This is a genomic window from Tautonia sociabilis, assembly GCF_003977685.1.
GTDB lineage: Bacteria > Planctomycetota > Planctomycetia > Isosphaerales > Isosphaeraceae > Tautonia > Tautonia sociabilis.
In genome coordinates, this window is record NZ_RYZH01000006.1 from 56,972 (window position 1) to 165,478 (window position 108,507).

At 68.9% G+C, this 108,507-nt stretch carries 88 protein-coding genes, 23 tRNA genes and 2 pseudogenes (1 of these 113 running past the window's edge); 46 read left to right on the forward strand and 67 right to left on the reverse strand.

Translation table 11 applies throughout. The annotated features are described in order from the left end of the window. Together TsocGM_RS04565 and TsocGM_RS04570 are read right to left on the reverse strand one after the other, a co-directional pair. Positions 1-715: the 5' end (the start) of a GTPase gene (locus TsocGM_RS04565; protein WP_233578323.1), read on the reverse strand. Its footprint begins 866 nt before the window's first position; only the first 715 of its 1,581 coding nucleotides appear in the window; the start codon lies at positions 713-715; its stop codon lies beyond the left edge, outside the window. A 67-nt stretch (positions 716-782) separates the two neighbouring features. Beyond that, positions 783-1,184, reverse strand: coding sequence for a hypothetical protein (locus TsocGM_RS04570; RefSeq protein ID WP_126724139.1), 402 nt, complete (start codon positions 1,182-1,184; stop codon positions 783-785). Between the two features lie 194 nt (positions 1,185-1,378). On the opposite strand from TsocGM_RS04570, the gene TsocGM_RS04575 reads away from it, so the two are divergent. Continuing rightward, positions 1,379-1,615: a hypothetical protein gene (locus TsocGM_RS04575; protein ID WP_126724140.1), complete on the forward strand. Its 237-nt coding sequence runs from the start codon at positions 1,379-1,381 to the stop codon at positions 1,613-1,615. Positions 1,616-1,690: 75 nt separating this feature from the next. Here TsocGM_RS04575 and TsocGM_RS04580 read toward each other — a convergent pair whose 3' ends face one another. After that, positions 1,691-2,599, reverse strand: a complete 909-nt coding sequence (locus TsocGM_RS04580; protein WP_126724141.1) for a hypothetical protein — start codon at positions 2,597-2,599, stop codon at positions 1,691-1,693. Positions 2,600-3,139: 540 nt separating this feature from the next. On the opposite strand from TsocGM_RS04580, the gene TsocGM_RS04585 reads away from it, so the two are divergent. The 3 genes from TsocGM_RS04585 to TsocGM_RS04595 all read left to right on the forward strand — a co-directional run bounded on the left by TsocGM_RS04585 (position 3,140) and on the right by TsocGM_RS04595 (position 6,094). Continuing rightward, entirely contained in the window at positions 3,140-3,364 is a 225-nt protein-coding gene (locus TsocGM_RS04585) for a hypothetical protein (RefSeq protein WP_126724142.1), read from the forward strand. A gap of 196 nt (positions 3,365-3,560) precedes the next feature. Next, positions 3,561-4,709 (forward strand): DUF1559 family PulG-like putative transporter, encoded by a 1,149-nt coding sequence (locus TsocGM_RS04590; RefSeq protein WP_126724143.1) that lies wholly within the window; start codon positions 3,561-3,563, stop codon positions 4,707-4,709. A 158-nt stretch (positions 4,710-4,867) separates the two neighbouring features. Beyond that, complete coding sequence (locus TsocGM_RS04595; protein WP_126724144.1) at positions 4,868-6,094, forward strand: tetratricopeptide repeat protein; 1,227 nt, start codon at positions 4,868-4,870, stop codon at positions 6,092-6,094. A gap of 13 nt (positions 6,095-6,107) precedes the next feature. Here the strand turns inward: TsocGM_RS04595 and pheT are convergent, their stop codons facing one another. The 12 genes from pheT to TsocGM_RS04655 form a co-directional block, all read right to left on the reverse strand. Further along, positions 6,108-8,129 carry a phenylalanine--tRNA ligase subunit beta gene (gene pheT, locus TsocGM_RS04600; protein ID WP_126724145.1) on the reverse strand — a complete coding sequence of 674 codons (2,022 nt, stop codon included), beginning with the start codon at positions 8,127-8,129 and terminating at the stop codon, positions 6,108-6,110. Positions 8,130-8,198: 69 nt separating this feature from the next. Beyond that, a complete protein-coding gene (locus TsocGM_RS04605) occupies positions 8,199-8,438 on the reverse strand; it encodes a hypothetical protein (protein WP_126724146.1) in 240 nt (79 codons plus the stop codon). Between the two features lie 116 nt (positions 8,439-8,554). After that, complete coding sequence (pheS, locus tag TsocGM_RS04610) at positions 8,555-9,550, reverse strand: phenylalanine--tRNA ligase subunit alpha (RefSeq protein WP_126724147.1); 996 nt, start codon at positions 9,548-9,550, stop codon at positions 8,555-8,557. 123 nt (positions 9,551-9,673) lie between these two features. After that, entirely contained in the window at positions 9,674-10,060 is a 387-nt protein-coding gene (gene rplT / locus TsocGM_RS04615; protein ID WP_126724148.1) for a 50S ribosomal protein L20, read from the reverse strand. 114 nt (positions 10,061-10,174) lie between these two features. After that, the gene (gene rpmI, locus TsocGM_RS04620) at positions 10,175-10,465 is read right to left on the reverse strand and encodes a 50S ribosomal protein L35 (protein ID WP_233578368.1); all 291 of its coding nucleotides are present in this window, start codon (positions 10,463-10,465) and stop codon (positions 10,175-10,177) included. A gap of 356 nt (positions 10,466-10,821) precedes the next feature. Then, positions 10,822-11,379 (reverse strand): translation initiation factor IF-3, encoded by a 558-nt coding sequence (infC, locus tag TsocGM_RS04625; RefSeq protein ID WP_233578329.1) that lies wholly within the window; start codon positions 11,377-11,379, stop codon positions 10,822-10,824. A 331-nt stretch (positions 11,380-11,710) separates the two neighbouring features. After that, positions 11,711-12,367: a phosphoribosylglycinamide formyltransferase gene (gene purN, locus TsocGM_RS04630; RefSeq protein WP_126724151.1), complete on the reverse strand. Its 657-nt coding sequence runs from the start codon at positions 12,365-12,367 to the stop codon at positions 11,711-11,713. 3 nt (positions 12,368-12,370) lie between these two features. Further along, the gene (ileS, locus tag TsocGM_RS04635; protein WP_126724152.1) at positions 12,371-15,223 is read right to left on the reverse strand and encodes an isoleucine--tRNA ligase; all 2,853 of its coding nucleotides are present in this window, start codon (positions 15,221-15,223) and stop codon (positions 12,371-12,373) included. An 89-nt stretch (positions 15,224-15,312) separates the two neighbouring features. Beyond that, on the reverse strand, positions 15,313-16,155 hold the full coding sequence (locus TsocGM_RS04640; protein WP_126724153.1) for a purine-nucleoside phosphorylase: 843 nt from the start codon (positions 16,153-16,155) through the stop codon (positions 15,313-15,315). 66 nt (positions 16,156-16,221) lie between these two features. Continuing rightward, on the reverse strand, positions 16,222-16,650 hold the full coding sequence (locus TsocGM_RS04645; RefSeq protein ID WP_126724154.1) for a TPR end-of-group domain-containing protein: 429 nt from the start codon (positions 16,648-16,650) through the stop codon (positions 16,222-16,224). Positions 16,651-16,867: 217 nt separating this feature from the next. Further along, complete coding sequence (locus tag TsocGM_RS25785) at positions 16,868-17,380, reverse strand: hypothetical protein (RefSeq protein WP_158633378.1); 513 nt, start codon at positions 17,378-17,380, stop codon at positions 16,868-16,870. A gap of 32 nt (positions 17,381-17,412) precedes the next feature. Next, a complete protein-coding gene (locus TsocGM_RS04655; RefSeq protein ID WP_126724155.1) occupies positions 17,413-18,426 on the reverse strand; it encodes a Gfo/Idh/MocA family protein in 1,014 nt (337 codons plus the stop codon). 273 nt (positions 18,427-18,699) lie between these two features. Here TsocGM_RS04655 and TsocGM_RS04660 point away from each other — a divergent pair. Beyond that, positions 18,700-18,772 (forward strand) — tRNA-His (locus tag TsocGM_RS04660). 294 nt (positions 18,773-19,066) lie between these two features. Here the strand turns inward: TsocGM_RS04660 and TsocGM_RS04665 are convergent. The 24 genes and pseudogenes from TsocGM_RS04665 to TsocGM_RS04740 form a co-directional block, all read right to left on the reverse strand. Next, positions 19,067-19,930, reverse strand: a pseudogene (locus tag TsocGM_RS04665) (non-reducing end alpha-L-arabinofuranosidase family hydrolase); the annotation flags it as partial. 481 nt (positions 19,931-20,411) lie between these two features. After that, positions 20,412-20,482 (reverse strand) — tRNA-Cys (locus TsocGM_RS25790). Between the two features lie 124 nt (positions 20,483-20,606). Further along, positions 20,607-20,678, reverse strand: a tRNA-Arg gene (locus TsocGM_RS25795). 17 nt (positions 20,679-20,695) lie between these two features. After that, positions 20,696-20,765 (reverse strand) — tRNA-Trp (locus TsocGM_RS25800). A 31-nt stretch (positions 20,766-20,796) separates the two neighbouring features. Continuing rightward, positions 20,797-20,867: transfer RNA gene (locus tag TsocGM_RS04670), tRNA-His, on the reverse strand. A 22-nt stretch (positions 20,868-20,889) separates the two neighbouring features. Then, a tRNA-Ser gene (locus TsocGM_RS25805) sits at positions 20,890-20,972 on the reverse strand. 134 nt (positions 20,973-21,106) lie between these two features. After that, a tRNA-Arg gene (locus TsocGM_RS25810) sits at positions 21,107-21,193 on the reverse strand. 29 nt (positions 21,194-21,222) lie between these two features. Further along, a tRNA-Ala gene (locus TsocGM_RS04675) sits at positions 21,223-21,293 on the reverse strand. A 103-nt stretch (positions 21,294-21,396) separates the two neighbouring features. After that, positions 21,397-21,469 (reverse strand) — tRNA-Val (locus TsocGM_RS04680). Between the two features lie 16 nt (positions 21,470-21,485). Further along, positions 21,486-21,559 (reverse strand) — tRNA-Leu (locus TsocGM_RS25815). 249 nt (positions 21,560-21,808) lie between these two features. Then, positions 21,809-21,879: transfer RNA gene (locus TsocGM_RS04685), tRNA-Glu, on the reverse strand. 117 nt (positions 21,880-21,996) lie between these two features. Next, positions 21,997-22,071: transfer RNA gene (locus TsocGM_RS04690), tRNA-Asp, on the reverse strand. A 35-nt stretch (positions 22,072-22,106) separates the two neighbouring features. Next, positions 22,107-22,180: transfer RNA gene (locus TsocGM_RS04695), tRNA-Leu, on the reverse strand. Between the two features lie 155 nt (positions 22,181-22,335). Further along, positions 22,336-22,407, reverse strand: a tRNA-Gln gene (locus TsocGM_RS04700). Position 22,408: 1 nt separating this feature from the next. Then, positions 22,409-22,480, reverse strand: a tRNA-Gly gene (locus TsocGM_RS25820). A gap of 11 nt (positions 22,481-22,491) precedes the next feature. After that, positions 22,492-22,575 (reverse strand) — tRNA-Ser (locus tag TsocGM_RS25825). A gap of 19 nt (positions 22,576-22,594) precedes the next feature. Continuing rightward, a tRNA-Asn gene (locus TsocGM_RS04705) sits at positions 22,595-22,669 on the reverse strand. A 19-nt stretch (positions 22,670-22,688) separates the two neighbouring features. Next, positions 22,689-22,762 (reverse strand) — tRNA-Pro (locus TsocGM_RS04710). A 27-nt stretch (positions 22,763-22,789) separates the two neighbouring features. Next, positions 22,790-22,860 (reverse strand) — tRNA-Gly (locus TsocGM_RS04715). Between the two features lie 33 nt (positions 22,861-22,893). Then, positions 22,894-22,965 (reverse strand) — tRNA-Thr (locus TsocGM_RS04720). A gap of 20 nt (positions 22,966-22,985) precedes the next feature. Then, positions 22,986-23,058, reverse strand: a tRNA-Lys gene (locus TsocGM_RS04725). A 32-nt stretch (positions 23,059-23,090) separates the two neighbouring features. Next, positions 23,091-23,161, reverse strand: a tRNA-Leu gene (locus TsocGM_RS04730). Between the two features lie 21 nt (positions 23,162-23,182). Continuing rightward, positions 23,183-23,254 (reverse strand) — tRNA-Phe (locus TsocGM_RS04735). A 348-nt stretch (positions 23,255-23,602) separates the two neighbouring features. Next, positions 23,603-24,817: a S1C family serine protease gene (locus tag TsocGM_RS04740; RefSeq protein WP_126724157.1), complete on the reverse strand. Its 1,215-nt coding sequence runs from the start codon at positions 24,815-24,817 to the stop codon at positions 23,603-23,605. A 470-nt stretch (positions 24,818-25,287) separates the two neighbouring features. On the opposite strand from TsocGM_RS04740, the gene TsocGM_RS04745 reads away from it, so the two are divergent. From TsocGM_RS04745 to TsocGM_RS04755, 3 genes are all read left to right on the forward strand, one after another. After that, positions 25,288-26,721, forward strand: coding sequence for a spinster family MFS transporter (locus TsocGM_RS04745; RefSeq protein WP_158633379.1), 1,434 nt, complete (start codon positions 25,288-25,290; stop codon positions 26,719-26,721). A 171-nt stretch (positions 26,722-26,892) separates the two neighbouring features. Beyond that, positions 26,893-27,888: a malate dehydrogenase gene (locus TsocGM_RS04750; RefSeq protein WP_126724159.1), complete on the forward strand. Its 996-nt coding sequence runs from the start codon at positions 26,893-26,895 to the stop codon at positions 27,886-27,888. Positions 27,889-27,904: 16 nt separating this feature from the next. Next, positions 27,905-28,795 (forward strand): RpnC/YadD family protein, encoded by an 891-nt coding sequence (locus TsocGM_RS04755; RefSeq protein WP_126724160.1) that lies wholly within the window; start codon positions 27,905-27,907, stop codon positions 28,793-28,795. A gap of 3 nt (positions 28,796-28,798) precedes the next feature. Here TsocGM_RS04755 and TsocGM_RS04760 read toward each other — a convergent pair whose 3' ends face one another. The 3 genes from TsocGM_RS04760 to TsocGM_RS04770 are packed head-to-tail and all read right to left on the reverse strand — an operon-like array spanning position 28,799 to position 31,324. Beyond that, a complete protein-coding gene (locus TsocGM_RS04760; protein WP_126724161.1) occupies positions 28,799-29,647 on the reverse strand; it encodes an energy-coupling factor ABC transporter ATP-binding protein in 849 nt (282 codons plus the stop codon). Beyond that, positions 29,644-30,327 (reverse strand): energy-coupling factor transporter transmembrane component T family protein, encoded by a 684-nt coding sequence (locus tag TsocGM_RS04765; protein WP_126724162.1) that lies wholly within the window; start codon positions 30,325-30,327, stop codon positions 29,644-29,646. Before TsocGM_RS04765 ends, TsocGM_RS04760 begins: the two co-directional genes overlap by 4 nt. Beyond that, positions 30,317-31,324 carry an energy-coupling factor ABC transporter permease gene (locus TsocGM_RS04770; protein ID WP_126724163.1) on the reverse strand — a complete coding sequence of 336 codons (1,008 nt, stop codon included), beginning with the start codon at positions 31,322-31,324 and terminating at the stop codon, positions 30,317-30,319. The genes TsocGM_RS04765 and TsocGM_RS04770 overlap by 11 nt, the downstream gene beginning before the upstream one ends. Before the next feature lie 337 nt (positions 31,325-31,661). On the opposite strand from TsocGM_RS04770, the gene TsocGM_RS04775 reads away from it, so the two are divergent. After that, positions 31,662-32,456, forward strand: coding sequence for a hypothetical protein (locus tag TsocGM_RS04775; protein ID WP_126724164.1), 795 nt, complete (start codon positions 31,662-31,664; stop codon positions 32,454-32,456). Here the strand turns inward: TsocGM_RS04775 and TsocGM_RS04780 are convergent. Further along, positions 32,372-32,758 carry a DNA polymerase ligase N-terminal domain-containing protein gene (locus TsocGM_RS04780; RefSeq protein WP_126724165.1) on the reverse strand — a complete coding sequence of 129 codons (387 nt, stop codon included), beginning with the start codon at positions 32,756-32,758 and terminating at the stop codon, positions 32,372-32,374. The genes TsocGM_RS04775 and TsocGM_RS04780 overlap by 85 nt on opposite strands. Before the next feature lie 131 nt (positions 32,759-32,889). Between TsocGM_RS04780 and TsocGM_RS04785 the strand changes: the two genes are divergently transcribed. Further along, positions 32,890-33,351: a ferritin-like domain-containing protein gene (locus TsocGM_RS04785; RefSeq protein ID WP_126724166.1), complete on the forward strand. Its 462-nt coding sequence runs from the start codon at positions 32,890-32,892 to the stop codon at positions 33,349-33,351. A gap of 96 nt (positions 33,352-33,447) precedes the next feature. On the opposite strand, the gene TsocGM_RS04790 is transcribed toward TsocGM_RS04785, so the two are convergent. Then, positions 33,448-33,765, reverse strand: coding sequence for a hypothetical protein (locus TsocGM_RS04790; RefSeq protein WP_126724167.1), 318 nt, complete (start codon positions 33,763-33,765; stop codon positions 33,448-33,450). Between the two features lie 314 nt (positions 33,766-34,079). On the opposite strand from TsocGM_RS04790, the gene glnA reads away from it, so the two are divergent. Then, positions 34,080-35,495, forward strand: coding sequence for a type I glutamate--ammonia ligase (gene glnA, locus TsocGM_RS04795; protein ID WP_126724168.1), 1,416 nt, complete (start codon positions 34,080-34,082; stop codon positions 35,493-35,495). A gap of 125 nt (positions 35,496-35,620) precedes the next feature. Here glnA and TsocGM_RS04800 read toward each other — a convergent pair whose 3' ends face one another. The 3 genes from TsocGM_RS04800 to TsocGM_RS04810 all read right to left on the reverse strand — a co-directional run bounded on the left by TsocGM_RS04800 (position 35,621) and on the right by TsocGM_RS04810 (position 37,300). After that, a complete protein-coding gene (locus TsocGM_RS04800; RefSeq protein WP_126724169.1) occupies positions 35,621-36,067 on the reverse strand; it encodes a YHS domain-containing protein in 447 nt (148 codons plus the stop codon). A 185-nt stretch (positions 36,068-36,252) separates the two neighbouring features. Continuing rightward, positions 36,253-36,828 (reverse strand): signal peptidase II, encoded by a 576-nt coding sequence (lspA, locus tag TsocGM_RS04805; RefSeq protein WP_233578336.1) that lies wholly within the window; start codon positions 36,826-36,828, stop codon positions 36,253-36,255. Positions 36,829-36,904: 76 nt separating this feature from the next. Continuing rightward, positions 36,905-37,300: a TraR/DksA family transcriptional regulator gene (locus TsocGM_RS04810; RefSeq protein ID WP_126724170.1), complete on the reverse strand. Its 396-nt coding sequence runs from the start codon at positions 37,298-37,300 to the stop codon at positions 36,905-36,907. A 295-nt stretch (positions 37,301-37,595) separates the two neighbouring features. On the opposite strand from TsocGM_RS04810, the gene TsocGM_RS04815 reads away from it, so the two are divergent. Then, positions 37,596-38,624, forward strand: a complete 1,029-nt coding sequence (locus TsocGM_RS04815) for an NAD-dependent epimerase/dehydratase family protein (RefSeq protein ID WP_126724171.1) — start codon at positions 37,596-37,598, stop codon at positions 38,622-38,624. Between the two features lie 175 nt (positions 38,625-38,799). Next, positions 38,800-39,336 carry a type 1 glutamine amidotransferase domain-containing protein gene (locus tag TsocGM_RS04820; protein ID WP_126724172.1) on the forward strand — a complete coding sequence of 179 codons (537 nt, stop codon included), beginning with the start codon at positions 38,800-38,802 and terminating at the stop codon, positions 39,334-39,336. Here TsocGM_RS04820 and TsocGM_RS04825 read toward each other — a convergent pair. From TsocGM_RS04825 to TsocGM_RS04835, 3 genes are all read right to left on the reverse strand, one after another. After that, positions 39,290-40,816 (reverse strand): M56 family metallopeptidase, encoded by a 1,527-nt coding sequence (locus TsocGM_RS04825; RefSeq protein ID WP_158633380.1) that lies wholly within the window; start codon positions 40,814-40,816, stop codon positions 39,290-39,292. The genes TsocGM_RS04820 and TsocGM_RS04825 overlap by 47 nt on opposite strands. A 61-nt stretch (positions 40,817-40,877) precedes the next feature. Then, entirely contained in the window at positions 40,878-41,318 is a 441-nt protein-coding gene (locus tag TsocGM_RS04830) for a BlaI/MecI/CopY family transcriptional regulator (RefSeq protein WP_126724174.1), read from the reverse strand. A gap of 111 nt (positions 41,319-41,429) precedes the next feature. Beyond that, a complete protein-coding gene (locus tag TsocGM_RS04835; RefSeq protein ID WP_126724175.1) occupies positions 41,430-42,113 on the reverse strand; it encodes a uracil-DNA glycosylase family protein in 684 nt (227 codons plus the stop codon). A 201-nt stretch (positions 42,114-42,314) separates the two neighbouring features. Here TsocGM_RS04835 and cimA point away from each other — a divergent pair, with 201 nt between their 5' ends. The 5 genes from cimA (at position 42,315) to TsocGM_RS04860 (ending at position 49,227) form a co-directional block, all read left to right on the forward strand. Next, complete coding sequence (gene cimA, locus TsocGM_RS04840; protein ID WP_126724176.1) at positions 42,315-43,949, forward strand: citramalate synthase; 1,635 nt, start codon at positions 42,315-42,317, stop codon at positions 43,947-43,949. Between the two features lie 378 nt (positions 43,950-44,327). Then, on the forward strand, positions 44,328-44,753 hold the full coding sequence (locus TsocGM_RS04845) for a bis(5'-nucleosyl)-tetraphosphatase (protein ID WP_126724177.1): 426 nt from the start codon (positions 44,328-44,330) through the stop codon (positions 44,751-44,753). An 807-nt stretch (positions 44,754-45,560) separates the two neighbouring features. Further along, a complete protein-coding gene (locus TsocGM_RS04850; RefSeq protein WP_126724178.1) occupies positions 45,561-46,721 on the forward strand; it encodes a Gfo/Idh/MocA family protein in 1,161 nt (386 codons plus the stop codon). A gap of 116 nt (positions 46,722-46,837) precedes the next feature. Further along, positions 46,838-47,935 carry a Gfo/Idh/MocA family protein gene (locus tag TsocGM_RS04855; RefSeq protein ID WP_126724179.1) on the forward strand — a complete coding sequence of 366 codons (1,098 nt, stop codon included), beginning with the start codon at positions 46,838-46,840 and terminating at the stop codon, positions 47,933-47,935. A 47-nt stretch (positions 47,936-47,982) separates the two neighbouring features. Further along, the gene (locus TsocGM_RS04860; protein WP_199756699.1) at positions 47,983-49,227 is read left to right on the forward strand and encodes a glycosyltransferase; all 1,245 of its coding nucleotides are present in this window, start codon (positions 47,983-47,985) and stop codon (positions 49,225-49,227) included. Positions 49,228-49,285: 58 nt separating this feature from the next. Here TsocGM_RS04860 and TsocGM_RS04865 read toward each other — a convergent pair whose 3' ends face one another. Further along, entirely contained in the window at positions 49,286-50,299 is a 1,014-nt protein-coding gene (locus TsocGM_RS04865) for a hypothetical protein (RefSeq protein ID WP_126724180.1), read from the reverse strand. 197 nt (positions 50,300-50,496) lie between these two features. On the opposite strand from TsocGM_RS04865, the gene TsocGM_RS04870 reads away from it, so the two are divergent. The 5 genes from TsocGM_RS04870 (at position 50,497) to secD (ending at position 58,662) form a co-directional block, all read left to right on the forward strand. Next, a complete protein-coding gene (locus tag TsocGM_RS04870) occupies positions 50,497-52,035 on the forward strand; it encodes a DUF1570 domain-containing protein (protein ID WP_126724181.1) in 1,539 nt (512 codons plus the stop codon). Between the two features lie 88 nt (positions 52,036-52,123). Continuing rightward, a complete protein-coding gene (locus tag TsocGM_RS04875; RefSeq protein ID WP_126724182.1) occupies positions 52,124-53,497 on the forward strand; it encodes a DNA-directed RNA polymerase subunit alpha C-terminal domain-containing protein in 1,374 nt (457 codons plus the stop codon). Positions 53,498-53,625: 128 nt separating this feature from the next. Continuing rightward, positions 53,626-54,741 (forward strand): tRNA guanosine(34) transglycosylase Tgt, encoded by a 1,116-nt coding sequence (gene tgt, locus TsocGM_RS04880; RefSeq protein WP_126724183.1) that lies wholly within the window; start codon positions 53,626-53,628, stop codon positions 54,739-54,741. A gap of 120 nt (positions 54,742-54,861) precedes the next feature. Next, positions 54,862-55,245 carry a preprotein translocase subunit YajC gene (gene yajC / locus TsocGM_RS04885; protein ID WP_126724184.1) on the forward strand — a complete coding sequence of 128 codons (384 nt, stop codon included), beginning with the start codon at positions 54,862-54,864 and terminating at the stop codon, positions 55,243-55,245. Positions 55,246-55,416: 171 nt separating this feature from the next. Next, positions 55,417-58,662 (forward strand): protein translocase subunit SecD, encoded by a 3,246-nt coding sequence (secD, locus tag TsocGM_RS04890; protein ID WP_126724185.1) that lies wholly within the window; start codon positions 55,417-55,419, stop codon positions 58,660-58,662. Between the two features lie 151 nt (positions 58,663-58,813). On the opposite strand, the gene TsocGM_RS04895 is transcribed toward secD, so the two are convergent. Both TsocGM_RS04895 and TsocGM_RS04900 read right to left on the reverse strand, forming a co-directional pair. Continuing rightward, entirely contained in the window at positions 58,814-59,587 is a 774-nt protein-coding gene (locus TsocGM_RS04895) for a biotin--[acetyl-CoA-carboxylase] ligase (RefSeq protein WP_126724186.1), read from the reverse strand. Further along, complete coding sequence (locus TsocGM_RS04900; protein WP_126724187.1) at positions 59,580-63,029, reverse strand: pyruvate carboxylase; 3,450 nt, start codon at positions 63,027-63,029, stop codon at positions 59,580-59,582. The genes TsocGM_RS04895 and TsocGM_RS04900 overlap by 8 nt, the downstream gene beginning before the upstream one ends. 531 nt (positions 63,030-63,560) lie before the next feature. On the opposite strand from TsocGM_RS04900, the gene TsocGM_RS04905 reads away from it, so the two are divergent. Next, positions 63,561-64,286, forward strand: a complete 726-nt coding sequence (locus TsocGM_RS04905) for a ThuA domain-containing protein (RefSeq protein ID WP_126724188.1) — start codon at positions 63,561-63,563, stop codon at positions 64,284-64,286. 140 nt (positions 64,287-64,426) lie between these two features. Continuing rightward, positions 64,427-65,746, forward strand: a complete 1,320-nt coding sequence (locus TsocGM_RS04910; protein WP_126724189.1) for a serine/threonine-protein kinase — start codon at positions 64,427-64,429, stop codon at positions 65,744-65,746. Positions 65,747-65,879: 133 nt separating this feature from the next. Here TsocGM_RS04910 and TsocGM_RS04915 read toward each other — a convergent pair whose 3' ends face one another. The 4 genes from TsocGM_RS04915 to TsocGM_RS04930 all read right to left on the reverse strand — a co-directional run bounded on the left by TsocGM_RS04915 (position 65,880) and on the right by TsocGM_RS04930 (position 72,211). Beyond that, positions 65,880-67,319 (reverse strand): sigma-54-dependent transcriptional regulator, encoded by a 1,440-nt coding sequence (locus TsocGM_RS04915; RefSeq protein ID WP_126724190.1) that lies wholly within the window; start codon positions 67,317-67,319, stop codon positions 65,880-65,882. A gap of 133 nt (positions 67,320-67,452) precedes the next feature. Beyond that, positions 67,453-69,015 carry a trypsin-like peptidase domain-containing protein gene (locus tag TsocGM_RS04920; protein WP_126724191.1) on the reverse strand — a complete coding sequence of 521 codons (1,563 nt, stop codon included), beginning with the start codon at positions 69,013-69,015 and terminating at the stop codon, positions 67,453-67,455. Positions 69,016-69,242: 227 nt separating this feature from the next. Beyond that, a complete protein-coding gene (locus TsocGM_RS04925) occupies positions 69,243-70,277 on the reverse strand; it encodes a hypothetical protein (protein WP_126724192.1) in 1,035 nt (344 codons plus the stop codon). A 311-nt stretch (positions 70,278-70,588) separates the two neighbouring features. Then, complete coding sequence (locus TsocGM_RS04930) at positions 70,589-72,211, reverse strand: hypothetical protein (protein WP_126724193.1); 1,623 nt, start codon at positions 72,209-72,211, stop codon at positions 70,589-70,591. Positions 72,212-72,696: 485 nt separating this feature from the next. On the opposite strand from TsocGM_RS04930, the gene TsocGM_RS26805 reads away from it, so the two are divergent. Next, on the forward strand, positions 72,697-73,017 hold the full coding sequence (locus TsocGM_RS26805) for a hypothetical protein (protein WP_233578339.1): 321 nt from the start codon (positions 72,697-72,699) through the stop codon (positions 73,015-73,017). Positions 73,018-73,281: 264 nt separating this feature from the next. On the opposite strand, the gene TsocGM_RS04940 is transcribed toward TsocGM_RS26805, so the two are convergent. Beyond that, positions 73,282-73,989 carry a hypothetical protein gene (locus TsocGM_RS04940; RefSeq protein WP_126724194.1) on the reverse strand — a complete coding sequence of 236 codons (708 nt, stop codon included), beginning with the start codon at positions 73,987-73,989 and terminating at the stop codon, positions 73,282-73,284. Between the two features lie 268 nt (positions 73,990-74,257). On the opposite strand from TsocGM_RS04940, the gene TsocGM_RS04945 reads away from it, so the two are divergent. The 11 genes and pseudogenes from TsocGM_RS04945 (at position 74,258) to TsocGM_RS04990 (ending at position 85,389) form a co-directional block, all read left to right on the forward strand. Next, complete coding sequence (locus TsocGM_RS04945; RefSeq protein ID WP_126724195.1) at positions 74,258-75,241, forward strand: SDR family NAD(P)-dependent oxidoreductase; 984 nt, start codon at positions 74,258-74,260, stop codon at positions 75,239-75,241. A 90-nt stretch (positions 75,242-75,331) separates the two neighbouring features. Next, positions 75,332-76,330 (forward strand): DHH family phosphoesterase, encoded by a 999-nt coding sequence (locus tag TsocGM_RS04950; RefSeq protein ID WP_126724196.1) that lies wholly within the window; start codon positions 75,332-75,334, stop codon positions 76,328-76,330. A gap of 151 nt (positions 76,331-76,481) precedes the next feature. Further along, positions 76,482-76,601 (forward strand): annotated as a pseudogene (locus TsocGM_RS27865) (IS5/IS1182 family transposase); the annotation flags it as partial. Between the two features lie 469 nt (positions 76,602-77,070). After that, positions 77,071-77,274, forward strand: a complete 204-nt coding sequence (locus tag TsocGM_RS26810; RefSeq protein WP_233578345.1) for a hypothetical protein — start codon at positions 77,071-77,073, stop codon at positions 77,272-77,274. A 138-nt stretch (positions 77,275-77,412) separates the two neighbouring features. Next, positions 77,413-77,667 carry a hypothetical protein gene (locus TsocGM_RS04960; RefSeq protein WP_126724198.1) on the forward strand — a complete coding sequence of 85 codons (255 nt, stop codon included), beginning with the start codon at positions 77,413-77,415 and terminating at the stop codon, positions 77,665-77,667. Between the two features lie 886 nt (positions 77,668-78,553). After that, complete coding sequence (locus TsocGM_RS04965) at positions 78,554-79,357, forward strand: hypothetical protein (protein ID WP_126724199.1); 804 nt, start codon at positions 78,554-78,556, stop codon at positions 79,355-79,357. A gap of 148 nt (positions 79,358-79,505) precedes the next feature. Then, complete coding sequence (locus TsocGM_RS04970; RefSeq protein WP_391731543.1) at positions 79,506-80,555, forward strand: DUF1559 family PulG-like putative transporter; 1,050 nt, start codon at positions 79,506-79,508, stop codon at positions 80,553-80,555. Positions 80,556-80,605: 50 nt separating this feature from the next. After that, positions 80,606-81,100, forward strand: coding sequence for a helix-turn-helix domain-containing protein (locus TsocGM_RS04975; protein WP_126724201.1), 495 nt, complete (start codon positions 80,606-80,608; stop codon positions 81,098-81,100). 356 nt (positions 81,101-81,456) lie between these two features. Then, positions 81,457-81,990, forward strand: coding sequence for a QcrA and Rieske domain-containing protein (locus TsocGM_RS04980; protein ID WP_126724202.1), 534 nt, complete (start codon positions 81,457-81,459; stop codon positions 81,988-81,990). After that, positions 81,983-84,082 (forward strand): cytochrome b N-terminal domain-containing protein, encoded by a 2,100-nt coding sequence (locus tag TsocGM_RS04985; RefSeq protein WP_126724203.1) that lies wholly within the window; start codon positions 81,983-81,985, stop codon positions 84,080-84,082. The genes TsocGM_RS04980 and TsocGM_RS04985 overlap by 8 nt, the downstream gene beginning before the upstream one ends. 536 nt (positions 84,083-84,618) lie before the next feature. Continuing rightward, positions 84,619-85,389, forward strand: a complete 771-nt coding sequence (locus tag TsocGM_RS04990) for a gamma-glutamyl-gamma-aminobutyrate hydrolase family protein (RefSeq protein ID WP_126724204.1) — start codon at positions 84,619-84,621, stop codon at positions 85,387-85,389. 126 nt (positions 85,390-85,515) lie between these two features. Here TsocGM_RS04990 and TsocGM_RS04995 read toward each other — a convergent pair whose 3' ends face one another. The 3 genes from TsocGM_RS04995 to thiC all read right to left on the reverse strand — a co-directional run bounded on the left by TsocGM_RS04995 (position 85,516) and on the right by thiC (position 87,807). Then, complete coding sequence (locus tag TsocGM_RS04995; RefSeq protein WP_126724205.1) at positions 85,516-86,004, reverse strand: DinB family protein; 489 nt, start codon at positions 86,002-86,004, stop codon at positions 85,516-85,518. A gap of 31 nt (positions 86,005-86,035) precedes the next feature. Beyond that, positions 86,036-86,263 (reverse strand): hypothetical protein, encoded by a 228-nt coding sequence (locus TsocGM_RS05000; RefSeq protein WP_126724206.1) that lies wholly within the window; start codon positions 86,261-86,263, stop codon positions 86,036-86,038. Between the two features lie 182 nt (positions 86,264-86,445). Then, positions 86,446-87,807, reverse strand: a complete 1,362-nt coding sequence (thiC, locus tag TsocGM_RS05005) for a phosphomethylpyrimidine synthase ThiC (protein WP_261341622.1) — start codon at positions 87,805-87,807, stop codon at positions 86,446-86,448. Between the two features lie 327 nt (positions 87,808-88,134). Here thiC and TsocGM_RS05010 point away from each other — a divergent pair, with 327 nt between their 5' ends. Further along, entirely contained in the window at positions 88,135-89,085 is a 951-nt protein-coding gene (locus TsocGM_RS05010; RefSeq protein WP_126724208.1) for a DUF1571 domain-containing protein, read from the forward strand. A gap of 53 nt (positions 89,086-89,138) precedes the next feature. Here the strand turns inward: TsocGM_RS05010 and TsocGM_RS05015 are convergent, their stop codons facing one another. Further along, entirely contained in the window at positions 89,139-89,546 is a 408-nt protein-coding gene (locus tag TsocGM_RS05015; protein ID WP_158633383.1) for a DUF1499 domain-containing protein, read from the reverse strand. A 177-nt stretch (positions 89,547-89,723) separates the two neighbouring features. Between TsocGM_RS05015 and TsocGM_RS05020 the strand changes: the two genes are divergently transcribed. The 3 genes from TsocGM_RS05020 (at position 89,724) to csrA (ending at position 92,796) form a co-directional block, all read left to right on the forward strand. After that, positions 89,724-91,025 carry a DUF6807 domain-containing protein gene (locus TsocGM_RS05020; protein WP_158633384.1) on the forward strand — a complete coding sequence of 434 codons (1,302 nt, stop codon included), beginning with the start codon at positions 89,724-89,726 and terminating at the stop codon, positions 91,023-91,025. An 857-nt stretch (positions 91,026-91,882) separates the two neighbouring features. Beyond that, the gene (fliW, locus tag TsocGM_RS05025) at positions 91,883-92,353 is read left to right on the forward strand and encodes a flagellar assembly protein FliW (protein WP_126724211.1); all 471 of its coding nucleotides are present in this window, start codon (positions 91,883-91,885) and stop codon (positions 92,351-92,353) included. Between the two features lie 170 nt (positions 92,354-92,523). Further along, positions 92,524-92,796 carry a carbon storage regulator CsrA gene (gene csrA / locus TsocGM_RS05030; protein ID WP_126724212.1) on the forward strand — a complete coding sequence of 91 codons (273 nt, stop codon included), beginning with the start codon at positions 92,524-92,526 and terminating at the stop codon, positions 92,794-92,796. Positions 92,797-92,956: 160 nt separating this feature from the next. On the opposite strand, the gene TsocGM_RS05035 is transcribed toward csrA, so the two are convergent. Further along, positions 92,957-93,472, reverse strand: a complete 516-nt coding sequence (locus TsocGM_RS05035) for an FHA domain-containing protein (RefSeq protein ID WP_126724213.1) — start codon at positions 93,470-93,472, stop codon at positions 92,957-92,959. 256 nt (positions 93,473-93,728) lie between these two features. On the opposite strand from TsocGM_RS05035, the gene TsocGM_RS05040 reads away from it, so the two are divergent. From TsocGM_RS05040 to TsocGM_RS05055, 4 genes are all read left to right on the forward strand, one after another. Further along, entirely contained in the window at positions 93,729-95,522 is a 1,794-nt protein-coding gene (locus TsocGM_RS05040) for a hypothetical protein (RefSeq protein WP_199756700.1), read from the forward strand. 215 nt (positions 95,523-95,737) lie between these two features. Next, the gene (locus tag TsocGM_RS05045; RefSeq protein WP_126724214.1) at positions 95,738-97,084 is read left to right on the forward strand and encodes a DUF1800 domain-containing protein; all 1,347 of its coding nucleotides are present in this window, start codon (positions 95,738-95,740) and stop codon (positions 97,082-97,084) included. A 46-nt stretch (positions 97,085-97,130) separates the two neighbouring features. Beyond that, positions 97,131-98,399, forward strand: coding sequence for a DUF1501 domain-containing protein (locus tag TsocGM_RS05050; RefSeq protein WP_126724215.1), 1,269 nt, complete (start codon positions 97,131-97,133; stop codon positions 98,397-98,399). 90 nt (positions 98,400-98,489) lie between these two features. Continuing rightward, complete coding sequence (locus TsocGM_RS05055) at positions 98,490-99,299, forward strand: ZIP family metal transporter (protein WP_126724224.1); 810 nt, start codon at positions 98,490-98,492, stop codon at positions 99,297-99,299. A gap of 76 nt (positions 99,300-99,375) precedes the next feature. Here TsocGM_RS05055 and purH read toward each other — a convergent pair whose 3' ends face one another. The 4 genes from purH to TsocGM_RS27520 form a co-directional block, all read right to left on the reverse strand. Next, positions 99,376-101,019 (reverse strand): bifunctional phosphoribosylaminoimidazolecarboxamide formyltransferase/IMP cyclohydrolase, encoded by a 1,644-nt coding sequence (gene purH, locus TsocGM_RS05060; RefSeq protein ID WP_233578366.1) that lies wholly within the window; start codon positions 101,017-101,019, stop codon positions 99,376-99,378. 145 nt (positions 101,020-101,164) lie between these two features. Beyond that, positions 101,165-103,183, reverse strand: coding sequence for an outer membrane protein assembly factor BamB family protein (locus TsocGM_RS05065; protein WP_126724216.1), 2,019 nt, complete (start codon positions 103,181-103,183; stop codon positions 101,165-101,167). A gap of 198 nt (positions 103,184-103,381) precedes the next feature. Then, positions 103,382-104,527: a TFIIB-type zinc ribbon-containing protein gene (locus tag TsocGM_RS05070; protein WP_126724217.1), complete on the reverse strand. Its 1,146-nt coding sequence runs from the start codon at positions 104,525-104,527 to the stop codon at positions 103,382-103,384. Further along, entirely contained in the window at positions 104,524-105,519 is a 996-nt protein-coding gene (locus TsocGM_RS27520) for a hypothetical protein (RefSeq protein WP_126724218.1), read from the reverse strand. The genes TsocGM_RS05070 and TsocGM_RS27520 overlap by 4 nt, the downstream gene beginning before the upstream one ends. Positions 105,520-106,323: 804 nt before the next feature. Here TsocGM_RS27520 and TsocGM_RS05080 point away from each other — a divergent pair. Then, positions 106,324-108,498 (forward strand): DUF1549 and DUF1553 domain-containing protein, encoded by a 2,175-nt coding sequence (locus tag TsocGM_RS05080; protein ID WP_126724219.1) that lies wholly within the window; start codon positions 106,324-106,326, stop codon positions 108,496-108,498. Positions 108,499-108,507: the final 9 nt, after the last annotated feature.

Sequence of the window (108,507 nt, forward strand, 5' to 3'; positions counted from 1 at the left end):
GCTCCACCAGGTGGTGTCCCAGCCGATTGACGTACGCCCGGAAAAACCACCGCATCAGGGATCGCTGCATGCTCCGCCAGGCCGGCTGCGCGATCAGCTTCTGCGTCCCCAGGCGGGCGACCCCCGCCACCGGGGCGAACAGCGGGAGCAGATACGTGTAGATCTCATTCGCCCGGTTCACGAGGTTCGCCGCGTCGATCGCCTGCTTCCAGTGACCGGGAGTGATGATGTCGCCTCCCGGCACCTGCCGGCAAAGCCTCGCCAGATCCTCGGCGGCCAGCTCCAGCGCCGTGAGCAGCTCGACGACCGGCACGCGGTCGATCGGTTCCTTCGCCCCCGGGTGATAGTGCTGGGCCAGCGCCTCGGCCAACTCCCTACCCGTGTTGATGTAGATGTCGCCGCGGCTGAGCGACTCGATGGCCGCGTTGTCCGATCGCCGGGCCATCTCCTCGACGATGGCCCAGGCCGCTCGGTCCCTCGGGGTGAAGGTTTGCGGCGCTTCCCAGTCCAGCGGCGGCAGGAGCGATTCGGACGATCGCGTCCAACGGTCCGCCAAGAAGGCGAACAGCCCATACGAGCCAATCCAGCCGATCGCCACCGCCGTCGCCCAGGCCCAGCCGTGCTCCAGAAGCCAGAGCGAGCCCAGGACCACGTACAACCCAAATGGAACCACGATCAAGGCGATCAGGACCCAGATCCGCCAGTTCCGCAGCACGGTGCCAACCCTCCCCGTCCCCATCCGTCTTCCCCGATCGGTGCTGCAACTCTCAGGCCGACTGCGGTTACCAGGCATGACCGTACCAGCGAGCGGAGATCAGGAGCACGCCCACCAGCGCCGAGTCGGCCACAGAGGCCGCCAATCCCAGGCCCGCGAGCCGATCGGCCGAACCCGCCCTCGACGTCCGGAACGTCCCGTTCCCGTCCTTGCGAGCGAGCCGACGGGCCGCTGTTGCCACCACGGCCGACGTGCCGGTCCAACCGATCAACAACGCGACCCGGAACCACGAATGGCCAAATGGGAACGCCAAGTCCTGCCAGGAAGGCCCGGGCACGAGGAAGACTCCGGAGGTGAGGAGCACGGCGAGCCCAGCGGCGACGAGCAGGTTGAACGCCAGCAGGACCGACCCCAGCGCCGCCACCCAGGCGAACGCGACCCGGACCCGGGAGCCGACCGTTCTGGCCATCGGATCGCCTCCCTCATCAATCATCGGACGTCATCGCCGACGCGTATCGTCCGCCTCTCGCCTCTGGAATTCAAGCACAGGGCAGACGAACTCTGGACTCTCCTGGGCGCCTCGCCATAATGGCGACGGCCGGGCCGGCCCCGTCGGAGGGGAGTCCCGAACGAGCATCGTCTTCCAGGGAGTTCGGAGCCGAGATGACCCGATTCAGGATCCATCCCAGGGACCTCGCCCTCTCGACAGCCCTGTCGATCGCCCTGGCCGGCTGCGGCGGTGGTGAGCCGGCCATCGACGAGGAGATTGATGTCGCCGATCCGGTGGTCGAGAGCCCCGAGGGACCCGGCCTGATGGGAGAGGACGATTCCCTCTCCTCCCCCGAGGGGCCGGCGGAGACGACCGAGGCGACGTTGACGGACGACGCGCCCGCCCCCTGACGCAGTTCCCTCGCTCCGGGGCCCCGGCTCAGGTCGGCGGCCCTGGCACCCCCTCGTCGGCGGGGCAGGATCCGATCAGCCGGCGCCGGAGGTCGCGGTCGCCGATCGCCTCGGCCTCGGGCTCGTCCAGGCGATCCCGACGGCGATGAACAGCGGGATCAGGAACCGGGAAATCAGCCGCTGGAGCGCCGAGGCGGTGGCGTTCTCGATCGTGAAGTGGTCGATCGCCTTCTCCCCCGAGTCGTCGATCGTGGCCGGCCCCCGACGCTGCAACAGGTAGAAGCGCTCCCAGTCGGGGGTTTCCCCCACGTACGGGCCGGCGCTGGGGATGAACTGCTCGGAACGGGCCAGGGGGAAGGCCATGGCGTTGATCGTCTCGACGACGGCCGTGCCGATTGTCGCTCCGATCAGCCCACCGAAGATCGCGGCCAGGATTCGGGTTCGTCCTCCGATGCCGAGACCGAACGCCAGGCCGGCGGCGATCCCGACCGGCAGCCAGACCGCGCCGTGGATCATGATGGGGAGCATCAACGTCGGCGCCGTCGGATCGAAGTGATCGAAGTAGATCGGCACCACGGCGAAGGGGATGGCCGCGCCCAAGGCCCCCGCCAGCACCATCCCCACCGCTCCCCCGAGGAGTCCGGCCCTCGGACGATGCCGGACCAGGCCGCCCGCCATCCCCATCGCCATCCCGAGCGCGGCCCCCAGCAGCCCGAAGGCGATGGCCGCGTTCCGGGTGTTGGTCGCCCTCGTCTCGACGTTCAACTGCGAGAAGTCGAAGGCCCGGCCGGCCGCCTCCTCCGAAACCCGGTAGTGATCAAGGGTCGCCTCGCCCGCTGCCCAGCCGATCCCCCCCGCGATCAGCCCCGCGAGCACGGCACCGGCCCAGACGCGACCGGCACTCGGCCCGAACGCCCTCGCGACCGATCCGGCACCCTCGCCGGCCGGACCCCCTCGGGAGATGTCGGATTCCTGCGCGTTCATTCTTCAATTCTCCTCGCGCGAGCCGTGTTCTCCCGAACTCGGGACCGCTCGGAAGGCCTCCCGTCGCGCTCGATCGTCCGCGTCACGCGCCACTTGGGGCCGTGAGGATCGCCTTCCCCCGGATCGGATTCCCCTCGATCCGGGGGCTCGGCCGCTGTCGCGGCGACGGGGGCCCTGGGAATTCGGGGGAAACTCCTTGTTTCGTGCTCGCAGCGCCGTTTAGTATGTGCGCGGAGGTGCATTCGCACCAGGGGTCAAAGCGATCGATTCGGACGCCGGGCGCATTCTGGTGCGCACCTCATCGGGGGTGATTGGCGTCGGCTTCTTGTCCCGCGACCGTCTCCCCCACATCTTGGGGACTTCCCTATTACGCCCGGATGCCCCCGCTCCCATCCCCGATCCGGGGGAAATCTCTTCGTTCTCAGTCTCTTGAAGCGTCGAATTCGGGAGCACTGTCCCAGAAAGTTCTTCCTTCCGAACGGGTGGGGCTGGTCGCGGGCGTCCGCGCGAGTGGCCCGCCTTCCGAACCCAGGAGGTCCGATGCGCGTTCCCTTCAAGCCTCTCTCGGCCTGCCTGTTGTCAATGCCGCTGCTGGCCCCGGCCCTCGGGTGCGAGTCGTCGGAAGTCGAGCGGGCCGACGTCGCACCGATGCCGATGGCTCCGGCGGTGCCGGTGACCGAAGCCCCGGAGGATGAACGCCCCGACGACATCGCCGGGTCGTCTGCCGGGATGACGCAGGATCCCACCCGGGGCCTGACTCAGTGATCCTCCCCCGGGCGACGTTCCCCTGGAACGCCGATCGCGGCCCAGTCTCGGCCGGGTCCTTCGGAACTCGCCCCGACGACGCAACCCGAACTCGAGGGACCGATGCTCCCCCCGGGGACGACTCGGCGCTCTCGACGTTCCTCCTCCTGCGTGTTGGTCTTGATTCCCAACCCCGACTTCCGAGAGGATTGATGATATGCATCGCCATCCGAAGGCCCCGTCGCCGACGGGCCGGGGGATCTCCCCGGGCTTCACCCTGATCGAGCTGCTGGTGGTCATCGCGATCATCGGCGTCCTCATCGCCCTACTCCTGCCGGCGGTGCAATCGGCCCGGGAGGCCGCCCGCCGCGCCCAGTGCACCAACAACATGAAGCAGATCGGGCTCGCGCTCCATAACTATCATTCCACGCACAACGTCTTCCCAGGAGCCTACCCGGCCCGGACGCTCGGTTTGAACATCTACGGAACCTGGGGCGCCTGGAGCCCGCAATCCCTGCTGCTCCCCTATATGGAGCAGACCCAGGTGTACAACGCTCTGAATTTCATGCTCATCAACAAGCATTTGGAGAACGGCGCATTTGTCCAGTGGACGGGCATCAGCGCCCGGATCAGCTCCTTTCTCTGCCCATCCTCGCCCCTGCCCCGCGGGAACCAGGACAGCAACGGAAGTCTCGGCGTCCCAGCCCGCCCGAAGACCGGCAATAACTACTTTGCCAACACCGGGGCCGGGATCGACTTTCGGGGTTGGGCCGGCACCTCGGCCCCCAATGGCATCTTCGCGTTGCACCGCGCTCCAGAGCAGGGGGGAGGAACCCAGGATGTCGGGATTGCCGACATCATCGACGGTACGGCGAACACAATCGCCTTCGGCGAGTGGAGAATGGGCGACTTCGACGGCAATAAGCTGAGTCATCCTCAAGATGTGATTAATCACGTCTCCTGGCCTGGAGACTCAAGCACGTGGAATATGCCGCAAGGCGCTCAGTTGTTTACCCAGTGGCTCCAGGCCTGCGCCGCGAGGTTTCCGAACGCGACGGCCGATCCCTCCTGGGACTCCAACGTCAGCTGGGTCGGCGATAGCTGGTTCCAGGGCATGTACGGCTGGACGCTGGGCAACACGCTGCTTGCTCCCAATCCGAAGTTCCCCAACTGCCGGATCTGCTCCTGGATGGGCGACCTGGACTGCCAGGGCATGTACGGCCTGAGCAGCTACCACCCCGGCGGCGCGAACATCCTCTTCGCCGACGGCTCGGTCCGGTTCCTCAAGGACTCCACCCAAACCGTCACGGTCTGGGCGCTCGCCACTCGGGCCAACGGCGAGGTCGTCTCCAGCGACCAGTACTGATCCTGGGACTGTCCCAAATTTCGGGATGGCGGTGATACCGAATTCGGGATACTGGCCTCCTGTCCCGCCAACGCCGGTCGGACGGTCCGCCTCGGCGGTTCCCGACCGGCGTTTGTTCCCGATCTGGGACGTCCAATCAATCCTCCAGACCCGATCCGATGTGGTCCCTGACCCGCTCCGACAACCTGATCGTTGGCATCATGACCTTGGCGCTCGCCCTGGGGGGGGCGGGTGCGGTGTACCTGATCTCTTCCGGAGGCGGCTCCTCCTCGGCGAGACCGGAGGCTCCGGATCGCTCGGAGCAAGGAGGCAATTGGCCGTCGGTCATCCGGGGCCGACGATTCCTCGAGCAGGGGAGGCCCGACCGGGCGCTCTCCTCCGTCATGCATATCCGGGAGAACGGCCCGGGGGCCGGCGAGGCGATGACCGTTGCCGGCATCGCGCTGTTCCGTCTCGGCCAGCCGATCGCGGCCCGTCAGGCCCTCGAGGTCGCCCTCCACTTCCAGCCCAACCAGCCCGAGACGGTCCTTGCCCTCGCATCGCTCTACCTGATGACTGGCGATACCCCTCGGGGGTTGATCCAGCTCCAGAAGGCCGCGACGCTCGCCCCCGACGATCCCCGACCGTGGCTCGAGATGGGGAGGATTCATCATGACCTGGGCGAGTCGGTGAGGGCCGCGACCGCGTTCAGGAAGGCGCTGGATCGGGATCCCGACCTCGTTGAGGCTCGCATCGGCGAGCTCACCAGCCTGCTCAACAGCGCCCAGGTGGAGGAGGCCACCCCGAGGATCGCCGAGGCGCTGGCTCGGCTCCCGGAGGACCCGAACGTTCTTGGACTGGCCGCCCGGCACGCCTTCGAACTGGGGGACCAGCCTCGGGCGGCCGAGTTCTCCTCGGCCAGCCTCGCCCTCGACCCGGACAACGTCGAGGCGCTGCTCGTCCGAGCCCGGTTGAGCCACGCCTCCGATCGGCTGGAGGAGGCCCTCGCCGATCTGGAGCGCGTCACGGCGTTGCGCCCCAACAACCTCGGCGCGCTGCAATTGCTCGGCACGGTTCAGACCCGACTCGGGAGGGCCGAGGAGGCGGCCCGGACCATGACCCGACACGGCCAGGCCCACGAACGTGCCCTTCGGATGAACGAACTGGCGATGGAGATCGCCTCACGTCCCGACGACCCCGGGCTCCGCTGGCAGATGGGTAAGCTCGCCCAGGAGGGGGGATCAACGGTGCTCGCCCGACGGTGCTACGCCGCCGCCCTGATGCTCGACCCGAACTATCGCCCGGCGCTCGACGGTCTGGCCTCCCTGGGCATCGACCCGGAGGAGACGCCCTCGGGGGCCTTCGCCTCGGCGCTCGACGGAGGTGCGACGGGGCCTCTCCCCTGAGCAGAGCGGGGTCTTAGACTCGGAGCGTCGCGTCGAAGCGAGTCCGGCAGGCGTCGACGATCGCCCGGATCGACGCGTCCACCTCCTCGCCGGTCAGCGTCCGATCGGAGTGCCGGAAGGTCAGGCCGAAGTGGAGGCTGTGCCTGCCCTTGGGGATGCCCGGTCCCTCGAAGGTATCGAGGAACTGGATTGATTCCAGTGTCGGGCCTCCGGTCGACCGGGCGACCCTCGCCAGCTCGGCCCAGGGGAGGGCCTTGTCGACCACCAGGGAGAGGTCTCTGGAAACCGCCGGGTACACCGGGACGGGGCGATACGAAGGCGCCAGGTCGGCCTGCTCGATGATCGCATCGAGGTTCAGCTCCGCCGCGGCGCAACGGCCCCGGAGGCCGAGCCTTCGGCCCGCCTCGGGGTCGATCTCGCCGGCGTAACCCAGGTGCAGACTGCCCAGCAGCAATTCGGCGGCGCGTCCCGGGGCCATCGGGGAGGGGGACGCCGGGCGGGCCTCAAGCCGATCGGCCAGGTGCAGGCGGTCGAGCAGGGCCTCGACGATCCCCTTGATGCCGAGGAAGTCCACCCCCGCCACCAGCCCCACTCGGGGAGACTCGTCGGGCAGCGGGCGACCGATCCGGGGGAGATAGACGTGGGCGATCTCGAACAGCCGGGCGTCGGCCACGCCGTGCGCCTCGTTGTGCGCTCGGGCCGCCAACAGGCTGGGGATGAGGCTCTGCCTCAGGGCGTTGTTCTTGCGGAAGTCGGCATGCTCCGCCCGGATCGGGGGCTCAACGGGCATCGGGTCCAGGGGAGCGATCAGCTCGTCGGGCACCAGGCTGAAGCAGACCGCCTCGTCGAGCCCGAGGCCGGTCAGCGCCTCCCGAAGAGCCCGCTCGATCCGCTCGCGCCGGCCGAGGCTGGACGCGGCCAGCGGGACCGGCTGATCCTCGGGGATCTGTTCGTAGCCGAAGACCCGGGCGGCCTCCTCGATCAGGTCGATCTCCCGCTCCAGGTCGCTCCGCCAGCTTGGCGGGCGGAAGGTGGCGGCGTGCTCGTCGTGCCAGACACGCTGCATCCCGAGCGACTCGAGGATCGCTTCCACTCGGATCCGAGGAATCTCGATCCCGAGCACTCGAGCGATCTGCCCGAACCGGAGCATGACCGCCGGCCGCTCCGGGGGAGGCTCGGAGGCGATGTCGATGACGCCTTCGTGCAGGATGCCGCCGGCCAGCTCCAGGATCAGTTCGGCGCATCGGCGGCTGGCCCAGTCGGTGCGCTCGGGGTCCATCGGCCGCTCGAAGCGGTAGCTCGACGGACTCATCAGGCCGAGCGCCCGAGAGGTCCGACGCACGGAGAGGGAGTCGAACTGGGCCGCCTCGATGAGCAGATCGGTCGTCGCGTCGACGATCTCCGTCTCCAGCCCTCCCATGACTCCGGCCAGGCCGACGGGACGCTCGGCGTCGGCGATCACGAGCATCTCGGGGGTCAGCTCGTAGGTACGGCCATTGATCGCGACGAGTCGCTCTCCCGCCCTCGCCTTGCGGACCACCAGCCGACGGCCGGCCAGGGCGTGGAGGTCGTAGGCGTGCAAGGGCTGGCCGCACTCGAACATCACGTAGTTGGTGATGTCGACCACGTTGTTCACGCAGCGGACGCCGAGGGTTTCCAGCCGCTTTCGCATCCACCAGGGGCTGGGCCCGACCTTCGCCCCGGTCACCACTCGGGCCGTGAAGCGGGGGCAAAGCCCCGGCTCCTCCACGAGGACCGAGGTCAACGTGCCGACCGGGGGCCCGGCCTCGGCCGGGTGCGGGTCGGGTTCCCGGTAATTGCGGGCCCCGAACACCGCGGCGATTTCCCGAGCGACCCCGAGGTGTCCGAGGCAGTCAGGACGGTTGCTGGTGACCTCCAGGTCGATGGCGAGGTCGCCGCCGACCTCCACGGTCCCCTCGTGATTCAGGCCCGTCAGCGTCAGGCGCTCCGCCAACTCGTCGGCCGTCATGTCGAGTCGAACGTAGTCGGTCAACCAGTTCCAGCTGACGATCATGGCGATGGGCTTCTGCGGGGCGGGGTCGGTCGGGGATCGGGGGAATCGGTTCTCCCCGTCAGTCGACGGTCAGGAGCCGGCCTGCTCGGCGTAGGCGCGGACGTCGGCGATGGCCTGCTCGATCGACTCGCGACGCCATCCGGTCAGGGCGGAATCGAGGGTCCGAGTCAGGTGGTGGACGAGCTGCTCGGCGGCGTCGGTCGGGCTCTCCCCTTCGGCCCGGATCTCGGGGAAATCGCGGTGGTGGGCCGAGGAGAGCCCGGCGGTGGCGCCGGGGGAGACGATCACACGTTCATCGCCGGTGGACATCGTCGGGTCCTCTGGTGCTCGGGCTCCATGAGGGGGAGGCTTGACGAGGTTGATGCCTCCGAGGCGAGGGCCGGTCGGGAGCAAGCTCGGGGCCGTGCGGGCTCGATTCGGGCGGCTCAGAACTGAGAGAGGAAACGCACATCGTTGGTCGTGAACAGCCGGATATCGTCGATCCCGTGCTTGCGCATGCAAAGCCGCTCGACGCCGAGGCCGAAGGCGAAACCGGTAACCTCCTCCGGATCGTAGCCGACGGCGCGGAGCACGTCGGGATCGACCATGCCGGCCCCCCCCATTTCAACCCAACGATCGCCACCGTGCCAGAGCATGTCCACCTCCACGCTTGGCTCGGTGAAGGGGAAGAAGCTCGGGCGGAACCGAATCTTCACGTCCGTCCCGAGGTAGCCCTCGGCGAAGAGCCGGAGCGTGCTCTTGAGGTGAGCCATCGTGACGCCCCGATCGACCATCAGCCCCTCGATCTGGTGGAACATGAACGAGTGGGTCGGGTCGACCGCGTCCGGCCGGTAGACCCGGCCGATGGCGACGATCCGCACCGGCGGGGGCTGGCGTTCCATCACCCGGATCTGGATCGTGCTGGTCTGGCTGCGCAGCAGGGCGCCGTCGCTGAGGTAGAAGTTGTCGGCCGGATCCCGGGCCGGGTGGGCGGGCGGGATGTTCAACGCCTCGAAGTTGTGAAAGACGTCCTCGACCTCTGGGCCGCGAGCGACGCCGAACCCGAGCCGGCCGAACAGGTCGATCAGCTCGTCGGCCGTCTGCGTCAGCGGGTGCCGGTGCCCGAGCCGGGGGCGGGGGGTGCCGGGCAGGGTGACATCGAGGCCTGAGGCCGCCGCCGGGCGATCGACGCGGGCCTTGGCCGATTCCCAGGCCGCCTCGAGCGCCGTTTTGACCGCGTTGAACCGCTGGCCGTAGTCCTTCCGGGCCGAGGGCTCGACCTGCTTGAGCCGTTGCTGGGCGGCCTTGATCTTCCCCTGCTTCTGCCCGAGGTACTCGATGCGGGCGGCCTCAACCGCCTCGGGGCTCCCCGCTTCGCGAAAGGCGGCCAGTCCGGCGGCCTCCAGCGCATCGAGTTCGGCGATCGCCTCGGAGAGTTCCATCAGTCAGTTCGGATGGGAAGGCGCCCACCCGCTCTCGCTCGGGGGGGAGAGGGGGCGGCGCCCTCCTCGGTGGTGGGATTCATCGTGGTGGGGCCGGGACCGAGTCGGCTCGGGCGGCGAGGCTCAGGCCGAGGCGGCGGCCGGGATGGCGCCGACCTCCTGGAGCTTGGCCCGCACGCGGTTGGCGATCGCGTCGAAGGTCTCGGGGTCGTGAATCGCCAGCTCGGAGAGGCTCTTGCGGTCGAGCCCGATCTCGCAGAGCCTCAGGCCCTGGATGAACCGGCTGTAGCGCAGGCCGCGCATCTCCACGGCGGCGCTAATTCGGGTGATCCAGAGGCGGCGGAACTCGCGCTTCTTGGCCCGACGGTCGCGGAAGGCGAACATGCCGGCGCGGAGCAGGGTCTCCTTGGCCGTGCGGTAGAGCCGACGACGGCCGCCGACGAAGCCCTTGGCTTCCTTCAACAGGCGCTTCTTGGCCCGACGACGGGCCGATCCTTTCCTCGCTCGCATCGCTGGGATTCTCGACGATCAGTAGGGCTTGGGTCGGTCGGTCATTCGTTCAACGAGGGTGGACAACCGGATCGGAAGGCGGATCCGCCCCCTCGGTCGCCATTGGAGGGCCGGTCACTCGACTGGGGGAGCGGCGCCTTCCCCTTCGGCCTGCTGTTCGGCCTGGGCCGCGGCGGCGGCGGCCAGGGCGGTGGCGAATCGGCCGTGACCGGCCTCTCGCCGCTGGAGGGCTCGGCGGAGCTTGGCGGCGACCGCCTTGTTCTGCAGCACCACCGGCTTGCGCAGCTTCCGGATGCGCTTGCCGCTCATGTGGCTGTTCAGGTGAGAGGAGCCGCAGCGCTTGTGCACCACCTTGCCGGTGGCGGTCACCTTGAAGCGGCGCTTGGTCCCCTTGTGGGTCTTCATCTTCACCGAGGGCATCGTCGTCTGGCCTCTCTTCGCCCGGTCGGCGCCCGCCGGTGCCGGGACCGGGCCGGCCGCGCTTGGGGCGGTCGAATTCGGGGGAACCTGGCGTCCGAGGAGGGGGCCGGAGGCGAAGCGCCCGCGGCCTGGAGCCGGAAGGGGCCCATCGTATCACGCCGACGGGCCGGATCCAATGCCGATCCCTCCCCGAACCTGATGCGATCGTCCCCCAAGCCCGGCCGCCGAGATGCTGCCCAGGCGGCCGTTGATCGCGAGGACCGACTCCGAGGTGCGGGCTCGGCGGAGAGGGAACGCTGGGGGGAGGGGCGACCCCCCGTCCCCCAGCAGAGAAGATCGGATCACCGAGGCGCGACGATCGCCGTCATCCGGCGACCCTCCATCGCAGGCGGCTTCTCGATCTTCGCCACGTCTTCCAAAGCCTGGATGACCTCGTCCAGCACGCGGCGCCCCTCCTCGATGTGGGCCATCTCCCGGCCCCGGAACAGCACGTTGACGAGCACCTTGTCCTTGTGTTCCAGGAAATCGCGGGCCTTCTTGACCTTGACGCGGATGTCCTCGTCTCCGGTCTTGGGCCGGACCCGGATCTCCTTCACCTGGACCTGGTGCTGCTTCTGCTTGGCGACCCGCTTCTTCTGTTCATACTTGAACTTGCCGAAGTCCATGATCTTGCAGACCGGGGGGCGCTCGTTGGGAGCAACCTCCACCAGGTCCATGTCGGCCTCGCGGGCCAACTCCAGGGCCTTGGACGTCGGAATCACGCCGAGCTGGGCCCCGTCGGCTCCGACGACCCGGACCGGCGAGATGCGGATCTGGTCATTGACGCGCTGAGTCTTCTCGCGCTCGGTTCGGTCAAACGGCGGTCTGATGGCGTCCTCCCCGGGACGATTCGGCTTCACCTCTGATGGGGATGGTTCCTCGCCTCGGCCCGGAGGGAACGGGGCCGAGACCATCCCGCACCCGCGACGCCCGCCCCGATGGCGGGCCGTGTCCTGTCGCAGAGGCAACCCTGATCTATAATCGGTTTCCCCCGCCGTGTCAATGGTCCTGCAATGATCGCAACAATCGCGCCTCCGTCCCAACAGCGCCAGGGGTCGGCCGGATCGACCTCTTCCGGCGCCCGGCATCTCCGGGTCCGCCTCCAGACGGTCGGTGGTTCGGGAAGGGGAGAGGCGGGGGAAGGAGCCAGAGGGCCGGACGGGAGCGGGGGGATCCCGGTCGTCTCCTCGGTTATTCCCGGTACGGGTCGAGGATCCGGACCCGACGCCCCTCGACCAGGAGCCGGCCGTCGGCGTACAGCGCGATCGCCTCGGGAAGCGCCTGGCGCTCCGCGGCCTGGACCCGGGAGGCCAGCGTGGCGGGGGTGTCGTCGTCGAGCACGGGGACCGTCCGTTGCAGGATGATCGGCCCGTTGTCGTAGTGCTCGTCCACGAAGTGGACCGAGCAGCCGGAGACCTTGACCCCTTGCTCGATCGCCGCCTGGTGCACCGCCTCGCCGTGGTATCCCTTGCCGCCGAAGGCCGGCAGCAGGGACGGGTGAACGTTGACGATCTTCCCTCGGTAGTCCTCCGGGATCGGCAGCAGGCTGAGGAACCCGGCCAGGACCACGAGGTCGGCCCCGGCCTCCCGGATCGGGGCGAAGATCGCCCGTTCGTAGGAGGCCGGGTCGAGCCCTGCCTTCCGGACGACCGACGTCGGGATTCCCGCCCGCTCCGCCCGATCGATCGCGCCGACCCCCGGTTTGCTAACGATCACCCGGACGATCGAGGCCGACAGCGTCCGCTCGGCGATCCGATCGATCAGGTTCTGCAAGGTCGTGCCTCCCCCCGAGGCCAGGACGGCCAGTCGGATCGGGGGATCGGCGATCGGGGGGGTTCGAGGATGCATGACTCAGCCGGCCGCCTCGTTCAGGGAGCGAACGACCGCTGAGCACCGGCAGCAGAGGGTCGGATGCTCCCGGTCTTCCCCCACGCTCGGGCGGAGGTTCCAGCACCGCTCGCACTTCGGGTGCGGGGACCTCCGGGCGAGGAACCAGACCTCTCGGCCGGGCAGGTCGGTCGCCCCCTCGGGCCGATCCGGGGAGACGACCACGTCGGAGACGATGAACGTGCTCTCCATGTGCCGGCGCAGGTCCGACAGCTTCGCCTGGAGCTCGGGATTAGGGCTGCCGACCTCGATCAGCGCCTCCTGGTTGCTCCCGATCACCTTGGCTGCCCGAAGCTTTTCCAGATCCCGGAAGACGACCTCGCGGGCCTCCTGAATGAAGTCCCAGTCCAGGCCGCCGGGGTGGGGGTCGTCGAAGGCGGGATCCGGCTCGGGCCAGGGGGCGAGGTGCACGCTCGGGGCCTTGGCGGGAGAGTCGGGGATCAGGTCCCACACCTCCTCGCTGGTGTGCGGCATGATCGGCGCGAACAGCCGGGCCAGCGCCGAGTGCAGCCGAGCCATCACGAACTGCGCCGCGCGGCGGTCGGGGCCGGTGGGGTGCTCGGCATAGAGGCGGTCCTTGAGCACGTCGAGGTAGAAGCTCGACAGGTCGACCGAGCAGAACTGGTACAGCCGCTGGAAGGCCCGATAGAACTCGAACGACTCGAACGCCGCCGTCGTGTCCCGGATCACCCCGTTGAGCCGGTAGAGGGCCCAGCGGTCGATCGGGTGCAAGGTCCCCGGGTCGACCGATTCCGGGTCGAACCGGGCGTAGTCCTCCAGGTTGCCGAGCAGGTAGCGGAAGGTGTTGCGGATCTTCCGGTAGGCTTCGGAGGCCTCCTTGATCGCCCGCTCGGTCAGCGAGACGTCGTTGGCGTAGTCGAGGCTGGCGACCATCAAGCGGAGCACGTCCGCCCCGTACGTCTCGGTCGCCTCCACGGCTCCCACGGCGTTGCCGAGCGACTTCGACTGCTTCTGGCCCTTGTCGTCGACCACGAAGCCGTGGGTCAGGACGGTCTCGAACGGTGCCCGGCCGGTGGTCCCCACGGCGGTGAGGATCGACGATTGGAACCAGCCCCGGTGCTGGTCGGAGCCCTCCAGGTACAGGAACGCCGGGTACGGGCCGGCGTCGTAGCCCGGCTCCCGGACCACCGATCGGTGGCTGGAGCCGGACTCGAACCAGACGTCGAGGATGTCGGTCCCCTTGCGGAGGAACTCGACCGGGTGGGCCTCGGTGTCCAGGTCGGGCGGCACGAGGTCGGCGATCGGCCGGTTGAACCAGGCGTCGGCCCCCTCCTTCGCGAAGAGGTCGCGGAAGAAGCGAACCGACTCGGCCGTGAGATGATGATAGTCGTTCCGCTCGTCGAACAAGACGGGGATCGGCACTCCCCAGGCCCGCTGCCGGCTGATGCACCAGTCGGGGCGCTGGCCGACCATCGCCTCGATTCTCGCCTGTCCCCAGGAGGGGAGCCAGCGCACCTGAGTCCGGATCGCCTCCAGCGTCTTCTCGCGCAGGTCGTTCCGGTCGACGCCGATGAACCACTGCGCCGTGGCCCGGAAGATCACCGGCTTCTTGCTCCGCCAGCCGTGCGGGTAGCTATGCCGGAAGTTGAAGTGGTGATACAGGCTGCCGTCCGATCGCAGGCGATCGATGATCTTCGGGTTCGCCTCGAAGACCTGGAGCCCGACCAGATCGGCCGGGACCCCGTCGGAATCCTGGAATCGGCCCGAGGCGTCGACCGGGCTGATGACCGGAAGCCCGTAGGCCAGGCCGGTCCGGTAGTCCTCCGCCCCGTGTCCCGGAGCGGTGTGGACCAGCCCGGTGCCATCCTCGACCGTGACGTAGTCGGCAAGGACGAACTTGCCGGGCCGATCGATGAAGACGTGCCGGTACGATCCCCCTTCGAGCTCCTTCCCGCTGCAGGTGCCCAGGATCTCGAACTCGGCGACCTTGCGGAGCCCCATCACCCGATCGACGAGCGGTGCCGCGATGATCGTCCGAGTCTCCGAGCCGGACTCGGGGTCGATGTAGCGGAGCCCGGCGTATTCCAGGTTGGGATGGGCGGCGATGGCCACGTTGGCCGGCAGGGTCCAGGGCGTCGTCGTCCAGATCATCGCGTGCCAGGGGCCGTCTCCCCACCGGGAGGGGACGCCCGAGGTGATCGGGAAGTTGACGTAGATGGACGGCGAGGTGTGCTCGGCGTATTCGAGCTCCGCCTCGGCCAGCGCGGTGCGGTCGTGGATGTCCCAGTGGATCGGCTTGAGCTGCCGGAAGACGTACCCCCGTTCGACCAGCTCGGCCAGCACGTCCATGATGCCGGCCTCGTAGCGCGGGTCGAGCGTCAGGTACGGGTCTTCCCAGTGTCCTGACACGCCCAGCCGCTTGAACTGATCGCGCTGGATGGCGACCCACTTCATCGCCTCGGCCCGGCAAAGATCCCGGATCTCGGCGAAGCTCATCCCGGCCGCCTTCCGGCCCAGGTCCTTGACGACCTTGTGCTCGATGGGCAGGCCGTGGCAATCCCAGCCGGGGATGTACGGGCTGTCGAACCCACGCATGGTCAGCGACCGGACGACGATGTCCTTGAGCACCTTGTTCAGCAGGTGCCCCATGTGGATGTCGCCGTTCGCATAGGGAGGCCCGTCGTGCAGGACCCTCCTCGGGGCCCCCGTGCGGGCCTCCCGGATCCGGGCATACAGGCCCATCTCCTCCCACCGGGCCTGGATCTGGGGCTCGCGCTGGGTGAGGTTCGCCTTCATCGCGAAGGCGGTCGAGGGCAGGTTCAGTGTGTCTTTGTACTTCTTGGCGTCGGTGGACATGATGCGATGGGTTGGTGGGCTCGGGGCGCGCGGCGAGGGCGGGTCGGGGGCGACGGAGGGGCTTCAACCTCGGCCCCGGGGGGATCAACTCAGCAGGGGAGCCGTTCGATCACCCGGGTGACGATCCGCCGGAGCTTCCCCTCGGCCTCGTCGGCCACGGCGAGGATCTCCTCGATCTTCACCGGCGCCAGGGCGTCGGGCAGGCAGAGGTCGGTGACGATCGAGAAGCCGAGCACCTTCATCCCGGCGTGGACGGCCACGAGGACCTCGGCGACGGTGGACATGCCGACCACGTCGGCGCCAATCCCCCGCAAATACCGATACTCGGCCCGGGTTTCCAGGTTCGGGCCGACGATCCCGACGTACACCCCCCGGTGGGCGGGGATCCCCTCCGCCAGGGCGATGCCGAGGGCGAGCTCCTGCAAGCGATGGTCGTAGGGCTCCAGCATGTCGGGGAACCGGGGGCCGAGCCGGTCGTCGTTCGGGCCGATCAGCGGGTTCACGCCGGCCAGGCCCGGCAGGTTGATGTGGTCGTCGATGACGACCAGGTCCCCCTTGCGGTGCAGCGGGTTCAGGCCGCCGGCGGCGTTGGAGACGATCAGGATCTCGCACCCCAGCCCCTTCAGGACCCGGATCGGGAAGGTGATCTCGGCCGGAGAGAATCCCTCGTACAGGTGGAACCTCCCCTCCATCGCCACGACGGGGGCCCCGGCGAGCGTGCCGCAGACCAGTCGGCCGGCGTGCCCCGCGACTCCGGTCGGGCGGGGGAAATGGGGAATCTCGTCGTACGAGATCATCGCCTCCGCGGCGATCTCGGACGCGAGCTTCCCCAGGCCGGTTCCCAGGACGATACCGACCCGGGCCGTCCCGGACCATCGGGCGCGGACGACGGAGACGGCGTCCTGGACGTCGTCCCAGCGGTGGTGCTGCATCGGGGGGAGTTCCGCTTCAATTCGGCGGGTCGGGGGGACGCCGACGGCCGGACGGCCGGGGGAGGCTCAGGCTCGTCGGAGGATGCGGGCGAAGCGCGGGTCGCGCCGGAGCGCCTTGAGATCCGGGTCCCGGACCATGTGGCGGAAGTGCCGGTAGCCCAGGTCGACGGCGCGTTGCAGGGCGTCGAAGGCCGGGTCGAGCATCCCGAGCACCGCGTAGCTGCACGCGAGGTTATACCAGGGAATCGGCCGGTCGGGCTGCAGGCGAGTCAGCCGGCGGTCCAACTGGAGGGCCCGGGTCGACTCTCCCCGGCGGGCGAGGTTGTTGGCCTGGACCCGGATCACGTCGGCATAGAACGGATCGCGATCGAGGATGCGGCCAAGGAACTCGACCTCGAAGTCGCGCTGCGATTGCTCACGCAAGCATCGGGTCGGAGTCTCTGGGGCCGTCCGATCGCGATCGGGGTTGCCGGGCAGGTGATTCGAGGCGGCCATGGCGCAACGCTCCTCAACCGACCGGCCGGAGGTCGATCACTCGGGATGACCGGCCCGGTCGTTCAAGCCTACTACACTACGGCGCCGGGTCGCGTCGTGCCAAGCCCCCGCCTCCCGGAGTCGTTCCGGTTCTCCGACCGGGCCGGACCTCGGTCCGGCCCGGTCGGAGCGGATCGGGCTCCGGCCCCAGGGGATCGGGACGGAGCCGGGAAGGGGCTCAGAGGTCCTCGTCGTCGTCCTCGATCTCTTCGAGGTCCTCGTCCTCGTCGTCATCGAAGTCGTCGTCCTCATCGATGTCGATGTCGCCGAGGTCGTCGAGGTCGTCCTCGTCGTCGAGGTCGTCCTCGTCGTCGAAGTCGTCGTCCTCGTCGTCGAGGTCGTCGTCCTCGTCGTCGAAGTCGTCGTCCTCGTCGTCGAAGTCGTCGTCCTCGTCGTCGAAGTCGTCCTCCTCGTCTCCGGCCTCCTCGTCATCCTCTTCGGGATGTCGGGCGAACGGCTCGGCCGCGCCCCAGCCGCCGAGGGGCAGGGTGGCGGTGGCGTCGTCCTCGGGGGTGGCCAGCGGGGTCAGGAGGTCCCACATCGGGTCGGTCCTCTTGCCGGGGCGGATCGGGCCGATCACGGCGGCCCGAAGGCTCGGGGCGGGGAAATCGAGTCTGGTCTGCCCCCGACGGGCCGTTCCGGCCCGGTCGGAGTCATACTGGTAGTCTCGCACCTGGGGATTGTCAAGCAATGCCGTCGGATTGATCGGGAGGGGAGGGGGGATCAGGCCGGAGCAAGCCGAATGACCTGCCCGGAGGCGGCCGATCGGGCGATCGCCTCCTGGAGCCGGACGGTTTCCATCGCCTGCTCGGCCGAGCAGCAGGGGGCGCGCCCCGATCGGATCGCGTGGATGAAGTCGGCGTCGATACTCATCCCGGGGCCGGCGGTCAGCGAGATCGACTGGAATCGCGAGTCCGGGGCCGACCCCGCCAGTTGCAACGCGGCCTCGCTCGCCCGGATCGTCCCTCCCTCGCCGAAAAACGTGATCTCGAAGAGCGGGGCCGGCGCGACCCCCGAGATCGCCAGGGTGGCCGGCGTTCCGTCGGTCAACCGCAGCGAAACCGCGTCCACGACATCGAGCCCAGGGGCCTCTCGGTCCTGGAACGCCGAAACCTCGGCGACCGACTGGCCCGTCGTCCAGATCAGGGCGTCGAGCAGGTGGTCTCCGGCGTCGGCGAGGATTCCCCCGCCGGACATCTTCGGGTCCAGCCTCCAGGCGTTCTCCGGTCCGCCGTGCCCGGCCAGCCACGCCTCGGCCATGACCGCCGAGACCAACCGCAAGCGGCCGATCCTCCCCTCTTCCAGCAACCGCCTCGCCTCGACCAGCCCCGGCGCCAGGCGGTACTGGTGGCCGACGCCGACCACCCGGTCCCGGCCTCTCGCCAGGCCGACGATGTCATCGGCCTCCTGGGCATTGGTCGAAAGCGGTTTCTCGATGAACAGATGGCAGCCGGCCTGCAGCCCGTCCATCGCCGGCCGGTAATGGGCCCGGGGAGGAGTGAAGATCGCCAGGACATCCGGGGAGACAGCCTCGAGCAACTGCCGGTGATCGGCGAAGATCGGGATCGAGCCCGGATCTCCCCCGGGACCGACGAGGTCGGCCACCAGGCCCCGGGCCGCCTCGGACTCCGGATCGGCGCAGCCGGCGATGACCACTCCCTCGAGGGCGCCGAGGCGCTGGGAATGGATCCGCGCGGCATGCCCGCAGCCGACGATCCCGATCTTCAACGCGGTCATGGTCCTGCACCCGAGGCGTGTCAGCCTCTCCCCCCTTCCACCCCCCGGGCGGACGGGGCTCCCTGCCCTGCCGATCGCAACATCCCAGCAACCCGACGATGGCTCGTCAAGACCATCCCCCCTCCCTCCCGTTCTTCCTGGCCGACCGGCCGATCCGACCCGACTGCCTGGCCTCCCCGACCTCCCCGCTCCCCGGGCTTCACCCCCTCCGCTGCTGGCACAGCCGGCTTGACTCTGGAGAGCGGCTGCCCGTATCCTGTCTGCAACAGGATGGTGGCTGTTGCCTAGCGGTTAAGGCGCCAGATTGTGGATCTGGAGATCGCGGGTTCGAATCCCGTCAGCCACCCTTCCCCTCTCCCAACCAAGCTCTCGCCTCGCTCTCAATTCGAGGCCAGTGATCAGAGGCTTCCTTCCCTCGCCGTCCCGGGAGGAACGCTCCCGAGGGGAGTCATCGCCAGACGCCCTGCGTGCTCCCGAGCAAGGGGGGCAGGCCCTTCGAGGGACCAGGGGAATGGGCGGCTCCCCGACGATCGGGAGTCGGCTCGAGGGAGCAGGGGAGCGGATCCAGGAGGAGAGCCGGTTGGATCGGGCACGGGGTCCGAATCGGGCCGTGCATTCGATTCGGTGGGCTGGCCTCCGTTCAGGGGGAATCGCCCCCAACGGGTGTGAGGATGCCGATCCTCCAGGGGTAGGCCCCGTAGGGCTTCCCGGCCTTCTCCGAGTCGAGCATCCCCTGGAAGACGAACCGAAGGTGATCGGGGTCGATGGTCAACGTCTGATCGACGCCATCCCGGATCAGCTCCCCGTGGCTGACGTTATCGGTCCAGGCGTCCACCCCCGGGCCCGGCCGGATGTTGGCTGAACCGGCGAAGGGGCGGTCGGCCGAGTCGGCGACGGGGGTCCAGGGGCCGTCCAGGCGATCGGCGAGATAGGCCTTGTAATATCGCGTGCCGTCCTGTTCCACGATGGTCAGGTAGCGGTCCTGCCCCTTGATCCGGTACGTGTGGCTCGCCTCGAAGATCTCGGCCTGGAGCGCCAGCTCGCAATGCGAGAACCCCGTCGGGAAGGCGTCCAGATCCGTCCAGAGCCGCCACATCCGCCCTCCGGAACTGGTCAGGAAGAGGAAGGCGCGCTCGTCGTCGCAGATGATCCAGTAGTCCAGCCCCCCGGCCTCCCGGGGGTCCTCCGGGCCGCCGTCGAGGATCGGCCGGGCCTGCGTCCAGGAGCCAGGGTCCGCGATCGTCTCGGTCGTCGAGTACGCGACCCACATCCGGGTCTGACCGGGCATGCCCCCCACTTGGTAGATCAGGTACCAGCGATCGTGCGGGGCGAAGTAGAAGACCTGAGGGGCGCAGTAGTAGGAGGTGGGGCAGATCTCCAGGATCGTCCGTTCGGCCTTGTCGGCCTCCTCCCAGCGCTCGAACGAGCAGTATTCAATCGCCGATCGGCCCGGCAGCTTCACCGTCATGAAGACATGCCAGCGTCCCTCGAAGAACACCACGCTCGGATCCTTCTGGGCATGGCTCGGCTCGAGATCCCTGCGTTACGGGGAGATCAGCGGCGAGCTGTATTCCCAGAGCGCCGGGACCCGGAATCCTGGCTCGCCGTCCCGGCCGGGGTTAAAGGCTCCGGCTGAGGGTTCGGCCCCGCGTGGGTCGATCGCGGACGAGGGGAGGGAGACAAGGCTCCCCCCGATCAGGACCGCTCCGATCCGGATGAATCGGCCGGAAATGCTCATGTCGGCTGCTCCCGATCCCGGAGGCATCATCCCGGCGACCGGCACGACGCTCCCGGGTCGCCCCCGATCATCCGAACGTACCCGAATCGGGGGCGGGAGGCGACCTCAGACCTCTCCCCTGGTCTCGAACCCAGGTCCGGGACTCCTCGCGCCGATGGCCTCGCCGGCGAGGCCGGTGCGCCGCGTTCCCGTCGGGATCGGCGGCGTGCGTCCAGGAGTCGGGGCGACGGAGTTCTACCGTCGCCAGAGACGCCGGTGGGAGTCGAACCCACTTCGACCGGGTTGCAGCCGGTTGCCTGGCCGTCTGGCTCCAGCGTCTTGGACGTCTCTCTCTTGCGGAAGGAGTGTCCCCGCCAGGAGTCGAACCTGGCCTCCGACCTTCGCACGGTCGTGTGCCTCCCTCACACTCCGGGGACGTCGCCGGCCCTTGAGAGCCGGCCAGTGCCCTCGCCAGGAGTCGAACCTGGCCTTCGACCTTCGGAGGGTCGCGTGCGCTCCGACACACCCCGAGGGCAGCGATCGATCCACCAGCAGGGACGCAAGGATTCGAACCCTGTCGACGGGCTTTGGAGGCCCGCTGCTCTCCCAGGAGCACGCCCCTGTCGAATGACGCATTGATGCCGATGAATCCAGGTGTCCGACGGGATTCGAACCCGCCCCTCGGGGCCCACAACCCCGGGTGCTGCCGCTACACCACGGACACCATCGATCATCCGATCCGGCAGCGGAAGGAGGGGGAGTCGAACCCCCAAGGCTTACGCTCGCCCGCATTCCAGGCGGGTCCCGTCTCCCATCGGGTTGCCCTTCCACGATCAGGAGTGGGTCAGGATGGGTGGTGCAGGGATCGAACCGACGACCTCCCGCATGTTATTTCATTCGGGCGCTCTCCCGGCTGAGCGAACCGCCCGGGATTGCGTCCCGCCCCGGTGGGGCAGGACGCAGCGGAAGGGAAGGGATTCAAACCCCCACGACCCGGAGGACGACCTCGTTCGCAGAGAGGCCCGGCCAGGCCGGATCCGGCTCCCTTCCGTCGGCTCGGATCGCTCGACTCAGTCGAATGGACCGCCGGGGAGTCGAACCCCGATTGCCGGTGTGCAAGGCCGGTGTCCTCCCGTTGGACGAGCAGCCCGATGTCCCGATCGCTCGGGAGAGGTCCGCCCGGGACTCGAACCCGGACCGCCTCCGTACCGAGGAGGCATGCCGCCGTCGCACCCGCGGACCATTCGCATCAGTCGTCCCGGCAGGACTCGAACCTGCGCCTGTCCGCTTGTAAGGCGGGTGCCCTTGCCGCTGGGCGACGGGACGAATCGGGGTCGGAGAGTCGCCGGAGTGGGAGTCGAACCCACAGACACCGTCCCCTCAGGACGGCGGCGTTGCCGATTTGCCTACCCGGCGCTGCGATGATCGGTCGGAGTGGCGATCAAGGAGGTCGAACCCATCTCGCGGCGCTGGATCGCCCGGGAGTCCCAGGCCCCGGTATCGAACCGGGCGAGCCGGGCGTATGAGACCCGGCCGGGCACCTGCCCGCCTGGAATCGATCGCTGATGACCTGTGAGGTCGATCGGCCCGTGAGGGAATCGAGCTCTCCCCTTCCGGCTGAGAAGCGGGCGTCCTCCCGATCGACCCGCGGGCCATACCGAGCAGTCGCCCGTGCGGGGATCGAACCCGCGTTTCCCGGTTGAGGGCCGAGCGTCCTTCCACTGGACGAACGAGCGATCCGAATCGAGTGCGTCGGGACGGAGTCGAACCGCCACAGCCGGAGGGCGGGCGGGTGACATCCATCTGGGCTCGCCAGTGCCCGGCCGACACATCGATACCCGTTCCAATCCGAGCGCCCCCGATGGGATTCGAACCCATGACCTCCGCCGTGACAAGGCGGCGAGCACTCCAGGCTGCTCCACGAAGGCGTTGCCGATTTCGGATCGATCTCGGCCGATCCGAGTGGCCCAGGAGGGATTCGAACCCCCATTCTCCCGCTCCTGAGGCGGGCGGCGTTGCCAGTTAGCCTACCGGGCCATGAATGTCCTCTCCCCCCCTCTCGATCGATCGGCCTGCGATCCCCGGGGAGGGAGTCGATCCCTCGATCGCCCGATCCTCGCCGGGCCGCTCGGCCGGGTTGGCGGGTCCGCGAATGGATCACGATGAAGGAGACACACATCATCACGTCCAGGTTCGGGGAGAAGGACTCGAACCTCCACGGTCGCCTTCAGAGGGCGATGGCCTACCGATTCGCCAATCCCCGAGTGTGCCCCGCGGGAGTCGAACCCGCCTGTCCGGTGTGGGGAGCCGGTGCCTGTGCCGATCGGCCAGGGACACGGATGTTCCAGCGGAAGGGGAGGGAGTCGAACCCCCAAGGCTCATCGCTCGGCCGCGTTCGAGGCGGCTGCCGTCTCCGATCGGCTTGCCCTTCCTGCACGTCAAGCACGAGAGCACTGGCGGCAGGAATCGAACCTGCGACACTCCGGGTAACAGCCGGACGCCCGTACCAGCACAGGCCCCACCAGTCTGAATTCGACTCGATCAGTCGGGGCGGCCGGATTCGAACCGGCGCTCTCCTGGACCCGAACCAGGCGGATTCCCAGCCTTTCCCACGCCCCGATCGCTCGCCTCTCGATTCTCTCGAGAAGTGCCCAGCGGGAGTCGAACCCGCACGTCCGCCATGGCAAGGCGGTAGGCTACCGCTACATCATGGGCACGCGATTCAGTCGCCGACTTGTCAAGGAGCCGAGGGCACCGGGTGGGACTCGAACCCACGCCACCGCCTTACGAGGGCGGTATCCTCGCCGCTGGAACACCAGTGCAATCTGCAATTGCTCAGAAGTGGGACCAGAGGGGCTCGAACCCTCACGTCGCCGGTTAAGAGCCGGGCATGCTGCCGCTCGCATCCTGGTCCCAGGAGTGTGCTCATGCGATGGGACCGATCGGAACGGCCTGGGAGGAGTCGAACCTCCGCCTCACGATTCTCGGCCGCGTGTTCCGCCGCTGAACCACAGGCCGGACGGCGACCGGGACGCGGAGTGGGTCGGGTGGCGCTCGATTCCACGTCGGCGGCTTTTCAGGCCGCCGCTCGACCATCTCAGCGACCGACCCATGATGCGGGAGACGAAACGCCAGCGGCCCGGCCGCCTCCATCGGGGACGACCGGGCCGCCGCGATGACTCGCGGGATGGCGGTCGTCCGTCAGGTCTGAAGGCGATCGCGAGAGACGGGCCGCATCCCTGAAGCCGGGAACCCGGGCCGACCCGCCTTCGGCTCCGCACATCGCGGGATGTTCAGGAACCTCGGCATCGCCCCGTCCCTCGCTGCGATCCGACCGGGGAGGCCTCGGGACTCCCGTCCCGATCGTCCTCCCTCGTCGCCGTACACGTCCCTAGACGGCGCGTCTTCTTGGGATGTTCGCGCCGGCGCTGGGTTTTTCCGAGGGAGTTCCCCAGGGAGTCAGCGGATGATGGTTCGGCCCAGCGTCACGGGGATGTCTTCTCGCCCCCCGCGACGCAGGATGGTGACATCGATCGTCTCTCCCGGTTGGTGCGACTCGACCTCGGTGAGCAGCTCGCTGACGCTCCGGACGCGAACGCCGTCGATCGCCACGATCACATCGGCCGACTCCGGATCGATCCGAGCACGGATGAACGGGCCATCCTGGACGTACCGGATCCTCAGCGACCGGATGCCAGCTCGATCCGCCGGCCCGCCGGGCTCGACGCCGAGCACGAGCAGTCCCTCATCGAGCGAGTACACCCGAGCGATTCCCAAAGTCGCCCGCTCGACGAACCCGCGCTCGATCAGGGGCGAGAGCACGCGCCGGATCATGTCGATCGGCACCGCGAAGCCGATCCCTGCCGACTGGCCGACCTTGCTGTAAATCGCCGTCGTCATGCCGATGACCTCTCCCCTGGTGTTGAGCAGGGGACCACCCGAGTTCCCCGGGTTGATCGAGGCATCGGTCTGGATCACCCCCCGGATCATCCGACCGTTCTTGGCCTCCAGCGAGCGGTCGAGGCTGCTGACGATCCCCGTCGTCAGGGTCCGCTCCAGGCCGAACGGGTTGCCCAGCGCCAGGACCTTCTGACCGACGTTCAGCCCGTTGCTTGTGCCCAACTCCACAGGGAACAGCTTCTCCGGCGGAGCGGCCACCCGCAGCACCGCCACGTCGTTGCTCGGATCCGTCCCCACCAGCCTCGCGTCGAGCACCGAGCCGTCATACAGGCCGACCTGGACCACGTCGGCTCCCTCGATCACGTGGTGATTCGTGAGGATGTGCCCATCCTTGTCGATCACGAACCCCGAGCCCGACCCCGAGACTTCCGTGTCCTGGAAGAGCCCCCGCACCGTGGCCGAGGTGGAGATGTTCACCACGCTCCGGTTGACGGCCTCGTAGACGGTGATGTTGTTGTGCTCCTCCGGGTCGAGGGCGACCGGCAGCGGCGCTGCGTCGACCCGGCCGCCGGCAACGGTTGGCCCCGGATCGATCAACGCCGGACGGGCGGCATCGTGGTAGGTCGGGCCGTCTGTCCCCGGAGGAGCGGCCGGATTCGAACGCCCGGATCCGGACCCGGCGAAGAAGATCGCCGAGACGACCAGCGTGGCGGCCATGGTCATCAGGTGGGGGAGGATCGTCCGGATGACGCCCCCGGCTCTGGTTGGCTGCATGGTCGAGGCCCGATCGCCAAGCCCTCGGGAAGGTGGAAACGGTCGCGTTCGGGGGGATTGTCGCGATCCGGCCCTCGAGGCCGTCGAGGGGACCACAGCCTCCCCCCGACGCGAGTGTATGTCAGTCGACGCGACGCGCCCATCCCGATCCCCCTCCGGCGGCCGGCACGCGCTCGGCGAGCCCGATTCGTCGTTCTTGGCGAAGGCCTGGCACGATCGGTCCCGCCGATCGCAGGATCCGGTCGGTTCGTCGGTGGGACCGGGGGAGCTCGCTCCCCTGGATCGCCCCGCCGCGATGGCGTAGCATCGGTTCCGCTGAAGAGGGCGACCCGGTCCGACCCGGCGATCGATCGGGCCCGATCCGCCCCGAGAAGAGGGGTCGAACCGTGTTAGGACGCGACGAGACGACCGAATCGGCGCCCGATCGGCGCCCCGAACCGGCCGATGGCCACCGAACGTCGAGCCCGGCCTTGCGCTGGGCCCTGTCCAGCTTCGCCGTCCTGTTCGTCATCCACCTGCTCGACTACCTCGACCGTTGGGCCCTGACCGGCGTACTCCCCCGCATTCAGCGCGACCTGGAGCTGACCGACTTCCCCGCCGGCTCGCTCAACTTCTTCTTCCTGCTGACGCTCAGCGTGGTCGGCCCCGTCGTCGGCTGGGCGGGGGACCGGGTCCGGCGCACCTGGCTGCTGGCCGGGGGGGTGGGGATCTGGAGCATCGCGACCGTTGGCACCGCCCTGGTCCAGAACTACCCGCAACTGGCCGCCGCCCGCCTGGTCCTCGGCATTGGCGAGGGGACCTACGGCGTGCTTGCCCCCACACTCCTGGCCGATCTCTTCCGCCGGGAATGGCGTGCCCGGGCCATGTCGGCCTTCTACATGGCAATGCCAATCGGATACGCCCTGGGGGTCTTCGGCTCGGCCTGGATCGCCCGCACCAGCGAGGCTGTGCTCGTCGGCACGCCGCTGGAGGTCTGGGCCGGCTGGCGGATGGCCTTCCTCGTCGTTGGCCTGCCGGGCCTGATCGCTTCGGTGTGCCTGATGTTCCTCCCCGAGCCGATCCGGGGAGGCACCGAGGATGTCGACCCCGAACGCGCCCGTGCCGCCGAGAAGGTCCGGCCGACGGCCGCCGATTACCAGGACCTCATGGTCAACTCCTCCTACACCTACGTCGTCTTTGGCATGGCCTCCTTCACCTTCGCCTTCGGCGGGTTCGCCTTCTGGCTGCCGTCGTACCTCCAGCGCGTGAAGGGGTTCGAGGAGCAGACGGCGACCCTCATCGTCGGCGGGACCGGCTTCCTCGCGGCGATCCTCGGCATGGGCTTTGGCGGCTGGCTGGCCGACCGCCTCTCCCGGTCCAACCCCAGGGCTCTCTTCCTCGTGCCGGGCTCGGCCATGCTCCTGTCGATCCCCTTCGTGCTGATCGGGCTCTTTGGCTCGAGCGTCCCGGTGGTCATCGGCGCCGTCTTCCTCGCCGAGATGCTCATGTTCATGAACACCGGACCGTGCAACGCCGTGATCTCCAACGTCGTCACCCCGAACATGAGGGGGGTGGCCTACGCCGTCTCCATCTTCTTCATCCACTTCCTCGGCGACCTGTGGTCCCCCGGGCTGATGGGCCTGGTGTCCGACTCCCTGGGTCACCCGGAGGTGATGGCCTCCTGGATCGGCGAGCGGCTTGCCCGGCTGGGCATCACGCCCGTGGAGCAGCAGGACGGGTCGTATCGCAACCTGACCGCCGGCATGCTCGTCGTCGTCCCGGCGATCGCCCTGGGGGGGCTGGTCCTGCTGGCCGGCGCCCGGCACCTGCCTCGGGAGATGGCCCTGATGCTGGCGAAGTTGCGGGCCGCCTCGGCACCCCCGAAGCCGAAGCCGAAGCCGAGCCCGGCCGACGAACCGGCTTGACCGCCGCCTGTTGGCCTCTCGGGGACGATTCCGGGGGACGCGGGCCAGGAATCCGGCGGAGGTCGTGGTATCATCGAGGGCGAGGCCCGGAGAGGCCCGCCTCCGCGGCCGTCGCGTCGAGGCCGGGGCCGCCCCGGGCGGCGTCTCGAACCGCTACGGAGCCCCCCGTTTATGAGCCAGCCCATCAAGGTCGCCATCACCGGCGCCGCCGGACAGATCGGCTACGCGATGCTCTTCCGGATCGCCAGCGGCGGCCTCTTCGGCCCCGACCAGCCGGTGACGCTCGGCCTGCTGGAGATCACTCCCGCCCTCGGCGCCCTCAACGGCACCCTCATGGAGCTGGAGGACTGCGCCTTCCCGCTCCTCCACGGCGTGACCGCCACCGACCAGGCCGAGGAGGCGTTCGCCGACGCCGACTGGGTGATCCTCGTCGGGGGGCTTCCCCGCAAGGAGGGGATGAGCCGAGCCGACTTGATCCGGGCCAATGGCCCGATCTTCACCGGCCAGGGGCAGGCGATCAACGCGGTCGCTCCCAGGGCCCGAGTCCTGGTCGTCGCCAACCCCTGCAACACCAACTGCCTGATCGCCCGATCGCACGCCCCGAACCTCCCCGCCGATCGCTGGTTCGCCATGACCCGGCTGGACGAGAACCGGGCCAAGGCCCAGCTCGCCGCCAAGGCCGGCGTCAACGTCGGCGAGGTCTCTCGGATGACGATCTGGGGCAACCATTCCGACACCCAGTACCCCGACTACAAGAACGCCCTGATCTCCGGCCGGCCGGCCACCGAGGTCATCCCCGACCACTCCTGGCTTGCCGAGACGTTCATCCCCACCGTCGCCAAGCGAGGCGGTGCGGTGATCAAGGCCCGGGGGGCCAGCTCCGCCGCCTCCGCCGCCAATGCCGCCCTCGACAGCGTCCGATCCGCCTCCTTCCCCACCAAGGGAGAGGACTGGCACAGCGTGGCCGTCGTCTCCGATGGCAACCCGTACGGCGTCCCCGGCGGCCTGATGTACTCCTTCCCCATCCGATCGATCGACGGCCAGGCCTGGTCGATCGTCCCCGACCTCCCCCTCGACGGCGACGCCCGGTCCCGGATCGACGCCTCCGCCCGGGAGCTCGAGCAAGAGCGAGAGGCCGTCAAGGATCTGCTTGGCCCGGCCCTCTGACCGAGCCTCCCCGGCGATGGCGACCAAGCCGTACGACGCCACCGTCAAGAAGCTCCTCGAGGCCGACCCCGCGTCCTGGCTCCGCCTGCTGCTGGGACGCGAGGCCGGCCCCGCCCGACTGCTCAACGCCGACCTTGCGACCGTGGTGAGCGAGGCCGACGAGATCCTCCAGGTCGAGTCCGAGCCCCCCTGGCTCGTTCACGTCGAGTTCCAGTCCAGCCACGACCCCGCGCTCCCCCTCCGACTCCAGCGGTACAATCTCCTCGTCCGCTACCGGCATGGGCTTCCCGTCCAGAGCATCGCCTTCCTCCTCCGACGCGAGGCCGACGGCCCTGGATTGACCGGAGAGCTCCGGCACCTCCTCCCCGACGGCCGGGAGAATCACCGCTTCCGCTTCGACGTGCTTCGAGCCTGGGAGCTTCCTCTCGACCTCCTCCTTTCCGGTGGCCTCGGGACGCTCCCGCTCGCCCCCCTGAGCGACGAGGCGGCCGCCGACCTCCCTGTCGTCCTCCGAGAGGTCCACGACCGGCTCCGCCGAGATGCCGGCCGGGAGGCCAACGACTTCTGGCTCGCCACCTTTCTCTTGATGGGGCTGAAGTACGACCCGGAGACGCTCAAGAGGATGACCGCCATGTCCAAGATCCTCGAAGACTCCCTCTCCTATCGCATGATCGTCGACAAGGGCCGAGCCGAGGGCCTCCAGGCCGGCCGAGCCGAGGGCCTCCAGGCCGGTCGAGCCGAGGGCGTGCGCCAGACGTTGATCCGACTGGGGACCAAGCGGTTCGGGCCCCCCGACGAGGAGACCGCCGCCGCGATCACCGCCATCGCCGACGTGGAACGGCTCCAGTCGCTCTGTGAGCGCACGCTGGAGGTGAACGGCTGGGAGGCCCTCCTCTCCGAGGGCTGAGCCTCAGCTGATCGCCCTACCCAGCCGCATCGAGAGCGGAAGCTCCAGGCCGTGCGCCTCCATCAGCGCCTCGTTCCCCAGGATCGTCTCGGGATCGCCGTCGGCGACGACCCGGCCGGCGTCGAGCAGGGCCACCCGGTCGCACTGCTCCAGGACGAATTCCAGGTCGTGCGTCGCGATCAACTTGGTCGCCGGCAGCGACCGGATCAAGGCCGAGAACTTGCGCCGAGACCGGGGGTCGAGGTTCGCCGTCGGCTCGTCCAGCACCAGTACCGTTGGCTCGCAGGCGAGCACCCCAGCCAGGCAGGCTCGCTTGCGCTCGCCGAAGCTTAGGTGATGCGGCGGGCGGTCGCTGGCGTCGGCCAGGTCGACGCGTTCCAGGCATTCCAGGGCGATCCGCTTCGCCTCCGCCTTCCGGCGCCCCAGGTTCAGCGGGCCGAAGGCCACGTCCTCGATCACCGTCGGGCTGAACATCTGGTCGTCGGGATCCTGGAAGAGAAGCCCAACCCGGCGCCGGATCTCCGGCCCGTGGCGGTCGTCAACCGGCATTCCGTCGATCCAGACCGACGGTTCAGCCTCTCGCTTCCTCCCCTTGCCGATCCCCGGCAGGTCGTGCCCGTGCCCGATTCCCGGAGCCGACCCCGACGCCCCCCGTCCCGGCAGCAGGCCGTTCAGGTGCAGCAGCAACGTGCTCTTCCCCGCGCCGTTGGGCCCCACCAGGGCGACGGTCTCGCCGGGACGGATCTCCAGGTCGACCCCCCGCAGGGCCTCTCGGCCGTCGGGATAGCGGTAGGTCAGGCCCCGAACGAGCACGGCGGCCGGGGGGTGGTCGGCGGGGAGGGGCTCGGTCATGTCGGGGGAAGGGTCTCGGGGCGGTCGGGTCCGTCGAGGCTGCGGACGGTGCCGTCCCAGCCCCGGGCGAGCATCGCCGCGTGCACGCGCTCTCCCCGCTCGAACGACCGGAGCATCAGGGCCGCGATCAGACCGGCGCCGAGCGGCCACTCCGCCCACCGCGACCTCCGGAACGACCGAGACCGCCTCGCCCGGGCCATCCGGCCGAGCTGGTCGGAGAGGACGAAGAGGTAACGATACATCAGGTGGAGCGTCGCCACCAGCGCCGGAGGCACCCGGAACCACGAGAGAGCCCCCAGCACCGATCGGAAGCAGGTCACTCGGGCGAACAGCAGGATCGCCCCGATCGTCAGCGCGTTCTTCGCCACGATCGTCCCCCCGACCGCCCAGGCCCCCAGCGCCGACGCCTTCGGGTGCGTCGGCGCGATCACCGCCGCCAGCACCACCACCACCGGCATCAGCGCCGCGATGCGACGCAGCAGCAGGCTCGGCGCGACCCCCGACAGCCCGACCAGACCCGCCAGCACCATCCCGGCGATCCCCAGCGGCCGCCAGCTCCCCATCGGGACGAGGACCACCGCCAGCACGAAGCCGACCACCGCTGCGAGCTTCACCCGGGCATCGAGCCGGTGCAACGGACCCCCGGCCGACCCCGGCCCCTCCAGCCAGTCAAGCCGCATGGGGTTCCGGGCCCTCCCCGCCGCTCCGGGGACCCTCGGGGCTTCGCTCCAGCCGGCTCGCGATCCCGGTCGACGCCCTCCCCAGGAACCATCCCGCGGCGAAGACCGTCACCGTTCCGATCAGCCCGGCCGCGGCCGTCACCGGGGCGATGTCGGGGAGCCCCTTCAGCGAGTAGTCGGCCATCGGGCCCGAGATCATCGCCGGCTCCTCCCCCGAGAGGAACCCCAATCGCCCGCCGACGAACTCCAGGCCGTCGTCCAGCGGCGAGGCCATCGGCGCCAGGAACGCCGCCACCGCCAGCGCCACCCCCAGTCCGGCCAGCGCCACCCTCCCCCATCGCGGCGGGGCATCCCCCTGCTCGACGACGCCAAAGATCAGGTCGGGCCGAACCGCCAGGACCGACCTCAGCACCAGGCCGGTGATCATCGCCTCGCCCAGGCCGATCGCCGCGTGCACCAACGCCATCCAGCCCAGGACCTCCGGCAACTGCTCCCACCATCCCGAGCCGGCCAGCTCGATCGCGAAGGCCAACGACGCCAGCAATACCGAGAACCAGGCCGCCACCATCGCTCCCAGCATCACCCCCGCCCGGCCGCCAACCCCCCGCCGGATCGGGTCGTAGATCGCATACCCGCCGACACTGGCAATCAGCCCCAGGTTGACGAAGTTCGCCCCCAACGCCAGGATCCCGCCGTCGGCGAACAGCAGGCATTGCACCAGCAGCACCGTCCCCATCACCACCGCCCCGGCCCAGGGGCCGAGCATCACCGCCGCCAGCACCCCTCCGATCAGGTGCCCCGACGCCGGCAAGACCAGCAGCGGAAAGTTCACCATCTGCGCCGCGAAGACGAACGCGGCCATGATCCCCATCAGGACCACCGTCCGGTCCCTCAGCCTCCGCTCCAGCCGCTTCAGCCCCAGCGAGAAGCCCCCCAGGGCGATCGCTCCGCTAGCAATCAGCACCGGCTGGGACAGCACGTGATCGGGGATGTGCATCGCGATTCGGCTCCGCCGCGACAGGCCCCTGGGCCGCTCTCGACCGCCTCGGATGGCGGTCGACCCCATCGGCCTCGGTTATGCGCTTCTTTGCCATTCGCGCATAACTCGCCCGCCCCGTCAACGGTCCAGGGCCCGAATTGGCGACGATTTCCATCCCCTGGCGAGGGGAGCCATCGACCTCTCGGCTCCGATCTCGCCGGTCGGTCCGAATTGACGGGATTTGAGGCTGATTCTATGCTCCCGATTGGTCCGATCTTAACGACATCGCTTCTCCCTCCTCCTCGCGATCGCCCTGCTCCGTCCCCAAGGGTCCTGGTCACCCGGAGGACCATCAATGCGTGCGACACGGAAGCGCAGGATCGTCGCGATCGTCGCGGCCCTGGTCGTCCTCGGGACCCTTTTCTCGCTGGCCGCCTGGCAGTCGTTGACCTACGAGCCCGCCTTCTACCGGGAGCGTGCCCAGGTCGACCGGACCCACCGACGGGTCGAGGCGGACCGCTTCGTCTCCCAGACCTTCCAGCTTCGCAACGACATCGTCAATGAGGCCCACTGGGAGGCCAGCTTCTCCGACGAGGAGGTCAATGCCTGGCTTGCCGAACACCTGGTCACACACTTCGCCGAGTTCCTCCCCGATGGCGTGAGAGACCCCCTGGTCGCCTTCGACCTCGACCGGGTGACCCTCGCCTTCAAGTACGATCGAGGCCCGTTCACCTCCCTCGTCTGGGCGATCGCCCGGGTTCAGGTCGCCGACGATCGCACCGTCGCCCTCACCCTGGAGAAGATCCGGGCCGGCGCCATGCCCGTCTCCCCCGAGGAGGTGATCGCCCCCATCATCCATCGCCTCCAGTCCTACGGCCTCGACGTCGACTGGCGCATTGTGGACGGCGAGCCGGTCGCCTTCATCCGCTACTCCCCCTCTCCCGCCCGAGGCGATGTCGTGCTCGAGCGCGTCGTCATCCTCGACGGCCGGCTCTACATCAGCGGCCGATCCGACCAGGACGCCGGCCGGGTCACCCGGCTCACGCTCCCGACCCGCCGCGTCCTTCAGATGAACTTTCCCATCCGGAACCGCCATGAGCACCGGCCCTTGCCGAAGCCCCGGAGCAATTCCGCCTCGCCGATGACCTGATCCCCGAGCAGGCGAACGACGACCCGGTCCTCCTCCCACTGAATCGACTCGTAGGTCCCCCGGTCGAGGCGCCGGACCTCCCCCCGGTCGCCGGAGATCGGGCCCTCGTAGTCGAGGTAGGCCAGCCGATGATCGGGCAGGGGGGAGGCCTCGGCCTCGCTCTCCGGCCCCGGAGCGGCCGACAGCGCCCAGGTCGCCAGCACGCCCCCCCGCTCGAGCATGAAGTCCCAGTGGACCCCCCGCCAACGGTGCTCCAGCACGACGAAACGTCCCCCGACCCCCCGGGTGTCCTCCTCGGTCATCCCCTCCTCCTCCCAGCCCACCTGGAGTGATCCGGCCCGATGGCCTAGAATGGAGTGGTCATGTCCCCTGATCGCCGGCCTCTCGGTCCCATGCCCGCCGGGCGATCACGTCCATTCAAAAAGGAGGGATCATGGACCGCGCCGCGATGATCGACAAGCTCAACGAGATCCTCAAGTGGGAGTACGCCGGGCTGATCCAGTACACCCAGTACAGCTTCCTCGTTCGAGGCACCTGGCGACAGGTCTACGCCGAGTTCTTCCGAGCGGAGGGTGAGGAAGCCCTGGAGCACGCGCACAAAATCGGAGACAAGATCGCCGCCCTCGGCGGCGTGACCACCGTCGAGCGCGGCGAGGTGAAGGTCACAACCGATCTGCTCGAGATGCTGAGCAACTCCCTGGAGATGGAGCGCCACCACGTCGCGCTCTACACCGAGGCCGTGCAAATGTGCGAGGACCGCGACGTCGGCCTCCGGAACCTGCTCGAGGACATCTGCCAGATGGAGCAGGACACCGCCGACCACCTTTCCAAGATCCTCGAGGAACAGGACCTGGCCCTCGGCGCCGCTCCCCGAGCCCAGCAGCGCACGGGTTGATCCGGGAGGGAAACTGCCGACATCGAGGATTCCCGGGCCGTTCGTCGCTCGACAGCGGCCCGAGCCCCTCCCGCGCCGATTCCCCGGCAATCAGCCTCACTCCGAGCCGTCTCCGGCCGCCAGCCGGAACCGATGGGGAGGCTTCGGCCCGGGGAACGGCAAGGTCGCCGGACGCTCCTCGGCCGCCGGCACGATCGCCTCCCGGGCCTCGGCCGAGCCGAGCGCCGCCTGCAACCGCGCCCACTGCCTCGGGTCCAGCGCCAGCGATCGCTGCGTGAACCAGCCAATCCCCTCGGCGTAATCCTGCTCGGCCAGGCAGATCAACAGCTTTCCGTCCCCGTCCTGTTCCAGGGAAACCTGGAGCCTCCGGTACGGGGCCGAGCCGGGCATTGTGGTCAGGACCGTTCGCGACACGGTCGTCCCTCCGGAGATCGGCAGCAGGGTTCGTGGGGGGGGGCCGGGTGGGATGTGATTGAGATTCAATCTCAACCGTGGTATCTTCAGAATATCGCCCCCCCGCCGGAGAATCAAGCGCGTTTTTTTCGATCGTCGTGATCCGACCGGCTCGGTGGCCGTCTCCGGCCTTGGTTGGCCGGTCTGGTCAGGGGAGCGCCGGTCGGTTAAGCTCTCGGCTGTCGCCCGCCATTGGCGGGAGGCCAGGGAGCGGGCGCCGGTCCAGAGCCGAGGGCCGGCCAGTGGCGACCGGCCGGTCGCGGGGGAGTGTTGGCGTGAGCCCGAAAGAGGTCCTGGCATATATCCGCCAGCGCGAGGTGTTCACGGTCGATCTTCGGTTCATGGACTTCCCTGGCGTCTGGCAGCACTTTGCCATCCCGGCCGACTCGCTGACCGAGGCCACCTTCGAGGAAGGGATTCCCTTCGACGGTTCCAGCGTCCTCGGCTGGCGAGCGATCAACGAGGCCGACCTGCTGGTCGTCCCCCAGCCCGAGACGGCGCTGATCGACCCGTTCGCGTCTCGGCCGACGCTGACGATGATCTGCAACATCCAGGACCCGGTCACGCAGCAGGACTACACCCGGGACCCGCGCAACATCGCCCTGAAGAGCGTCCAGCACCTGCTCGATCTCGGCCTGGCCGACGACTGCCGGATCGCCCCCGAGCTGGAGTTCTTCCTCTTCGATTCGGTCCGATTCGACCAGACCACCAACCAGGCCTTCTACCACATCGACTCCGACGAGGGCTCCTGGAACCAGGGCAGCGCCGGGGCCGGCAACCTCGGCTACAAGCCCCGCTCCACCCTCGGCTACTTTCCCTGTCCGCCGATGGACAGCCTGTCCGACCTGCGCACGGAGATGGCGCAGATCATGGGGGACTGCGGGATCGCCACCGGCGCTCACTTCCACGAGGCCGCCACCGCCGGTCAGGGGGAGATCGACCTTCTGCCTCGGTCGCTCGTCCAGGCGGCCGACCACGTGATGCTTGCCCGATACATTGTCCGGAACGTCGCCCGACGCCACGGCAAGTCGGCCACCTTCATGCCCAAGCCGCTCTTTGGCGAGAACGGATCCGGGCTGCACACCCACCTCTCGTTCCGCTCCGAGGGGCATTCCCTGATGGCCGGCCACAATTACGCCGGCCTGAGCGACCTGGCCATGCACGCCGTCGGCGGCCTGCTCCGGCACGCCCCGGCTCTCTGCGCCTTCGGCAACCCGACGACCAACAGCTACAAGCGCCTGGTCGAGGGATTCGAGGCTCCCACCAAGCTTGCCTACAGCCGCCGCAACCGCCGAGCGATCATCCGGGTCCCGGTCCACGACCCCGGCCCCGACGGCCGTCGGATCGAGTACCGCTGCCCCGATGCCTCCGCCAATCCCTACCTCCTCTTCGCCGCCATGCTCATGGCCGCCATCGACGGCATCCTGACCCGGGCCGACCCGGGAGAGCCGCTCGACCGGGATATCTACGAACTTGGACCCGAGGAACTCGACGAGGTTCCCGGCACCCCTCGATCCCTCGACGCCGCCCTCGACGCCCTGGCCGACGACCACGCCTTCCTCCTCCGGGGAGACGTCTTCACCCCGGATATCATCGACACCTGGATCTGGTACAAGCGCCAGCACGAGGTCGAGGCCGTCCGGGTCCGACCCCACCCCTTCGAGTTCTCGCTCTACTACGACGTCGGTTGACCATCCCGTCCCGGCTCTCCCTCGGAAACGCGAGCCGCCCGCCGGGCCGGTGAGGCCTGCGGCGGGCGGCAGTGGTCGTCAGACGGGGTTCCGTCGGTCGATCCGGGTGGGAGCGACAACAGAGGTCACTCCTTCTCCTTGATCTTGAACGCCTTCTCGAACGGCTTGGCGGCGAAGATCAGGGTGAGCTTCTCGGCGTCCTCGGCCCCCTCGACCTTGGCCAGGCAGTTGCCGCAGCAGACGGCGACCGTCGCGCCGGCGATCTCGGCCGTCTTGGTCTCGTCGACCGGGCGGCCGGAGAGCGGGCAGCAGAGCTGCTCGGCCTGGCCGGTGGCGACCAGTTGGGCGTTGGCCTTCTCGGCGAACTTCTCGGTGTCGGCGGTGAAGGCGGCCGGGCACTTCGCGCAGCAGAAGAAGACGGTCGCTCCCTTGTAGTCGACCTTCTGAGCGGCCTTCACCGGGCCTCCCGAGACCGGGCACTTGGCCGAGTCGAGCTTCGGCTCCTCCGGCGCGATGAAGCCGAGGGCGGGGACGGCGAAGGCGATCGCCAGCAGCAAGGTTCGCGTGCGCATCGTTTGGTCCTCTAGAACCGTTGTGATCGAGCGGGATGCCGTACGTCCCGGGTCCGCCGGGCCGGGCCGCGTCGTGCACCGCGGACGACCCTGGGGAGATGGACCCCGAACGCCCCCCTACTGTAGCGCGTCCCTCACCGGGCGTACAGGGGGCATCGTGTCGTGACTCCGGAGTCCCGGGAGGCTCACGATTCCGGGCTCGTCTCGGGCGGTTTCGGCTCCGGCCGCATCGCCAGCAGCATCAGCCCGATGGCGCCGATCACCAGCATGTTGTCCGCGAAGTTGAAGATCGGGAAGTCGAACCCGATCGAGTCGACGTGCACGTGCACGAAGTCCCGGACGTGGCCGAACCGCAGCCGGTCGTAGCAATTGCCGATCGCCCCGGCCATGATCAGCCCCAGCGCGATCGTCTGCCAGCGATCCGAGGCGTGCCCGAGCACGAACAGCCAGTACACGATGAACACCGCCGCCACGATCGACAGGGCCGCGAACATCAGGCTGCTGAACGACAACTCGCCGCCGATTCCCCAGAGCGCCCCGGTGTTGTAGCTCGTCCGCAGCTCGACCACCTCGCCGACGACCGACGCCGCCGGGGACCCAGGAGGCCCGACCCAATCGAAGATCACCGCCTTGGTCGTCAGGTCGAAGGCCGCTCCCCCCAGCGCCAGCGCCCAGAAGAGCACCCACCGGGAGGCCGGCACCGCCGGGCGAGCGTCCCGATCCCCCTGGATGCCGGACTGCGACCGAGTCTCCATTGCCATCGCCGAGCCTCTTGGCGTCCTGCCGGGCCGGGCCGGGCCCGGGCCGGGGTTCGGGTCGGGATCGTCCGAATCAGCCCTAGGCCGAAGGCCCCTCGTGCGCCCGGGCACACTCGATGCAATACCGGGTATAGGGCAAGGCCTGGAGCCGGGCCTTGGCGATCGGCTTGCCGCAGCCGCCGCAGATCCCGTAGGTTCCCCCGTCCAGGCGGGCCAGCGCCTCCGAGATTTCTCCCAGGGTTTCCTGTTCGTTCTCGATCAGCCCGAGCGTGAACTCCTGCTCGTAATTGTCCGTTCCCAGGTCGGCCAGGTGCATCGGCATGGTCGACAGGTTACCGTTGCCCCCTTCGCCCCCCCGGTGCAGGGCTTGCTCGGTCATCTGATCGAGGTCCCCCTGGAGCCGGGCCCGGAGGAAGAGGAGGGCCTTGCGGTACCCCTCCAGTTCCCCTGGCTTCAATCGGGAGTCGCTGGCCATCGGTCCGATCCTCCGCGGGCGCGCTCGCCGTGAGGGGGACGGAGACGGGGCATTCTCGTCTGCCCTCGCCCCCCCTGTCAACCTGGGCAGCCTCCTCGGATCGAGGCCGCCGGACGCGCGTACCCTTCCAGGCTACACCGAGCCGATCGGCCGACGCCAGACCTGGCCCCGGGATCGCCGGGCCGCTTGACCCAGGCCGGCGCTGGGGTAGCCTTTGCTCGAAATGCCCCGGCGCCGCCGCCGGCCGGGATCGGCCGGGCGTCGCCGCGCCCCACCGTCCGTCCGGAGCGGCCCCATGAGCGACCCGTCCAAGACCATCTTCGTCACCGGGGGCAGCGGCCTGGTCGGTAGCCACGCCGTCGAGGAGGCCCTCCGGCGCGGCCACCGTGTCCGGGCGCTGGTCCGGCCTACCAGCGACACCACCTGGCTCGACCGCTGGGGCGTCGAGAAGGTGCTTGGCGACCTCGAAGACCCCGCCTCGCTCCGGATCGGCTGCGAGGGGGCCGACTGGGTCTTCAACTGCGCCGCCAAGGTGGGAGACTGGGGCACTCTGGAGGAATTCCGCCGTCTGAACGTCGAGGCCCTTCGCCTGCTGCTCGACGCCTCGGTCGCCGCGAACGTCTCCCGGTTCGTCCACGTCAGCTCGCTGGGCGTCTACGAGGGGAGAGACCACCACGGGACCGACGAGACCACCCCGCCGGCGGCCAACTCCCTCGACGCCTACACCCGATCCAAGACCGAGGCCGAGCAACTGGCCCTCCGCTACCATGCCGAGCGGGGCCTGGCCGTCTCGGTCGTCCGTCCGGGCTTCATCTACGGCGAGCGCGACCGCACCGTCCTGCCCAAGCTGCTGGACGCCCTGCGCAAGGGGACCTTCACCTACTTCGGCTCCGGTGATCAGGCGCTCAACTGCATCTACGTCAAAAACCTCGTCGCCGGCATCTTCCTCGCCGCCGAGGTCCCCGCCGCCGTCGGCGAGGTCTTCAACCTGACGGATGGTCAACGCATCTCCAAGCGGCAGTTCGTCTCGCGAGTCGCCGAGCTTGCCGGCCTCGAGCCTCCCTCGCGCAAGATTCCCCTGAAGCTTGCGAAGGTGCTGGCGACCGTGGTCGAGGGGATCGCCAAGGCCCGGGGGGCCAAGCGACCCCCGATCATCAACAAGGCCCGCTACAAGTTCCTCGGACTGAACCTCGACTATTCCATCGAGAAGGCCCGTCGCGTCCTCGGCTACAACCCGCCCTATTCGTTCGAGCAGGGGATCGAGGCCGCCATGGCCGACCTCACCGGCAAGCCCTCCCCGATCCAGCCGGCTCCCGCCTCCTGATCCGATTCCCGGCACGCGGCGGGTCCCCTCCTCGGCCCGGAGGTTGCTCCTCCCGATTCCTCGACGGCCGATCGCCCCGGTCGCTAGACTGGCGGCGATCCGGCCGCTCCGCGTCCCTTCGCGATCACAATCGAGAGCGAGCCGACCCCAACGCAGCCAAGAGGGATTCCCGACGATGAACCAACTCAAGGGCAAGCGCGTCGCCGTCCTGGTCGAGAAGCTGTACGAGGACCTGGAACTCTGGTATCCGGTCCTCCGCCTCCGGGAGGCCGGATGCGAGGTCAAGATCGTCGGCCCGAAGGCCGGCGAGACGTATTCCTCCAAGCACGGTTATCCCGCCCAGGCCGACGTCTCCGCCGCCGAGGTGAGCGCGAGGGACTTCGACGCGGTCGTCGTCCCCGGCGGCTACTCCCCCGACCACATGAGGCGATGCCAGCCGATGGTCGACCTCGTCACCGAGGCCGTCCGCTCCGGCAAGGTGGTCGCCGCCATCTGCCACGGCCCGTGGATGCTCTGCTCCACCAAGTCGATTCAGGGGAGGCGCCTCACCGGCTTCTTCGCCATCCGCCACGACGTCGAGAACGCCGGCGCCTTCTGGGAAGACGCCTCCTGCGTCCGGGACGGGAACCTCGTCACCAGCCGGACCCCGGACGACCTACCCGCCTTCATGACGGGCCTCTTCGAGGCGATGGCCGAGGGTTCCTCCCGCTGACGGCCCCCGGCGACTCCCCTCGGTCAGCTCGATCGGCCTCCTGGATCGGGACCTCCCGCCGGAACGGTTCCTCGATCGGCTCCAGCACCAGGTCCCGGATCCGGATCGGCCGTTCCGGGGGCGGCAGGATCGAGAACCAGGAGGAATCCTCCTCCCGGAGCGAGGTGGTCGGCACCGATCGGCCGTCGATCCAGAGCCGGGCCGAGCCCTCCTCGACCTCCAGCCGGATCCGACGCCAGACCTCCGGCCCCTCCGGCACCCCCGCCATCGGCTGGGAAGGGTCCCCCAGGCAATGCCCGGCGACCGCGATCGCCGCCAGCGACCCCGGGTCGGCCCTCAGGTCCATCGTCAGGACGAACCGTCTGGGCAGCGGGGCGGGAAGCCGCAACGGCGACCCCACCGGCGCCGCGTCGATCTCCAGTTCCCGGATCCGGAACGTCACGGCCTCCGCTGCCGGTCGCATCGGGAACGCCACCCGCTCCGAGCCGCCCGGCAACCCCCCGATCGACAGCCGGGAGGTCAGCAGCAGTAGCAAGGCGGCCGCCGGCGGCAGCGACCACCGCCACCACGGCGGTGTTTCCCGCTCGATCGGGAACGGGCAGTGGATCAGCATCGCCACCCGACGGACCAGGGGAGAGCCGCCCGGGTCGCTCCCCCTTCCCGAGGCCCTCCCGGCGACTCCCGACACCCCCCTCCCCGCGGCCATGGCCACAAGTGAACTCGCATACGAGGCCGAGGCCCCGCCCAGCCCCCGGGCCGCCCGATCGTCGGCCAGGATCTCCTGATCCAGCCGCAGTTGTCTCGCCAGCCACCACGCGGGCGGTAGCGCGAACCAGACCGCCTGCGCCAGCCCGGCGAGCCAGTGGAACAGCGGGTCCGATCGCTCCGAGTGCGCCAGCTCATGGAGCATCCCGAGGCGGAGCCGATCGGCCTGCTCGGCCCCGGGGCGGTCCCAGTCGGTCGGAATCACGATCGTCGGCCGGGAGCCTCCCACCAGGACTGGCCTCCCAACCCGGTCGGATCGCTTCAAGGCGGGTCGCCTTCCCAATCTTCCTTCAAACGGAAGCGTCTCGTAGAGCCGGAGCGCCTCGGGCGACGGCTCCTCGGCCGTCCGCACCAGCCGACGCATCGCCCAGGCCCCCAGCAGCGACCAGGAGATCCCCGCCGAGGCGATCGCCGCGTATCCGATCGTCAAGGCCCGGCCCACTCCGACGAGGGCGGCCGACATCTCGGCCGAGCCGATCCATCCCGGCTCGATCGAGCCGATCTTCCCGGGCATCCAGTTCAACAGGCCGATCCGGCCCTCGCGAAGCAGCGAGAGCGGCACCAGCGCCAGCGCCCCGACCAGGCCCAGCCGGGCCAGGTCCCGGCGCCGGATCGGCTGCCGGCAACCGACCGCCGCGACCATCGCCAGCGACAGCCAGGCCGCCGCCATCACCCCGACGTCGATCAGCCACCCGCCGAGGCGGTCGATCGCCACGACCATCCGATCGCCCTGTTGCGTGGTCCGAAGCCAAGCGCCCTTCGATCGCCCTCCCGCCTCAGCGGGCCGACCCGTTGGCCCGTCCGTTCCCTTCGCCGTCTTCCGGCGTCGGGGAACCGTGCTTCTGGGCGGCGTCGAGCATCGCCCGGAGCCGCTCGAACTCCTCCGCCGAGGGCGGCTTCGAGTCCAGCAACGCGACCAGCATCCGGTCCAGCGCCCCGTCGAACACCCGGTCGACGAACCTCCTCGTCAGCTCCCGGATCGTCCGCTCCGGCGACTTCTTCGGGGAGTAGATGAACGTCCTCCCCTCCACCACGTGACGGACCAGCCCTTTTTTCTCCTCCATGATGTTCAGGAGCGTTTGCACCGTGCTGTAGGCCACCGGCCCGCTATCTCGGACCAGCTCCTCCTGCACCTCCCGGACGCTCGCGCTCCCCTTGGCCCACAAGACCTTGAGGATCTCCAGCTCTCGGTCGGTGACCATCTGGACTTTCCGCATCGTTGGGCCCCCCGCTGGCGAGAACGTCGTCGTTCGGTCGTTTCAACCTAACGCCGCCCCACCCCCCAAACAACCCCGAAGCCTTACGGACCCCCCGAATTCGGGAACTAATCATGACGCCTCGATCGCATCCAGCCGAGCCTTCAAGAGCCCCGAGAACCTCGGATACCACCGCTGGTTCAGCGGAGAAGGGTGCGGCAACGGGCAGACCACGATCGGTTTCCGGATCTCCGTTTCCCCACCGTCCGACTTCGCCACCAGCTCGCAGGGGAACTCCGCCTCGTACCGATCCTCCCGATTCCAGAACTCGTCTGCCGCGCCGGGCTCCGCATACGGCGAGAACCACCGGAACGCCTCGGTCCCGAGGCTGAGCACCCGGTTCCCCGACCAGTGCCCCGCCAGGAACTCCGCGACGAACGGCCGGAACCGAGCCTTCACCGACTCCGAGTACGCCTTGTTCCCCGGCGGCTTGTACGGCACGGTGTTCGACAGCAGCACGTGCCCCAGCGCCCGTTCCAGCCTTGGGTCGTCGTTGGTCGGCTCGCCGATGAACTTGCGGTAGACTCCCTGCCGGACGAGCTTCCCGCCGGCGCCGATCTGGGGCTGCCCCCATTTCACCTCGTCCTTGCCCAGGTCCCGGCCGAACGAGCAGATCGGCGCCGAGAGGGACCCGGCAAACAGGATCGGCCGCCTCGGGTCCTTGCCCGACGCCTCGTACACCGGCTCGTCGATCGGAAAGTCGGCCCGGAGGGCCTCCTGGTGGATCGCCTCGATGAGTTCGTCGAGCGTTCGCATCGGTCGGGGGGCTCCTCGGGGAGGGGGGCGATCGGACGCGGTCGGCCCCCGATCTTGCCCCGATCCCACCCCCCGGGCCAGGGGACGATCCCGGCGAACCCCGCCGATCCCCCCGTGTCCGGGAGTCGTCGCGCGGCCCCAACTTCTGCTAGGATGGTTCGTCGCGCGACCTCGACCGCTCTTGCGCCAGGTGGACCGCCCATGACCCGCATCGCCATCTACGACACGACCCTGCGAGACGGTAGCCAGGGCGAGGGGGTGAACTTCTCGCTCCAGGACAAGCTGCTGATTACCTCCCGCCTGGACGAGCTCGGGGTCGACTACATCGAGGGCGGCTACCCCCTCTCCAACCCCAAGGACGAGGCCTACTTCCGGGAGGTCCGCGATCTCGACCTCTCCCACGCCCGAGTCGCCGCCTTCGGCATGACCCGGCGCCGGGACATCGCCGCCGAGGACGACCCGGGCATGAAGGCCCTCGCCGGGGCGAGGTCGCCGGTCATCACCGTCGTCGGCAAGAGCTGGGACCTGCACGCCCTGGAGGTCCTCGGCGTCTCCCTGGAGGAGAACCTCCGGATGATCGCCGACTCCGTCGCCTTCCTCGCCGCCGCCCCGCACGGCCCCGAGGTCGTCTACGACGCCGAGCACTTCTTCGACGGCTACAAGCGCAACCCCGATTACGCCCTGAAGACCATCCGAGCCGCCGCCGACGCCGGCGCCTCCTGGATCGTCCTCTGCGACACCAACGGCGGCACCCTCCCCGAGCAGATCGCCGACGCCGTCGACGCCGTGAAGGCCGCCGTCTCCGTTCCCATCGGCATCCACACCCACAACGACGGCGAGCTGGCCGTCGCCAACACCCTGGCCGCCGTCCGCCGAGGCGCCACCCAGGTCCAGGGCACGATCAACGGCATCGGCGAGCGCTGCGGCAACGTCGACCTTTGCTCCGTGATCGCCAACCTCTCCCTCAAGTATGAGGGCTACGAGCTCCTCCTGCCCGGCAGCCTCGTCCACCTCACCGAGGCCTCCCGATACGTCTACGAGCTGGCGAACCTGAACTTCCGCAGCGGCCAGCCGTTCGTCGGCGCCAGCGCCTTCGCCCACAAGGGCGGCATGCACGTCCACGGCATTCGCAAGGTCGTCAGCAGCTACGAGCACATCGACCCGGCGCTCGTCGGCAACGAGCGCCGGGTGCTCGTCAGCGAGCTCTCCGGCCGCTCGAACATCGCGGAGAAGCTCGCCGAGCACGGCCTGGAGCACGACGCCGCCCTGATGGCCCGAGTGCTTGGCCGCGTCCAGGACCTGGAGAACGAGGGTTACCAGTTCGAGGCGGCCGAGGCCAGCTTCGTCCTGCTCGTCGAGAAGGAGGCCGGCCGCTACCGCAACTGGTTCGAGCGCCTGCACTACCACGTCAGCGTCGAGGCCCGGGACGGCGGCGAGCCGATCACCGAGGCCACCGTCAAGCTCCGGATCGGCGACGTTATCGAGCACACCGTCTCCGAGGGGGACGGCCCGGTCAACGCCCTCGACGGCGCCCTCCGCAAGGCGCTCGAGCCCCACTTCCCCCGCCTCCGAGAGATGTCCCTCGTCGACTACAAGGTCCGCGTCATCAACGCCCGGGCCGGCACCGCCGCCCGCGTCCGCGTCGTCATCGAGAGCCAAGACAAGGACGCCGTCTGGGGCACCGTCGGCGTCTCCGAGAACGTCATCGAGGCCTCCTGGCTCGCCCTCGTCGACGCCTTCGACCACAAGCTCTCCAAGGATGCCCGTCAGGCGCCCCCCGAGCAGGAGGCCCCGCTCGTTCCCGCCGCCGCCGAGACCCCGTCGGCGGCCCGGTAACTCGGTTCTTCGGCTTCGAGACCCACCCCGCTCCCTGATCGCCGGGCAGCGGCTGCCCGGAGGCGAGGGAGGGAAGCAGAGCGGGGCCAATCCCCGACGATCCGATTGGATCGATCGAACACCGCTCCCGGAGCCGTCACCATCCGATCGGGGAAGACGAGCGGATGAGGGGCGAGTTCGAGCATCCCGATCGGCCCCCAGCGGCCCCAGCCCGAGAACCATCGCCCGGGGCGGATCCTCCCCTCGGGCGTCCGGGGTTTCGCTGGGGGCTCATCCCGGCGGCCCGCTCCGCGATCGTCTCCGACCTGTTGCCCGGATTCCTGGTCCTCTGAGCATCGGGTCCGCTCCCCCCGCTCCCTCATCTCCGCATCGAGTCCCATGCGACGCATCCGAGCCTGCGGCATCCTCCTAATGACCCGCTCCTCTCCCCGATCCTTCCTCCTCCTGCGCCATGACGACCGCTGGGACCTTCCCAAGGGGCGCGTCGACGGCGACGAATCCGACCTCGACTGCGCCCTCCGCGAGTTCGAGGAGGAGACCGGCATCCCCCGCTCCTCGATCGCCCTCGACCCCACCTTCCGCTACACCGAGGTCTACTCCCCCATCCGCAAGAAGACCGGCGAGCGCGACCACAAGACCCTCGTCATCTTCCTCGCCACCGTCCCCGACCGCCTGGAGATCACGCTCACCGAGCACCTCGGCCACGAATGGGTCGAGTGGCGTCCTCCCCACGACATCCAGGCCAACACAATCAACCCCCTGCTCGCCGCGGTGGCCGATCACCTCTCGGCCATCGACGGCTGACCGCCCCTCCCGGCCGGTTCGGCCCCCGGATCCCCAGCAGCGGTCACCGAACCGAGCGTCCGACCCGATCATCTCGGAAGGAGAGGGCGCGCCGATCCCGTCCGATCGCCCCGCCCTCCTCCTCTCCGCTCCCCTCCCGGGCACCGGCCCGACCCTCGCTCCCTGGCATCCCGATTTTCCCTCCGGACCATCCCTCTTCCGGTCCCGAGCGCATTTTCCCGAACCCGAGGGGCGCTCCGCAGCAAACCCACCGCGATCGCTCCTCCCATGCTCGGGACATTCCCCCGCTCGTCCCCTCCCGGGGCGCGGAACGAAGCCAATTCCGCCCTCGTGCTCGGCGCGGAACGAAGCCAATTCCTCCCTCGTGCTCGGCGCGGAACGAACCCATCGTTCCGGAGATCTGTTCTCTGAGCATTTTCTGTAATCTGTTCTGATCTAAGGAAAAACGTCAATCGCCCCTCCGCCCCCCCCGGTGTTCCGGGAAGCGCACCGTCCGGCGCACCGGGAGGTTCAGCCGAGCGCACCGTTCGGCGCACCGAGAGCCTCTGCCGAGCGCACCGGGAGGCTCGGCGAGGCGTCCCGGCTGTCCGTGGTTGATTTCCCGAGCCGTCCTCGGGCGAGCAACGACCGGAGGAGCCCTCCTCGGTCGGAGGATCGATCGACTACCGGGCTCCTCGGCCTCAGGCCGTCCCGGGCCACCGATCCGATCCGGAGGCCGATTGGCACTTCCGGCCGTCGTGAATTAGAATGCCGCCGGACGCCCCGGCGGGACGGGGCCCACCGGGGAGGGCGGAGGTTCGGATCGGCATGCGGATCGCCATCGTCGGCTGCGGCTATGTGGCCGACTACTACGTCACGACGCTGGCCAACCATCCTGAGCTGGAACTGGTCGGCGTCTCCGACCGCGACCCCGAGCGTGCCGAGCGCTTCGCCCGCCACCACGGGCTCCATCGCTACCGCGATTCCCCCGAGCTGCTGGCCGACGACCGCGTCCAGCTGGTGCTGAACCTCACCAACCCGAGGGCGCACTTCGACGTCTCGGCCGCCGCCCTCGCCGCCGGCAAGCACGTCTACTCCGAGAAGCCGCTGGCGACCGAATGGCCCAGGGCCGTCGAGCTCGTCGAGCGCGCCGAGGCCGCCGGCCTCCGGATCGCCTCCGCGCCGAGCACCGTGCTCGGCGAGGCGGCCCAGACCCTCTGGAAGCTCGTCCGAGAGGGGGCCGTCGGCCCGGTTCGCCTGGTCTATTCCGAGCTGGACGAGGGCCTGATCCACCGGGAGAACTACCGGAGCTGGCTCAGCGCCTCGGGCATCCCCTGGCCGGCGAAGGACGAGTTCGAGGTCGGCTGCACCCTGGAGCACGCCGGCTACTCCGTCTCCTGGCTCGCCGCCATGTTCGGCCCGGCCGAGTCGGTCACCTCCTTCGCCTCCTGCCAGCTCCCCGACAAGTACCCCGACGGCCCCCTCGACCCGCCCGACACGCCCGACTTCACCGTCGGCTGCATCCGATTCGCCTCGGGCGTCGTCGCCCGGGTGACCAACAGCATCATCGCCGAGCACGACCACGCCCTCCGCGTCATCGGAGACGACGGGGAGCTCCGTCTCGTCGAGTGCTGGGACTTCGCCTCACCCATCTACCTGAGCCGGTGGTCGAAGTGGTCCCACCGGGCCCGACGCTACCCGACGATCGCCCGGCTGGCCGGCCTCGGCCCCCGCCGCCAGCGGCTCGTCCGAACGCCCAAGTTCCAGTACAAGACCGCCGGTGCCAGCCGATGCGACTTCGCCCGGGGGGTCGCCGAGCTGGCCGCCTCCATCCGGGAGGGCCGCCCCTGCCGCCTCTCTGCTCAGTTCTCGCTGCACGTCAACGAAATCGTCCTCACGCTCCAGGAACCCGGGACGATGGGCTGTCCCCGCCGCTTGACCACCACGTTCGACCCCGTCGAGCCCATGCCCTGGGCCCTCGGGGGCTGATCCCGGGCACTTCCCTCACCGGATCGGCCAGCGCTCCCGATGATCTCCTTGGAGGCCGCTCCGCCGATCCGACCCGAGCCGATCGCACCGCATCGCTTCCCGAGGAGTCCCGAACCATGGCCGAGACGATCCGATGGGGCATCCTCGGCGCCGGCTCAATGGCCGAAGCCTTCGCCCGAGGCCTGAAGTTCGTCCCCGACGCCTCCGTCTCGGCGATCGCCTCCCGGAATCCAGATCGGGCCCGGGAGGCCGCCGCCCGCCTCGGTATTCCAGGGGCCGTCGCCGGCTTCGATGAACTCGTCGCCTCTTCCAACGTCGACATCGTCTACATCGCCACGCCGAGCCACCTCCACCGCGAGCACATGCTCCTCGCCCTCGGCGCCGGCAAGCCCGTCCTCTGCGAGAAGCCCTTCGCCCTGGACGCCGACCAGGCCCGGGAGGTCGCCGATCGGGCCCGCGCTCGGAAGGTGTTCTGCATGGAGGCGATGTGGACGCGGTTCCTCCCCGCCACCCGCCGGCTCGTGGACATCCTCGACACCGGGCAGATCGGCGAGCCCCGGCTGCTCTCAGCCCAGATCGGTTATCCCTACGTCTTCGAGGAGGGAAGCCGACTCTGGGATCCCCAGGCGGGAGGCGGCGCGCTGCTCGATCTCGGGGTGTACCTTGTCTCCTTCGCCCTGACCCTGCTCGGGCCGGTCGAAGAGGTCGCCGGGCTCGCCATCGCCCGAGGGCAGGGGGGGGTCGATGAGAACGTCGCCGTCTCGCTCCTCCACGCCCGAGGGCGGCTCTCCTCCCTGGCGGTAAGCCTCTCGGGAGCGACCGCCAATGAGGCCGTCATCGCCGGCTCCCTGGGCCGGCTCCGGGTGCACGAGCCGGTCTTCCGGCCCGAACGCCTCTCGATTCGACCCGCGTCCCCCATCCGTCCTGGCGCCGGCGGTGGCGGGGGTCGGCTGGCGGGGTTGAAGGGGATCCCGATGGTCCGCTCCCTCGCCCGCCGCGTCGAGCCGATCGTCGGCCTCGTCGGCCGGAAGACTCGCAGCGAGCTGCTCCCCATCGCCGGCAACGGCTACCAGTACCAGGCCATCGAGGCCATGCGCTGCCTCCGATCCGGCGAAGCCGAGAGCCCGCTGCTGCCCCTCGATCACAGCATCGCCGTTCTCGACATCCTGGACCGGATCCGCCGATCGTGGCGCCTGCGGTCCTCCGGGGCCTGATCCCCTCCAGAGCGGTTCGACTCCGACGAACCCGGGAGCCTCCCGCCGTGCCGAAGCTGGCCTACCTGATGAACTCGCATCCGATGCCGAGCACCACCTTCATCCGCCGGGAGATCTCGGCGCTGGAGGCCCAGGGTTGGCCGGTTGTCCGCTACGCCGTCCGGGATTCGGGACTCCCCCGAGTCGACCCGGACGATCAGCGCGAGTACGACCTGACCCGACGCCTGCTCGACGCCGGCCCCCTCGCCCTGCTCGGCGCCCTGATCGTCGAGGCGATCGGCCGCCCCTCCCGGTTCCTCCGGGCCCTCGGCGGGGCCTGGCGGCTGGCCCGTCGATCGGAACGCGGCCTTGCGATCCACCTGATCTACCTCGCCGAATCCTGCCTGCTTCGCCGCTGGGCCGCTCGCGACGAGGTCGGCCACCTTCACGTCCACTTCGGCACCAATTCGGCCGCCGTGGCGATGCTCTGCCGGCTGCTGGGAGGCCCCTCCTACAGCCTCACGGTCCACGGGCCGGTCGAGTTCGACGCCCCCCAGACCCTGGCCCTCGACGAGAAGGTCCGCCACGCGACGTTCGCGGTCGCCATCAGCTCCTTCGGCCGCAGCCAGCTCTGGCGCTGGGCCGATCCGGCCGACTGGGACAAGGTCCACGTCGTCCACTGCGGCCTTGACGTCGACTTCCTCCACCAGGAGCCGACCCCTCCCTCCGGGGCCCCCCGGCTGCTGAACATCGGCCGCCTCTCGGCCGAGAAGGGGCAGCTCGTCCTCATCCGGGCCGCCGCCGAGCTGGCCCGTCGCGGTCGGGAGTTCGAACTGACCCTGATCGGAGACGGCGCCCTGAGGCCGGCGCTGGAGGCCGAGATCGCCCGCCTCGGCCTGGAGGGGAGCGTCCTGCTGGCCGGCTGGCGGAGCGGGGCCGACGTCCGGCAGGCCCTGCTCGCCAGCCGAGCCCTGGTTCAGTCCAGCTTCGCCGAGGGGCTTCCGGTCGTCATCATGGAGGCCCTGGCGCTGCACCGCCCGGTCATCTCCACGGCGATCGCCGGCATCCCCGAGCTGGTTCGCCCCGGGGAGTCCGGCTGGCTCGTCCCGGCCGGCGCCGTCTCCGAGCTGGCCGACGCGATGGAGGCCGCCCTCGAAGCCGACCCCGCCGAGCTCTTCCGCATGGGGGCCGCCGGCTCCGCTCGCGTCCAGGCCGACCACGACGTCCGGACCGAGGCCGCCCGCCTGGCCTCCCTCTTCCCGACGCTCGACCGCGACCCCGCCCCCCGGGCCGAGGCCCATGCCCCGGCCTGACCGGCCCGGGGCACAGGCTCCTTGACAATCCGGAAGACCGGGAGCGTCTCCTCCCCGATCAGTCCTTCGCGATCAGCGGCAGGAGCGCCTTGGCCGCCCCCTCCGGGCCGCCTTCGGCCTCGATGCCGGCGACCAGCTCCCAGCGCTCGACGTGCTCAACGACCTCTCCCGCTCCGAGCCGGACGAGCGGCCCGAGCGTCTCCATCTCCAGCATGTCCGCGTTCGTGAACGTCTCGTAGTTCACGCCGAAGTCCGGGTAGGACGCCCCGGGCAGGAAGGGGAACCGCTTGATGAACGCGGTCCCGCCGTTCAGGTAGGCGGCCACCCCGAGTTTGTTCGCCAGGCCGATCTTCGTCGCCCCCCGATCGGTCTGGGAGTCTTGCCGGAGCGTGATGGCCTTCGTGCCGAACGACCAGCGCGGGTCGGCGAAATCGAAGTAGGGCCAAAGCGCCAGGGCGAACTGCGGGGCGAAGTCCTCGGCCGTCGGCGCTCCTCCCGAGCCGCCGTGGGGCTCCTTGGGGGGGAGCGGGATCACCTCGATGCCCCCCGGCTTCATCACCGAGAGGGACCAGATCGCCAGCTCCGTCGGCTGCCGACCGGCGTTCCGCAGGCGGTGGACGACGGTCACTTCGCTGCCTGACGAGGCCAGGGCGATCTCCATCTCCTTCTGGATCGAGAACCTCGGGTCCGGCGGCAGTGTGACCAGGACCCGGCCCGGCCCGAGTTGCTCGTACTGGACCGGGCCGTTGTCGGGGACATACGTCCGGTCGGGGTCCTCCGGGCTGACCCACAGGCGATGACCTCCTCGGATCATCCAGGAGTCCTCGCCGGAGCCGCCGAGCTGTTCGTCGTAGGTCTTAAAGACGTTCTCGCCGTCGATCAGACGGTAGCTGATGACCCGGGGGCCGACGTCGAGCGTGACGATCAGCTCGGCGTCCCCGTTACTGAGCTTGACGTTGCGTCCCCAGCCGCGAAACTCGACGATCTCCACGGTGACGTCCCCCTGCGCGGCGGCCGTCGCTGCCCCGGCGAGCGCCGCCAGGACGACGGCCGCATCTCGTAGCGGTCGCATGGTCGCGATCCTCGGTCGTCTTCGGGAATGGGTGGGAAGGGGACCGGACGGTGAGGACGGCGGGGCCGCCTCGGCTTCGACCCGGTCCGGACGGGCTGCCCGCCAACGGTCGCACGGCGAGGGCCGATCGTCAACGGGCCGGCACTCGAAATCCCGTCCCCCGGAGCGGGGGAATCCCAGGCACGGAGCGCGTCGCGATGCTCGGACGAGGGACGAGGGTGGGCCTGCTGCTGCTGCTGGCGGTCGCGCCGGCCTCCTCTCCCCGCCCGGCCCGGGGAGAGCTGGTCTACTTCCGGGCCGGCGGGGAGGTCCAGCTCCCGGTCGAGAAGGAGGGAGACACCATCCGCCTGCTCCGCCCCGGCGGGCCGGTCGTCTTCCGGTCGGAGGACGTCGCCAGGATCGTCCCCGGCCACTGGCCCGCTCGCGAGTGGCCCGCCCTCCGAGACAAGGCCCTGGCCGGCGACGCCTCTTCCCGGTACCGGGCCTGCTGGTGGGCGCTCGAACGCGGACTGACGCCGGAGGCGGTTGCCCTGCTCCGGTCGTCTCACGAGGCCGACCCCGACCTGGAGCCCGTCGCGCGGATGGTGGCGATGCTCGACCGCCTCGATCGCCCCGGGCCGGAGCCGGATCTCGGCCCGCTCCGGGCCGTCCTGCCGGAAGGCGAGTTCTCGATCTCCCGGCGGGGCCGATTGGTCCTGCTCCACCAGCACTCCCAGGCCGAGGCCGACGAGCGGCTCGCCCTGCTCGACCGCGTCCTGACCACCTTCTACCTGACGTTCACCGCCCTCGGATTCGACCTGAGGACGCCCCCCGAACCGCTCGTCTCCGTCTGGTTCGCCGAGGAGGCCGACTACCTGTCCTATCTCCGCCGAGAGGCCGGCGACGCCTTCCTCACCACCCGGGGCTACTACCATCCGACCCGTCGGGTCGTCTTCGTCTACGACGGACGAAGCCGGGAGGACCACCGGGACGCCGAGCAGTCGCATCGGGCCCGGATCGACGAGCTGGACCGGGCCCAGGCCGAGCTGGACCGCTCCCCCCCCGGCGCTCGGATCCGCCTGGCGATCGCCGGAGAGCCGCCCCGGACCCTCGACCTCGAGGAGGCCGCCGAGGTCATCGATCGCCTCCGTCGCGATTCGGCCCGGGAGGCGTTGCTCAGGGAGCTGAACCGAGAGCGGGTCGACCGCGGGGCCGCGGTCCACGAGCTGGTCCACCAGCTCGTCCTCGCCAGCGGGCTGGCCCCGGGCTACGACCGCTTCCCGGTCTGGCTGCACGAGGGGATCGCCATGCAATTCGAGGCGTTCCGGGGGAGCGAGTGGGCCGGCCTTGGGGAGATCCCCGGACACCGGCTCGACCACTGGCGTCGGCTGGGAGGGCCGCCGGCCCTCCTTCCTCTGATCCGAGACGAGGGCTTCGGCCGCGGCTACGCCCCCGACCGCTACGCCGCCGCCTGGGCCCTGGTACACTACCTGAGGACCGAGCATCCCGGACGGTTCGTCTCCTTCCTGGACCGCCTCAGGAATCCCTCCCTGGGGGTCCCGGATCGGGCCGAGACGGCCTTCCGAACCGCGGTGGCGTCCGATTTGTCTGATTTCCGTGCCTCCTGGGTTGCGCACCTGTCGGGCCTGCGGACCCCGATCGAGGAGAGCCGCCCGGCCGAGCCGGCGAAGGCACCGGCGCCCCGAGGCCGACGTCGTCGGCGACGCTTGCCCCGGCGGGTGAATTTGGTAGATTAGGACTTTTCTCGCACCGTCTCCCGACGGCGCCGTCCTTCTCGGCGCCGGGCCCGATCGGGGGACCGGGGCGTCGAGCCGAGGTGAGGCGATGTCCGAGCAGATGACCTCCGACGTCCGGGCCCTGATGGACCGCGACCCGTTCGACCTGTCGACCGTGGCCGACCTGCGTGAGCTGCTTGGCCGCGACCCCTCGCGTTACGGCACGCTCCGAGAGGCGGTCCAGAACATCAAGGACCGCCACAAGGGTGCCCCCCTGGGCCCGGATGTCCGCCTGAGGCTCGGCGTCGCGGAGGTCCTGCACGGGCACTACCACCAGGCCCTGGAGCACTTGGAGCAGGCTGGCGACAGCGGCATGGCCCACTTCCACCGCGGCCTGGCCCTGGAGAACCTCCAGCGCTGGGAAGAGGCCGCCGACGCCTTCGCCGCCGCCGGCGAGTCGGGCTACGACCCCAAGCTCGCCACCCTCCACCGCGCCGGCGCCCTGCGACGGGCCGGGAAAACCGACCTCGCCCGGTCGCTGCTCAAGAAGCTCGAAGGGCAGGCCGAAGGGACCGCCGAGTACCACTATCAGCGCGGCTGCCTGCTGGCCGACGAGGGGGAGCAGATCCTCGCCGCCGAGGCGTTCGAGAAGGCCCTGTCGCTCAACCGCGACCACACCGGCGCCCTGTTCCAGCTCGCCTACATCAATGACCTCTACGGGAACGACGAGGCCGCCATCGAGTACTACGAGCAGTGCCTCCGCCACCCCCCCGTCCCGCTGGCCGCTCTGATCAACCTGGGGATCCTCCGAGAAGACGAGCAGCGCTACCGGGAGGCCGAGGGGTTCTACAACCAGGTGCTCTCCCACCTGGGGAACGAGCCCCGCGCCCGGCTCTACGCCAAGGACTGTCGCGCCAGCCGCGACATGTACTATGACGAGAGCCTGGAGAAGCAGTACGACCGGCTCCGGACGCTGCTGGAGATCCCCGTCACCGACTTCGAGCTGTCCGTCCGCAGCCGGAACTGCCTGCGGAAGATGAACATCCGGACGCTCGGCGACCTGACCCGCACCACCGAGGCCGCCCTGCTCGCCTCGAAGAACTTCGGCGAGACCTCGCTGGCCGAGATCAAGCAGATCATGGAGACCAAGGGCCTCCGCCTCGGCATGGCCCTGGAGGCCGGCGAGCGGGGCGGCATCGGCAGCCCGATGGGACGATCCGGCCACGCCCCCGCCGTTCCGATGGGCCCGGCCACCGTCGAGATCTCTCCCGAGGAGCGCGCCACCCTGGCCAAGCCGATCAGCGAGCTGAACCTTTCGGTTCGCTCCCGCAAGTGTATGGCCAAGCTCAACATCCAGACGATCGGCGATCTCGTCACCCGCACCGGAGACGACCTGCTTGAGTGCAAGAACTTCGGCGTCACCTCGCTCAATGAGGTTCGCGAGAAGCTCGCCGAGATGGGGCTGAAGCTGCGGAACGACTAACCTCACCCCAGGCGGTCCGGGCCGATCCCCCCCTTGGTTTCGGGCCGGAGCCGGAGGACACCCCCTCGGCTCCGGCCGTCGCTCCCGTCTCGGCTTCGATCCGACCTCCCCCATCGGCCCTCCCCCCCATGCCCGCTCCCGTCCGATTCGAGCTCCTCGGGGTCGATACCCGCTCCAACGCCCGCCGGGGACTGCTGCGGACCCCCCACGGGACCGTGGAGACACCCGTCTTCATGCCCGTCGGCACGCAGGCGACGGTCAAAGGCGTCGTGCCCGAGTTGCTCCGGGCCTGCGGCAGCCAGATGCTGCTGGCGAACACCTATCACCTGGCGCTCCGGCCGGGGGAGGAGGTGGTCCGTTCCCTCGGCGGCCTGCACCGATTCATGGCCTGGGACGGGCCGATCCTGACCGACTCGGGAGGCTTCCAGGCCTTCAGCCTGAGCGACCGGGCCACGCTGACCGAATCGGGAGTGGCCTTCCGGTCTCACCTGGACGGCAGCCTGCTGGACCTGACCCCCGAGCGGGCGATCGCCATTCAGGAGGCGCTCGGGGCCGACGTGGCGATGGTGCTCGACCACTGCCCGGCCCTGCCGGCCGGTAAGGAGGCCGTCGCCGAGGCGACCGAGCGGACCATCCGCTGGGCCCGGCGCTGCCAGCGGGCGAGGACCCGGGACGACCAGGCGGTCTTCGGCATCCTCCAGGGCGGCTCCCATGCCGATCTGAGGAGCGAGTGCGCGGAGCGGCTGGTCGAGATCGGGTTCGACGGCTATGCGATCGGAGGAGTCAGCGTCGGCGAGTCTCCCGAGGAGATCCGCAAGGCGCTGGAGGTCTCGACCCCCCACCTGCCGGCCCATCAGGCCCGCTACCTGATGGGAGTCGGCCGTCCTCAGGACGTGCTGGACGCGATCGCGGCCGGGGTGGACATGTTCGACTGCGTTCTGCCGACCCGAAACGGCCGGAACGCGACCTGCTTGACAAGGAGGGGGCCCGTCCGGATGCGGAACGCGGCGCACAAGGCCGATCCCCGGCCGATCGAGGACGGGTGCGACTGCCCGGCCTGCTCCCGGTTCAGCCGGGGGTACATCCGGCACCTGTTCCTGGCCGACGAGATGCTGGGCCCGATCCTGGCGTCGGTCCACAACCTGGCCTTCCTGCACCGGTTGGTCCGAGACGCCCGGGAGGCGATCGGGGAGGGCCGTTACGACCGATTCCGGGCGGAGGCGCTTGAAGCCCTCGGCCCGTGATCGTTAAAGTGATCCGATCGTCTCGCCGCGACGCGGCCGGCCTGCCGGTCGCCGTCCGAACTCGGCACGAATCGGTCTGCCCGTCCCGATCTTCCCCCCCCGAGGCATCGACCCCCGACCATGTCCGGCCCATCCTGGTTCTCCCTTCCATTTCTCCTCGCCCAGGGCGCCCCGGCGGCCGGGGGTGAGGGTTCGCTGCCGCCCTGGATGGTGCTGGTCGTCCAGTTCGGTCCGGTGCTCCTGCTCGCCTTCTTCCTGTTCTTCTGGATGCCGATGCGCAACCAGAAGCGGCGGATGGACATGATCAACGCCCTGAAGAAGAACGACCGGGTGGTGACGGAGTCGGGCATCTTCGGCACCATCGTCTCGGTCGACGAGAAGGCGGATCGGATCGTGCTCCGGGTGGACGACGAGAAGGGAGTCAAGCTGACCGTCCGCAAGTCGAGCGTCCTCGGCCTGGTCGAGGCCGCGGGGGCCGGCGCGGCGGAGAAGAAGGCCTCCTGAGCGGGCCTCGGGTGCCGACCCGGCCGCCCCGGGCCCGGGAGGCGGGCCGGGCGGGCGTCGACGGGTTGATGGATCTCGATTCGTGATCGGATCGGGACGGAGCCGGGCCGCTCCGCCCCGGGCCGGACGGGGACGCTTCCCCCCTCGTCGCTCGGCCCCGAAGGACTTGCCATGAAGAACCTGACGTTTCGACTCCTCCTGATCGGGCTGGCGGCCGTCGTCGGGCTGCTCGTCCTCTTCTCCCAGCAGATCGGCCTCAGCGACGAACGGCCTCTGAAGCTGGGGATCGACCTCTCCGGCGGCACGATCCTGGTCTATCAGGTCGAGCAGCAAGCCGGCGAGCGCGTCGATCTGGACGAGCTGGTCGCGGCCCTGAAGCGGCGAATCAACCCCGAGGGGGTCTTCGACATCACGATCCGGAGCGTGGGCCAGGATCGGGTCGAGATCATCATGCCCGAGGAGATGGCCAACCAGGCCGAGGAAATCAAGCGCAAGCTGACCGAGGAGGGCTCGCTCTCCTTCCGCATCCTCGCCTCGACCAACCGCGCCGCCGACTTTCCGGCCTACCTCATTCGCCAGACCCGCGACCTGCCGCCGATCGTCGACCGCCTTCCCGAGATCAAGCCCTCTTCCAGCGATCGCGAAACCTTCCGCTGGGCGAAACTCGGCGAAGTGGTCGAGGGGCAACCCGCCGCTCCGGAGGGGACGGCACCCACCACGGTGTCAGAACGGTCACTGACCCTCAGCGGTGCCGGTTGGTCTCCGAATCGGTATCGAGGGATGCAGGCCGTGCTCGAGCGCGGCGGCGGTTCTCCGAACCGTGTGACCGTTGAGCGGAACACGGCCGATACGTTGTTTTTTTCCGAGCCGATCGGTTTCGATCCCTCGGCGGTCACTGGCTTTGAGATCGACTACTCGGGCGGGGACAGCCGAGCGATTCGCGATCCGATCCGGGATTGGTCCCCCAACCGTTACGCTGGCCTGCCCATTCTGCTGGAAGGGATCGTCGCTGGAGAGCCCAGAAGGATCATCGCCGAGGTGGCGAGCAACACCGCGGACACGATCACGCTGACGCGCGACCACGGGCTTGATGTCGTCCGATCCTACCGAGTCGCGTACAATCCCAGCGGGATCGCGTTGGGGATCGACGGCACCTCGATCGATCCCCAGCTGGCCGGGGACAAGATCGTCCGGGGAGTGAGACTGCCCAGCCAGCCAGGCACGACCGAATACTTCGTGCTCTATGAGGTTCCCCGGGAACGGCAAGACGTGACCGGGGACATGCTCGAGCGCGTCTATCCGACGACCGACGAGCAACTCCGGCCGGCTGTCGGCTTCGATTTCGACACCATCGGCTCCCGTCGCTTCGGCGACCTGACGGGCCGCTATCGCCCCCGGCAGGACGGAGCGTTCTTCTACAACCTCGCCATCCTGCTCGACGGCGAGGTGATGTCGGCCCCCCAGATCCGGAACCGGATCACCGACAGCGGCATCATCACCATGGGAGGCCGAGGCTCCCAGGTGAACGAGCAGGTCAACTTCCTGATCGACATCCTCCGGGCCGGAAGTCTGCCCGTCGCGCTGCAGACCCCGGCGCTCCAGGAGGAGACGATCGGCCCGACGCTGGGCGAGGACACGATTCGCAAGGGGGTGTACGCCATCACCGTCGCGTTGGCGTTGGTGCCGGTCTTCATGATCGTGTACTACCACTTCGCCGGCGTCGTGGCCGTCATCGCCCTGCTGCTGAACATGGTGCTGCTGCTGGCCTCGATGGCGGTCACCGGCAGCTCGATCACCCTGCCTGGTCTGGCGGGCTTGGCCCTGACGATCGGCATGGCGGTCGACGCGAACGTGCTCATTTACGAGCGCATGCGGGAGGAACGTGACCGGGGGGCGCCGCTGGCCCAGCAGATCCGCAATGGCTTCGGCAAGGCGTGGTCGACCATTCTCGACTCGAACGTCACCACCGTGCTCACCGGTGTGGTCCTCTGGTCGGTAGGCACCGAGGAGGTCAAGGGGTTCGCCCTGGTGACGATCATCGGCCTGCTCTGGAACCTGTTCACGGCCGTCTTCGTCTCTCGGACGATCTTCGAGCTGGCGTATCAGAGCGGCTGGCTCAAGCGGCTGACGATGCTCCGGTTGCTGAGCAAGACGAATATCGACTTCGTCGGGCCGAGGCGGTACTGCATGGTCGGTTCGCTGTTGGTGATCGCATTGGGACTGTCGGTCTTTTTCAGCCGGGGAGGGGCGAACCAACAGGGGTCGATGTACAACATCGACTTCACCGGCGGCTCGCTGGTGACCGTCCGGCTGGACAGCGAGCAGCTTCGCGGCCAGTCCCCCTCGGCCCGGATCTCCGCGGTCCGGGACCAGGCCAGTGAGGTCCTGCCGAATGTCACTGTCGAGAGCCTGACCGTCTCCGGCGACGAGGAGCAGGACGAGGCCCCTCGCTACAACATCCGGACCACCGAGCAGTCTCCCGACGTGGTCCAGGAGGCCATCCTCGAGGCGTTCGCCGACAGCCTGGTGCGCGTCGAGCTGCTTCAGACTGAGCCGATCGAGCCGGTGGAGGGCGGTCTCGAGGAGGAAGGGAATCGCTACCGGCTGACCTTCAACTTGCCGCAGCCTCCGTCTCGAATCGCCGAGGCCTTCGCCAGGGTGCTGGCCTCGGCCGACCCGCCGGTGGCCAGCCCGAGGTCCCAGTTCCGGGTGATCAACCCGGAGGCTCCCCCCAACAACGTTGACCAGCCGGGCGAGGTGCTCGAACTGACAACCTCGTTGGCCCCGGAGCGGATCGAGGGGTACCTCGCCGAGCTCGGGCAAGAGCTGCGCAACGACAAGGACTTCCTCTTCGAGCGGCTCGAGAACTTCGGCAGTGTGGTTGCTGGCGAGACCCGGCAGAAGGCCATGGTGGCGATCGTCGCCAGCTGGTTGATCATCATCGCCTACCTCTGGTTCCGCTTCCAGGCGGTTGCCTACGGCGTCGCGGCGGTGCTCGCGCTGATCCACGACGTGCTCATCGCCCTGGGGGCGGTGGCCCTGGCCGGCTACAAGATCGACCTGCCGATGATCGCCGCCTTCCTCACGCTGATCGGCTTCTCGGTGAACGACACGATCGTCATCTTCGACCGCATCCGGGAGCTCAAGGGGAAGACCCCCCACCTGACGGCCCGGCTGGTCAACGACGCGATCAACGTCACCCTGAGCCGAACGATCCTCACCTCGCTGACCACCTGGCTGGTGGTGCTGATCTTCTACCTCTTCGGCGGCGAGGGGCTCTCCGGCTTCTCGTTCTGCCTGGTGGTCGGCATTCTCAGCGGTACCTACAGCACGATCTTCATCGCGGCTCCGATCCTCATCGAGTGGATCGGCAAGCCGTCGAAGACCGACGCGAAGGAGATGGCCGGCTCTCGCTGAGGTGAGGGCGGGATGAGTTCGGACGACTGATGGCCGATGCGGGCCCTCTCGGGTGCGGGTCCGCATCGGCCATGGGCGTTCAGGGACGTCGACCGAAGGTCCGGGGGGGATTGCTCCCGACCGACGGACGCTTCGCATCCGCCGGCAAGGATCATCCGTCCCGGAGGACGCGGCCCCCGTAGACGGTCTGGGGCCCGGACCCGGTGTCGATCCGGAGGCCGCCGTCGGGTCCGATCCCGGCCCCGATCCCGGCGACGATCTTCCGGCCGAGATCGACCCGGACCGGACGGCCGAGCAGTTGGTCCAGCTCGGCCCACCGCCGGGAGAGGTCGGCGGCGTCCTCGGAGAGCAGCTGGAGGCTCCCCCGGAGGAGCTCGATCAGGTCGGCGAAGATCGCCTCCTGGTCGTCGGGCTCGAGCGGAATCCCCGCGAACTCGGCGAGGGAGCCGGCCATGCGGCGGACCTCGGCAGAGGCGTCGTCGAGTCGGGTCCGGACATTCAGGCCAATGCCGATGATCAGTCGGGGCCCCTCGGGGCCATTGATGCGTTCGGGGAGGATGCCGGCGACCTTTCGGCCGTCGATCTCGACGTCATTGGGCCATCGGATGGCAAGTCGGCCTCGGTCGACCCGGGGGGAGATCGCGTCGACGACGGCGACCGCCGCGGCGAGCGAACAGAGCGGCGTGTGCCGGTCGAGCAGGCCGATGGCGGTCGGGTCGAGCAGGGCGCTGAAGGTCAGGCTACCCTCGTCCGACCACCAGGCGTTGGCTCCCCGGCCCCGGCCTCGGGTCTGACGGTCGGCGCGGAGGACCAGTGGGGGACGAGCGGACCCGTCCGATCCGGTCGCAAGCCGCCGGGCGAGGTCGTTGGTCGAGTCGACCTCGTCGAGGCGGCGGACAGGCCAGGGCAGAGGCCGGTCATTCATCGGTCAGGCGGATGAGGAGGTCTCCGGTCTGGACCTGAAGGCCGACGGTGGCGAGGACCTCGGCGACTCGGCCGGGCCGCTCGGCATAGAGGGTCGTCTCCATCTTCATGGCCTCGATGGAGAGCAGCTTCTGGCCCTTTCGGATCGGGTCTCCCGGGGAGACGGCGACGCCGACCACCAGGCCGGGCAGCGGCGAGGCGATCTGGTTCGGGTCGTTCGGGTCGGCCTTCGGGGCGTGGACGACGGCCGAGGCGAGCGATCGGTCGGCGACGATCACCTCTCGGGGTTGGCCGTTGAGCTCGAAGAAGGCGGTGCGGGTGCCGTCGACATGAGGCTCGCCAATGGCCAGGAGCTTGACGATCAGCGTCTTGCCCGGCTCGATCTCGATCGGGTGCTCGACGCCGATCTCGGGCCCGAAGAAGAAGACGGTGGTGGGCAGGACCGAGGTGTCGGAGTGCGCGCGCTGGTGGCTGGCGAGGTCGGGGAAGACGCGGGGGTAGAGCAGCAGACTGAGGGCGTCGCGAGCGGTGGCCTCGCGGCCGAGCAGTTCGGCGGCCTTGGCCCTGGCGGCCTCGAGGTCGGCCGGGGGCAGGTCCTTGCCGGGGCGGTCGGTGAGCGGGGGCCGTCCCTTGAGGATCCGGGCCTGCAAGGCGGGCGGGAACCCGCCGGGAGGCTGGCCGAGCCGCCCTTCCATGAACTCGACGACGCTCTCGGGGAAGGCGAGCTCCCGGGACTCATCGAGCACGTCGTCGGGACCGAGGTTGTTGGCGACCATGAACAGCGCCATGTCGCCGACGACCTTGGACGACGGGGTGACCTTGACGATATCCCCGAAGAGGAGATTCACCTGGGCATACATCGAGCAGACCTCCGGCCAGCGGTCGTCCAGGCCGAGGGCCTTGGCCTGCTGGTAGAGGTTCGTGTACTGCCCGCCGGGCATCTCGTAGGCGTAGACCTCGGCCGAGGGGGACTTCTGGCCCGTCTCGAACGGGGCATAGAGCGACCGGGCCGCCTCCCAGTACTGGCTCATGGCGATGAGGTGGGAGGGGTTGATGCCAGTCTCCCTCGGGGTGAAGCGGAGGGACTCGACGATGGCGTTGAGGCTTGGCTGCGAGGTCAGTCCGGCCATCGAGGCGACGGCGCCATCGGCGATGTCCAGCCCGACCTCGGCCCCCTTGAGCACGCTGGCGGCCTGGGCGCCGCCGATGTCGTGCGTGTGGAAGTGGATCGGCAGGCCGACCTCCTCGCGCAGGGCCTTGATCAGCCGCTCGGCCGCGTACGGCTTGCACAGCCCGGCCATGTCCTTGATGGCGATCAGGTTGGCGCCGCGCTGCTCCAGCTCCTTGGCCATCGAGACATAATAGTTCAGGTCGTACTTCGATCGCTTCGGGTCGAGGATGTCTCCCGTGTAGCAGATGGCCGCCTCGCAGAGGGCGCCCGCCTCGCGGATGGCTTCGATGGAGACCTCCATGTTCGGGACCCAGTTGAGCGAGTCGAAGACGCGGAACAGATCGATGCCGGCGGCAGCGGCCTCCTTGACGAAGGCTCGGACGACGTTGTCCGGGTAGCTCGTGTAGCCGACGGCGTTCGAGCCGCGGAGGAGCATCTGGAAGAGGATGTTCGGGATCTCGGCGCGGAGCTGGGCGAGGCGGTCCCAGGGATCTTCCTTGAGGAATCGCATCGCCGTGTCGAAGGTGGCGCCGCCCCACATCTCGATCGAGAAGACCTCGGGGCAGAGCCTCGCGTACGAGGAGGCCACGCGGAGCATCTCTCGGGTGCGCATCCGGGTGGCCAAAAGCGACTGGTGGGCGTCTCGGAAGGTGGTGTCGGTGAGCAGCAGCTGGGGCTGCTGGCGGATCCATTCGGCGAACTTCTCGGGGCCGAGCCGCTGGAGCCGCTGTCGGGAGCCGTCGGGGATGGGGGAGCCGTGGGGGTAGGCCGGCGGCTCGGGTTCGGGGGGGGCGGTGTAATTGGCCGGTCGGACGACGCCGGGGAAGCCGTTGACGGCCACGTCGGCGGCGAAGCCGAGCAATCGGGAGGCGCGGTCTTGCCGTCGGGGGAACTTGAACAGGTCGGGGGTCTGGTCGATGAACCGGGTGGTGCAGCGGCCGGCGATGAAGTCGGGGTGGTCGATGACGTTCAGCAAAAACGGGATGTTCGTCTTCACCCCTCGGACGCGGAACTCAGCCAGCGCCCGCTTCATGCGGTTCACCGCGTCGATGAAGCGGCGGCCCTGGGCGCTGACCTTCACGAGCATGGAGTCGTAGAACGGAGTGACGATCGCCCCGGTGATCGCCGTGCCGCTGTCGAGCCGCAGGCCCATGCCGCCGGGGGAGCGGTAGTGGGTGATCCGGCCGTAGTCGGGGGTGAAGTTGTTTTCCGGGTCCTCGGTGGTGATCCGGCACTGGAAGGCGTGGCCGTGGACCTCGACGGATTGCTGATCCGGCAGGTCGATCTCCGGGTCGGACAGCGGGACGCCTGAGGCGATGAGGATCTGGCTCTTGATCAGATCCACGCCCGTGATCATCTCGGTGACGGTATGCTCGACCTGGATCCTCGGGTTCACCTCGATGAAGAAGAACTGGTTCGCCTCGGCGTCGACGAGGAACTCGACGGTCCCCGCGTTGTCGTAGCCGCAGTGGCGGCCGAGGGCGAGGGCGGCGTCGCAGATTGCCTGGCGCAGCGAGGGATCGAGGCTGGCCGCCGGGGCGATCTCGATGATCTTCTGGTGCCGGCGCTGGACGGAGCAATCGCGCTCGTACAGGTGGACAAGGTTGCCGTGCGAGTCGCCGAGGAGCTGGACCTCGATGTGCTTGGCCTTGCGAATGAACTTCTCGAGGAAGACATCCGGGCAGCCGAAGGCGGTCTGGGCCTCGCGACGGGCCTGGTCGAGGGCGTCGTCGAGCAGGGCGGGGTCTTCGACGACGCGCATCCCGCGACCGCCGCCTCCCATCGCGGCCTTGACGATGACGGGGAAGCCCATCGCCTCGGCCTTGGCCCTCGCCTCGGGGCCGGGGAGGATTGGCTCGCTGGTGCCGCCGAGCACAGGGACCCCGGCCTCGACCGCGAGCTTCCGGGCGGCGACCTTGTCGCCGAGCAGATCGAGCAGCTCGGGACGGGGTCCGACCCAGGAGATGCCGGCAGCCTCGCAGGCTCGGGCGAAGGCGGCGTTCTCGCTGAGGAAGCCATAGCCGGGGTGGATCGCATCGACCCCCTTCTCGACGGCCAGCTCGACGATGGTCTCGATGCCGAGGTAACTGCGGATCGGCTCCCCCGGCCTGCCGACGGCATACGCCTCGTCGGCCTTGAGCCGGTGCATGGCGAAGCGATCCTCGTGCGAGTAGATCGCCACGGTCCGGAGCCCCAGCTCGTGGGCCGATCGGAAGACGCGGATGGCGATCTCGCCGCGGTTGGCGACCAGCAACTTGCGGAACGCGGGCATCGAGCGGTCTCGGGCGGTCGGGGGATTCGGAGAGGAGTGCAAAACCGCCTCATCCTACCGAATCACCGCGCTCGGAGCGAGACGACACCGGCCCAGCCCGACACGCCGATGCTCCCCGATCGTGCCGAGGCACACCGTCCCCAATCGGGAACGGACTGTCCCCCAAGTTCCCTGGTTCGCGCTTGGCCGGTCACACCACAATCGAGGGACAAAAGCGGGAACCTTCACGCAGGACGTTCCCGGGGAGGGGGGCGCGCAGGAGGGACGGCCGAGGGGAGGTGATCGGCCGAGCCCTGGCATCGCTGCGGTCGATTCGGGCGACCGGCGGCGGGGAGGAAGGCTCCGCTCGACCGCATCGCCTGGGGGGGGATGGTCGACGCCGTTGCGAGGGCTCCGACCGACCATCCCTGACGGCATGCCGAAGGGCCTCCTCGCCGGCCCGGGGATTGATTCCGAGCCGACGAGGAGGATGATGGCGGTCGTCACCTGACCGATCGATCGATCGATCAACCCCGAGGGAGAGGACGCATCATGCGATCGCTGCTGTTCGCCCTGGCCGCCGGACTGCTCGGCGGGGCCGCCGTCGCGGACGACGAGGCGGAGCCCCCGCTGAAGGTCTGCCTGATCTCCGGGTCCTGGGAGTACGAGTCGGAAGTGACCCTGCCGGCCTTCGCGAGGTTCGTCGAGGAGCATTACCCGGCCGAATGTTCGGTGATCCAGGCGACGGCGGTCGACGACCTGCCCGGGCTGGAGGCGCTCGACGAGTGCGACGTCGCGCTGTTCTTCACCCGTCGGCTGACGATCGACGGCGATCAGCTTCAACGGATCAAGGCATACGCCACCTCCGGCCGCCCGATCGTCGGCGTCCGGACGGCGAGCCACGGCTTTCAGAACTGGCTGGAGATGGACCGGCTGATCTTCGGCGGCAATTACCACGGCCATTACCAGAACGAGCTGACGACCGAGATCGCCGTCGCTTCCGGGGCCGAGGACCACCCGACCCTGCGACGGTTCGAGCCGTTCACGTCGAAGGCCAGCCTGTACAAGGCGTCGCCGCTGGCCGAGGACTGCCGGGTGCTGCTCGAGGGGACCTCTCCCGAGGGGACCGAGCCGCTGGCCTGGACCCGGGAGCTCGATGGCGCCCGGGTCTTCTATACCTCGCTCGGGCACCAGGCCGACTTTGAACAGGAGGCCTTCCGCCGCTTGCTGGCCGACGCCCTGTTCTGGGCCTCCCGTCGCCCGTCGCCGCCGCGGTGATCCTCGCTCCCCGGCTCGACCCTGGAGATCGTCCGGACAGGCCGATAAACTTCGGAGTGGAGCGGTCGCCCGGTGACCAGGGGGCCGGAGGCCCCGGTGCAGGTCGATCGAACGATCAGACATCGAGGGAGGAGGCGACCATGGCGACCCGGATCCGGCGGTGGACGTGGGGCGTGGCGGTCCTGGGGATGATCCTCGTCGGATCCCCGGCCTCGGCGCAGGAGATCAGCGCCGCCTTGCGCGACCGCGTGGCCCAGCTGATCGAGCGGCTGGAGCAGGGCGAGCCTTCGGAGCGAGACTCCGCCGAGGAGGCGCTCGTCAAGCTCGGCTCCCGCATCCTGCCGCTTCTTCCCGAGGAGACGGAGGACCTCGCCCCCGATCTCCGAGACCGGCTCTCCCGGATTCGAGAGGGGTTGGAGCAGGGGGGGGGCGAGACGAACCTGGACGCCTCCCGGGTCACGATCACCGGCGACGGGCTCCGCCTGAGCGAGGTCCTTCGGGCGTTGCAGGAGCAGTCCGGCAACCGGATCTCCGACCTCCGCGAACTCTACGGCCAGGACGCGAGCAACCCGACCCTCGCGCTCGACCTCCGAGAGATGCCGTTTCTGGAGGCCCTTGACCGCATCGCCGCCAAGGCGAAGCTGGAGACCATCTTCGCCACCGGGGATGGCAGTGTGGGCATCCTCGCCGCCGCCCCCATGGCGGAATCCTCCGGAGACGAGCCGCGACCGGGGCCGCCGACGATCTACACCGGGCCGTTCCGGGTGACGCTCAACCAGTTCGCCTCTCAGATCGACTATGGCGCCGACGCCCGGTCGTCCAACGCTCGGATGACGGTCGTCTGGGAGCCTCGCCTGCGACCGATGCTGATGAGCCTGGACGCTTCGGAGGTGAAGATCGTCGACGATCAGGGGGAAGAGATCGCGCCGACGGTCAGCGAGGAATCGGGCACGGTGGTGCTCCGTCCGGAGATCCCCGAGGCGGAACTGAACCTGAACATGAATTCTCCCCGACGGGGCGTCCAGACCCTCAGGACGCTCCGCGTGAAGGCCACGGTCACGGTCCCGGCGGCCAACCAGATCTTCCGGCTCGACCTGGCCGACTCCGACGCGAAGCAGGAGAAGGGGCCGGTGTCGATCGCGCTGGACGGGGTCGAGGTCGACGGCTTCGTCTGGAAGGTGGGAGTGGAGGTGACGTACGAGGGGCAGTCGGAGGCGTTCGAGACGTATCGCCAGGGGCTTTTCAACAACCGCCTTTGGCTCCAGCGTCCGGACGGCTCTCGGTTCGAGCACAATGGCGGGTTCAACCAGCTCGGCTCGATGGACGGCACCTTGGCCTTCGAGTATCTCTTTGTCGACGCGCCGGGCAGACCCTCCGATTACCAGCTCGTCTACGAGACTCCGGGAGCGATCGCCGAGATCCCGCTGGAGTTCGAGTTCTCCGGCATCCCGCTCCCCTGAGCCATCGATCCGGGAGGGGGCCTCGACCGAGGAGGCCCCTGGCCCTCCTCTTGCCGACGCGGGCCGAGGCGAGGTCGTCCGGGGGCGAGCCCCGTCGGGACCAACGCTGGGAGTGCTCCAGGCTGGTCCGGGGTCACTCCTCGATGACGGTCGAGGCCGAGCCGTCCTTGTATCGGGTGCGGTCGAGGCCGTACTTCTGGAGCTTCTGAGTCACGCAGCGGCGGGAGAGGCCGCTGTGTCGGGCGCACCGGGCGACATTCCCCTTGTACATGGCGAGCAGCTCGGCGAGGTAGTCCCGCTCGACCCGGGAGATGAACGTGTCGGTCACCTCCGGCAGGGGGCGATCCAGGTCGATCGGCGTGGCGGCGGGGCGACGGCCGGGGGCGGCGAGGCCTTCGGCCCGAGGGGCGACGGTCGGGGGAAGATTCGATCGCTGGATCTTGGTGCCGTCGGCCAACGCGACGGCCGCTTTGATGGCGTTCTCCAGCTCCCGGACGTTGCCGGGCCAGTCGTAGGAGAACAGCGCGTGCATGGCATCCGGATCGATCTCGGTGACCGGCGGAGTGCTGCGCGCGGCGAGCTTGTGGAGGAAATGGAGGGCCAGCAGGGGGATATCCTCGCGACGCTCTCGCAGCGGCGGCAGCTCGATCGGCACGACGCGAAGCCGGTAGTAGAGGTCCGACCGGAAGGCTCCCTGGCGAACCAGTTCGTCGAGCCGCTTGTTGCTGGCGGCCACGATCCGGACGTCGACCTGGATCGTCTCCGTGCCGCCGATGCGCTCGAATGTGCCGCTCTGGAGGACCCGGAGCAGCTTGGCCTGCATGGCCGGGCTGATATCGCCGATCTCGTCGAGGAAGAGGGTGCCCCCATGGGCGTCCTCGAAGCGGCCGGAGCGGCGCCGGTCGGCTCCCGTGAAGGCTCCCTTCTCGTGGCCGAACAGCTCGGACTCGAGCAGGGAGTCGCTCAGCGCCGCGCAGTTGACCGGCTTCCAGGGCCCGTCTCGTCGGGGGCTGGCGGCGTGGATCGCCTGGGCGACCAGCTCCTTGCCGGTGCCGGTCTCGCCGTGGATCAGGACGGTGGAGCCGAGCGGGCCGACCTGCTCGATGAGGTCGAAGATCTGCCGCATCCGGCCGTTCTTCGACACCATGTTCAGGAAGCTGTAGTCCTCCCGCAATTGCTGGCGGAGCTGCTCCAGCTCGTCTCGGAGCCGGCGGCGATCCAGGGTCTGTCGGGTGCGACGGATCAGCCGCTCCGGCTCAATCGGCTTGGTCAGGAAGTCATCGGCGCCGGCTCGCATCGCGGCCAGGGCGACCTGATGGTCTCCCAGGCCGGTCACCACGATCACGCCGAAGGGCAGGCGTTCGGATCGGACGTGAGAGAGCAGGTCCATGCCGCCGGTGCCGGGCATGTACAGGTCGGTGATGAGCAGTTGGATCGGCCGGGCCCGGGCGAGTTCCAGCGCCTCGGTCGCGTTCGAGGCGGTTTCGACCTCGTGCCCGTCGGCGGCCAGCAGCAGGGAGAGGTACTCTCGAGTCGGCGGGTCGTCGTCGACAATCAGGATGCGGGTCTTCATCGGAGGGCACTCCTTGCCGGTGCGAATCGGAGCCGCCGGAGGGCCGCCGAATCTGTTCGGACCCGAGGGCCGTCCGGTCGTGGCCGCCCCGAGGGGGGCCGCCGACGTCGGGGCGACTCGGATCGAGCTGGGTTCATCCGGCCCTCGCCAGCAACGTCGTCGAGGGGGAGGAGACCTTCGGCATCACGCGGCCCGAGTCGCGGTCGATGTCGCCGTTTCGGGAGCCTTCGCGGAGGATCACCCGGAACTCCGCCCGGCCTCGGTGCAGGACCCGGAGGATCAGGTCGCGCTCGGGAGGAGCGGTGGCGACCGCCTCTCGGAGGTCGGTGAGCGTCGCGACGCGGCGGTCGAGCAGGTCGGTGATGACCATGCCCGGGACGAGTCCCCCGAGATCGGCCGGACCGCCGGGGGAGATGCCGACGATCACCAGGCCCGAAACGTCACGGGAGAGCCCGAACCGAGCGGCCAGCTCGTCCGATCCCTCCTCGACCCGGAGGCCGAGCTCCGGGAACCGAGTCGGGTCGCGAGAGGCCGAAGGTTCCGGCAGTCGCACGCGGGCCCTCGGCGCCTCGGGGGGCCCGGCGGCCTCGCCGGTGGGGGATCGATTCGAGGAGATCGGGCCGATCGCCAGGTCTCCGTCGGCCAGAAGCGGCTCAGGCCGCACCTCCAGGAGATCAAGCTGGCCGTTCCGGACGATCGAGACGGTCATCGGCTCGCCAACCGGGAAGAACTCGACGGCCGAGACGAGCTGGTCCGGGGCCGAGACGGCCCGGCCGGCGATCGAGACGATCAGGTCGCCAGCCGAGAGGCCGGCCGAGCCGGCTGGCCCCCCCGGGGCGACCGACTCCACCCGAACCGCTCCCGGTGGGTCCAGCGTCGCGGCCAACTCGGGGTCGACCGCCGAGACCCGGACGCCGATCGCCGACCGTCGGACCCGGCCGAACGTCGCCAGGTCCTCAGACACCCGCCGCGCCCGGGCAGCCGGCACGGCGAAGCCAACCCCCTCGTGCCCGCCGCCGATGGTCTGGACGGCGACGTTGATGCCGACCAATCGGCCAGACAGGTCGATCAACGCCCCTCCGGAGCTGCCCGGGTTGATCGCCGCATCGGTCTGGATCAGGTCTCGATGCCGGTCGAGCGAGAGGGTGCGCCCGGTGCCGCCAACGATCCCGGCCGACACCGAGCCAGCCAACCCGAAGGGCTGCCCAACGGCCAGGACCCAGTCGCCAACCTCCAGGGCGTCCGACTCGCCCCATTCCAGGGGGATCAGTCCGAGGCCCTCGGGGTTGATGGCAAGCAGCGCGAGGTCGCTTTTCGGGTCGCGCCGGACGTCGAGCACCGGTCGAGATCGGCCGTCGGGCAGGACGACACGGATTGGGTTTCCCGACCGCTCGGCGTCACCGACCACGTGGTCGTTGGTCAGGATTAGCCCTCGGGTCGCGTCGATCACCACTCCGGAGCCGCCTGGGTCAGTCCGAGGCACGGTCGAGCCGCCGACCGGGCGGACGGTGACGACCGCAGGGATCGCTCGCCGGGCGGCCTCCCGGAAGGCGATCGAGAGGGAGCCGGGAGTCGGAAGCTCCTGAGCACTGGCCAGGGGACACGGGCCCATCACCAGGACGACCCCAATCAGGACCGCTCCCCGTGTCGGGAGGCGTCGGTCGAGATGGGGGAGTCCGGCACGGGCACGGCGCATCGAGGGGAATCCTTCCGGAGAAGCAGCCGATTCGGGGACAGGGACTCCCGATCGGTCTCGAGGGACGGCCCGAGGGAGGGCCGGGGTCGATGCGACGGCGAAGGAGTTCCGGCCCCCTCCGGGCGGCCCATCACTATAGCGGACGGTCGGGGTCGATCCAAGGGTCCGTCCCTCGACTCCGGCAGGAGGGCAGGAGACCGCGCTCGGGCCGTCTCTCACGCGGGAGGTCAGCGCGGGGAAGGGGTTCCGGGAGCGGTCGGGGAGGGGGGCGGAATGATGCTCAGCGGATCGTCTGGATTCTCGAGGACCATGACCTTCGGCATCACGAACGGCAGCACCTCGCGACGTCGGCCCCCTTCCAGCGTCACGGTGACGGGCTCCGGCGAGCCCGGATCGATGGCGAAGGTCTGGACCTGTTCCGAGTCGCTCCCCTCGTGGGTGATGACCTCCAGCGTGGCGGAGGTGATCGGCCGGTCGGGGTCGCTGACGATCGGCTTCACCCGGAAGGTGTAGGAACCGTCGAATCCCCGGGGGCAGACGTAGATCTCCTCGGCGTCGGATCCCCGACCGTTCTTGACCAGCGCTCCGCCGAAGACGGTTCGGGGAGTGGCATACTCGGCGGTGGCGCCGAGCGGTTCGTCGACCGCGAGGTCCAGGTCTCCGAAACCGTCCCAGGTGAGTCGGGCGTAGAGGTCGCGCGGCTCGGCGGCCTCGACGCGGTCGATCAGGGCCTCCGCCTCCTCCGTCCGGTTGGCCTCTCGGAGGCGCTTGGCGAGGGCGAGGGCCCGGAGCCGGGCCTCGGAGCGCCAGGCCTCGTCGACCCCCGGCCAGCCGAGGGAGAACAGCCCCTCGACCGCTCGCGCCATCCGATCCGGGTCGAGCTGGCGCTCCGCCAGATCGAGCGACTTGATGTGCGGTTCGGGGCGGTGGGGGAGCAACTCGGCGGCGCGGTCGAGCAAGTCCGCGACCCGGATCGTTCGGGTCCGGCCGTTTCCGAGATCGAGCTCGAATTCGAAGGCGTCTCGGGCCGCCAGCAGGTCGACCACCGTCAGCAGGCTATCCGGAGCGCCCTGATCGCCCGGCCGTTCGGCCACCAGCGCCGCATAGCCGAGCGCCTGCGTGACAAACTTCGGGTCGGCCTGGTTGTGGTCGAAGGCCACCGCGAGCATCTCGTACATCCAGGGCTCGGTGCGGAACCGTCCTTGAGCGAGATAGCCCCGGATGGCGGCCTCCACCTCCTGCATCAGCCCGTTCTTATGCAACGCAGCGACGGCCTCGAGCAGGTCGCGGGGGGTGGCGTCGCGGTCCTTGAAGAAGGAAACCCAGGCGGCCTCCTCCTCCGGGGAGGGCCTCCTCCGGACCGGAGGGGGCTGGTTGTTCGCGTTCGGATTGACGGTCGGTCCGTCTCCCCTCAGCGATGGCCCCGGAGAAACCTCGACCCCGCGCCGAGGAACGACCTCGGGGCCAACACCGCCCCGGATCCGAGGATCCGGGAGGGCCTGGCCCCGAGGGGATGGTTGAATCTGGGGAGCCTGGGAGGGATCAGTCCGACCCGATCCCAGGCCGAACCGGCTCAGTTGCTTTTTTTTTCCTCGAAGGCGGAGGGGCCATCCTGGGGAGCGACCGGGATGGAGAACATTCCTCCACCTCCCATGCCGCCCATACCCATACCGCCCATGCCCATGCCACCCATACCGCCCATACCCATACCGCCCATGCCGCCCATACCCATGCCGCCCATGCCGCCCATGCCGCCCATACCACCCATGCCGCCGCCGAAGCCGCCGCCGGAGATCAGCGAGATGGGGATGATCGCCAGGTCAGCCACCGGGTAGACGCGGATCTGGGTGCCCCGCCGCTCGGAGCCGGCGGCGGTGATCTCGAGCAGGTCGTCGTAGACGGTGTAGGAGAGGTCGAGTTGGTCGAGGATCAGCTTGAGGGAGGTCTTCAGCGGGATCCCCTCGAGGCTCAGCTTGACGGTCGACTGGAGGCTTTGCTCGGCCTCCTGCAGCCCGATCTCGTCGACGTAGATCGGGATACCGTATTCCAGGTTCTCGTCGGCGGTGGACGACCGGATGTAATCCAGGACGTCGCTCAGCGGGGTCTCGTTGCCGAAGGGCATCGAGATCGGCTCTTCGAGCTTCCTCTGGATCGCGAGCGTCAGGGGGGATCGCTCGACCAGGTCGACCGACTCGTAGCGGGCGGTTCGGCGCTCGGAAATCTCTCGGAAGATGTCGGCCGGCGGGTACTCGATGGTGATCGTGTCGGGGAAGGGGACCGAGGCGCGATCGACGTCGAGCATCGTCGCCATGTAGCGGAATTCCTTCAGCTCCTCGTAGGAGCGCGTCTGAGAGAGGAAGCCGACGGCCGTCGAGACGAACATGCCGGCCCGGGGGGCGGTGGCCGAGGGGATCAACGCGTTGGCCGACTGGGACAGCAGCCGGGCGTCGAAGAACGGCTGGCTGTTCTCGACGATGTCGCCGGTGCCGCGCTTGTCCAGGACGTTGAAGACGCCCTCGTTCATCAGCGTGTTGAACTGGATCATCAGCTCCCGGACGTTCTGCTGGGTCCGGAGCAGGGCGTCGACGGCCTGCGTTTCGCGCTGGGCGGCCGACTCGAGCCGCATCAACTCAGCCTGACGGTTGGCGAGCTCCTCGGCGCGGCGGATGGTCGTCAGAAGCTGGACCTGGAGCTCTCGGCGGAGCTGTTCGACGACGCCGGGAGAAACCTGGTCGGCCGAGTCGAGGGCCGTCAGGGCGAGCCGGAGGGTCTGCTCGGCGGCCTCGGGCTGGTTCTGCCGGAGCAGGGCCCGGGCCCGGTCGATCCGGCGCCGCATGTCGGAGGTGAGGAATTCCTCAGCGACCTGCTGGCGCTGGCGGGCGGCCTCGATGCTCGCGTCGCTCTCAGAGCCGAGGGCCGCCGGGGCGTCGCTCGGAGCCTCCTGGAGGCGTCGAAGGGCGGCCAGGCGGGCCGGGGCGCCGTCCTGACCGGCGTCCGGGTCGAATTCCAGGGCTTTGAGGAAAAAGCGATCGGCCTGGTCGGACTGGCCCTGCGCCTCGGCCTGGCGCCCCAGGTCGACGAGCTGCCGGGCGAGGTCGTCGGCCGAGGGGCCGGCCAGGGCAGGGGCCCCGGCCATCAGGCAGCCGAGCAAGGTGGCCGGCCCGGCCCCTTTCCACGAGCGAATGGTTCGGGACATGAGTCGATGATCTCCGGTGCTAGCAGGTGCCGGCGGGTTCGGGACCGGTCCGGGCGCGAAGCGTGGTGGAGTCCTGAAGCGATCGGGTCGTCGGCGCCGCCTCCGTCCGGGAGACGGCCGGGGGAAAGAGCCGGCCGGCCGTCGAGTCGAGAGCGAGTGGGTGATGGGAGGCGGCCCCGGCCCGACTCGCACCGCACGTCGCGCCGCGCTCCGTCGGGGGCCGCCGCTCGTCTGGGACCATTATGCCACACGGGTCCTGGCCTCGCGCCTCCGTCTGCCTTGCTCTCCCAAATCGTCCCCCGAGTTCCCGAAATTGACAAGCGCTCCCCAACGACCTACAGACCTCTCAGGATCCCGAGACGGCCGACTCGATTCCGGTGGGAACGTCGCGTTGCGTCGATGCGGACGGGATCCGGATCGGACCGAGACGAGCGACCGAGGCCGCCCCGAGCGGACCCGGACGAGGCTGGACAGGAGCGCGGCCGATGGCCGACAACCAATCGACGCCACCCGGGGGGCCCGAATTCGATTTCGATGCCTATCCCAACGACACCTGCTTCCACGAGCGGCGAGAGCGCCCACCCAGCCCTCGCCCCGCGAAGAAGGAACGCCGACGGAGGATCGACCCGACGACGTTCGAAAAGCAGTATACCCCCGAGGAGTTGGAATTCATGAACGCCATGCAGCGGTTCAAGATCCGCAGCGGCAAGACGTTCCCCTCCTACGGCGAGGTGCTCCAGGTGGCCCAGACCCTCGGCTATCGCAAGACGGGTCCATCGACCGACCTTCCCGGGACCGTCCGCTGACCGCTCCCGGTCGGCGACCGTCCCGATGCCATCGGCTCGAGGGCCTGGGCCCCCGGGACCGACCCGGTCCCCGCCACTCGTTTGTGATCGAATGAGTCGTGGCGGAACCGCGATCGAACCCCGACCCGAGTCCGAGACCTATCGGCGCAAGGAGACGGCCCGGGTGCCTGCGCGAGGCACCCGGGCCGTTGCTCGTCCGAGTCGAACCGGGACGATCCGGTGCCGACGGCCCAAGAGCCTGCCGACCCGATCGGCCGGCCGGGCTCAGAGGGCCAGCGGCTCCGTCGGCTGGACCAGCGCCAACCAGGCCTGGAGGGCCTGGCCGGTCAGCCGGACCGCCTGCACGAACCGCAGGCCGCTCGAAGCCGGAGACGCGCCCTCGGGCTCTTCTCCCCGGGCCGAAGCCTCGGGGGAGGACGGGGCGTCAATCTCACCATCGGTCTCCAGGCCGATCGCGGTGGCGAGGGCCGGGCCGGCGGAGCCGGCATTCGGCGCAACATTCGGATCGATCCCGGGATCGGTCGCGAGCCAGGGGACGCCCGCCCCAGGGGCGAGCGGCGCCGGCTCCGCCGGCTCGGACAGCCCGTCGGCCCAGCGGTTCAGGGAATCGGCGAACTCAGGGCCGAAGGTCGGCTCGGCAACTCCCGCGACGAGTTGCACACGCGCCTCCGGCTCCGCGATCGACTCCGAACTCCCGTCGCTCGCGAAGGCCGCGATGACATCCTCCATCACCGTGGCGAACGCCGCGTCGGCGTCCGGGGCGGAGGGCTCGACCGCGACGACCGGCTCGGTCTCGGGGGACGCGTCCCCCTCGATCCGGGCCAGCGCGATGCCGTGCCTCGCCTCGAACTCAGCGACCCTCGCATGCCACCATGCTCGCCCCGACTGGGTCCAGGCGTCCACGTCGATGCCTTGCGGCAGATCGAAGCCAAGGGCCGCCACGGCGCCCACCAGGAGGAAGCGGAAGGCCATTCAGGAATCTCCCGGACACGGTACAGGCCGTCGTTCACGATGCGACGCAAGGTTGGAGGCGGACTCGCCCGGAGACGGTCCGTCTCCGCGTCGCATCGACGTGATCGGTCGGGCAATTCCGTTGGCTTGAGAAAAATCGCCGGATGGTCCGGATTTTCTGTTTCCGGTTGGCCGATCGGCCGATCGCTCGTAGGATAGGCCGCGACCGGGAAGGACTCCGGTCTTGGGGATCCCCGATGCGATCGGTCCGGAGGGGGGAGTGCCAGGGATGGGCAAGACGGTCCTCGTCACCGGAGCCGGCGGGTTCATTGGCAGCCACCTGGTCGAGCGGCTCGTCCGGGACGGCCACGCCGTTCGAGCGTTCGTCCGCTACAACGGCCGGGACGATCGCGGGCACCTCGATGCCCTGCCGGCGGAGGTCTCCCGAGAGGTCGAGGTTCACCGAGGGGACCTCAAAGACCCCGAGGCAGTTCGTCGAGCGGTGAAGGGGAGGGCGTGGGTCTTCCACCTCGGGGCGTCGATCGCCATTCCGTACTCGTATGAGAACCCGCTCGACGTGGTTCAGATCAACGTCGTCGGCACGGCGCACGTGCTCGACGCCGCCCGGGACAGCGACGCGATCGACCGGGTGGTGCTCACGTCGACCTCGGAGGTCTACGGCACCGCCCAGCGGGTGCCGATCGACGAGTCGCACCCGTTGCAGCCGCAATCCCCCTACGCGGCGAGCAAGGTCGGGGCCGATGCCCTGGGCCTGAGCTACCACCGCTCGTTCGGGCTGCCCGTGGCGATCCTCCGGCCGTTCAACACGTTTGGCCCAAGGCAGTCGGCCCGGGCGATCATCCCGACGATCATCAGCCAGGCGCTGTCGAGGGACGTCGTCCGCCTCGGCAGCCTCGATCCCCGTCGCGACCTGACGTATGTGAAGGATACCGTCTCCGGGTTTGTCTCCATCGCCTCGTGCGACGCGGCGATCGGCCGGGCGGTGAACATCGGCCGGGGAGACGACGTCTCGATCGGCGAGCTGGTCGAGCGGATTGGCTCGAGGCTGGGCTCGGCGATCCGGGTCGAGTCCGACCCGGCGCGCGTCCGCCCCCCGGCGAGCGAGGTCCGCCGCCTGCTGGCGGGCACGGCGATGGCGACCGAGCTGTGGGGATGGAAGCCGGCCTACTCGCTCGACCAGGGGCTCGACGAGACGATCGCCTGGGTCCGGGAGAACCTGGCGCGCTTTCGGGTCGATACCTACACCACCTGAACGGATGAGCGACCGGCGGTCTGATTGCGGGAACGCGTCGGAGCGTCCTACAATAAAACGTTTGGACGATGCCCGACGCGGAGGACCGCAATGGATCTCGACTGGTCTCCCCTGGGCGAGCTGATCGGCGCCCACCGGCGGTTCCTGATCACGACCCACGTCCGGCCGGATGGCGACGCGCTGGGGTCGGAGGTCGGCCTGGCCGGGTTGCTCGAGCAGCGCGGCAAGGATGTCCGCGTGGTCAACGTCAGCCCGACTCCGCCGCGCTACGACTTCCTCGCCCCCCGGCCTCGATTCTTCGAGCGGTTCGCCGACGTCCGGGCCGAGAACCTGACGGATCGAGAAGCATTGATCATCCTCGACCTGTCGAGCTGGTCGCAGCTCGGCGACATGAGCGGCTTCGTCCGAGACTTCGTCGGGCCGAAGCTGGTGATCGACCACCACGTCAGTCAGGACGACCTCGGCGCCGTGGTCCTCAAGGACGAGACCGCCGAAGCGACCGGCACGCTGATCCTCCGGGCCGCCCGGGCTCTGAACGCGGCGATCACCCCGGTCATGGCCGCCGGCCTGATGACGGCGATCGCCATGGACACCGGCTGGTTCCGGCACTCCAACGTCCGTCCTGGAACGCTTCGGGACGCCGCCGAGCTGGCCGAGGCGGGTGCCCCAGTGCATGGCATCTACCGGATGCTCTTCGAGCGGAACAGCCCGGAGCGGATGCGGCTGGTCGGCCGGGCGCTGGCGAGCCTGAATCTGACGCTCGATGGCCGGGTGGCCTACTCCGCAGTGACCCGGGACGACCTGTCGAAGACCGGGGCGATCCCATCAGACACGGAGGACCTGATCGATCAGCTCGCCGGGATCTCGGGCGTTGAGGTGGCGATGCTGCTGATCGAGCAGCCCCGGGGAGGCGTGAAGGTGAGCCTCCGGTCCCGGGGGGAGATCGATGTGGCCCAGCTTGCCTCCCGCTTCGGCGGGGGCGGCCATCGGGCCGCGGCCGGAGCGCTGATGCCCGACCCGCTCTCCGACTCCCGAGAACGAGTCCTCCGGGCCTTACGCTCGATGATGGGGGCCGAGGAGCCCTCGTGATTGGACCTGGCGTTCGATTCGATTGGGTCCGCTCCTCGGTTCTGTCCGGTGAAACGCATGTTGTTTCCTCGGCCTCTCCTGGGACTCGGAGGCCGCCACGCCCCGCCCCGCCGAGCTGACCGCCGAGCAATTCGCCCGGATCGAGGACCTCATGCCCGCCACCGGCAAGCCCGGCGGGCCGTGGAACGATCACCTGACGACACGCAACGGCATCCTCCGGGTCCGGCACACCGGGGCCCAGTGGCGGGAGTTGCCCGAACGCGATGGCAACGGAACGTCGTCCCATGATCGGCTGAGCCGCTGGCGTCGGGACGGCACCTTCGACCGCATCCTGGAGCGGCTGCACGAGCGGCTCGGCGAGCGGGGCAAGATCGACCACGACCTCTGGTGCGTCGACGCCACGAACATCCGAGCCGGCCGGGCGGCGGCCGGAGCCGGGGGGGGGAAAGGTCCCCGACGAGCCGGAGGACCACGCCCTCGGCCGCTCCCGAGGCGGCTTCGGTACCAAGCTCCACCTGATCCTCGACAGCAACGGGCGGCCCCTCTCGGCGGTGGTGACGGCCGGCCCGGCCCACGCGTCGAAGTCGCTGGAGCCGGTGCTCGAGGCGGTGCGGATCAAGCGACCCGGACGGGGCCGCCGTTCCCTTCGCCGCCGCCGGATCAAGGCGGTGATCCCGACCCGCAAGGACCAGCGACGCAACCCGCACGTCGACAGGGAGGCGTAACGGCGGCGGAACGTGGTGGCGCGATGCGTCGGCTGGCTGAAGGAGTGCCGCCGCCTGGCGACCCGCCACGAGAAGCTGGCGGTGAACTTCCTGGCGATGGCCAAGCTTGCCGTAATCCGTCGCTTCTTCAAGGTTTACGATTCACCGGAAAGAACCTGGTCGAATGAGCCAAATTTCTTTTGGAAGGGACTTGATCTCTACGAACCGCAGTTATTATGATCCTGAGGAATTCGGTTCCAACATCATCAGTTGCATTAGTATGAACGTGGGCATTCCGGCGCAAGCCGAAGTCGTGGGGAGCAGGCCAGGCGAAGTACGACAGCGGGGCAGCACTCATTTCTCTCAGGAGCGACAGTGATGCCTGTCACCCATGCGCAGGGCGAGATTCTGGACAGAAAAGCACAGGCTCGCAGTCTCCTGCAATCGATTGCAATTATTGTTCTGCTTGTTGTGATATTTGTACTGTCGAGCATCTGCTACCTTCAATATCGGTTTGGCTCTATCGCAGCAGCGGCCGCTTACTTCAAAGGCTTCGGTTGCTTGCAAGTAACCAACACCAAGTCGTCCGAAATGCCTGCCAGAGCAACAAGCTCGTCTTTAATTACAACTTAACTAACTACAGTAACGGTCCGATTACCCTCCTGGGGGCCTCTGCCTCTTGTTCGTGTGCCGTGACTCAGAAGTTGCCAATTTCCATCGGGCCGGCGGAGACGTTCGTTTTCGCCGTGACGGTCACGGTTCCGAGGGGGCGTGATCGAGTAGCGGAGTTGGTCCGATTATTCACAGATGACCTAAAGCAAAGCGAAATCGTTTTGGCTTACAGCATTGATAATACTAAATAAATTTTTGCTGTTGTCACTTTTTTATTGTTTAGTTGTGGTTGAACGGGCCGCAGGCAGTATTCGAGATATTCATTCGGAGTTGATCGAATCAAGCAGCGTCGTTATCGTCTCGCGAACTCGCACCGAGGAGAAGCGATCATGTGTTCGATCCAGAGAACATTTTCCAGCCTGTTCTTCGCGCTCGCGGCCACGTTCTGCCTGGCTGCGGTCGTGACGCAGTCAGTATCGGCCGATCCGGCCCAGGGCCCTTGTCTCCTGTGGTACAACCAGCAAGACAGGTATTGGTTCTGTGCGGGGGACTGCCCGGTCCCCCTCAATTGCAATATGCTCTTTGAAACGGATCCGGTCACGGGAGAGGTCACCAACTTCTGGTGCGACTGTACGTGATCGAAAGCGATCCCGCAGGATTCCACCGACGGATCTCCGAACCCACGTTCGTCTCCGGTAGGGCGTCGGCGTGATTACGCCGGCCCCTTCAAGTTGAGTCATCCGGCCATTCGTTGCAACCAAAAAACATGAAAATTATACTTTATACTGTGATATTGTTTTGCGTGTCGTCCATATCCCGAGCGAGGGGAGACGGCGCAACTGCACTCGAGAGGTTTGAGGCAGAGTATCCTGCTGCTGCGGCGAGGCTGGAGGAGCGATACTCCCAGGTGAAAGGCTCGTACACACTGGTAAGGCCAAGCACAAACGAAAAAGGATCCATTAAAGAAAATGGATCTTTTGCGTTCGATCATGGGTTCGAGAGAGTCAGATTTGTAAGGTCGTCCGCTGCGGCGGGCCATGCCATTGAGCAGGAGTTCGTTTATTGCGTCGGCGATCGATCGGCATTCATGTTGGTTCGATCTGTAGGCTCACCGGCTTGGGTCGTCGAGGGCATTGGCACAACCCCATCGGACAAAGCAAGGTACAACTCCGTCTTCGGTGTTTATGCCAAAGCTCATTACTCACTCAGGGGCACGCCCCTGTCCCAGATTGTGAAGGGGCCGAGCTTCGTGCCCACCGATGCGGAACTGATCGACCAAAACGGACATGAGATAATGCGAGTCACCGCCGAGTTCGGCAGCAAGGTCAAAGAATATTTTGTCATTGATTTTGATGTGGGGATGGGTTGGGTGGTAAGCTCCATCGATTATCGGTCGGACTTCAGTAAAGGGTCGAGAATCGATATTAAATATGGCGATATCATTGACGGATTTTACACGCCCGAACTCGTTACGATTCGTGACGCGGAAGGAGCCACAGTGGAATGTCACTTTTCCGGATGGACGTTCGAGCCCACGCCGGAATCCGAATTCAATATGGAATACTTCGGGTTGCCGGATCTCGCCACTGAGGCCCGTCGATCCGGGCGATCGCTCACGTTTTGGTTCGTCACGCTGGCTATGACATCCCTCATTGCAGCAACGATCTTGAGGGTATCGCTTTGGCGAGGTGCGGCGTCCAAGCACACTTGACAGTGGTTCCAGTCCGGTCTACACGTTGCATTCCCTGAAGTGACGACTGGCTCCGGCTGACCCTTTCATTTCAATGCATGGTAAAGCGTGGTGATTTGCCGTGAGCGAATCAATTTCCGCAAGGATCGCGTTGTTGTGCAGTTCATCTGTGGATGGACGAGGTCGAAGCCGAAATTCGGATCGATATGGTTACACACTAATAGAAGTATTGGTGGCTGTCTCTGTTGTTGGGATGGTTATTGCTTTGTTGCTGCCCGCGGTCTCTGCTGCCCGGGAGTCTGCTCGGCGAGCCCGTTGCGTGTCGAACTTGAAACAAATCGTCACTGCATTGCACAGCTACCATGACTTCCACGGAAGCTTTCCCGCGGGGCGGTTCCTGTCGCACGATGCACGTTATCTCGCGTTCGGTGTGCCCTGCGCTGGCCCAACAGACCGGAGCTATCTGGTTTCCATCTTGGCGAACATCGAGCAAGAGGTTGTCTACAACTCCGTGAACTTCGAGGTTTCCATTTTCAGTAACGAAAATAGCACCATTCATTCTGTTACAGCTGGAACTTTTTCTTGTCCGAGCGATCCGGACTCGATGTACCCGCGGTCCGGCGATCCCTTCAAGAGACTCCCGAATGTAGACTCTTCTCAACCAAATTGGAGGAGTCTCTCCAGGACAAGCTACGCGGGATTCCTGGGAATCCACGGCCTCTGGGCACTCCCTGACGCGAATCGTGATTGCCGCGTGGATCCCGTGGCGATTGCCATGGCGAATGGATGTATCACGGATGTTGCTCCTGTTTCGTTCGGGAATATTACCGACGGCCTTAGTAACACGATCGTTGTGGCCGAGAAATCGACGACGATCCTGCAAGAGCTGGATGTACCCCATTTCCCCGACCTCCGAGAGCAAATCGGATGGTGGTTCTCGGGTCAGTTAGGAGACACGCTTCTCGTGGGTTCGTATCCCCCGAATGCCCATAATGCCGTCCATTCGCCAAATAAGGATCTATGGACATTGTCTGCGTCGAGTCTTCATCGCGGTGGAGTTAACGTGGCGTTCGCCGATGGTTCGATTCGTTTTATCTCAGAAAAAATTCAATCTTCACCTCTCGAACCAATGTTTGGTGCTCCAATCATCGACTCCCCTCCGGGTGTGTGGCAGAAGTTGATCTCGCGCAACGATGGCGAGTTCGTCACTGATTACTGACACCAGCCCAGCGAACGGAACGGTAGAGCGTCACCGTTCGTCGTACGGGCATGAGGCCCATCGGAACCGCCGAGGAACTCGAACGTCGTCGCCGTCGGGGCGTGGAACTGGTCAAGCGGGGGGAGTCCCCGACCAAGGTCGCTTCCTTCCTCGGCTGCGGGCGTTCCTCCGGCTCCACCTGGCTCAAGGCGGAGCGAGAGGCCCCCGGGTTGCGAGCCGCCCGGCCGCACCCCGGCCCGACGCCCCGGCTGACCGACGAACCGCTCCCGGAGTTGGAGCGACTGCTACGGCAAGGGGCCGGGCGCCACGGCTGGCCCAACGACCTCTGGGGCGCCCACCGGTTCGCCGAGATGATCCGCCGCCACTTCGGCGTGGGGGGCCCCGTTGTGCTCGTCCGCAATCGGATCCGGCGGCGGCTGAACTGGAGTGGTTCGAGGCCGCTGAAGAAGGCTCGGCAGCGGAACGAGCTCCCCATCGCTCGACGGCCCCTTCTGGATATGCCCCCGGCCGATCGCGACCAGTCGCAGAGCGCGTCGGCTTGCTGATGCCGAGCATCGAGCACATGACCCCAACCGAGTGCGTCTTCTCCTCATCACGCTGAACTGCGAGTGTCCACGGCGTGGCGTCCTTCTTCATGGGTCGGCCGCTCGGTCGAGAAGCGACCTCTGGCGACTCCGCACGCTCGGCCGTAGGATACAAGGAGGTCGCGAAGGCGGGGGGCCGGGCTCCTCGAACGGCCTCGCGACCGTTCCCTCCCGGTCGGATCGCCCCCCCTCGGGACGCCCGACCGCCCTCCCCGACTCGGCGATGAGGTCGGGCCGGATCGTCACGGCCGCCCTCCGACGACACCCTCCGAACCGGCCCGCCCCGCCCCGCCTCGACCGGAGAGACCGCGAATCCCATGAATCGTCGCGACTGGTTCCGCCTCGGGGCCATCGGGCTCAAGGGCCTGATCGGCCTGGTGCTGGCCGTCCCCGGGGCGGCCTACCTGTTGTCTCCTCTGCGCAAGCGACGGGAAGACACCACTGACTTCCGCCGCCTGGCCCGGCTCGGGGATCTGGAGATCGGCCGCCCCCGGTCCTTCTCGATCGTCGACGAGCAGCGGGACGCCTGGGTGACCTACCCGGCCACCCCCATCGGCACCGTCTGGCTCGTCCGACAGCCGGAGGGGGCGGAGCAACCCGTCCTCGCCCTGTCGGCCGAGTGCCCCCACCTGGCCTGCAAGATCAAGCTGGCCGGCGACGGCAACGGGTTCGTCTGCCCGTGCCACGCCAGCAATTTCACATTGGATGGGAGCCGGGTGAAGGCCATCTCTCCCAGGGGGATGGATACCCTGGAGGTCGCTCCGATCGACCCGAACGACCCGAACGCGGAGGTCCGGGTGAAGTTCCAGCGGTTCCGCACCGGGACCGAGGAGAAGATCCCCCTTGCCTAAGCGAAGCCGATTCCTCGAATGGGTCGACGCCCGGACCGGCGTCCCCTCGTCGCTCGACCGGACGGCCTCGGAGCAACTGCGCGGCGGCGCGGGCCTGCGGTACGTCTTTGGCTCGGCGCTGGCCGGGGCGTTCCTGATCCAGTTGATCACCGGCCTGCTGCTGATGGCCTCTTATGTGCCGTCCTCCTCCCACGCCTGGGGGAGCGTCTGGTACATCAACAATGAGCTGGACTTCGGCTGGCTGATTCGCGGGCTGCACCACTTCGGCTCGTCGGCGGTGGTCATCCTGCTGGCCCTGCACCTGGTGCAGACGATCGTGCTGGCCGCGTACCGGGCCCCCCGGGAGTTCACCTGGTGGCTCGGGCTGTTGATGATGTTCGCCGTGCTCGGCCTGGCGCTGACTGGCTACCTCCTGCCCTGGGACCAGAAGGGGTACTGGGCGACCCGGGTCGCCACGAACATCGCCGGCACGACTCCGGTGATCGGCCCGGTCGTCCAGCGGGTGCTCGTTGGCGGGGTCGAATACGGCAATCAGACGCTCACCCGGATGTACGCGCTGCACGTCGGCCTGCTGCCGATGCTGATCGTGCTCGGCCTGATCGGACACTGGACGCTCGCCCGACGTCACGGGCTGACCGGCCGCGACCGTCCCGGCCGCACCGACTCCTACTGGCCCTTCCAGGTGTTCTATAACCTGCTGGCGATCACTGTGGTTCTCGGGATCCTGCTGGCGATCGTCTGGGTCAACCACGGGGTGACGCTCGAGGCCCCGGCCGATCCGTCGGGGACCGACTACCCCGCCCGGCCGGAATGGTACTTCCTCCCCCTCTATCAGCTGCTGAACGAATTCGACAGCGACACCGAGATCATCGGCACGATGGTCATCCCCGGGGCGATCGTCACCGTGCTGTTTCTGCTGCCGGTGCTCGATCGCCTCCTCCCGAGGCGGCTGGTCCACTTCGGGGCCTGCGCGCTGATCTTCGGCGTCCTCGGTGGCGCCGGGGCGCTCATGACCAAGGCGATCCTGGCCGACAAGAACGACGCCGCCTTCCTCCTCGCCCGGCTGGAGGCCGACCGCCAGCGCGACCGGGCCAATGCCCTGGCCGATGCCGCTGGCCTCCCCCCTGAAGGGGCCGGCTACCTGATGGCCCGCGACCCCCTTTCACGCGGCATGGCGCTGCTGGAGGCCAATTGCCTGAGCTGCCACGTCTACGGCGGCCAGGGGAAGGTGCAGTCCCAGGTCGCGCAGCCGACTCCCGAGCAACTCGAGGCCTCGGATCCGTCCCGACTGGGGACCCTCTCCGGCGCGTTGCCCGAACAGGTGCTCCGGATGGTCGCCTTCGCCCTGCCCGACGACATCCAGGCCGAATCGGCCTCGACCGACTTGGGCGAGCACGGCGAGACCCTCTACCGAGTCGAGGGACGCAACGCGCAGGACGAGCGCGTCGTGGCCGAGACGGCCGAGGGAGACGCCCACGTCGTCGTCTCGACCTTCAGCAACCAGTCGGCCTGCGACCTCAAAGGCTTCGGCACGCGGGACTGGCTGCGGGGACTGCTCGAAGACCCCTCGTCCCCGGCCTACTTCGGAACGGTCCCTCAATGCTCGGGCATGGCCGAGTGGAAGGCCGGCTCTGAGCTGTCGGCCGAGCAGCTCGACGAGGTGGCCGACTTCTTCGCCGAGCACGTCATCCCCTACCGGGAAGGGCTCTCGGCCGCCTCCTGGGAATTGCAGTTCGCCGAGGCCGAGGAACCGCCCCCCGGATACACTCATTTTATGAACGAATGTGCGAACTGCCACCTCTGGGGCCTCGGCGGTGCCGACGGGACCGGGGTCGACTCGCCGAACATCTACGGCTGGGGGTCGCCGACCTGGATTCGGCGAATGATCGAGGAACCCGGCGCCCGAGACCTCTACGGCTACCTGGCGGAGCACGAGCAGATGCCCGGCTTCGCCGGCCAGTTGACCGACGAGGACCTCGACGTCATCGTCCGCCTGCTCCGGGGAGAGTTCCTGCCTCCGGTCGGCGTCCTTGAAGGGCCCGACGAGGAGGAAATGCCCGAGCTGATCGCCGACCAGCAGGACGGAGACTGAGGTCGGGAAGATCGACCTGATGCGAATGCGGGCCCGGCAGTGCGTGTCTGTGCACTGTCGGGCCCGTTCGCATTCTCGGGAATCGGATCGAAGCGGAGGAGATGCGGGCGTGCCCTCCGCTTCCCAACCAGACGCCCGTCCGAGGGGCCGGACGGCTCCTGGAGCCGATCGGTGTGCTCGGTCAGTCGTCGGACCTGGACACATCGCTTCCCGAACTGGGTGGGAGGTGGGAAAACCCCGCGCAACCGCCATTTTTTGTTGAAACCGTCGGGATCGGTCGATACTCTCCGATTCGCTCGATCGGGCTGGTCGAGTCGCTCGGATCGGAATCGGTGGCTTGCCGGCCCTCCTATCCCTTGCGGCGTTCTCGCGAATCCCACAATCCGGCACCTCCGCGTCGGGGGCCGGCCCCGCCCGGAATGGGCGAGGGAGGCGTCCCGCGATCGGACCCGTTCGCACTCTCCGCCGGGCCCTCCCGGTCAGGGGGGGCGTCCGGGGCGTGCTCACGACACCACTCCTCATCAAGGAAGGATGCCATGACGAAGGAGAAGGATCGGCCGCTGATCGGGATCAACATGGACCTGCGGGGCACCGGCCGGGGGCAATTGCCCCACAGCACGGTGCAGTCGGGCTATTATGACGCGATTCTCACCGCCGGCGGGATCCCCGTGCTGATCCCTCCGCTGTTCCGGGAGCACGAGCTCTCCCCGATCCTGGACCGCCTCGACGGCCTGGTCCTCACCGGCGGCGACGACATGGACCCCCGGAAGCAGAACGTCGCCCCGCACCAGTCGGTCACGGTCATGTCCGAGCGCCGGGAGGCCGCCGACCGCCTGCTCTGCCGCCTGGCCTACAAGCGGAAGCTCGCCACGCTGGCCATCGGCCTCGGCATGCAGGAGATGAACGTTGAGCACGGCGGCGGGCTCTACGTGCACGTTCCCGAGGACATCCCCCGCGCCATTCCTCACTTCGACCCGCACGGCGGCGCCCACCGGCACATCGTCATCATGGAGCCGGGCACGCTGCTGGAGGAGATCTACGGCGAGGGGGAGATCCGGGTCAACAGCTACCACCACCAGGGCGTGCGCAAGCTCGCCTCGATGTTCCGCCCGGCGGCCCACGCGCCGGACGGCCTGCTCGAGGCGTACGAATATCACGACATGGACGAGTGGTGGTGCGTCGGCGTTCAGTGGCACCCCGAGAACGAGGGGCACATCTCGCTCGACACCCAGCTGCTGGAGGCCTTCGTTCAGGCCTCCGGCCGAGGCTTCCGCCGCCTGGCCCCGAGCAAGATCAAGGCGGCCTGAGCCCGCCGATCCCGCGGCCCGGGCTCTGCCCGGGTCGCCTCCCGCACTGATGGGACCGGCCCGGACCTCCCGGCGCAGGGACGCGCCGGGGCCGGGTCGGGACCAACCTCCCCGACCCCTCCCTCCTCACCAGAGCGGAGCCCCGCCCAGCAGGCGGCGGAGGAGGGCGATCTGCCCGGCATGGATCATCTCGTGCCGGGAGCACCAGGACAGCGCGTCGCCCTTGGTCGCGCACAGCGGGTGCGGCACCTCGGGGGGCTCGTCGAGGGCCGACTCGGGGAGACCGGCCAGTTCGGCCATCGTCCGCTCGTGCACGCGGTCGAAGATCGCCCGGATCTCCTCGGGAGCTGGCCCGTCGGCCGAAGGGACGGAGCCCCGGCCGAACGCTCCCAGCACCGGTTCGGGGATGATGGCGTCATCCCCCTCCCGCCTCCCCCGGATTCGTTGGATCGCCAGGCGATACTCAGCCATCGCCAGGTGCCCAACCTGCCAGCAGATGTGGGAAACCCCTCCTGGCATCCGGTACCAGTCGGCCGGGTCGATGGTGGCGATCAGGTTCTCGGTGTAGCGTCGAGACGAGCCGATCTGGTTGATCAGCAGCGCGAGCCGGGACATCAGTTTGAGCCTCCGGGCGGCCCCGTCCCGATCACCCGTCGCCCTTCGGGCCGGAGGGGGTCCCGGCCTGCCCCGCCCGCCGGGTGACCGCGATCAGGCCGATTCCCGCCAGGACGAGCCCGGCGCCGATCGCCATGCCGTAGGCGATCGGCTGGCGGACATCCATCCACCAGCTCATCAGCCCGAGGGCGAACGCCACCGATCCCAGGGCGATGAACGCCATCCCGGTGGCCGAAAGCGTCTGACGATGATCCGACACGACGAGGCTCCAACGAGTTCAGTCCGATCCGGTGGGGCGGTGGTGGACGGCCGATGACGGAGGAAAACGGGAGGGGAGCGCCTCGGGCTGGCGTCTGAGCCAGGACCCAATGCCGGCCCGACCCAGGTTCCCGTCCCCGACCGCTCATCGTCCTCCAATGGCCCGGCGATCCCGGACGGTGCTCAACCCGAGGCGCCGACTGGCTCGGGGTCGAGGACGACCAGTCCGGCGGCCTGCTGGGCGTGCCGGCGGATGTCCTCGCTGATGCGCATCGAGCAGAACTTCGGGCCGCACATGGAGCAAAAGGCCGCGGTCTTGAACGCCTCCTGCGGCAGGGTTTCGTCGTGCATGCGGCGGGCGGTCTCGGGGTCGAGCGCCAGCTCGAACTGTCGGTTCCAGTCGAAGGCGTAGCGGGCTCGGCTCAGTTCGTCGTCTCGGTCGCGAGCCCCCTTGCGGTGGCGGGCGACGTCAGCGGCGTGGGCGGCGATCTTGTAGGCGATCACCCCCTGCCGAACGTCCTCCGGCTCAGGGAGGCCGAGGTGTTCCTTGGGGGTGACGTAGCAGAGCATGCTCGCCCCGTACCAGCCGGCCATCGCGGCGCCGATTGCCGAGGTGATGTGGTCGTACCCTGGGGCGATGTCCGTGACCAGCGGGCCGAGCACGTAGAAGGGGGCCTCGTCGCACTCGAAGGCCTGCTTCTCCATGTTCATGGGGACCTGGTCCATCGGCACGTGGCCAGGGCCCTCGACCATCACCTGGCAGCCGCGTTCCTTGGCCCTCCGGGTCAGCTCGCCGAGGGTCTTCAGCTCGGCGAACTGGGCCGGGTCGCTGGCGTCCGCCAGGCAGCCGGGGCGGAGGCTGTCGCCGAGGCTGAAGGTGACGTCATATTCGCGCATAATGTCGCACAGGTCGTCGAACCGGTTGTAGAACGGGTTCTCCTTGCCGTGGGCCATCATCCACTGGGCCATCAGCGAGCCGCCCCGGGAGACGATGCCGGTGATCCGGTGCGCCGTCAGCGGGACGTACTCGCGGAGGATGCCGGCGTGGATCGTCATGTAGTCCACGCCCTGCTTGGCCTGGTGCTCGACCACGTCGAGCAGGCCCTGCTCGGTGATGTCCTCGGGTTTCTTGACCTGCTGGATTGCCTGGTAGATCGGGACGGTGCCGATGGGAACGGGGCTGGCGGCGATGATGGCGCGGCGGATGTCGTCGATCTTTCCGCCGGTGGAGAGGTCCATCACCGTGTCGGCGCCCAGCTCGACGGCGGTGCGGAGCTTGGTCAGCTCGTTCTCGACGTCGGAGGTGACCGCCGAGTTGCCGATGTTCGCGTTGATCTTGCAGGAGGCCTTGATGCCGATGCCCATCGGCTGGAGGCCCTGCTTGAGGTGCTCGCGGTTGGCGGGGATGACCATACGGCCCCGGGCGACCTCGGCCCGGACGAGCTCCGGCTCCAGCCCCTCCCGACGGGCGACGAATTCCATCTCGGGGCTGACGATCCCTCGGCGTGCCTGTTCGATCTGGGTCATGGTTCGGGGGTCCGGCAGCGATTGCGGTCGGGTCGGTCGAGTCCGGTGGGGGTCGGCATCGAGGGGGAGCGGGAGCGCCGACTCGGATCAGGCTTCATCGTAGTCGTCCACCCCCGGGCCGGTCAATTCGGGGGGAGGCGCGACTCTCGGGAAGGAGAGAGGCCGCCTCTGGGAGGATTCAGGCCCATCGTGACCATCCTCGGAGGCAGCGGGAGAGACGTCGGCTATTTCTGGCCGTATGATGGCGCCGAGCGATGGGCCCCGCGGAGTCCTCCGGACGACCCGCCTCGGCCCGCCTTCGAATCGGGACGCCGGGCGGACGGCCCGGCCTGGAGGAGCCCTCGCATGGTTGCGAATCGAGCCGGCTGGCGTCGTCCCCGCCGGATTTGGACCTTCGTCTCGATGGGGGTCGTCGTTACGGTCTTGGCGATCCCCCTGGCCAGTTGGTGGCTCACCGCTCCGCTCGACGACGGCGGCCCGTCCCCCGACCTCGTCGCCTTCCACCCCGGCGCGACGGCCCCCGACACCGCTTCGCGGCCTCTTGGCTCCGAGGCCCTGCCCGAATGGCCGGAGGACCGGCTGGAGGGCCCGGCCGCCAAGCGTTACCTCCTCGCGTTCATGGAACGCGCCGTCGCCCGCCTTGAGGAGATCTCGGGCTACACTGCCACGCTGACCCGGCAAGAGCGCATCAACGGCGAGCTTCGCCCCGAGCAGCGTCTCCGGATCAAAGTCCGGCACGAACCGTTCTCCGTCTACCTCCGGTTCGAGTCCCCCCGGCCCGGCCGGGAGGCGCTCTATCACGAGGGCCGCTTCGACAACCACGTGCTCGTCCACAACGGCGACTGGACCCGGCGCTTCCTCCCCCGCGTGAAGCTCGACCCGAACGGCCCGATCGCCCTGGCCGACAACCGCCACCCGATCACCGAGATCGGCCTTGCCCACCTCTCCCGGAAACTCCTCCACTTCCGGAAACTCGACCTGGATGATCCGCACGCCGAGACGATCCTCGACCGCGTGACCGACGAGGACGGGAGCCTCTGGTACCGCTCGCTCCACTCCCACTCCGACTCCAGCGACGACCGGCCGTTCTGCCGGGTCGAGGTCCGCTACTCCCCCGAATGCCTCGTCCCCCTGCACATCGTCAGCTACGACTGGCCCGAGCCGGCCCTCGACCCCGACTCGGGGGAGCTGAAGCTGGCCGAGCGCTACCACTACGAGGACGTCGAGTTCGACGTCGCGTTCTCCGAGCTGGACTTCGACCCCAGGAACCCCGAGTACGACTTCGAGCGGTATTGATCCGGGCCGAGGCCCCGGCGGCCGTCGCCCCGGATCATCCCATCGACTCGGGCTCAGGCATTGACCCTCGCCCCCTCGGCCACCCGGGCCTGACGCTCCCGGTCGGCCCGCTGCAGCCCTCTCGCCAACGCCCGGAGATTGCGGGCGTTCTGGCCGAAATCTCCCTTGCCGATCCGAGACGAGCTCTTGGCCAGGACGAGCGACCCTCTCGGGTCGGGCTCGAAGACGATGTGCACGTCGTCCACGAACCTCCAGACTCGCGTCGTGTGGGTCGCGTGGATCATGCCCCGCTCCTCGTAGGTGGCCACAACGCGCCAGCGCGGCCATCGGGCGATCTCCTTCTCGGCCCACGAGACGGCGTGGACCGGGGGCAGGGAGATCGCGAAGGGCTTCAGATCGGGGTCGGACGCCTCCCAGTGCAACTCGGCGCGGTTCCTGGTCAGGCCATCGAGCCAAGCCATCGGTTCGCTCCTCCGCATTCGGGGCCGGCCCGGCGGGGGAGAACTCCCTCCCCTCGGGGGGCCCACCATCGTATCCTCGATCGGGAAATCGCTCCCGGCAAGCCCGGCTCGGGCACCGTGCCGATCGACCGACGAATCCCGCGACGACGGGGGGAATCCATGAATCGATCGTCTTCGATGCGAGCGTGGCTCGGTCGGCTCTGGACCGCTTGCGTTCTGGTCCTCGGCGTCGTGGCCGTCGCCGAGGGGCGGGCCCCGGGGATCGAGCTGACCGTCGATGCCGGCCGCTTCGATCGCCGCGACTGCCCCGTGCAACTCTCGGTCCCGATTGACGAGATTCCGGGGGAACTCGCCGATCGGCTCTCCTCGGCGGCCGACCAGGGCGGCTGGCTCCCGCTGGTCGAAGTGGGGGGCCAGGGCTCCCGGGTCGTCGCCCAGGTCGATCGCCCGGCGGAGGGTGCCGATCGCCTGCGGATCCTACTGGTCCTCCCCGGCCAGACGCCGAGCGGATCGCGTCGCGTCTTCCGGGAGGTCGATGGACCTGTCCTCCCCTCGCCATGGGCCTTCTCCACCTCTCCCGAGGGGCACCTGGAGCTGTCCCACCGCGACGCCCCGGTCTTCCGCTACAACACCCGTCCCGTCGTCCATCCCGATCACCAGAGCCCGAACCAGCCGAGAGACGCCTACATCCACCCCGCCTTCTCCCCCTCCGGGGCGATGGTGACCGGCGACTATTCCAGCGAGTCCCACCCCCACCACCGCGGCTTCTTCCTGGCCTACACCAAGACCGAGGTTGGCGACCTCCACCCCGACTTCTGGAACATCCAGAACGGTTCCGGCAAGATCCGCTTCGATCATCTCGGCGACGCCGTCGCCGGCCCCGTCTCCGCCCGAGTTTCCACCTTCCACCGCTGGGAGGCGGCCCGGCCCGACGGTGATCGGGTCGAGGTCTTGACAGAGCGCTGGGATCTGGAGGCGATCGACATTCCCGGCTCCCCTTACTGGCTGATCGACCTGACGACGACCCAGCAGGCGACCGGCGAACCGATGGTCCTCCCCCCTTACCGCTACGGCGGCATGGCCTACCGAGGCCCCGATTCCTTCTTCCCGAGAGGGGTGCTCGACGTACTGACCAGCGAGGGTCTCGACCGCGTCCAGGGCGACCAGAAGCCCGCCCGCTGGGTCGACCTCACCGGCCCGATCGCCGACGGCTCCAACACCTACGCCGGCGCCGTCATCTTCGACCACCCCGGCAACCTCAACCATCCCACCCCCGCCCGCATCCACCCGACAACGCTCCCCTTCTTCTGCTTCGTCCCCAGCCACGACACCACCGTCACCATCGGCCCCGACACCCCGACCGTCTTCCGCTACCGCATCCTCATTCACGACGGCCACCCGGACGCCGATCGCAACGATCGCGCCTGGCGAGACTTCGCCAATCCCCCGTCGGTCGTCCTGTCCTCGGCCGGAAGCTGATCCCGGCTCGTCTTTCTCTGCGAGGGGTTCTGGACCCCGCCCCGATGACCCTGGTCCTCAAGCCGGTCGCCTCCGCCGGGGGCCTCCAACCCCCGATCCGGATGACACCGGGGAAGAGCCCGAGGGGATCAGCTCGGTGTCGCGATGCTCCTCCGCCGGATCTCGCTCGATGGTCCGATCGCATCGATTGTGAGGGCGGCTCGGGGGGCGAGGTCCGTCCTGGATGGGCCCGTCAGTGGTCCAACCGGTTCAACCGGGCCGGGGGAGAGGTCGGGGAGGGCTGGATCGTTCTTGCCCAGGACGGGGTCATCGAACGCGCCTCGCGGCGATCGCATCGAGCCGGACGGTGCGTCCGCGTCGCGATTCCGGGGGCCCTGGACCGAGATCGTCCGGGGGGAATCGCGAACCGGATACCTCTTCGGGGCCGTCGATCGGTCGCGGTCGTTGCTTCCGGGAGGGTCGGAGGAGATTCGGCTCGGCTCCTCCGGGAGAGGAGCCAGGGGGTTCCGAGCGGCAGGATCGGTCCATCCGGCTGATCGGCCGACCGCTACGACCGGGCCGATCGGCGCGGCCTTCTCAGGCGGATGGCGGCGGGCAAATTCCCCGGGGGAGCGATGGGCCATCGATCGGCGGGGGGTCGATAACACCGGCGGTCAGTCCCGTCGACCGGACCCGGCAGGAGCCGGGGTCGGCGAGGGCCCGTCTCCGCGGGAAGTCGTCGTGGCCGCCCCCGGCCCGGCATCGCCGCCGTCTCCTCGCACCGTCGGGGGGCCGACGTCGCGGCCGGATCGAGGCGTGCCGGGCTCTGCCCGGGTCGGCCAGTGCGCCGGTCCGGACACCCAGGGAGGGAGCAGGAAGTGAACGTCGTCACGACACGATTCGGGACGATCCAGGTCCGGGAGCTGGACGTGATCCAGGTCCCCGAGGGCCTGGTGGGTTTCCGGGGGACCACGCAATTCGTGCTCTGGCCGGATCCGGAGGTCAGCGGGCTGGTCTGGCTCCAGTCCACGGCCGACCCGGACCTGGCCTTCGCGATGGTCCCGCCCCAGGTCGCCGTGTCCGATTACCGGGTCGAACTCCGTCCCGGCGACCGCACGGCCCTGGAGCTGGACGAGGCGGGCGAGCCGTCCGTCTTTGTGATCCTCAACCGCGGGGAGCAGGGGCTGACCGTCAATCTCCAGGGGCCCCTGGTCTTCAACCTGGCGCGCCGGCTGGGCAGGCAACTCGTGCTGACCTCCAGCCGATACGCCGTCCGGTTCCCGCTGGGGGAGCCGGAGGCGTCTCCGGCCGTGCTGCCCGGCCCCTCGGCGTTGCGCGCCACGGCCTGACGCGGTCGGGGACCCCTCGTCGAACCCCGGGCCCGACCCCGTCGCGAGCAATCGCGGCCCGGGGCCGATCCCGAGCACGGCGTGAGGCCCCGTCGTGGTCCGCCGACAAACCGGACGACGTGGCCAGGGATGGGCACGTCCGTCGCTGGCAGGAGGAAGGAGCCTAGTCCATGCTGGTCCTGTCCCGACACCGCGACGAGAGCATCATCATCGGCGATGACATCGTCATCACCGTGGTGGACATACGGGGCGACAAGGTCCGGTTGGGGATCGCGGCCCCGATCGAGATCTCCGTGCACCGCCAGGAGGTGTACGAGGCCATCCAGCGCGAGAATCGGCAGGCGAGCCGACTGGACCCCCAGGAGGCACGTCGGATCGACCGGCTCAACGGCAGCCCCCCGCTGAGGCGAGAGCCCCGGCGGAACCGCCCGGAAACCGGTTGATCTTCCGGCCGATTCGAGTCGCGGGGGCCGTCTTCCCCGTCGCAATCCCCCCCTTCGGATCGCACCCGTCCGGGTGGGCCCCGGCCTCGGCCGTCGGCCCACCCGGCTCGATCCGGCGACGATCCGGCGACGATCCGGCTCGGGAACGGGGGCGATCGTCTCAATCCAGCTCGATCAGGAACTCATCCCGCCCTCCCGGCGTGGGGATGTTTTCCCACTTTCCGTCGTCTTCGGAGATCAGGTCGCGATCGTCCAGCTCGATCACCTCGGCCTCCACCCGAGGGGCCGGCGACGGCGGGTTCAACTCGCCGATCGAGGGGGTCGGCGCGCCGAACCCGACCAGCACCGAGTCCGAAGGCCGCTGCAGCATCTCCGACGGGCTCGGCGTGTCGTCGGGGCCGAGATAGACGCGCACCTTGTAGCCGCCAATGCTCACCTTGTCGCCCGGGAGCAACGCGGCCCATCGGATCCGTTGGCCCTTGACCTTCGTCCCGTTGGTCGAGGCCAGGTCCCTCAGGATCAACAGCCCGGACGTCCGCACCAGGACGCAATGACGTTTCGAGATCGACGGGTGGTCGATTCGGACGTCGCAATACTCGCGCCGACCGAGCACGGTGATGTCGCGGGTGATCCGGATGGGAGGATCGCCATTGTCCGGCAGGAGTTCAGCCTTCATCGCCACCTGGGGGCTGAAGCTTCATCCGGCGGGGTCCCGTCTTGCCGATCGAGTCGTGGACCTTATCCCGAATTCTAGCCTGGATACGCGGATCCGACAACCCAAGCATCGGCCGCCGTTCCCGGAACCGGCGCGACGGAGGCCCGAGTCCTGAAACATCCTCAGGCCGCCCCCGGTATCGATCGCGGGAGCAGACCACGACGGGCCAGACCCTCGCCGACACGGACCCGTCCGGAGCGAGCCGGGGAGATCCACCATGACCAGCACCATCGGGCGGCGGGCGATCGCGACCATCTCGGCGGCGACGGTCCTCTGGCTCTCGGCCCCGAGGGGGACACTGGCCTCGGCCGAGGGGGGCCCGGCCGGCCCCGGTTCGGATTTCCTCGGCCCGGAGACGGTAGTTTACGCCGAGCTCTCCCGCCCAGGAGAGCTGCTCGACCGCCTCACCGGGGACCGGCTCCGGGGACTGCTCAACGCCATCCCCGCCTCCGCCGAGGCCCTGGACAGCCCCCAGTTCCAGGAGCTTCGCCAGCTCGTCGAGCTGATCGCCGGCCGGCTCGACACGACCTGGGACGACGGCCTCCGCTCGCTGACCTCGGGCGGCATCGTCCTCGGAGTCGAGGAGGCCGACCCTCCCCGGCTGGTGCTCGTCGTCATCCCGGAGGATCCGGCCTTCCTCGAGCGGGCCCACGAGACGCTCGTCGACCTCGCCCGAGAGGACGCCCGCCAGAAGGGAGCCCCCGAGCCGATCTCGGAAGACAACCATCGCGGCCTGACGACCTACAGCGTCTCGGATGAGGAGGCACACGCCCTCATCGACGGCAAGCTTGTCCTCTCCAACAGCCTCGAGGCGCTCCGGGCGGTCATCGACCGCCACCTCGATGGCGGCGACCGCCTGACCGATTCCCCCTTCTTCTCAGAACGGAAGCCGGACGGCTCCGAGCCGCCGCTTGCCTGGGCCTACGCTCGGGTCGACCGCCTCCGAGAGCTGGACCCCGGCCGATTCGCCAGCGAGGAGCCCGACGCCGGGGCGATGCTGCTCCTCGGGGCCTGGCTCGAGTTGCTCCAGGAGACCCCCTGGGCCTCCGCCCGGGTCGACTGGAGCGAGGACCGGCTGTCCGCGGTCCTCACGGTGGCGACCCCTCCCAAGGGCCGATCCGAGGTGATGGCCCGCTTCCTCCCCCCCGAAGGGGCCGGCGCCCCCCATCCGATCGCCCTGCCCGGCCGCCTGGCGACCATCAACCTCTGGCGCGATCAGATGGCCCTCTGGGAGGCCCGAGCGGACCTCCTCCCTCCCGAGGCGCTCCAGGGCCTCGCCCAGCTCGACTCCTTCGCCGGCACCTTCTTCGGGGGGCGAGACTTCGGCGACTCGGTGCTCGCCCCGCTCGGCGACCGGTGGCAGCTCGTGGCCGCGATGCAGGACTTCGACGCGATGGACCCCGAGCCCGCCCTCAAGCTCCCGGCCTTCGCCCTGGTCGTCGGACTCGACGCCGATCGACCCGAGTTCCCCCAGCGGCTTCGCGTCGTGTTCCAATCAATTCTCGGGCTCGTGAACCTCGGCGCCGCCGAAACGGGAGCTCCTCCCCTGATGCTCGGCGCCGAGACGCACGAGGGCGTGACGATCTCGACCGCCACCTTCATGGCCCCCCCCGAGCCGGCCGACGACGAACCGGCGGGCGAGGTCCACGCTCGCCACAACTTCAGCCCGTCGATCGCCGAGGTCGAGGGCCGCTTCATCCTCAGCTCGAGCCTCGGCCTGACCCGTTCCCTGATCGACGCGATCCAGGACGATCCCGAGCCCCAGTCGACCGACGCCACCCTGCTGATGACCGCCGACGGGCCCGCCCTGGCCGGCCTGGTCGAGCTGAACCGAGAACGCCTGGTGCTTCAGAATATGCTCGAACGCGGGAACGACCGCACCGCCGCCGAGCGGGACGTGGAGACGCTGGCTGCCTTGCTCCGCTCTCTCGGGCAGGCCACCCTGCGCGTGTCCGACGACGACGACGCTTCGACCCTCTCGCTCGACGTCCAACTCGGCGACCCCCGCTGATCGATCCGCTCCCTCCTCCGAAGGCGCGGCCCAGCGGTCGGAGGAGGGGACGCGCGACGGGCACGGTGGCCCCGGCCTCCTCGCGATGCTCCCGATCAACCCAGGCCGGCAGGAGCAGAGAGACCAGGCTCCGGGCCCGATCCGATCTCATTGACGTCAACCAGAATGATGGAACGATGATGGAAGCGGGCGCTTCCCTGGATCGGGGAATTCCGATGCAATCCTCCCCCTTGCTCAACGACCCCGATCGGGCCTGGTGTCGCTTCGAGCCCTCCGGCGAGGAGCCCTGGGACCTCCCCCGAGTGGCCCACCTCCACCGCCGGGCTGGCTTCTCGGCCTCGTGGGACGCCCTGCAACGCGACCTGGGGGACGGGCCCGAAGCGAGTATCGACCGGATCCTCGACGGCGAGCCGTCGGCCCTCGACGGCTCCCCCGCGGCGGAGTTCGACCGGCTGATGGACGCCCTCGCCCGGGGTCCCGGGGCCGCAGGAGGGGCGGCCGGGCTCCAGGCGAGTTGGCTGTACCGGATGATCCACACTCCGCACCCGCTCCGAGAGCGGATGACGCTGTTCTGGCATGATCATTTCGCCACCTCCATCGAAAAGGTCGGCGATCCCGACCTGATGCGTCGGCAGGTCGACCTGCTGCGGCGATGTTCCCTCGGCTCCTTCGCCGAGCTGCTGCGGACGATCGCCCGAGACCCGGCTATGCTCATCTGGCTGGACGCCACCGAGAGCAAGCGGCAACACCCGAACGAGAACTACGCCCGAGAGGTGATGGAACTGTTCACCCTCGGCCGAGGCCAGTACACCGAGCGGGACATCCAGGAAGCCGCCCGAGCCTTCACCGGCACCGTTGTCGTCCGGGGCCGCTACCGACACGATCCCCGCCAGTTCGACGACGGCGAGAAGACCGTGCTCGGCCGCACCGGCCGCTTCGACGGCGACGCCATCGCCGACATCCTGCTCGACCAGCCCTCCTGCGCCCGGTTCCTCTGCCGGAAGCTGTTCTCCTGGTTCGTGAGCGAGGTCGACGAGCCCTCGGATGCTCTGATCGAGCCCCTCGCCTTGGCCTACCGAGACTCGGATTATGACACCCGGGTGCCGGTGGCCATGATTCTCCGTTCCCGCCTCTTCTTCGACCCGGCGATCCGTCGCCGTCGGGTCAAGAGCCCGGTCGAGTTCGCCGTCGGCACGATCCGGGCGCTGGAGATCCTGGCTCCGACCGTCTCCACGCAGGAGCTGGCCGAAGCCTGTACCCGGATGGGACAGGCGCTGTATGCTCCGCCGAGCGTCGCCGGCTGGGACGGCGGCCCGGCCTGGATCAACACGGCGACAATTCTTGCTCGGTCGAACGCCGCGCTTGCCCTGCTCGACGACCGCCGGCGGTTCGATCCCGAGGCACTGGCCTCCCGCCACGGCCGCTCCGACGACCCGGCCGGCTTCTTCGTCGACCTGCTCGTGCAAGACGCCTTCGGACCCGACGTGCTCGACCGAATCCGAGGATCGGCCCGGGAGGCGGCCGCGCTGGTGCTCACCTCGCCCGAATACCAGCTCTCCTGACATCGTGTCGGACCGATCGGATCCGCCGGAACCCGAGGATCGACCCATGAGTACGCGTCGCCGAGATTTCCTCCGGTCTTCGCTGTCTGCCGCCACGCTCGTCTCCATTGGCGGGCCGACCATCCCCGGCTTCCTCGCCCGATCGGCCCGGGCCGCCAGCGCCGAGGGAACAGGGGACGAGGGGAGGATCCTCGTCGTCCTCCAGCTCCTCGGCGGGAACGATGGGCTGAACACGGTGGTTCCCCACGCCCTCGACGGCTACTCCCGGAACCGGAAGCGGATCCGGCTGGCGAGCGGCCAGCTCCATCGGATCGATGATCAGGTTGGCTTGCATCCGAGGATGGGGAAGCTGGCCGAGTTGCTGGAGCGCGACCGCCTGGCGATCGTCCAGGGGGTCGGCTACCCGAACCCGGACCGCTCCCACTTCCGATCGATGGAGATCTGGGAAACCGCCCGGACCGACTCCGGCCCCGAGGCGATCGAAACCGGCTGGATCGGCCGGGTCCTCGACGCCCACCCCCCGAAACCAGGCCAGGACCCTCCCGCGTTGCACATCGGGGCAGGGCGGTCCCCGCTGGCGACGAAGGCGAAGCGGGTCGAGGTGCCCTCGCTCGAGCGGGTCGACCAGTTCCGGCTTCAACTCGCCGGAGCCGCCCCCGAGCAGCGATCGGCCCGGACCGCGATGTCGGACGTGGCCCGGGTCGACCGGGGAGACGATCCCCTGCTCGGCTTCCTCCGCCGGAGCACCCTGTCGGCCTATGAGTCGAGCCGACGGCTGGAGGAGGTCGCGGGTACCGATGGCGATTCATCCTACCCGAATTACGGCCTCGCCCAGCGCCTGAAGCAGGTCGCCCGGCTTATCAAGGCCGGCTTCGGCACCCGGATCTACTACACCCGCCAGGACGGGTACGACACCCACGCCAACCAGTTCGACACCCACGCCGCCCTGCTCAACGAACTGGCCGACTCGCTTGCCGCTTTCCACGACGACCTGGCCGGCGCCGGCCTGAACGACCGAGTGGCGGTCCTCGTCTTCAGCGAGTTCGGCCGTCGCCTCGCCGAGAATGCTTCGGGTGGCACCGACCACGGCGCCGCGGCCCCCGTCTTCGTCGTCGGGCCCGTCCGACACGCCGGCCTGATCGGCGAACACCCGAGCCTCGAACCCGACGATCTCGACGACGGCGACCCCCGGTTCCACACCGACTTCCGCCGCGTCTACGCCGCGATGCTCGACCACTGGCTCGGCCTGCCCTCGGCCCCCATCGTCGGGGAGGGGTTCGAGCCGCTGCCGCTCTTGCCACCGGCTCGGGGGTGAGCGGGAGACGGTGAGGCTCGGCCGATGGAGCATCCCACGGCCGCTCTCCCGCCGGTTGCCGATCCCGACCTGGGGTGGTACAACCCCGGCATGGCATGGTTCGAACGCCTCGATCCGATCCTCCAGGCGCTCCTGGCCGGCGGCTTCACCTGGGGGGTGACGGCGGTCGGGGCGGCGTCGGTGTTCCTGACGCGATCGATGAACCGGAGGCTGCTCGACGTGATGCTCGGGTTCGCGGCGGGGGTGATGATCGCCGCGAGCTTCTGGTCGCTCTTGCTGCCGGCGATCGAGCTGTCCAGGGAGCTGGGAGGGACCGGCTGGGGGCCCGCGCTCGTGGGATTTCTGCTCGGTGGGGTGGCGTTGCGTCTGGGAGACCTCTGGCTGCCCCACCTGCACCCGGGCCTGGCGATGGATCAGGCCGAGGGGGTGAAGACCCTTTGGAAGCGGACGACGCTGCTCGTCCTGGCGATCACCCTGCACAACATCCCGGAAGGCCTGGCGGTGGGGGTGGCCTTTGGCGCGGCGGAGTCGGGGATGGAGGCGGCCTCCCTCTCGGCGGCGATCGCGCTGGCCGTCGGTATCGGCCTGCAGAACCTTCCGGAAGGGATCGCGGTGGCGATGCCGCTGCGGGGAGAGGGGACGGGGCGGTTCCAGGCCTTCTGGTGCGGGCAGCTCTCAGCGGTGGTCGAGCCGGTGGCCGCGGTGCTTGGGGCCGCGGCCGTGATGGTCGTCCGGCCGCTCTTGCCGTATGCCCTGGCGTTCGCGGCGGGGGCGATGATCTACGTGGTCGTCGAAGAGCTGGTGCCCGAGAGCCAGCAGCACGGCAACGATGACCTCGCGACGCTCGGCACAATGGCCGGATTCGCGGTGATGATGGTGCTGGACGTCTCGCTCGGGTAGGGAGGCGGCCGTTCGACCTTCCCAGGCCGATCGAGGGCCGCTCCGTCCCTCCTCGGTCGCCCTGGGCCTCGATCGATCAGTGCCGGAAGTGGCGGCGGCCGGTGAAGACCATGGCGATGCCGTGCTCGTCGCAGGCGGCGATGACCTCCTCGTCGCGCCGGGAGCCCCCAGGCTGGATGATGGCGGTGATCCCGGCGGCGGCGGCCGCGTCGGGACCGTCCCGGAAGGGGAAGAAGGCGTCGGAGGCGAGCACGGCGCCGGCAGCCCGAGGACCAGCCTTTCGGGAGGCGATTTCGACCGAATCCAGCCGGCTCATCTGCCCGGCGCCGACACCCACCACCTGCCCCTCGGCGGCGAAAACGATCGCGTTCGACTTGACCGCCTGGCAGACCTTCCAGGCGAAGGAGAGGTCGGCCAACTCTCGATCGTTCGGGGGCCGCTTGGTGACGACTCGGCCCTCGGCCAGGGGGTCGGCCTGCATCGTGTCCCAATCCTGAACGAGCAGGCCACCCTCGACTCGGCGGAGGTCCATCCCAACCGGAGGGGGGGAGCCAGGCCCGATCGGGGCGCCGAGGTCGAGCAGGCGGACGCTGTTCTTCCAGGACGGCCGGGTGGTCAGCGCCTCGAAGGCATCGGGCTCGAAACCCGGGGCGACAATGCACTCGATGAATCGGCCGGGAGTCACCATGCGCTCGGCTGTCGCCAGATCCACCACCCGGTTCAGCCCGACGATGCCGCCGAAGGCGCTGACGGGGTCGCCGTCGTAGGCACGCTCGAATGCCTCGGCCAGCGTCGTTCCGACCGCGGCGCCGCAGGGGTTGTTGTGCTTGAGCACACAGGAGGCGGGCCGGTCGAAGGACCGGATCAGGCGCAGGGCGCTGTCGAGGTCGAGAATATTGTTATACGAGAGTTCCTTGCCGTGTCGGATTCTCGCGGTGGCGAGGTTTGGGCCCGACGTGCCGGGATTGATGTAGAAGGCGGCCCGCTGGTGGGGGTTCTCGCCGTATCGGAGGACGGTGCGCCGCTCGAATCGAAGGGAGAGCTCGTCGGGGAAGCTCTCGGGACGGCCGGCCTGCTCGGAATCGGAATTGGAATCGGAACCGATCAGGTAGGAGAGGATGGCGCGGTCGTAGTGGCCGGTCTTGCGGAAGGCCTCCAGGGCCTTGCCCCGGCGGAAGGCCAGGGTCGTGCCGCCGTGCCGTTCCAGTTGCTCGAGCAGGCCTGGATACTGGTCTGGGTCGGTCAGGACGGTGACGAAGGCGTGGTTCTTGGCCGCGGCCCGGATCAGGGACGGGCCGCCGATGTCGATCTTCTCGATCGCCTCGGCGAGCGTCACGCCGGGCTTCGCGACGGTCTGCTCGAACGGGTAGAGGTTGACCACGACGAGGTCGACGGGGGGGACGCCCAGACTGGTCAGGGCGTCCAGATCCTCGGGCACGTCCCGTCGGGCGAGGATGCCGGCGTGGACCTTGGGGTGCAGGGTCTTGACCCGACCGCCGAGGATCTCGGGGCTTCCGGTGAAGTCGGAAACCTCTTCGGCCGAGATCCCGGCGTCGAGGAGCGCCGATCGGGTCCCTCCACTGGCCAGCAGCGCGACGCCTCGTTCGGAGAGGCCCCGGGCGAGTTCGACGAGCCCCCGCTTGTCGGAGACGCTCAACAGGGCACGTCGGATCGGGATCAGGGTGTCGGTCGCGTCGGGCATCTCGGGTCGGAGCCTCATCAGTCGGTCGATCGAGGGAGCGGCGGCTCGGGGGCCAGCGACGGGAGGCCGCCCCGGGGGCGGCCTTTCCGGAAAGGGGGGTGAGGGGGATTCGGAAACCGGCCCCGGATGCGAGGGGATCCGGAGCCGGGCCCCCCTCGGGGGCTTAGCGGATCCGCCGGGGACGTGCCGGCAGGGCGCCGAAGCCGAAGTCGAACGGGTTGTCGTCCTCGGCGGGCTCTTCGGCCTGGGGACGAACCGGGACGGGGACCGGGGGAGGGGTCTGGGAGTCCTCGGTGCTGTCGTCTCGGAGGAAGCCGAACGGTCGCTCCGAGGCCGCCCGGAGCGGGATCGGCCCGGTGTAGACGACGTCGGGGCTGGGGGAGGGCTCCCGGAGGCAGATCAGCGTCCCGGTGGCGGTGGCCAGGTAGATCCGATCGTGGACGTCGTTGGTGACCGCCAGGGAGAATCCCCTGAGGTCGAGACCGAGTCGGCCGAACGTCTCGGAGGGACCAGCGACGAGTTCGCCAGAGTCTCGGCTCACGACGGCGAGGTCGCCGTACTCGGTCTTCAGATAGATCCGGGTCGGGCTCAGGGCGAGAATCCGATTGGCGCCGGTCTGGACCCCCTTGGGCCGGAGGGCCGGCTCGCCGGTGGCCGGGTCGAGCGCCAGTTGGGCCGTGCCAGGCACCGGGTATCGGAGGCCCGTCCTCGGGTCAACCTGCTCCCGCTCGGTCCCGGGGATGGGGATCGGCTCGGACCAGTTCGGCATGGGCGTGCCGGTCTCCGGGTCGACGGCGAACAGGAGGCCCGCGTCGTTGAGGACGTAGACGGCCGGAGCCATCGCGATGGTCTCCTCCTGCTCAACGACCCGGGTGACGTTGCGGGAATACTCCCGCAAGTCGGTGCCGGTGAAGGTCTGGGCCTCCTCGACCCGAACAAGGCGGGTCACGGTCACGTCTCCCCCGCCAACGAGCGGCTGCGCGGAGATGGAGGTGCCGGTGGGGAAGACCCAGGGCGTCTCCGGTCGGTCGTACCGGCCGGTCTCCGGGTTCAGCGCGAAGAGGAACAACCGGAAGCCGTAGAGATTGCCATTCATCGACGGGACGATCAGCCGGCTGTCGGGGCCGGTGCCGAAGGTGCCCATCGAGGCGAAGAGCTGGCCGATCGGGTGGGTGCGGTACAGGATCGCGGGCGGGTCGATCTGGGAAACATAGAGCTTGCCGCCGTTGGAGGCGAAGGCGACGACGAACTGAGTCGGGATCGGCTCGGCGGTGATCGCGCCGTTGGTCGCGAAGTTCCAGGCGAACCCCCCAGGGGGGCCGGACTGACGCCGGAACCGCTCCTCCCGGGTCGACACCAGCGAGTAGGCGATCAGCTTCCCGTTGACCAGGCCCACGATCACCAGATCGAGGGTGGCGGCCACCGGGGAGGAGGCGTTGGCCTCCATCCGCTGCGCCCAGACCTGGCGGCCCGTGGCGCGGTCGAGCGCGTAGAGGAAGTTGCCGTTGATGGCGAACACCTGAGACGCCGGCGAGTAGCCGATCGCATCCGTGACCTGGGAGACGATCCGCTTGCGTTCGTTCAGGGGAAGGTCGGCGTTCCCCCAGAGCGGCCGGAGCCGGTCCTTCAGGTCGGCCATCTTGCGGTAGGCGTCGGGGTAGTCGTCCTCCGTAGTGTCGAGGGCGAGGGTGCCATCGGCGTCGAAGACGCGGAAGTTGAGGACCTCCTGAGGATCGCCGCCATCGGGCGAGGGGCGGGTCGACCGGGCGATGACCACCAGGAATCTCCCCTCGCTTGGCAATTCGTCCCGGGTCCCGAAGGAGGGGATGAGTTGGAGCGAGGGTGGTTCGGCGTAGACGCCGACGTCCTGGGCCGAGCCGCCCGCGGGGCCGATGTCGGCCGACCAGATCAGTCGGCCGGTTTCCGCGTCGAGGCAGTAGAGCAGGGCGTCGGTGGTCTGGGCGAAGAGCAGCTCGCCGTCCGCGGAGAGGCTCAGGTGGTCGAGCTGCTCAAGGCCGGCCTGGAGCGGCACGGCGGTGAACCAGTTCCGCTCCAGACCAATTCGCCCGAGGGCGGCGCGGTCGGGCAGGGCGATGTCGGAGATCGTGTTCTGGCCGTCGGCGGGGACGGCCCAGGCCAGGGCGCCGAGGGCCGCCCAGGCCAGCGTCAATCGGCGAATCATGGGGACGTGTCCTCTGCGGCGATCGAGGGGTCGGCGCGTGGGGTCGGGGGCGTCGGGGGCCTCCGGGCGGGACCGCGCCGCAACCCCCGCACTTGACTAAGGATTCGTAGCCGACGACCGGGGGCCGGTCAAGTTGCCGGACGCATCGGGCCGGGCGCCTGTGCCGGTCGATCCCCGGGTTCCGGTCGCCCGGCGGCTTCAGGGGGACGGGGTTTGCCCGGGGGATTCGAAGGCTCCCGGCGAGGGTTCCGGACCCGACGGCCCGACGTCTTCCCGCCGGGCGGCGACGACCTTCCACCCGGTGTCGATCGCGTCGAGCCGGAACCGAAGCAACCGGAGTCGCAGCCGTCGAGCCGGGGAGCCGGCAGCGGCAAGGGTGTCCTCGACCGTGGCGACCACCTCGGCCTCCTCCAGGACGAACGGTCCGTCGGCCTCGATCGTGAAGAACGGTCGACCGAGCAGGTCGTCCCAGGTGTCTGGATCCTCGCCGAAGCGGAGGGCCAGGGCCTGGGCGTCGGGGGGGAGGGGAGGCTCGGCGTCCCGAACCAGCTGCTCGTAGGTCGGGACCAGCTCGCGGCGGGGCAACGCCTGGGTGAGCCTGGCAAACGACTCGGCGAACTCGATCGCGGCATCGAGCTGCTCGTCGGCGCTGCCGCCGGCGATCCGGGAGTAAACGTCGGCCTGCTCGTTCTCCTGCCTGGCCCGATCGGCCTCGTCCAGGAACTCAGCGGCCACGCCGAGGGGGTTGGCGTTCTGGAAGCGGCCGATTGCCGGGTCGTAGGTGTACGACTCGGCGATCGTCCGGTGTAGCGCGGCGATCGGGGCGAACGACCCTCGGATCGTCTCGTCCCCCTCGGGGTCGCGCTGGGCGTCATCGAAGGACGCGATGGCGGGGGGATCGGTCAGGGTCGAGAGGAGCTCGATGCGCTCGATGTCCCGGGAGACGAGGGCGTCGAGGAACGCTCGGGCGGTCCGCTCGACGGGGTCCATCGGGCGGGGGGCCTCCGCCTCGGTCGGCTCGGGACGACGGAGCAGGGGGAGGAGCACCAGGGTGGCGACCCCCAGTCCGGCCAAGGCCCCGAGCACAAAGGGCACGAGGCGTCGGAGTCGGCGACGGCGGCGGTCGTCCGGGTGGTCGTCCTCGACGGGGTCGACCACCGCGGGGGAGGCCGGCGGGTCCTCCCGACGCCGCTTCGGGCCGGAGGCCAGCCGGGCGACCTCCTCCATCGTCGCCGGCATCCGGGCCGAGCTGCCGCACTTGGGGCAGGAGACGATCTGGCCGAGTCGCTCGTCGGTGGTGAGGAAGGTGGTCAGGCACTCGGGGCAAGACAATCGGATCGTCATCGGGCCTCCTCCGGATCGTCGCCGCGGTCGGGTGGCTCGGCGATCCGCTGCCGAGGGGCGACTCCCAGGCATTCGGGGCACGCGTCGTCGACGCCAACGTAGGGCCGGGAGCAGCGCGGGCAGAGCCCGGCGCTGCGGCGGAGGGTCGGCAAGGAAGCCCGCAGGCTGGCCCCCTCGGCGGTGTCGCCGAAGGTCTCAGCGACCCGCGAGGCGAGCCCAACCACGTCGGGCCGGACCGAACCGGTCCGCAGCCGCTTCTGGATCAGGAGCATCAGCCAGCCGATGACCTGCCGGTCCAGCTCCTTGAGCTCCTCTCCCCGAAGGTGCAGGGTCAGCTCGTCTCGATAAGAGATCACCTGGTCCGGGTCGTTGACGGACCGGGCCGCTTCGAGCCTCGCCTTCAGGTCGTCAACCGTCAATCGGCGGCCCTCGACGACCTCCTGAGCGAGGGCGTCGGCCTCCGGGGCGTCGGGGAAGTCGCGACGCAGGCCGGCGATGAGGCGATCGGCCCGGTCCCATCGAGCCTCCTCGATCGCTTGCCGGATGCCGGCCAGCGCGATCGACTTGCCCTGGTCGCCGGCCGATCCGACCGCCGCCGGGGCCTGGGTCAGCCGCTCGACCGCCAGGGCGATCCGGGCCAGGCTGGGCGCCACCTGCCGCTCAATCAGCATCGCCGTCCGCTCCGAGGCCTCCGCCTGGTCGACCATCAGGCCGATCAGCTCGGCCGCCGCCTTGAGGATGCGGTCGGCCACCCAGCCGGCCAACGCGAACCCGCCGCCGTAGGCCAGCAGCGCGACGCCAAGCACGACGCGCTCCCCCCAGGTCAACTGCACGTCCGAGACCAGGGCCTTGGTCCGGTCGAGCACCATTCCCAGTCCGACCGCGAACAGCCCGAACCGCACCAGGGGAGACAGCACCAGCAGGGCGCGTCGGGCCGCCCTCAGGGACTCCGGGCCTCGGGGGGATCGGGAGGGGTCGGGCATGGTGGTCACTCGGTTCCGCTCGGGCTTCCCGCTCGATGCACTCGTCAATTATCTCAGACCGATCGAGCCGACCGCGAGGGGCCGGATTCCCCCGCAAGGCCAATCGGCTCGCAGCCGACTCGGCGGCTCGCCTCGGAACCGGTGCGCCTCGGCACGCTTCCCCTGATCGCCATAAGTCTCGACAATTCCGACACTTGACGAACGCCGTTGGCTTCGCTCCGCGCCAGGGACGCGCCGAGGACTCCCCGCTCGGCTCGGCTCGGCCCAGATCGCCGCTCCCGGGGAGCAGCGTCACCAGGGACGAAGCGGATCCCCAATCGGCACGCAAGGGCTGGATTCCCTAAGCACTGAATTGGAACCATCTTGCTCGATCGAATTGGCTTCGCTCCGTCGCTCCGCGCTCCGTTGCTCCGTGGTCCGGGGTCGTCCCGCGTCCGCCCCCTTTGGCCGATCGCGCCGAGGCGGCGTCTCCTCGCGCCGGGGAGGAATCGGGTTCGGGAATTGGGCACGGAGCCACGTTGGAATGGGTGGATGCTCGTGTGCCGAGCGAGGTCCCCGTGGCTGGGGGCGAGCCTCAGGGGTCACACGTTGATCGACGACTTGCCAAGGAGAAGAAGGCGGGCCTTCGCGTTTATTATCTCCGGGTGGTGAATCGGACGTGATTGCGGGAGGGGGGGCGGTTGGCGCTTGGCGAGGGGAGAAGAGCCCGGCAGAATAGAGGACGCTGTCCGCCGGTTGATCCGATCGGGTCGACTCCCCTCCCACCGACCCTTCCGTCCGCCCTCGCCCTCCCCTCGCCTCCGGAGGTGGCCCATGAGCCACGATCGCCGTCCTCGGCGAACGGACCGATGGTTCTGTGTCGTCCTGGCCGTGTCTCTGGCTGCTGGGCTCGCCTCGCCGATGGCGAAGGGAGGAGAGCCCAACGGGGCAGTGGCCCCCCCGGAGTCGTTCGGAGAGGAGGAGCGAGAGCACTGGGCCTACCGGCCGATCGATCGGCCGGAGCCCCCGGACGTGGGGGATCCGGGCTGGATCCGGAACCCGATCGACCGCTTCTTGCTGGCGGAGATGGAGGCGATGGGCTTCGAGCCGTCTCCCGAGGCGGATCGGGGCTCCTTGATCCGCCGGGTGACGTTCGACCTGACCGGCTTGCCGCCGACGCCGGAGGAGGTGGCCGCGTTTCTGGCCGACGACCGGCCGGATGCGTTTGAGCGGCTGGTGGACCGACTGCTGGATCGGCCGACCTTCGGAGAGCGCTGGGCCCAGCACTGGCTCGACCTGGCCCATTACGCCGATTCGAACGGGTTCGAGCTGGATGCCGACCGTCCGGATGCCTGGCGGTACCGCGACTGGGTCGTCCGAGCGCTGAACGAGGATGTGCCGTATGACGAATTCCTGGCGCTGCAACTGGCCGGGGACGAGCTTCGCCCGGGGGACGAGCAGGCCCTGATCGCCACCGGGTTCGGCCGCTGCGGCCCGAGGGAGGTGGTGGGGGGGAACATCGACCCGAAGGTGCGTCGGCAGTCGGAGCTGACCGGGGTGACAGGGACGGTCGGCTCGGTATTCCTGGGCCTGACGATCGGCTGCTCCCGGTGCCACGACCACAAGTTCGACGCGATCCCGACGACCGACTATTACCGGCTCCAGGCGTTCTTCGAGGGAGCGGAGTTCGTCGAGCTTCCGATCGCCGACCAGGCCGAGGAGGCGGCCTTCGAGCAGGAGAAGGCCCGGATCGCCGCTCTGGTCAAGCCGCTTCGGGATCAGATGGCCGAGCTGGAGGCCCCCTATCGGAAGGCGCTTCGGGAGAAGAAGGAGGCTGGCCTGTCGGAAGCGGAGCGGGAGGTGCTGGCGATCCCGGAGGGGGAGCGAACGCCGGTTCAGCAGAAGATGGCGGCCGGGGCCGAGAAGGCGTTGCGGATCTCCTGGGAGGAGGTGGCCGAGGCCGTCTCCAAGAACCCGGACGATCACGCCGATCGCGAGCGGCTGAAGCGGGCGATCTTCGAGATCGAGCGCACGCTGCCCCCCCCTCCAGCCAGGGCGATGGCGCTGGCCGAGCCGGAGGGGGGTGAGACGCCCGAAACGTTCGTCTATCGCCGGGGAGACCCGTACAACCTCGGGCCGAAGGTCGGGCCCCGCCCCCTGGGAGTCGTTCTGGCAAACATGGGGAGCGAGGCGTTCGACCCGGGGAAGATCGAGCCGGTCGCCGGCCGCTCCGGGAGGAGGTCCTCGCTGGCGAGGTGGATGACCCGGGCGGACAACCCGCTGACGGCCCGAGTGATCGTCAACCGTTTGTGGCAGCATCACTTCGGCCGGGGGATCGTCGCCTCTCCCAGCGACTTCGGCGTCCGGGGGGATCTGCCCAGCCACCCCGAGCTGCTCGACTGGCTGGCCTCGGAGCTGATCTCGGGAGGCTGGCGGCTCAAGCCGATCCACCGGCTGATGGTGACCTCCAGCGCTTACCGGCAGGCGAGCAATCCGGGGCGGTCGGTCGTTCCGGACCCGGGCCACGCGCCGGGGGAGATCGATCGCTTCCGGAAGCAGGTCGAGGAGGACCCGGAGAACGTGCTCGTCTCCCGGATGGAGCCGAGGAGGCTCGAGGCGGAATCGCTCCGCGATGCGTTCCTGGCCGTCTCCGGAGAGCTGAACCCGCAGATGGGGGGACCGGGGATCCGAGCGCCGATCCCCAGCGAGGTCGAGGAGCTGATCTTCACCGAGGCGGAGGAGGTTGACCTGTGGCCCGAGCACCCGGACCCGTCGCAGCACGTCCGGCGGTCGCTCTATCTGTACCGAAAACGGAACGTTCGAGTGCCCCTGTTCGACGCCTTCGACGCCCCGGACACGCAGACCTCGTGCGCCGTCCGGGACGAGAGCACGGCACTGTCTCATCCGCCATCCTGTTGGGTTGACAGTTGTTGCGTCAATGCGGCGGGGTCGGCCTGCAGCAGCTCCCAGAAGTCGGCGGTCGGCAGCACCAGGCCCAGGACCTGGTAGGGGCAGCGG

What these genes read in the sequence shown, in the direction of transcription:
- TsocGM_RS04905 (WP_126724188.1), top strand. Translation starts at nt 63,561, where the DNA reads ATGCGATCGCTGCTGTTCGCCCTGGCCGCCGGACTGCTCGGCGGGGCC.
- TsocGM_RS04910 (WP_126724189.1), top strand. Translation starts at nt 64,427, where the DNA reads ATGGCGACCCGGATCCGGCGGTGGACGTGGGGCGTGGCGGTCCTGGGG.
- cimA (WP_126724176.1), top strand. Translation starts at nt 42,315, where the DNA reads ATGACCCGCATCGCCATCTACGACACGACCCTGCGAGACGGTAGCCAG.
- TsocGM_RS04990 (WP_126724204.1), top strand. Translation starts at nt 84,619, where the DNA reads ATGACGAAGGAGAAGGATCGGCCGCTGATCGGGATCAACATGGACCTG.
- TsocGM_RS04590 (WP_126724143.1), top strand. Translation starts at nt 3,561, where the DNA reads ATGCATCGCCATCCGAAGGCCCCGTCGCCGACGGGCCGGGGGATCTCC.
- TsocGM_RS04595 (WP_126724144.1), top strand. Translation starts at nt 4,868, where the DNA reads ATGTGGTCCCTGACCCGCTCCGACAACCTGATCGTTGGCATCATGACC.
- TsocGM_RS04770 (WP_126724163.1), bottom strand. Translation starts at nt 31,324, where the DNA reads ATGCACATCCCCGATCACGTGCTGTCCCAGCCGGTGCTGATTGCTAGC.
- TsocGM_RS04820 (WP_126724172.1), top strand. Translation starts at nt 38,800, where the DNA reads ATGAACCAACTCAAGGGCAAGCGCGTCGCCGTCCTGGTCGAGAAGCTG.
- TsocGM_RS04995 (WP_126724205.1), bottom strand. Translation starts at nt 86,004, where the DNA reads ATGTCCCGGCTCGCGCTGCTGATCAACCAGATCGGCTCGTCTCGACGC.
- TsocGM_RS05035 (WP_126724213.1), bottom strand. Translation starts at nt 93,472, where the DNA reads ATGAAGGCTGAACTCCTGCCGGACAATGGCGATCCTCCCATCCGGATC.
- pheS (WP_126724147.1), bottom strand. Translation starts at nt 9,550, where the DNA reads ATGGAACTCTCCGAGGCGATCGCCGAACTCGATGCGCTGGAGGCCGCC.
- TsocGM_RS26805 (WP_233578339.1), top strand. Translation starts at nt 72,697, where the DNA reads ATGGCCGACAACCAATCGACGCCACCCGGGGGGCCCGAATTCGATTTC.
- TsocGM_RS05045 (WP_126724214.1), top strand. Translation starts at nt 95,738, where the DNA reads ATGCAATCCTCCCCCTTGCTCAACGACCCCGATCGGGCCTGGTGTCGC.
- tgt (WP_126724183.1), top strand. Translation starts at nt 53,626, where the DNA reads ATGCCCGCTCCCGTCCGATTCGAGCTCCTCGGGGTCGATACCCGCTCC.
- TsocGM_RS04800 (WP_126724169.1), bottom strand. Translation starts at nt 36,067, where the DNA reads ATGCGCACGCGAACCTTGCTGCTGGCGATCGCCTTCGCCGTCCCCGCC.
- TsocGM_RS04640 (WP_126724153.1), bottom strand. Translation starts at nt 16,155, where the DNA reads ATGCAGCACCACCGCTGGGACGACGTCCAGGACGCCGTCTCCGTCGTC.
- csrA (WP_126724212.1), top strand. Translation starts at nt 92,524, where the DNA reads ATGCTGGTCCTGTCCCGACACCGCGACGAGAGCATCATCATCGGCGAT.
- yajC (WP_126724184.1), top strand. Translation starts at nt 54,862, where the DNA reads ATGTCCGGCCCATCCTGGTTCTCCCTTCCATTTCTCCTCGCCCAGGGC.
- TsocGM_RS04870 (WP_126724181.1), top strand. Translation starts at nt 50,497, where the DNA reads ATGCTCGGACGAGGGACGAGGGTGGGCCTGCTGCTGCTGCTGGCGGTC.
- lspA (WP_233578336.1), bottom strand. Translation starts at nt 36,828, where the DNA reads ATGGCAATGGAGACTCGGTCGCAGTCCGGCATCCAGGGGGATCGGGAC.
- TsocGM_RS05040 (WP_199756700.1), top strand. Translation starts at nt 93,729, where the DNA reads ATGACCAGCACCATCGGGCGGCGGGCGATCGCGACCATCTCGGCGGCG.
- TsocGM_RS04585 (WP_126724142.1), top strand. Translation starts at nt 3,140, where the DNA reads ATGCGCGTTCCCTTCAAGCCTCTCTCGGCCTGCCTGTTGTCAATGCCG.
- TsocGM_RS04645 (WP_126724154.1), bottom strand. Translation starts at nt 16,650, where the DNA reads ATGGCCGCCTCGAATCACCTGCCCGGCAACCCCGATCGCGATCGGACG.
- TsocGM_RS04760 (WP_126724161.1), bottom strand. Translation starts at nt 29,647, where the DNA reads ATGACCGAGCCCCTCCCCGCCGACCACCCCCCGGCCGCCGTGCTCGTT.
- TsocGM_RS04980 (WP_126724202.1), top strand. Translation starts at nt 81,457, where the DNA reads ATGAATCGTCGCGACTGGTTCCGCCTCGGGGCCATCGGGCTCAAGGGC.
- pheT (WP_126724145.1), bottom strand. Translation starts at nt 8,129, where the DNA reads ATGATCGTCAGCTGGAACTGGTTGACCGACTACGTTCGACTCGACATG.
- TsocGM_RS04605 (WP_126724146.1), bottom strand. Translation starts at nt 8,438, where the DNA reads ATGTCCACCGGCGATGAACGTGTGATCGTCTCCCCCGGCGCCACCGCC.
- TsocGM_RS05020 (WP_158633384.1), top strand. Translation starts at nt 89,724, where the DNA reads ATGCGAGCGTGGCTCGGTCGGCTCTGGACCGCTTGCGTTCTGGTCCTC.
- TsocGM_RS05050 (WP_126724215.1), top strand. Translation starts at nt 97,131, where the DNA reads ATGAGTACGCGTCGCCGAGATTTCCTCCGGTCTTCGCTGTCTGCCGCC.
- TsocGM_RS05070 (WP_126724217.1), bottom strand. Translation starts at nt 104,527, where the DNA reads ATGACGATCCGATTGTCTTGCCCCGAGTGCCTGACCACCTTCCTCACC.
- TsocGM_RS05015 (WP_158633383.1), bottom strand. Translation starts at nt 89,546, where the DNA reads ATGGCTTGGCTCGATGGCCTGACCAGGAACCGCGCCGAGTTGCACTGG.
- purN (WP_126724151.1), bottom strand. Translation starts at nt 12,367, where the DNA reads ATGCATCCTCGAACCCCCCCGATCGCCGATCCCCCGATCCGACTGGCC.
- TsocGM_RS04950 (WP_126724196.1), top strand. Translation starts at nt 75,332, where the DNA reads ATGGATCTCGACTGGTCTCCCCTGGGCGAGCTGATCGGCGCCCACCGG.
- TsocGM_RS04815 (WP_126724171.1), top strand. Translation starts at nt 37,596, where the DNA reads ATGAGCGACCCGTCCAAGACCATCTTCGTCACCGGGGGCAGCGGCCTG.
- TsocGM_RS05055 (WP_126724224.1), top strand. Translation starts at nt 98,490, where the DNA reads ATGGCATGGTTCGAACGCCTCGATCCGATCCTCCAGGCGCTCCTGGCC.
- rplT (WP_126724148.1), bottom strand. Translation starts at nt 10,060, where the DNA reads ATGCGAGCGAGGAAAGGATCGGCCCGTCGTCGGGCCAAGAAGCGCCTG.
- TsocGM_RS05010 (WP_126724208.1), top strand. Translation starts at nt 88,135, where the DNA reads ATGGTTGCGAATCGAGCCGGCTGGCGTCGTCCCCGCCGGATTTGGACC.
- purH (WP_233578366.1), bottom strand. Translation starts at nt 101,019, where the DNA reads ATGAGGCTCCGACCCGAGATGCCCGACGCGACCGACACCCTGATCCCG.
- TsocGM_RS04975 (WP_126724201.1), top strand. Translation starts at nt 80,606, where the DNA reads ATGAGGCCCATCGGAACCGCCGAGGAACTCGAACGTCGTCGCCGTCGG.
- TsocGM_RS04810 (WP_126724170.1), bottom strand. Translation starts at nt 37,300, where the DNA reads ATGGCCAGCGACTCCCGATTGAAGCCAGGGGAACTGGAGGGGTACCGC.
- TsocGM_RS04900 (WP_126724187.1), bottom strand. Translation starts at nt 63,029, where the DNA reads ATGCCCGCGTTCCGCAAGTTGCTGGTCGCCAACCGCGGCGAGATCGCC.
- TsocGM_RS04940 (WP_126724194.1), bottom strand. Translation starts at nt 73,989, where the DNA reads ATGGCCTTCCGCTTCCTCCTGGTGGGCGCCGTGGCGGCCCTTGGCTTC.
- TsocGM_RS04945 (WP_126724195.1), top strand. Translation starts at nt 74,258, where the DNA reads ATGGGCAAGACGGTCCTCGTCACCGGAGCCGGCGGGTTCATTGGCAGC.
- TsocGM_RS04750 (WP_126724159.1), top strand. Translation starts at nt 26,893, where the DNA reads ATGAGCCAGCCCATCAAGGTCGCCATCACCGGCGCCGCCGGACAGATC.
- TsocGM_RS05080 (WP_126724219.1), top strand. Translation starts at nt 106,324, where the DNA reads ATGAGCCACGATCGCCGTCCTCGGCGAACGGACCGATGGTTCTGTGTC.
- TsocGM_RS04865 (WP_126724180.1), bottom strand. Translation starts at nt 50,299, where the DNA reads ATGCGACCGCTACGAGATGCGGCCGTCGTCCTGGCGGCGCTCGCCGGG.
- TsocGM_RS04930 (WP_126724193.1), bottom strand. Translation starts at nt 72,211, where the DNA reads ATGTCCCGAACCATTCGCTCGTGGAAAGGGGCCGGGCCGGCCACCTTG.
- TsocGM_RS04960 (WP_126724198.1), top strand. Translation starts at nt 77,413, where the DNA reads ATGCCTGTCACCCATGCGCAGGGCGAGATTCTGGACAGAAAAGCACAG.
- TsocGM_RS04785 (WP_126724166.1), top strand. Translation starts at nt 32,890, where the DNA reads ATGGACCGCGCCGCGATGATCGACAAGCTCAACGAGATCCTCAAGTGG.
- TsocGM_RS04875 (WP_126724182.1), top strand. Translation starts at nt 52,124, where the DNA reads ATGTCCGAGCAGATGACCTCCGACGTCCGGGCCCTGATGGACCGCGAC.
- TsocGM_RS04895 (WP_126724186.1), bottom strand. Translation starts at nt 59,587, where the DNA reads ATGAATGACCGGCCTCTGCCCTGGCCTGTCCGCCGCCTCGACGAGGTC.
- ileS (WP_126724152.1), bottom strand. Translation starts at nt 15,223, where the DNA reads ATGTCCACCGACGCCAAGAAGTACAAAGACACACTGAACCTGCCCTCG.
- TsocGM_RS04855 (WP_126724179.1), top strand. Translation starts at nt 46,838, where the DNA reads ATGGCCGAGACGATCCGATGGGGCATCCTCGGCGCCGGCTCAATGGCC.
- TsocGM_RS04655 (WP_126724155.1), bottom strand. Translation starts at nt 18,426, where the DNA reads ATGACCGCGTTGAAGATCGGGATCGTCGGCTGCGGGCATGCCGCGCGG.
- TsocGM_RS04835 (WP_126724175.1), bottom strand. Translation starts at nt 42,113, where the DNA reads ATGCGAACGCTCGACGAACTCATCGAGGCGATCCACCAGGAGGCCCTC.
- TsocGM_RS04755 (WP_126724160.1), top strand. Translation starts at nt 27,905, where the DNA reads ATGGCGACCAAGCCGTACGACGCCACCGTCAAGAAGCTCCTCGAGGCC.
- TsocGM_RS04845 (WP_126724177.1), top strand. Translation starts at nt 44,328, where the DNA reads ATGCGACGCATCCGAGCCTGCGGCATCCTCCTAATGACCCGCTCCTCT.
- TsocGM_RS04920 (WP_126724191.1), bottom strand. Translation starts at nt 69,015, where the DNA reads ATGCGCCGTGCCCGTGCCGGACTCCCCCATCTCGACCGACGCCTCCCG.
- TsocGM_RS05065 (WP_126724216.1), bottom strand. Translation starts at nt 103,183, where the DNA reads ATGATTCGCCGATTGACGCTGGCCTGGGCGGCCCTCGGCGCCCTGGCC.
- TsocGM_RS04765 (WP_126724162.1), bottom strand. Translation starts at nt 30,327, where the DNA reads ATGCGGCTTGACTGGCTGGAGGGGCCGGGGTCGGCCGGGGGTCCGTTG.
- TsocGM_RS04775 (WP_126724164.1), top strand. Translation starts at nt 31,662, where the DNA reads ATGCGTGCGACACGGAAGCGCAGGATCGTCGCGATCGTCGCGGCCCTG.
- TsocGM_RS04580 (WP_126724141.1), bottom strand. Translation starts at nt 2,599, where the DNA reads ATGAACGCGCAGGAATCCGACATCTCCCGAGGGGGTCCGGCCGGCGAG.
- TsocGM_RS04740 (WP_126724157.1), bottom strand. Translation starts at nt 24,817, where the DNA reads ATGCAGCCAACCAGAGCCGGGGGCGTCATCCGGACGATCCTCCCCCAC.
- TsocGM_RS04850 (WP_126724178.1), top strand. Translation starts at nt 45,561, where the DNA reads ATGCGGATCGCCATCGTCGGCTGCGGCTATGTGGCCGACTACTACGTC.
- TsocGM_RS04570 (WP_126724139.1), bottom strand. Translation starts at nt 1,184, where the DNA reads ATGGCCAGAACGGTCGGCTCCCGGGTCCGGGTCGCGTTCGCCTGGGTG.
- TsocGM_RS04780 (WP_126724165.1), bottom strand. Translation starts at nt 32,758, where the DNA reads ATGACCGAGGAGGACACCCGGGGGGTCGGGGGACGTTTCGTCGTGCTG.
- TsocGM_RS04915 (WP_126724190.1), bottom strand. Translation starts at nt 67,319, where the DNA reads ATGAAGACCCGCATCCTGATTGTCGACGACGACCCGCCGACTCGAGAG.
- secD (WP_126724185.1), top strand. Translation starts at nt 55,417, where the DNA reads ATGAAGAACCTGACGTTTCGACTCCTCCTGATCGGGCTGGCGGCCGTC.
- TsocGM_RS04575 (WP_126724140.1), top strand. Translation starts at nt 1,379, where the DNA reads ATGACCCGATTCAGGATCCATCCCAGGGACCTCGCCCTCTCGACAGCC.
- rpmI (WP_233578368.1), bottom strand. Translation starts at nt 10,465, where the DNA reads ATGAAGACCCACAAGGGGACCAAGCGCCGCTTCAAGGTGACCGCCACC.
- TsocGM_RS04830 (WP_126724174.1), bottom strand. Translation starts at nt 41,318, where the DNA reads ATGCGGAAAGTCCAGATGGTCACCGACCGAGAGCTGGAGATCCTCAAG.